This is a genomic window from Nocardioides sp. SYSU D00038 (assembly GCF_016924665.1).
Classification (GTDB): Bacteria; Actinomycetota; Actinomycetes; order Propionibacteriales; family Nocardioidaceae; genus Nocardioides.
Genome location: NZ_JAFFJT010000005.1, coordinates 1 through 111,688, shown reverse-complemented (window position 1 = coordinate 111,688; position 111,688 = coordinate 1). Strand labels below are relative to the sequence as shown.

Sequence of the window (111,688 nt, the reverse complement as noted above, 5' to 3'; positions counted from 1 at the left end):
GCCCTACGTCACCTACTCGCCCGGCCCCACCGTCGACGTGCTGGCCGAGAGCGACGGCCGCGAGATCATCCAGGTCGACGGCCACCGCACCTACCGCGACGACGGCCAGCTGCGGATGACGACCGTCTCGGTGACCCGGCGCGACACCGAGCTCGGGCTGTGGCCGCTGCTCACCAGCTGGGCCAGCGGCTCCGACGCCGTCTACCCGCGGTCCGCGGTCTACCAGGAGGGCCGCACCCAGGACGACGACGAGGCCGAGGGCCAGGTGCAGATGGTCTACAGCCAGGACACCGCGACCGCGGTGGCCCTGCGCGAGCTCGGCATCGACTTCGACCCGGCGATCGAGGTGTTGCAGGTGCAGCCCAAGAGCCCGGCCGACGGTCGGCTCGCCGTGCGCGACCTCCTGCTGGAGGTCGACGGCCGCAAGCTCACCGATGCCGACCAGCTGGTCGAGGCGGTGCAGGCCGCCCCCGAGGGTGGCACGGTGGAGTTCACCCTGCTGCGCGACGGGAAGCGCGAGAGCGTCGAGGTCGAGCCCGCCGTGATCGACGGCGAGCGGCGGATCGGCATCCAGCTGGGCCAGGGCTACGTGTTCCCGTTCCGGGTCAACGTCAACATCGACCCGTCGATCGGCGGCCCGAGCGCCGGGCTGATGTTCTCGCTCTCGATCTATGACACCCTGACCCCCGGCTCGCTGACCGGCGGCGCCACCGTCGCCGGCACCGGCGAGATCGCGGCCGACGGCACCGTGGGCCCGATCGGCGGCATCCAGCAGAAGATCGTCGCCGCCCGCGAGGCCGGCGCCGAGCTGTTCCTGGTGCCGGCCGACAACTGCCGCGACGTCGAGGGTGCAGACAACGGCGACATGCGGCTGGTCCGCGCCACCACCATGCACGCCGCCCGGGAGGCCGTCGAGGCGTGGGTCGACGACCCCGACGCCCGGCTGCCGAGCTGCGGGAAGGCCGGCTCGTGACCTCCGAGCACGACGACGACCCCGACCTGGTGCTCGACCCCCAGGTCGCCGACGAGCTCGACGCCGACCCCGCGCTGGCCGCGGCGGTGCTCGAGATCGAGGGTCACGTCGCCGAGGCCGGCTGGGACCAGGGCAGCCGCCTGTTCGCCTTGGTCGACACCGCGGAGCTGCTCGCCCGCGAGCCGGCGCTGGGCCGGGCGATGGGGCTCGACGACGCCTCGGCCGAGGGGTCGCTGACCCCGGTGGAGCAGGACCGGCTGCCCGAGCAGCAGCTCGAGCGGGTGCTCGAGGGCATCGTCTGGCCCGCCGACGTGACCGGGTGTGCCGCGGTGGTCGAGCGGCTGGTGCTCCCGCCGGACGTCGACGGGCAGGTGCCCGAGGAGCCGGCCGCGGCCGAGGAGTTCGCCCGCGAGCACCCGGACCGACAGGAGGTCAGGATCGTCGCGGGGGTGACCCGCGCGGGCTCGTCGTACTGCGCGCTGCGGATGCGCTCCCACGACGATGCCCAGTCCGTGGTCACCGGCACCGACCTGGTGCCCGGCCTGCTGGCACTGTTGCGCACGACGCTGGAGGACGAGGAGAGCCCTCATGAGTGAGCTGTTCGACGACGACCCGAGGGACGAGGCGCCCGCGCGCTCCTCGCGCCGCTCCCGGGCCCTGATCATCACGGCCGGGGTGCTGGTGGTCGCGTTCTTCCTGCTGACGACGTTCGCGTCGTTCTACACCGACCGGCTGTGGTACTCCGCGACCGGCTACGCCTCGGTGTTCAACACGCTCTTCTGGACCCGCGTCCTGCTGTTCCTCGTCTTCGGCGTGCTGATGGGCGTGGTGGTCTCGGCCAACATCGTCATCGCCTACCGGCTGCGCCCGCTCTTCCACCCGCAGTCGCCCGAGCAGAGCGGTCTGGACCGCTACCGCGAGGCGGTCACCCCGGTGCGGACCTGGCTGGTGGTGGGCATCGGCCTGCTGCTCGCCGTCTTCGCGGGCACCTCCGGCACGGGGGAGTGGCGCAACTTCCTGCTGTGGCGCAACGGAGTCGACTTCGGCCAGGACGACCAGCACTTCGGCCGCGACATCGGGTTCTTCGTCTTCGACCTGCCGTGGTTCCACTACCTCGTCGACTTCACGATGGCGCTGGCGGTCATCTCGCTGATCGCCGCCGCGCTCGTGCACTACCTCTACGGCGGCATCCGGCTCCAGTCGCCTGGCGACCGGCTCTCCGGCGCGGCCCAGGCGCAGCTCTCGGTGCTGCTCGGCGTCTTCGTGCTCGCCAAGGCCGTCGACTACTGGCTCGACCGCTTCGACCTGGCCAGCCAGTCGGGCTCGCTCATCGACGGCATCAAGTTCACCGACGACAACGCCGTGCTGCCGGCCAAGAACATCCTGATGGGCATCGCGCTCATCTGCGCGGTGCTGTTCTTCCTCAACGTCTGGCGGCGCACCTGGCTGCTGTCCTCCATGGGCCTGGCGCTGCTCGCCCTGTCCGCAGTGCTGCTCGGCCTGATCTGGCCGGCCATCGTGCAGAGCGTGCAGGTGCGGCCGTCGGAGGCCGACAAGGAGGAGCCCTACATCGCCAAGAACATCGAGGCGACCAGGCAGGCCTACGACCTCGAGGACGTCGAGGTCACGGAGTTCAGCCCCGACCGCACCGATCCCGAGAACACCCCGGCCCTGCAGACCAAGCTGTCGTCGGTGCCGCTGGTCGACCCGCAGCTGGTGCGGCGTACGTTCGAGCAGAACCAGCAGCTCAAGAGCTACTACACCGTGGCCGACGTGCTCGACGTCGACCACTACGAGATCGGCGGCAACGACCGCGCGCTGGTGCTCGGCGTCCGCGAGCTCAACCAGTCGGGCATCCCCGACGCCGACCGCAACTGGTCGAACCTCCACACCGTCTACACCCACGGCAACGGCATCATCGCCGCGTTCGCCAACCAGCGGAACGCCGAGAACAGCGCCACCAGCACCGCCGGCGGCGGCACCGAGGACGACCGCACCCAGTGGGCCGAGGGCAACGGCGCCAACGAGAACGACCTCGGCGAGGCGGTGGGCTCCTACGAGAGCCGGATCTACTACGGCGAGGGCAGCCCCGACTACTCGGTGGTCGGCAAGGCCGACGCCGACAGCCGCGACGTCGAGCTCGACCTGGGTCGCACCCCCATCGACACCGAGGGCGGCGACGACGACTCCACCGAGGACACCGAGGCGACGACGTTCGACGGCGACGGCGGTGTCGAGGTCGGCTCGACGTTCCGCAAGCTCCTCTACGCCATCCGCTTCGGTGAGCCGAACTTCCTGCTCTCGGGGCGGGTCAACGACAACAGCCAGGTGCTCTACCACCGCACGCCGCGCGAGCGCGTGGAGAAGGTGGCGCCGTGGCTCTCGATCGACAGCGACGCCTACCCGGTGATCGTCGACGGCCGGATCCAGTGGGTGCTCGACGGCTACACGACCACCGACCGCTACCCCGGCGCCGAGCGCGAGTCGTTCGAGACGATGACCGACGACGCCCTGCAGGACGAGACCGGCCTGCGCACGCTGCCGACCGACGAGATCAACTACATGCGCAACGCGGTCAAGGCGACCGTCGACGCCTACGACGGCAGCGTGAAGATCTACGCCTGGGACGAGGAGGACCCCCTCCTCCAGGCCTGGCGCAGCGCGTTCCCAGACGTCGTCGAGCCACGCTCCGAGATCCCCGACGAGCTGCTGGAGCACCTGCGCTACCCCGAGGACCTGTTCAAGGTGCAGCGCTACCAGTACGCCCGCTACCACGTCACCGACGCCGAGGACTTCTACGCCGCCAACAACCGGTGGGAGGTGCCGGTCGACCCCAACTCCGAGGACCACCTGCAGCCGCCCTACCGGATGTTCGTCGACCAGGACGGCACCGAGACGTGGTCGCTGACCTCGACGTTCGTGCCCTACCGCCGCAACAACCTGGCGGCGTACGTCTCCGTCGACAGCGACGCCACCCAGGACTCCTACGGCACCATGCGGGTGCTCGAGGTCTCCGGCGAGCAGATCGAGGGCCCCGGCCAGGTGGCCAACACGCTCACCGCCGACACCGACGTCACCGAGCGGCTGGCGCCGTTCCGGCTCAACGGCCGGGTCACCTACGGCAACCTGCTCACGATCCCGATCGACGACCGCCTGATGTACGTCGAGCCGGTCTACGCCAGCCGGTCGACCACCGACTCGGCGTACCCGATCCTGCGCTACGTGCTGGTGTCGTTCAACGACAAGGTCGGCATCGGCACCACGCTGGTGGAGGCGATCGGCGACGCGATCGGCGAGGACATCAGCGAGCCGGACCCGCAGCCGGAGCCGGGGGGCGAGCCCGATCCCGGCGGCGAGCCCGAGCCCGAGCCGGGCACGCCGGAGCAGCGGATCCGCGACCTGCTCAACGAGGCCCAGGAGCACTTCGACGAGGCCGACGCGGCGCTCGCCGAGGGCGACCTGGCCGGCTACCAGGCCGCGATCGAGGACGCCGAGGCCGCGCTGGCGGAGGCCCTCGACCTCGCAGACGCCCGCGACGGCGGCGGCGAGAGCGGCGACGGTGCGGCCGCGGAGCCCACGGACGCCGCCCGTCCCGAGGGGGAGTGACCCGCTAGAGCACCAAGCACGTCGTGACGGCGTGGGCCACCACGCGGTCGGCGGTGTCGGTGATCCGCGCCTCGGCGGTCGCCGTACGTCGTCCGGCCGCGACCACGTCGGCGCGGCAGGTGAGCAGCCCGCTCGCGAGCGTGGCCGCGCGGGTGAACTTCACGGTGAGGTCGAGCGAGGTGTAGCCCGTCCCGGCCGGCAGCTTCGTGTGCACCGCGCAGCCGAGCGCGGTGTCGGCCAGCGTGGACAGGATGCCGCCGTGCACCGAGCCGAGAGGGTTGTAGTGCCACTCCTGCGGTTCGAGGCCGAAGAGCGCCCACCCGGGGCCGGCGTCGAGGGCCAACAGGCCGGTCGTCTCCGCGGCCGGAGGTGGGGGCAGCTCGCCGCTGCGGATGGCGTGGATCATCTCAAGCCCGCTGAGCTCGCGCGCCCGGGCCGCCAGCGACACCGGGTCGGTCCACGCGTAGGTGCGCTCCCGGGTCACGACCGGGCGCCGGCCAGCTGGGGGTAGAGCGCCTCCAGCGGCCCCGCGAGGCCCTGCTTGACCTGCCGGCTCACGTCGTCGGCGAGGATCTCGTGCTCCCCGGCCTCGATGCCGTCGTAGGCGGTGCGCACGACGTCGGCCGGGTCGATCTTCGCGACGTCGAGGTGCTGGGTCATCGGGGTGTCGGCGTACCCGAGGTGCAGCGCCGCCACGTGCACCCCGTCGCCGGCCAGCCGGAGCCGCTGGGTGTTGGTCGCCGACCACAGCGCCGCCTTGGTCGCGCTGTAGGCGTCGCCGATGCCGAGCCAGCTCAGCACCGAGAGCACGTTGAGCAGCGTCCCCCTGCTCTGCCGCAGCGCCGGCGTGAACGCGTTGGCCACCTCCAGCGCGCCCCAGAAGTTGGTCTCGAACAGCGCCCGCGAGTCATCCAGGTCGCCCAGCACGCTCGCCCCGGTCGCGGCACCCGCGTTGTTGACCACGACGCTCACGTCGGTCGCGACCCGCGCCGCCTCCGCCACCGACGCCGCGTCCGTCACGTCGAGCCGCAGCGGCACCACCCGCTCGTCGCCCCACTCCCGCGGGTTCCGCGCGGCGGCGTACACCTTGGTCGCACCGCGCTCGAGCGCCTGGTGGACGAAGTGGGTGCCGAGGCCGCCGTTGGCGCCGGTCACCAGGACCGTGGATCGGGCGAGCTGGGTCATGTCTGTTCCTCTCGGGAGGCGGCCGCACGCAGCCGCGGACTCTGGCTAGGGAAAGCCAAAGCCAGACTCTAGACCTCTGGCTACGGAGATCCAAAGTCAGGTGTTCATCGTCACGGCCCCCGAGTTGGTGGGCCGCTGGGGGATCGGCTACTGTGGTGTCACCGACGCGGGGTGGAGCAGCTCGGTAGCTCGCTGGGCTCATAACCCAGAGGTCGCAGGTTCAAATCCTGCCCCCGCTACGAAGAAAGTCCAGGTCAGCCCATGGTTGACCTGGACTTTCGCTTTGGGGGCGGGATGCGATCCCATCGTTTACCCATCACATTGACAGGTGCGCAGCGCCGCCCAGCCGGACGGCAGCACCGTTGCTTCCGGTCGCTTCGGGCTTGCTCGGCAGCGGTCGCCCACCTACTCGGCATGAGTACGACGAAGCTGGGGCTCGAGCCCCTGATCGGGGTCGAGGAGCTCGCCGAGTACCTCGGCGTCCCAGTGCAGACCATCTACGACTGGCGGCTGTCCGGCCGGGCGCCGCGGGCCTTCAAGCTCGGCAAGCACCTGCGGTTCGCGGTCAGCGACGTGCAGCAGTGGCTTGAGGAGCACCAGGAGGCCGACCATGAGTAGGCCGCGGATCCCGATCGGCGGGTACGGCGAGATCGCCTTCATCGCCCGCGGCAGGGGCAAGGTCGAGGCGCGCACTCGTTTCTGGGACTGGGACGGCAGGACCCGCCTCGTCCAGGCGACCGCGTCGTCGCGGCCGGCAGCCGAGGTGGCCCTGAAGAAGAAGCTCACGCAACGCAACGCCTTCCAGCCCGTCGACACGACACTGACGCCGGACAGCCCGTTCCCGGCGCTCGTCGACTACTGGCTGGCCGACCTCGACCTCGAAGGCCGGATCGCACCGGCGACACGGTTCAACTACGAGGCGACATGCGTCGTCTGGTGCTGCCGGCGTTCCAGGGCTTCACCCTGCGCGAGATCGGGGTCGCCCGCTGCGATGCCTTGCTCAAGCAACTCGGCAACAGTTCGTACTCGTCGGCCAAGCGCGTTCGGACGGTGCTGCGGCAGTCGTTCGCGCTCGCGGTCAAGCACGAGGTGCCCCCGCGCAACCCGATCGACAACGTCTCCCGCCTCCACAAGCCGAAGCGCACACCCACCGCCCTGACCGCGGCCGAGGTCAACGCCATCCGCGCGGTGATCAAGGCCTGGGAGTCCACAACAGGCACTTCCGCCCGAACCCCGACGGCCAGCTCGGCCAGATCGTCGAGGTCATGCTCGGCACCTGCGCCCGGATCGGCGAGGTGCTCGCCAACCGCCGCCGCGACCTGGACCTGACGACGACACCGGCGACCCTGAGGATCTGCGGCACGGTGATCTCCGAGCGCGGCAAGGGACCTATCGCCAGGAGCACCCCAAGACCGACCGGTCGAACCGGGTCATCGCGCTGTCGACCTTCACCGCCGAGGCCTTGCGTCGGCGGATGGCGATCATGCGGGACCACTCGCTCGACGCCCTGGTGTTCTGCAGCCGCGAGGGCACGCCGCTGACGACCGCGAACGTACGCCGGCAGCTCCGTAAGGTGCTCGGCGAGGCTGGCATCGAGGGCGTCACGCCGCACATGTTCCGCCGGACCGTCGCCACCGTGGTGAACGAGCAGGCAAGTCTCAACCTCGCCTCCGAGCTGCTCGGTCACACCGACCCGAAGGTGACTGTCGAGCACTACATCCGCCGCAACGAGCAGGTGAACCCGCTGACGGCCTTGCTCCTCGACCAGGCGTTCGCCCACAAGGACGACTAAATCGGTTCGTCGATGTCGGACCCCGTCCGTACGGTCAGGACCCGGTCGACCTGCTTGGGAAGGAATGACGATGGACGACCGGAATGAGGAGAGCCACGAGGCTCACGACGAGTCGAGCAGCTGGTTCGAGTGCGACGACGGCTGGGCCACCTTGATCGCCGAGTTCGAGGCGAAGCTCAAGGCGCTCTCGCCGGACTACACGGGTTAGCCAGGTCAAGGAGAAGTTCGGCGGCCTGCGCTCTACGCCAATCCCGGCGACGTCGACCAAGAGACCTCAAAGCGGTTCTACGACCTGATCCGCGAGGCCGAGGCCCAGTCCTACGAGACCTGCGAGTGCTGTGGGCGGCCTGGCCGGCTCGCGCGTCGAGGCGGGCGCGGCTGGTACCAATCGCTCTGCCCCACCTGCTCCGTGACGATGAACTTCGAGTTCGTCGGGAACGATGAGTGAGGTTGGCCGGTGAGCGTCATGGTGGAGGAGGAGAACTTGACGCTACCTATAACCGGGAGATATGTTCCGGTTATGCGTAGCGATGGGCCGGCCCTGATGCCGGTGTTCCGATCGCAGCATCAAGCCGAGCTGCTGATGTGGCTGCTGCTGCACCCTGAGCAGGAGTACGGCGTGACCGAGATGGCCGCGCGGCTTGGGGTGCCGCTCTCCACGCTGCACCGCGAGGTGATCCGCCTCGATCAGGCCGGCCTCATCAGGAGCCGCACCCAGGGGCGGAACCGGCTGATTCGCGCGAACGTGGACCACCCGGCGGCGAAGGCACTGACCCAACTCCTGGAGATCACCTTCGGTCCTCGGGCCGTGATCGCCGAGGAGTTCGCGATCGAGGGAGCCGAGCAGGTCGTGATCTTTGGCTCTTGGGCTGCCCGGTACGAGGGTCAGGCAGGTCCGCCACCGCACGACATCGACGTGCTCGTCGTGGGAAAGGTCGACCGTGCCGACCTCTACGACGCGGCAGACCGGGCGAACGCCCGGCTGGGGATCGAGGTCAACCCGGTGGTGCGCACGGCGAAGCAGTGGGCTGATCCGGCGGACGCGCTCGTCGCCCAGATCAAGGAGTCTGCGCACGTCACCGTCCTCGACTCGCGGGAGCAGGTGAGCTCCTGATGGCCCGCTGGACGCGCGGTGAGTCCGACGTCGAAGCGCTGCTCGCGGCGGGGGAGTTGCAGAAGCTGACCGGTGCCGCTGCCAACGGCGAGCAGCTCCTTGAGAAGGCGACCGTCACGTTGTCGACCGCGCGGTCAGCCGTCGAGACCGACCCCGACTCCGCGTTCGTCCTGGCCTACGACGCCGCACGTCAGGCACTGACCGCCCTGCTCGCTCACCAAGGGCTGCGGCCGACCACGAAGGGTGGGCACTACGCCGTCGAGCGCGCCGTCCGTGCGCAGTTCGGCCCGGGCTTCCGGCAGTTCGGCGCCCTACGCCGACGTCGCAACGAACTCGAGTATCCCGAGCGCCCCGGCGACGACGCCACGCACGAGGAGGCTGCCGAAGCGGTGGACAAGGCGCAGGCGATCATCACCGCGTCCCAAGGCCTCCTCGATCAGCTCGGTTTGTTCTGAAGGGCAGGTGATAGCGAGCCCGTACCCGCTCGCCCAGTTGCCGTGCGTCGATCTCACCGCGCACGAATCCGTCCTGGTCGGCGCGGGTGGCATCGCTGCTGCGGGAGCCCTCCAACTCGGATCACCGCCGAGCATCCTCGACGGCTCGCCTGCGCCGCTCGACATCGACCGCGTCCTGTCCGGTCACGACTCCGCCTCCATGCTGCTGTGGCTCACGGGAGCCCAGCTCGATCGAACTCCTGCTGGAGTCGCGGACGCCGTCGGTGGGTCTCTCGAAGCTCGGCTACCAACTCATCGACCCCGTCGGCGCGCTCGGATCCCCCAGCGAGCTTCCGCATCTTCGCGAGCCGCCGAGCGGCCAGCCGGTAATGCTGCGCCCCTGCCTCCACCAGCTCGTTCTCGACCAGGCGCTGGTGGATCGGCAGCACGGCGAGCGGGTCGACCTTCTCGTACTCCTTCACCAGCTCGCTCCACGTGTGGTCGCTGTCGAGCGCGAGCGAGTGCGCGAGGCTCCAGGCGAACTCGGGCTCCTTCAGCGTGAGGAGCGCGAAGAGCACTGCGTCGCTCGGGCTCGCGGCGAGCGTCGCCATAACCTCGTCCCGATAGTCGGGCCACGCCCTGCCGGCGGCCTTGCGCAGCCGCGCCGCCGATGTCGAAGACGGCCACTTGCGGAACACCGAGAGCCGTGCCTCCAGCGCTTCGTCCGGCCGGTGGGCGTCCAACAGGCCGCACCAGTAGTCCGCCGCCTTGCGGGACTGGTGGCCGTGGTCGAAGTCGGTCGCCTGCTTCGCCCATTCGATGGCGAGGTCGATCTCCCCGATCTCCTCGAACGCCTCGGCAGTGTCCTGCAGCCAAGCCGCGACCTTCCGGTCCTTGGCATGGGTGCGGATGATCGCGTCGATGTCGTGGTCGAGGACCGCGAGTCGCTGCGCGTTCCAGTCGAGCGTGAACCACGCGTGCGAGTGACCTGACGACCATCGCTCGTCCTCCGATGGGCGCGGCCCGAGCTTCGCCTCGAGCTCCGCCAGGCCCTTCCGGTAGGCGGCCATGCCGACGTCGCCGAGCGCCGGCGCATAGGCCACCGGGTCGAGCTCGAAGTAATCGACCTCGTCGTCGTCGAACTGGAACTTCATCATCCAGTCGATCAGCTTGCCGACCGGCGTCCTAGCTGAAGCCGCTGCGCGCGGGTGGAGCTCGAGCAGCCGGCGGCAGGCGTCGCCAATGATCCCGGCGGAGTCATCCGCACGCGCGATCACCTTCAGCGACGAGGCGAGGGCCTTGTGTGTGACCGTGTAGATCTTGGCCGGGTCCGTCGTCGGGATAGCCGCTTCGAGGATGTCGATCGCCTCGTGCATGTCCTGGCCGTGCGCGTTGGCCGCGCTGTAGCGGTAGAGGTCCGAACGAGTGCGGATGAGCGGGAGTACGGCGTCGGCCAGCGAGATCACCCGCTCATTCTTCACACTTCGGGCCCCACCTCCGTCACCCTCGTCACGCCCGCCCGACCTGCCCTCTGGTCACCCCTGCCCGCCCTCCACCGCCTTGCTTCCGCCCGCCATAGCCTTGTACGACGCCGGTCCGCGGGTCCGCGGGTCCGCGCGGTCGCGCTGCGTGGTGTCGCGGCTTGGGGCGGGCGGGACGAAGCGATCTCGCAGGTGGCGCCGCTTTTGACGGACCCGAGCAGCCGGGTGTCGGCTGCCGCCGCTCGCGTGCTCGCTCGCACCGGCGCCTCCGCGGCGGTCGCCGATGAGGCATGGTCCTCGCACTTGCCTAGCAGTCGGCGCGCAGCGTGGTACCTGACACGATCAAGCGGGGGATGGGACGCAGTTGAGTCCGATCTGCGGCTGGCCACCGATCCGGATGCAGAGCCCGCAGGCCTGGGTAGGGCTCAGGTCAACAACTGGCTGACCACCCGAGCCGCGACGACCTGGCAGCCACTCCCGGACGGCCAACGATCACGAATCGCCGCGCTCATAGACACGTGGGACGTGTCCACCGACCTCAAACGAAACCTCGCCTTCCACGCGGGAATCCGACCGCTCCCGGGCGAGGAGGGCCGTGCGGATCAAGGCGCGGAGGTCTCTCCCCTGAGACCCAGGCGATGGCGTCTATGGCCGATGTCTGACAGGTGATCGACCGGGTGACGAGTCGCGCCGAGACCCAGGACCACTTCCAATGCCGGCGCTGGGCATCGATCGATCGACCTCGCCTCGCTCGACCGCCAGGACACTCGCTCGCTCGCGGTCCCGCAGGGCAAGGCTCGGGTTGCCGGTGCTCGCGATCTCGAAGCCCTGGTAGGCGAGCCGAAGTGCTTGACTGCCGTACTTCACGTCCCAGCCGTACTGCCGATCAGCCAGGGGCGTTAGGGACGTGGCGCTTCGAGTGGCCGAGCATCCGCTCGTGCTGCAAGCGCATGTACCCGAGGAATCGCTCGACCGGCAGGCGTGACCTGAACGCCGACCGCAGTTCGCGCAGCTCCTCCCGAGCGGGGTCACAACCAGCGACTCCGCGGGCGAGAACAGCGGCAGCATGACCGCAGGCCGTCCACAACCAGTTGGTTGACAACGGGAACTCTCGGGCTTAGCGTTGTAGTCAACCAACTGGTTTAGGAAGTGGACAGTGCCCGACCAGCTCTCGCAGGTCTTCGCCGCCCTGGCTGACCCGACGCGACGCGACATCGTCGCCCGGCTGACCCTCGCCGACGCCACGGTCGGCGAGCTGGCCGAGCCGTACGACGTCAGCACCCAGGCGGTGTCGAAGCACCTGAAGGTGCTCGAAGCCGCCGGCCTGGTCAGTCGGTCACGTGAGGCACAAAGGCGCCCCGTCCACCTCGAGGCGGAGGTGTTCGACCTGATGACGGCGTGGATCGAGCGCTACCGACGCCAGGCGGAGGAGCGCTACGCGCGACTCGACGCCCTGCTGACCGAGATGAACGTCGAGACCAGCACCGACACGACCCGAGACGGAGAAGCATCATGACGACAGCACCCGAAGCCACGATCGAGGCCGACGAGCGCGTTCCGATCATCCGCACCACGCGCGACTTCCGCGCGACCCCCGAGCAGCTGATGCGGGCCCACACAGACCCCGACCTGTACGCCCGATGGACCGGACCACAGGGCACCGAGACGAGGATCGATCACTGGGACGCCCGCACGGGCGGCAGCTGGCGCTTCGTCGCCCGCAGCGGCGGCGAGGAGCACGCCTTCCGCGGCTGCTTCCACGAGATCGGCGATCACCGCATCGTGCAGACGTTTACGTGGGAGGGCCAGCCCGAAGGAGTCTCGCTCGAGACCCTGACGTTCGAGGACCTCGGCGACGGACGCACCCGGTTGCACGCGCAATCGCTCGTGCAGAGCTTCGAGGAGCGGGACGCCTGGCTGCGCAGCGGCATGGAGGTCGGCGTCAACGACGGCTACGCCAAGCTCGACCGGCTCCTGGCCGACGGGACGGCTCGGTAGGACGCGGCGCGACCGTCACCGGGTCGAAGCCGGTGGAACGCCTCCTCGTCGGCGGCGAACTGCTCGAAGGTGCGGGCCGGTCGGCCGGTGACGCGCTCGACGACGTCGGTGACGGAGGCGAACAGGCCACGGCGGATCCGGTCGAAGGCGCCCTCGTCGTTCGCCCGGTCGAAGCCCTCCGAGCCGGCGAGCGCCTCCTCCAGGGGGATGTCGACGTGCCGGACGGGCCGGCCGAGGGCGCGCCCGAGGCGTGCGGCGGTCTCCGGCAGGGTCAGCGCCTCGGGGCCGGTGAGGTCGTAGGTCCGGCCGTGGTGGCCGGGTTCGGTCAGGGCGTGTGCGGCGACCGCGGCGATGTCGCGGGTGTCGATCCAGGCGACGGACCCCCCGGCGCTCGGGAAGCGGATCTCGCCTCGATCCACGACGTCCGCCAGGAAGAACCGGGGGTCGCTGAAGACCTGCATGAACCAGCCCGGGCGGAGGATCGTCCACGTCCGGCCGCTGTCGCGCACCGACCGCTCGGTGCGGGGCGGCCAGTCGTCGGGGGCGAAGTAGCGGGGGTCGAACTCGGAGAGCAGGACCACGTGCGTGCTCGCCGGGGTCAGGGAGAGCAGGTGGCCGATCAGCTCGGGTGCGTCGGCCCGGTCGGGGCGGACGACGAAGAGGGCGTCGAGGTCCTCGACGGCAGGCGCCCACGACCCCGGGTCGTCCCACGAGAAGGCCACGGGTTTCACCCCGTCCCGGTGGACGGCGGCGGGGTCGCTGGTGCCGCCGCGGACGACGACGCGCGGGTCGGCGGCGAGCAGGTCGACCAGGGGAGCGCCGGTCTTGGCGCGCATGCCGGTGACGAGGACGTGTCGCATCGGTGCGTTCTCCTGACGTGAGCCGTTTGCTTGATCGGATCAACTGGTGCACGGTAGGCACAACTACTTCATCGGATCAAGTATCGTCCGGGCCATGGTCGACCAGGTCGGATCGCTCGGACAGCAGATGTGGGACTTCGTCTACGCCTACGACGCGGCGTACGACCGCGCGGCCCGCGAGGTCGGGCTGAGCGCGGCGCAGGCCTGCCTGCTGAAGGCGGTCGCCGAGCGCCCGGTCACGATGGGCGAGCTCGCGAGCCGCCTGCTGTGCGACGCCTCGAACGTCACCCAGATCGTCACGCGGCTCGAGTCCAAGGGGCTGGTCCGCCGACAGCCGGGGGCCCGGGACGGGCGGTCCAAGGAGGTCGTCATCACTCCGGACGGCGCCGTGCTGGACGAGCGGATGCGCGTTGCGTTCACGTTTCCCGTCGAGCGGCTCGGCCTCCTGTCGTCCGACGCGCGCGATGCGCTGGGCTCGGCGCTCGACGTCATGCTGGGTCGGGACGGCTAGCCGCTCAGGATCCGTCGTACGTCGGGTCTTTTCTCTGTTCTCAGGATCGGCGGGCACCCTGAGCCGGTGGTCGACCAGTCCCGCAGCGGTGCTCCGCGGATCCTCGTCGTGGACGACGAGCCCGACATCCGCGACAGCCTGGCCGGGGGACTCGCGTTCGAGGGGTACGACGTGCGCACGGCGGCCGACGGCGGGGCGGCGCTCGGGTGCATCGCCGAGAGCGTGCCCGACCTGGTCGTGCTCGACGTGGGGATGCCCTACGTCGGTGGCCTCGAGGTGTGTCGGCGGATCCGGTCTCGGGCGATCGACGTGCCGGTCCTGCTGCTGACCGCCCGCGACGGCACCGACGACCGGGTGCTGGGCCTGGACGCCGGCGCCGACGACTACCTGGTCAAGCCGTTCGCGCTGGAGGAGCTGCTGGCCCGGCTGCGGGCCCTGCTGCGCCGGCGCCGCGGCCCGACCGACCCGGTGCTGCGGTACGGCGGCGTGGTGCTCGACCCGACGACGCGGGAGGCGACCCGCGACGGGCGGCCGCTGGAGCTGACCCGCACCGAGTTCGACCTGCTCGAGCTGTTCCTCCAGAACCCGCGCCGGGTCCTGGAGCGCCAGCTGGTCCTGCGGGAGGTCTGGGGACTCGACTTCGACTCCGGCTCCAACACCCTCGACGTGTTCGTCGGCTACCTGCGACGCAAGACCGAGGCGGACGGCGGCACCCGGCTGCTGCACAACGTGCGAGGCGTCGGCTACGTCCTGCGCGAGCCCGGATGACCGCCGTGGTGCGCAGGCTGACCATCCGCTCCCGCCTCGCGCTGCTCTGCGCGGCGGCCGTCGCCCTCGGCATCGTCGCGGCCAGCGTGGTCGCCTGGGTGGCCGCGCGCGAGACGATGCGGGCCCAGGTCGACGCCTCGCTGGAGGCACCGACCGTGGTGCGCAGCGTGCGGCTCGCGGCGGACGCGGCGCGCGACGAGCTGCCGGCCCCGCTGCCCGACGTGGCGGCGCGGCTCTGCCAGGACCTCCCGCGGACGTCCGAGGGGGACCGGCTGGTCGCGAACGTGCAGGTCATCCTCGCCAGCGGGCAGATCTGCAGCCTGGGGCGGGAGACGCCGATCCTCGAGCCCACGGCCGAGGAGCTCGCCGTCGCCACAGACGGCAGGGGCGAGGTGATGCGCGACGCCGTCGACACCGACGGCGACGACGTGCGGGTGCTCACGCGACCCCTCGACGGCGGCTCCGCCGTGCAGACCGTGCGGTCGCTCGAGGAGGTCAACGCGACGCTGGGCCGGCTCGCCTGGGTCCTCGGTCTCGCCGCGGGTCTCGGCGTGCTGCTCGCCGCGCTGGCCGGGTGGTACGTCGCCCGCACCACGCTGCGCCCGGTCGAGCGGGTGGCCGACGCCGCCGAGCACGTCGCGGCCACCGACGACCTGAGCGTGCCCCTGCGCTACGACGCCGCGCCCTCGGGGGCCGCGCCGCGCGACGAGGTCGCCCGCCTGACCTCCTCGTTCAACGCGATGACCACCCGGCTCGCGGCGTCGCGGGCGCGACAGCAACAGCTGGTCGCCGACGCCAGCCACGAGCTGCGCACCCCGGTCACCAGCCTCCGCACCCACGTCGAGTGGCTGCTGCGTGCCGACGACCGGGGCCGACCGCTCTCGCCGGAGGAGCGTCGACGGGTCGGACGCGCGGTCCTCGGCCAGGTCGAGGAGCTCACCGACCTGATCGCCGAGCTGGGTGAGATCGCGCGCGGAGGCGCGACCGGCGACGTCGTGCCCGTGCGCCTCGACGAGGTCGCCCTCCGGGCCGTCGACCGGGCGCAGCGGCGCGACCCCGGGCGACGCCTGGAGATCGACGTCGAGGAGGGTATCGAGCCGGTCCTCGGCGACCCGGCGGCGCTCGAGCGCGCGGTCGTCAACCTCCTCGACAACGCGCTCAAGTTCTCGTCCGGCCCGGTCGGCGTGTCCGTGCGCGCCCGCACGGTGACGGTCAGCGACCGAGGCCGTGGGCTGCCGCCGGCCGACCGGGCGGCGGCCTTCGGGAGGTTCTGGCGCTCGGCCGAGGCCCGCGAGCTGCCCGGCTCCGGCCTCGGTCTCGCGATCGTGGCCGACGTCGCCGAGCGGCACGGCGGCACGACGTTCTTCCTGCCTCGCGACGGAGGCGGGAGCGAGGTCGGCTTCACCGTCGCCGGCCCCGCCCACTGACTCCCCAGCGGTCCTTCACGATCCTCTCAGCCGTCCTTGGCCGAGCCCACGAACGGGCTTCCTAGCGTCGCCGTCACCCGGGCCACGACGTGCCCGCGACGGAAAGGCCAGGAGAGATGAGACGACTGGGTGCGGCGCTGTGGTTCGCCGCCTTGCTGTTCGCCGCCAGCGCGTGCGGGTCGGAGGACGACGGAGCCACCGGGGTGGCCAGCCTCGAGGAGCCCGCCACCGCCGACGAGAGCGGCGACGACGGGGACGGGGACGGGGACGGGGGCGACGAGACGAAGTCGGCCGAGGAGCAGGCGCTGGCGTTCGCGCAGTGCATGCGCGAGAACGGCGTCGACATGCCCGACCCGCAGGTGGACGAGGACGGCCGCCTCCAGCTCCGCGCGGGGGGCGGGCCCGGCAAGCTGCCCGACGAGGCGACGCTCGAGGCGGCCCAGGAGGCCTGCGCGGACCTGCGCCCCGACTTCGGCGGCGAGCTGTCGCCGGAGGACCGCTCGGAGATGCAGGACCGGGTGCTCGCCTTCGCCCAGTGCATGCGCGACAACGGCATCGACATGCCCGACCCGGACTTCCAGGGCGGCATGGTCCGGTTCGGTCCGCCGGAGGGTGTCGACCCCGAGGACCCGGCGTTCCGGGAGGCGCAGGAGACCTGCATGGAGGAGTCCGGCATGGACCAGGGGATGCGCCCGTGACGGTGCTCGCGGTGCCGCGGGTGCGGCGGGCGGCGCTCGGGGTGGTGGTCGTCGCCGTGGCGGTGGCCGGAGGCACGGCGTACCTCTGGCAGCGCGACGTCGACGCCGCCGCGGACGACGGCGCGGACGCCCCCGCGACCCGCGCGACCACCACCGCCGAGCGCCGCACCCTGGTCGACTCGGAGCGGGTGACCGGCACCTTGGAGTACGCCGGTGCGGTCACGGTCACCGCGAACGGCGAGGGCACGTTGACCGCGCTGCCCGAGGAGGCGAGCGTGCTCCGGCGCGGGGACGTCGCCTACCGGGTGGACGACCTGCCGGTCGTGGTGCTGCTCGGCACGCTGCCGATGTGGCGCGACCTCCACGAGGGGGTCGAGGGCGGCAAGGACGTGCGCCAGCTCGAGCGCAACCTGGAGCGGCTCGGCTACGACCCGGGGACGGTCGACCAGGAGTTCACCTCCTACACCGAGGCCGCCCTGCTCGACCTCCAGGAGGACCTCGGCGTGGCCGAGGACGGGGTCGCCGCACCGAGCGACTTCGTGGTCGTCGAGGAGGCGCTGCGCGTGGGTGCGCACGCGGTGGAGGTCGGGCAGCCGCTGCTCCCTGGGACACCGGTGGAGCTCTACGCCGCCTCGGGGCTCGATCGCGTCGTCAACGTCGACCTCGACCCGTCGGACGAGTCGCTGGCCGAGCTGGGCGCGAAGGCGACGGTCACGCTGCCCGACGGCACCACGATCAGGGCGACGGTGTCGTCGGTCGGCGAGGTCGAGACGACCACCGCCGCCGACGGCACGGAGACGTCGACCCTCCCGGTCGAGCTCGCCGTCAGGAGGCCGGGGAAGGTCGCCGACCTCGACGTGGCGACCGTGAGCGTCGACCTCGCTCGCGACACCAAGAAGGGCGTGGTCGCCGTCCCGGTGACCGCACTGGTCGCCCTGGCCGAGGGTGGCTTCGCCGTCCAGCTGGTGGAGGGGGCGGGGACACCGGTGCTCACCGCCGTGGAGCCCGGGCTCTACGCCGACGGCTACGTCGAGATCCTCGGCGGCCTCGACCTCGGCGACACCGTGGTGGTGCCGGCATGAGCGGGCCCGTCCTCGACGTACGAGACGTGCGCAAGAGCTACGGCGACCTCGAGGTGCTGCACGGAATCTCGTTGACGATCGGCCACGGCGAGCAGGTCGCCGTCGTCGGACCGTCCGGGTCGGGGAAGTCCACGCTGCTGCACATCGTCGGCACCCTCGACCGGCCGACCTCGGGCACGGTCGTGGTCGACGACCGCGACACCTCCGAGATGTCGGAGGCGGAGCTCGCGGGCCTGCGGTCGCACCGGATCGGGTTCGTGTTCCAGTCCTTCCACCTCCTCGACGGGGTGAGTGCGACCGACAACGTCGCGCAGGGGCTGCTCTATCGGGGCGTACGCCGCCACGAGCGCACCCACCGGGCCCGCGAGGCGCTGCGACGGGTCGGCCTGGGGCACCGGCTCGAGCACGACCCTCGGCTGATGTCGGGAGGCGAGCGCCAGCGCGTCGCGATCGCGCGGGCACTGCTCAACCGTCCGGCGATCGTGTTCGCCGACGAGCCCACCGGCAACCTCGACAGCCGCTCCGGTGCCGAGGTGCTGGCCCTGCTCGGCGAGCTGCACGCCCAGGGAACCACGGTCGTGGTCATCACCCACGAGCACGAGGTGGCCGCCGCGATGCAGCGCCGGGTCGAGATCAGGGACGGCCTCGTCCACGCCGACTCACTCGCGTCCGTGGCCGGGGGCCTGCGGTGAGCCGGCTTCGGTCGCGGGTGCGCCTGGTCGACCAGGCTCGGGTCAGCGGCGTGGCCCTGCGCTCGAGGAAGGTCCGCAGCGTGCTCTCCGCCCTCGGCATCGCCATCGGAGTCGCGACCGTGGTCAGCGTGCTGGGCATCTCGAGGTCCTCGCAGGCCGACCTCCTCGACCAGCTCGACGAGCTGGGCACCAACCTGCTGCAGGCGGAGTCGGGCGAGGGCTTCGGGTTGGGCGACGACACCACGCTGCCCGACACCGCCGCAGCCGGTGTCCGCAACATCGCACCGGTGCAGTCGGTCGCCATGGTCACCGAGCTCGGGGAGTCCGTGCTGCGCAGCTCGCTCGCCGACCCCGACCAGACCCAGGGCATCTCGCTGAGGGCCGCCGAGGCGAGCACGCTCGACGCCCTGGCCGGGACGATGGCGGAGGGTCGGTTCCTCGACGACGCGATCGGTGCGTACCCGACGGCCGTGCTCGGTGCGGTCGCGGCGGAACGGTTGGGCCTCACCGAGGTCGACGGTCGGACCTCGGTGTGGATCGGCGGACGCTCGTGGCTGGTCGTCGGGATCATGGACGAGCTGCCGCTGGCGCCCGACCTCGACCGCTCGGTCCTCGTGGGCTACGCCGCCGCAGAGGCCTACGTCGAGGACGATCTCGCGCCCACCCGGCTCTACGTCCGCGCCGACGCCGACGTCGTCGACGACGTGGCCTCGGTGCTCGCGGCCCAGGCCAACCCCGAGGCGCCCGAGAACGTCGACGTCTCGCGGCCCTCCGACGCGCTGGAGGCCAAGGCGGCGGCCGAGGACGCGTTCACCTCGCTCTTCCTCGGTCTCGGCGCCGTGGCGCTGGTCGTGGGCGCCGTCGGCACGGCGAACGTGATGGTCATGTCCGTGCTCGAGCGTCGCGGCGAGATCGGGCTCCGGCGTGCCCTCGGTGCGACGCGCGGGCACATCCGGGTGCAGTTCCTCGTCGAGGCGGTGCTGCTGTCCGTCGGCGGCGGCGTGCTGGGGGTGCTCGGCGGCGCCGGGGTCACCCGGGGCTACACCGTGTGGAACGAGCAGCCGTACGCGCTGCCGGCGGCGGCCGTCGGCTACGGCCTGCTCGCGGCCGTCGGGATCGGGGTGCTGGCCGGCGTCTACCCGGCGGCCAGGGCGGCCCGCCTCTCCCCGACCGAGGCGCTCCGGTCCGGGTGACGGGCCGGTCAGCTGCCGCGGGACGCCGGCGCCTCGGGCGGACAGTCGATCCGCTCGAGGCGTGTCCAGCCCCGGTAGCCGCGCTGCTCGAGCAGCACGAGCAGTCGTGGGGCGACCGGCACCGAGTCGAGGAAGATCCGGTCGAGGAGGGCGACCACGCCGTCGTCGAGCGCGAACTCGCCCGCGGACTCGTAGTCCTCCCAGCCCTCCGACGACTCCTCGATGAGCGCGACCAGCCGGTCGGCGAAGGCCGGGAGCCGTGGGTCGTCGGCGTCCCAGTCGGCCACGTCGACCATGTCGCGGTAGAGCTCGGTGACGGCCGGGGTCTCGAGCTGGGCGCTCTTCAGGGCCATCAGCGGGCCCATCTGGTCGGGCAGCTGGGCGGCCACCAGGATCCAGGCGTCGCGCTCCATGTCGACGACCCGCTGCGGGACGCCGAGCTCGCGGAGCCGGTCGACGTACGCGACGGCCTCGGGCGGCAGTGCCAGGCTGTCACCGGCCGCCAGCTGCGCCACCCGAGCGCGGTGCTGCTGCCGCTCGCGGATCTCGGCGCGCAGCCGGCGGTCGATCTCCCGCACCGCCGTCGCGAACTGCTCCTCGTCGGCCTCGAGCAGCTCCTGCACGCGGGAGAGCGGGACGCCGGCCTCGGCGAGCGTCCTGATCCGGATCAGCTGGACGACCGCCGCGGCGTCGTAGCGCCGGTAGCCGGAGTGGTCGCGCTCGGGCTCGGGCAGCAGCCCCTTGGCGTGGTAGTGCCGCACCGCGCGCACCGTCACGCCGGCGTAGTCCGCGAGCTGGCTGATGGTCAGCACGTCCCACCTCCGTCCGGGGCCATCCTGCCGCGCGGGTCAGGCGAGCCGGCGACGGTACGCCGCCATGGCGAGACCGTAGGCGAGGACGAGGAGGCCGACGCACCAGGCGAGTGCGAGCCAGCCTTCGCTGCCGACGGGCTGCTCGGCGTAGAGGTTGCGCAGCGTGTCGACGACCGAGGTGACCGGCTGGTGCTCGGCGAACACCCGCACCGGGCCGGGCATGCCGTCGGTGGGCACGAACGCCGAGCTGAGGAACGGCAGGAACAGCAGGGGATAGGCGAAGCCCCCGGCGCCGTCGGTCGACTTGGCGGCGAGGCCGGCGATCACGGCGAGCCAGGTCAGCGCCAGGGTGAACAGCACCAGGATGCCGACCACGCCGAGCCAGGCCAGGACGCCTGCCCCCGAGCGGAAGCCCATCGCCAGGGCGACCAGCACGACCAGCACGAGCGAGACCAGGTTGGCCACCAGCGAGGTCAGCACGTGGGCCCACAACGTCGCGGAGCGGGCGATCGGCATCGAGTGGAACCGCTCGAAGATGCCGCCCTGCAGGTCGAGGAAGAGGCGGTAGGAGGTGTAGGCGACGCCGGAGGCGACGGTGATCAGCAGGATGCCGGGCAGCAGGTAGTTGACGTAGCTGCTGTCGTGGCCGGTCTCGATCGCGCTGCCGAAGACGTAGACGAAGAGCAGCATCATCACGATCGGGGTGACCGCGGTGGTGATGATCGTGTCGGGGCTGCGCAGCACGTGCCGCAGGGAGCGCCCGGTCAGGGTGGCGGTGTCGCCGAGGAGGTGCTTGGTCATGCGTCGTTCCCTCACTGGTGGGTGTCGGCCGGCTCGGCGGCGTCGCTGTCGGACGGGTGGGTCGGGTCGTCGTCGCCGACGAGGGCGAGGAAGACGTCCTCGAGGCTCGGCTGCCCCTCGACGTACTGCACCTCCGCGGCCGGCAGCAGCGCCTTGAGCTCGGCGAGGGTGCCGTCGACGATGATCCGGCCGCGGTGGAGGATCGCGATCCGGTCGGCGAGCTGCTCGGCCTCCTCGAGGTACTGCGTGGTGAGCAGCACCGTGGTGCCGCCCCCGGCGATCTCCCGGACCGCGCGCCAGACCTCGAGCCGACCCTGGGGGTCGAGGCCGGTCGTCGGCTCGTCGAGGAAGACCACGGGCGGGTCGCCGATCAGGCTCATGGCGATGTCGAGCCGCCGGCGCATGCCGCCGGAGTACGTCGCCACACGTCGGCCGCCGGCCTCGGTGAGGGCGAACCGGGCGAGCAGCTCGTCGGCCGTCGAGCCCGGGTCGTCGACGTGGCGCAGCCGGGCGACCAGCACCAGGTTCTCGCGCCCGGTCAGGATGTCGTCGACGGCCGCGAACTGGCCGGTGAGGCTGATCGCCTCGCGGACCCGCTCAGCCTGGGTGGCGACGTCGTGCCCGTGCACGACCGCGGTGCCGCTGTCGGCCCGCAGCAGCGTGCTGAGGATCTTGACGAGGGTGGTCTTGCCGGCTCCGTTGGAGCCGAGCAGGGCGAAGATGCTGCCGCGCGCGACCTCGAGGTCGACGCCGCGGAGCACGGGGGCGTCGCCGTAGGACTTGGTGATCCCGGCGACCCGGATGGCTGCTTCGGATGTCATGGAGACACCGTGCAACCCTGACGCAGGGTCAAGGTCAAGCGCCCGCGTCGGGCGGGAGCTCGGGCCTGTCGGCTAGGCGGGCGGGTAGCCCTGACCCGTCAGCACCCGGGCCAGGTGGGCGGTGTTGGCGGCCGCCGTCCTCGTGGTCGACACCGTCTTCTCGGGCTTGGGGTCGAGGTCCTGGTAGTCGGTGGCCTGCATGGCCTCGCCGACCCAGTACGTCGACCCGTTGGCCGCGATGGTGAAGCCGGTGTCGTTGAGGGCCTGGAGCAGCTCGGCGGTCACGTGGTGGGCGCCGTCCTCGTTGCCGACGACGGCGACCGCGGCGACCTTGTTGTACGTCGACATCCGGCCCTGGTCGTCGGTCTCGCCGAGCTCGGCGTCCAAGCGCTCGAGCACCATCTTGGCCACCGACGACGGCTGGCCCAGCCAGATCGGCGTGGCTAGCACGAGGATGTCGGCGGCGAGCATCTTGGCCCGCAGCTGCGGCCAGGCGTCGCCGTCGCCCTCGTCGGTGGTGACGCCGAACCGCACGTCGTGGTCGACGACGCGGACGACCTCACCGGTGACGTCGTGGTCGCGGAGCGCGTCGAGCAGCTCCTGGCCGAGCAGGGTCGCGCTGGAGTCGGCCGGCGACGGCTTCAGCGTGCACGACAGGACGAGGGCGGTCAGCGACACGGGTCAGCTCTTCTTCGCAGCGGCCTTGCCGCCCTTGCTGCCGGCCTTCTTCTTCTGCGCGGTGGTGCCGCCCTGGCTGCTGTCGCTCTTGGTCTTCCCGCCCCCGCTGGACTTGCCGCCCTTCTTGGAGGCGTCCGGGGTGTTGGCGATCTTGGCGGCGCGCTGCTTCGACATCCCCTTGTTCTTCAGCGCCTCGTACTGCTTCTCGTTCTTCACGTTGGCGGACTTGCTCGGCATGGCTCCTCCATCGCTAGCAGATCGGACCCCACCGGTACCCGCGCTCCCTCAGTCGGACTCCTGCGCCGCCTGCTCGTCGAGCAGCGCTCGGGCGTGCCCGCCGTCGTCCTCCTGGTCCAGGGCGCGGTGGAAGCTGTCGAGCTTCTGCTCGCCGGCGGGGAACGGCGGCAGCAGCGGCCAGTCGGCGTCGACGACCGCCTCGAGCACGACCGGCCGGTCGGCGGCCAGCGCGCGGTCCCAGGCGACGCCCACGTCGTCGCCCGCCCCGACGCGGATGCCGGTGAGCCCCAGCAGGTCGGCGTACGCCGCGTAGGGGAAGTCGGGCAGCGACTGGCTGACGTCGTAGCGCGGGTCGCCCTCGGTCTCGCGCTGCTCCCACGTGACCTCGGCGAGGTCGCCGTTGTGGAGCACGAGCACGACGAACCGCGGGTCGGCCCAGTCGCGCCAGCGGGACGCCACCGTGACCAGCTCGGCGATCCCGTTCATCTGCATGGCACCGTCACCGACCAGCGCGACGACGGGCCGGTCGGGGGACTCGAGCTTGGCGGCCAGGCCGTAGGGCAGCCCGGAGCCCATCGACGCGAGGGTCGAGGACAGGTGGGCCTGGACGCCGGGCGGGAGGGTGAGGTGGCGGGCGTACCAGTAGACGACCGAGCCGACGTCGACGCTGACCTGGGCGTCGGCGGGCAGCCGCGGGGTGAGCGACCGGACGACGTGCTCGGGGCTGAGCGGCGCGGCGTCGGCGGCGGCCCGCTGCTCGGCCACCCGGTGCCAGCGCTCCACCTGGGCCTCGACGTCCTGCTGCCACGCGGAGCCGGACCTGTCGTCGAGCAACGGCAGCAGGGCGGTGACGGTCTCGGCGGTGTCGCCGACCAGGCCGACCTCGACGGGGTAGCGGTTGCCGAGGTGGCGGCCGTCGATGTCGATCTGCACGCCGCGGGCCTGTCCTGGGGCGGGGTAGAACTCGGTCCACGGGTCGTTGGTGCCGACCATCAGCAGGGTGTCGCAGTGGTCCATCAGCCACGCCGAGGCCGTTGTCCCGAGGTGGCCCATCACCCCGCAGCTGGTGGGCAGCGTCTCGTCCCACCACGGCTTGCCGAGCAGGCTGGTCGTCACGCCCGCGCCGAGTCGCTCGGCCAGCGCGCGCACGAGGTCGCCGGCGTCGCGGGCGCCCTGGCCGACCAGGAGCGCCACCCGTTCGCCGGCGTTGAGCACGGCCGCGGCCTCGGCGAGGTCGTCGTCGGTGGGGACCACCCGGGGCGGGCGCCACTGGGGGGTGGTCGGCACGACGCCGTGCTCGTGCGGCGGCTCGTCCGGAGCCGCCTCAACCTGCACGTCGTGGGGGAGCACGACCACGCACGGCGACCGGGTCGCCAGGGCGGTGCGGAACGCGCGGTCGAGGACCATCGCCGCCTGCTCGGGGGCCAGCACCGCCTGCACGTACTGGGCGGCGACATCCTTGAACAGCGCGGTCAGGTCGATCTCCTGCTGGTACTCCGAGCCCAGCGCGGTCGTGGGCTGCTGCCCGACGATCGCGACGACCGGCTGGTGGTCGAGCTTGGCGTCGTAGAGGCCGTTGAGCAGGTGCACGGCGCCCGGGCCCTGGGTGCTGGTGACCACCCCCACCCCGCCCGTGAACTTCGCGTGGCCGACCGCCATCAGCGCGGCGTTCTCCTCGTGCCTGGCCTGGACGAACGACGGGTCGCCGTCGGCGCGGCGCAGCGCCCCCATCAGGCCGTTGATGCCGTCGCCGGAGTAGCCGAAGACCCGGTGCACGCCCCAGGCGCGCAGCCGCTCGACGACCAGGTCGGCGACCAGCCGGGGCGGCCGCTCGTCCTGCTCGCTGTCCACCTCAGGCACGCGGGGTCACGCGGACGCGTTGGGGTCGGCGCCCTCCGCGCCGTGGCCCTGCGGGCTGGTGTTGTCGGTGCCGCCGAGGTCGCGCAGGAAGTCGTGGCAGCGCTGGGCGCGCTGGGAGTCCTGCTCCATGACCTCCTTGAAGAACTGGGCGATGTCGTCGCGGCCGGCGTTCTCGGCGTCCCGGACGTACTGGCCGTAGTCGTGACCCGCCTTGAGCGAGTGGTACTGGAGCGACACCAGGTCGTAGGTGACGTCGTCGAAGCCGGTCTCTCCGGTGGCCATGTCGTGGTCCTTCCGTGTGCGGATGGGGCTGGCCTGTACCCGAGGTGCACGCGGTCAACCGTCCGGCCGAGGGGCCGGGATCGCGCCCGTTGGGGTGAGACCCGGACGACCGGGCTGGCCTAGCGTGGTGACTCCCGGCTCAGCAGCGGCCGTCGGGATCGAGACCTCGGAGCCGTGCCATGCAGGCCACCTTCACCACCACCTACGAGCCGCCCGTCGCCACGCTGGCGATCGTCGGTGAGCTCGACATCGTGAGCCGGGGTCGCCTGGCCTGGCGGCTGGCCGAGCTGACCACGCTCGGCTGTCGCACGGTGCGGCTCGACGTCGGCCGGGTCACCTACGTCGACGGCCGCAGCGTGCGTCTCATCGACCAGACGCGCGAGCGGCTCGAGGCCCGCGGTGCGACCCTGGACATCATCGCCGCCTCGGCCTGCTTCGCCCGCGTCGTGACAGTGGGCCGGTTCAGGAGACTGGCGGCCGCCTGTGCGGCCGCGACCACCGGGTCGGCGCCGTGGTGATCTCGCTGGTGATCGTGATCGCGCTGGCCGCCACGTTCGTCGTCGTCCACGGCTGGGTGGGTCGCCACCGGTGAGCGGCCACGCCGGGGACCGGTCGCGACGGTCACGACCGCGCCGCCGCGCCTGACCGGCGGGCCAGGACGGCGAAGGCCTCCCGCAGCTCCACCGGCTCGACGACCTCGAGGTCGGCGTCGAAGCGGCACAGCGAGGCGGCCAGCGCCGCCCACGACCACGACCCCTGGGTGAGCCGCGTGCGGGTGGCGTCGACCTCCACGGCGACGCCGTCGCCGACGTACGGCCGGGCGTCGGCCAGGGGCAGGTCGACGACGACGACGCCGGTGCACGGCCACCGCGGTCCCTCGTCGGAGCCGCGGAAGCGGGCGGTGACGAACGCGGCGACGTCGCCGCCGGGGAGCTCGCGGGGGGTGAACCGCGGGCCGGTCGGCACCCGCGGCGAGATGCGGTCGGCGCGGAAGGTGCGCCAGTCGTCGCGGTCGAGGTCCCAGGCGACGAGGTACCACCGGCCCCGCCAGGTGACGAGGTGGTGGGGCTCTACCCGGCGGGGCGCCGCGTCCGAGGTGCCGCCGGAGTCGCCGTACCCGAACCGGAGCACCTCACGGCCGCGGACGGCGGCGCCCACGGCGAGGAGGGAGTCGCGGTCGACCGGAGGCGCAGTGCTGCCGGGCGGCACGACGACGTCGACGGGCAGCGCGTCGAGCCGGTGCCGCAGCCGCGCGGGCAGCACCTGCCGCACGGAGCCGAGCGCCCGGAGCGCGGCCTCGTCGACCTCTTCGTCGAGACCGGACGCGTTCGTCGCCACGAGCTGCAGCGCCACGGTCAGCGCCACGGCCTGGTCGTCGTCGAACAGCAGCGGCGGCAGCTCGGAGCCCGCCTCGAGGCGGTAGCCACCCTCGGGACCCTTGAACGTCGCGATCCGGTAGCCCAGCTCGCGCAGCCGGTCGATGTCGCGGCGCACCGTCCGGGGACTGACGTCGAGCCGCTCGGCCAGCACGCCGCCGGGCCAGTCGCGCCGCGTCTGGAGCAGGGAGAGCAGGGCGAGCAGGCGCCCGGACGTCGTGGTCATGTCGCCATGGTGCCCGGAGAAGAGGACACAACCTGTCCTGTACCTGCTCGAGACTCGTGGCGGAGCGGCCACCGGGGCCGCCGAGACCAAGGAGTCCGTCGTGTTCAACGTCCTGGGTGACCTCAGCTGGCTGGCGGTCGCCGTCGCCGCCGTCGCGTCCGTCGTGCTGGCCGGAGTGTGGTTCGCCGTCGTCGTCGCCAAGCCCTACGCCGTCGCGCTGGGCCGCGAGGGCGCCCCGGCGCCGGCCCCGACCCTGCTCACCGCCGCCGGCCCGATCGTCTGCCAGCTGGTCACGGTGCTGACCACGGCCGTCCTCGTCGAGGCGCTCGACGTCACCGGCACCGGAGACGCCGTGGCGTTCGGCCTGATCGTGGGCATCGGCTACCTGGCCGCGATGACCTTCCAGATCGCCATCAACCCGAACTTCCCGCGCCCGCTGCTCTACGGCGCGGTCAACGCGCCGTTCTTCGTGGTCACCAGCGTCCTCAGCGCGGTGGTGCTGGTGGCGATGCGCTGACGCGCCGCGGCGACCCGGCCGCTACCACGGGGGGCCGTCGGGCCGCGCCCGGCGCTCCGGGCGAGCTTGCGGAGCTGGGGCACCAGGTTGCGCCGGTTGGTGTCGGCGAGCCAGCCGTTGGGCAGCGACAGCCGCACCACCTTGTGCCAGGCGCTGCCGACCTGCTGGACGAGCGGGCGCGAGCAGTAGCTGAGGCCGTACTTGTCGAAGACCTGGCGCACCCGTGGCGCTATCTCGGCGTAGCGGTTGCTCGGCAGGTCGGGGAACATGTGGTGCTCGATCTGGTGGGACAGGTTGCCGGCGAGCAGGTGCAGCACCGGCGGTCCGGAGATGTTGGCCGAACCGAGCATCTGGCGCACGTACCACTCGCCGCGCGACTCGTCCTCGTCGAGCTCGTCGAGCTCGAACGCCTCGACGCCCTCGGGGAAGTGGCCGCACATGATGATCGAGTGGCTCCACAGGTTGCGCACCAGGTTGGCGGTCGCGTCGGCCGAGAGCGTCGCGCGCCAGCCGCGGCCCGACAGCAACGGCCACACGACGTAGTCCTTGGCGGCCTGGCGCAGCCCCCGCTTGAGGGTCGTGATCGCCTCCGCCTTCTTCTCCGGCGTCATCTTCCGCTTGTCGCGCAGGTGCTCGCCGAGGTCGAGGTCGTACATCGCGATGCCCTGCTCGAAGATGCAGGCGGTCACGAGGTTCTGGATCGGCTGGAGGAGGTAGCGGGGCCGCCACTCCTGGGCCTCGTCGACGCGCATGATGCCGTAGCCGAGGTCGTTGTCCTTGCCGATGATGTTGGTGTAGCGGTGGTGCACCTGGTTGTGCGCCCGCTGCCACTGCTCCGGCGGGGAGGTGTGGTCCCACTGCCAGGTGGAGGAGTGGATCTTGGGGTCGCGCATCCAGTCCCACTGGCCGTGCAGGACGTTGTGGCCGATCTCCATGTTGTCGAGGATCTTGGCCAGGCTCAGCGCGGTCGTGCCGACCACCCACGCGGTGCGGTTGCGGCCCGCCAGCAGCACCACCCGGCCGCCCAGCTCGAGGCAGCGCTGCACCTTCACCAGCCGCCGGATGTACGCCGCGTCGCGCTCGCCCCGGTCGTCGAGGACGTCCTGCCGGATGGCGTCGAGGTCGTGCCCGAGCAGCTCGACCTCAGCGGCGGTGAGTCCGCCCGGCGTGCTGGTGGTGGTCGTCATGCCCCTACAGTGCCCGATCGCTCCACGAGCGAACGTCAGGTCCGGCTCGGGGACTCCGAGAGCGCCCAGCTGGCGAGAAGGGTCAGGGCCTCGCGCGAGGAGGTGCCGGGCTCGGTGGTGTAGACGAACAGCGTCTGGTCGGGATCGCCGGGGAGGGTGAGGCTCTCGTACTGCACGGCGAGCTCGCCCACCACCGGGTGCTGGAGCCGCTTGGTGCCGAAGGTGCGCTGGAAGACGCCGTGCTCCTCCCACCAGGCGGCGAACTCGGGGCTCCGCTCGGCGAGCTCGGCGACCAGGTCGTGCAGGGCGGGGTCGTCGGGGTGGGTGCCGACCTCGAGCCGGAGGTTCTCGACGCAGGTGCGGGCCTGCTCCTCCCAGTCCACGAACAGCGACCGGGCCGACTCGTCGAGGAACATCCAGCGGGCGTAGCTCCGCTCGCGCGGCGGCACGGCGTCGAAGTCGGTGAACAGCGCCCGGGCCAGCCGGTTGCTGGCGAGCACGTCGGTGCGGCGTCCGAGCACCAGCGCCGGGTGGCCCTCGAGGGAGTCGAGGAACTGGTGCAGGCCCGGGCGCACCCGCTGCACGGTCGGCGTACGACGCCGCGTGGGGCGGGCCGACGTGGCGGTGAGGTGGCCGAGGTGGGCCCGGCCGGTCTCGTCGAGCCCGAGGGCCCGGGCGAGCGCGTCGAGCACGCCCTCGGACGGCGTGATCCGGCGGCCCTGCTCGAGCCGCGTGTAGTAGTCGGTCGAGACCCCGGCCAGCATGGCCACCTCCTCGCGGCGCAGGCCGGGGACCCGGCGGATCCGGCCGTCGTGGGGGAGGCCGGTGCCGGCGGGGTCGACGCGGGCGCGGGCCCGGCGCAGGAAGTCCGCCAGCTCGCGGTTGGTGGTCGCCATGGCGCCATTGTGGCAACGGGTGCGCCGTGCTGCCTGGGTCTGCCAGTCCCAGGCAGCACCGTCCCAGGCAGCACCGTCCCAGGACGGGCAGGGCCGATGGTGCGGCCCCGCGAGGCTCTCGCGCTGCCAAGACTGGAGAGGCCGCCACCGGTCCGGTGACGGACCCGCCGAGAGGCGGACCGCATCCACCCCGAGGAGCACCCATGACCATCCACCGTTCCGTCCGCGTCGACCACGCCGGCGGCCCGTTCGAGGTCGTCGCCACCGAACCGGTCGAGCCCGGCCCCGGCCAGGCCCGCGTCAGCGTCGAGGCGGTCGGCATCTGCCACACCGACGCCTACTTCGTCAACGGCGGCTACCCGCTCGAGTGGCCGGCCGTCCTCGGCCACGAGGTCGCCGGGCGCGTCGACGCGGTCGGTGCGGGCGTCGAGGGTTGGCAGGTCGGTGACCGCGTCGCCGTCGGCTGGTTCGGCGGCAGCTGCGGCCGCTGCGACGCCTGCCGGTCCGGCGACTTCATCTCCTGCCCCGAGGTCAAGGTCCCGGGCTGGCAGTACGCCGGCGGGTACGCCGACACGACGGTCGTGCCCGTCGACGCGCTGGCCCGGGTGCCCGAGGTCTTCACCGCCGTGGAGGCAGCGCCGATGGGCTGCGCCGGCGTGGCGACGTTCAACGCGCTGCGCCGCAGCGGTGCCCGCCCGGGCGACCTGGTCGCCGTGCTGGGCGTCGGCGGCCTGGGCCACCTCGGCGTCCAGTTCGCGAGCCGGATGGGCTTCGAGACCGTCGCCATCGCGCGCGGTGAGGCGAAGTCGGAGCTGGCGCGCGAGCTCGGTGCCCACCACTTCGTCGACGCCGAGGCCGGCGACGTCGCGGCCCGGCTGCAGGCCCTGGGCGGCGCCCGGGTGGTCCTGGCCACCGCGATGAGCTCGGCCGCGATGGGCGCGGTCGTCGACGGGCTGCGTCCCCACGGCGAGCTGCTGGTCGTCGGTGCGACCCCCGAGCCGATCGAGGTCAGCCCGTTCCAGCTGATCGCCCCCAGCCGCACCGTGCACGGACACCCGTCGGGCACCGCCAAGGACGTCGAGGACACCCTGCGGTTCGCGGCGCTCACCGGTGTGCGGCCGATGACCGAGACCTTCCCGCTCGACGAGGTGACCGCCGGCTACGAGCGGATGCTTTCGGGCGACGCGAGGTTCCGGGTGGTCCTCACCACGGGCCGGTGAACCGCGAGGTGCGGGTGACGGCGGTCCTGGTGGCCGCCGTCCTCGCCGTCGTCTCGCACGTCTACGTCACGATCCCGCTGGTCCCGGCCATCGCCGGGGAGCAGGGCACGACGATCGGCGCGGCGGCCTGGACCGGCAGCGTGTTCGGCGTGGGCTTCGCCCTCGGCGCCCTGGTGTTCCCCACGGTCTCCGACCACGTCGACCCGCGCCGGGTGATGGCCGCCGGGCTGGTGGTGGTCGCCGTCGCCGACGTGGTCGCGGGCCTGGCCCCGGACCTCGTGGTGCTGGTGGCGGCCCGGGCGGTGCAGGGCTTCGTGGCCCCCGCCCTGCCGCCGGTCGCCCTGGCCTACCTGCCCCGGGTGGTGCCGGTGCGGGCGGTCCCGGCCGCGCTGGCGGTGGTGTCGAGCGCCTTCCTGCTCGCGGGGATCGTCGGCCAGGCCTGGTCGCTGCTGCTGCTGCCCGGGCTCGGCTGGCGCTGGACGCTGGTCGCCCCGGTGCCGCTCCTGCTGCTGCTCGCGGTGCTGGTGACGCGGCTGCCGGCGACCCCCCCACCCGCCACCGCCGCGTCGGTGGTGCAGGTGGTGCGCACGCTGGGCTCGCTGCTGCGACGCCGCCAGGTCGTGGTCGGCTACGTCGCGGCGGTCACCGTGCTCACCTCCCTGGTCGGGATGTACGTCGCCCTGGCCGCCTCGAGCGCCGGCCTCGGCGCCACCGGGCCGGTCTCGGGCCTGCTGCTGCGGCTGCCCGGTCTGCCGGGCATCGTGCTCGGCTGCCTCGCCGGGGTGGCGGTCCGGCGCTGGGGCCCACGCGCGGTCGGTGCCCCGGCGTTCCTCGTCGCGGCCGGAGGACTGGCGGTCGAGGCGGTGGCCGGCCCCCCGTGGCTCGTCCTGCTCGGGAGCGGCGTCTTCGTCGCCGGGCTGGCGGTGGCCGTACCGGCCGTGGTGGCCGTGGTCGGCGACGCCAGCCAGGACGCCCCGGGCGCCGGCATGGCGGGCTACGCGTTCCTCGTCGGGCTCGGCGTCTGCCTCGGTCCGCTGCTCGCCGACGGGCTGGCGGGCGGCGACCTCGGCGTCACCTGCGGGGTGCTGGCCGGGGTGCTGCTGGTGCCCGCCGTCGCCCTCGCCGCCTTGAGCCGCCCGCGCGCCCGGCCCGCCTGACGCCCGCCGCCGGGCAAGATGGGCCCGGACAGGGAGGCCTGGACAGGGAGGCCTGGACAGGGAGGCCTGGACAGGGAGGCCTGGACAGGGAGGCCTGGACAGGGAGGTCGGATGGCAGGACGCGACCAGCTCAAGCCGATGACCCGGCTGGTGCGGATCATGGCCGTGCTCGAGCAGGCCGGGCCGGCGGGCGCGACCCGTGACCGCCTGGTGGCCGTGGCCGACTACGGCGACGCCGACCCCGGCACCCAGCTCGCCAAGGACCTCAAGCACCTGCGCGAGCAGGGCTGGCAGATCGACAACGTCGCCGGGCCCGGTGAGCCCGCGCGCTACCGGATGGTGAGCGGCGACAACCGGCTCCGGCTGCGGCTGTCGCCGGCCCAGGTGGCGGCCCTCCAGCGGGCGGTGGCGCTCGCCGACCGGGCCGACCTCGCCACGGCGCTCGGAGTCGAGCCGGCCAGCCTGCCGGTCGAGGTGACGAGCAAGGTGGTGCCCCACGTCGACAGCAGCGCGCTGTCGCGGGCCCTCCAGGCGGTGCAGCACGGCAGCCGGATCCGTTTCTCCTACAAGGGGACCGACCGGCTGGTGCACCCCGCGACGGTGAGCTTCCAGAGCCACCAGTGGTACCTCAGCGGCGTCGAGGAGGGCGACACCCGGGTCAAGCACTTCGCGGTCAACCGGATGGGCGGCCCCGCGCTCGACCCGCCCGGCAGCGCCGCGCCCGCACCCCAGGTCGGGCGACCCGCGCTGCACCCTCTGCTGTGGGAGGTCGACGAGCCGGCCGCGGTGGTGCTGCGGGTGCCTGCCGACTTCGTGCCCGACGTCGAGCGGTGGCTGCTCACCTGCGACACCGCGATGGCCGACCCCGACGCCGGCACGGTCGAGCTCACCTACACGGTGACCCACCGTGCGGCGTTCCGCGCCCGGGTCTACGTGCTCGGCACCCGGGTCGCCGTGGTGGGTCCCGACGACTTCCGCGCCGAGCTGCTCGCCGAGCTGCGCGAGCTGGCGGGCGCCTGATGGCCGCGCCCCGGTTCGCCCAGCGGGTGGGACGCATCCCGCGGCTGCTGGCGCTGCTCTCGACGTACCCCGACGGCCTGACGCTGCACGACCTGGCGGCCCGCTTCGACACCGACGCGACCACGATCCGCGAGGACCTCACGACCTACCTCGAGCTGGAGTCGTGGGGCTGGAGCTTCGACATCTTCCGGCGCTCGGTCATCGAGTTCACGGTGCCTGAGGGCAGCCCGGACCCCGACGACCCTGACGACCCTGACGACCCCGACGACCCCGACGCCGCGATCGTCGTGCGGGTCGTGAGCGACGACCCGTTCGGCCTCGGCGTGGAGAACCTGTCGGCGGGCGACCTGGGGGTGATCTACACCGCGGGGCTCGCGCTCCTCGACGTCGAGCCCGACGACACCGACCTCGCTGCCGCGCTCGAGGTGATCAGCGAGACGATGTACGGCGAGCAGCCGGCCGCGCCGCACCGGCTCGACCGCAACCGGTTCGTGGCTCCCCTCATGGACGCCCGGTCCGAGCACCGACGGGTGCGCATCCTCTACTCCAACACCTGGCGCGAGCACGTCGACCACCGCATCATCGAGCCGCTGCGGCTGCTGCAGACCCACCGCGGCTGGGAGGTCGACGCCGGCCCGGTGGGCCCCGAGGGCAACCTGCGCACCTTCCTGGTCAGCAACGTGCGCGACGTCGAGGTGCTCGACGAGACCTTCGACCCACCCGACGACGTCGAGGCCCGGCTGCAGCGGCAGCGGCGCACCACCACGGTGCGCCTCGAGCTCGCCCAGGACGCCCGCTGGGCTGCGCACATGTGGGCCGAGGAGGTGCACGTGGTGGCCGAGGACGAGACGTCGTTCGAGGCCGACCTCGAGCTGCTGCCGCCCGTCGGCGGTCGGGTCGGCCTGATCATGCTGGCCAGCGGGCCCGACACCCGGGTGGTCGAGCCGACCTCGGTGCTACCCGAGGCGGTCGGCATGGTGGAGGAGCTCCTGCGCCACCACGAGGGCTGAGCCCGCGGGTCAGGCGGCCGGCCGGCCCGGCCACCACCAGTTGCGCTCGCCCAGCAGGGTCATCGCGGCCGGCAGCAGCAGTCCGCGCACGATCGTGACGTCGACCAGGATCGCGACGGTCATGCCGACCCCGACCTCCTTCACGGCCACGAGCTCGCCGGCGGCGAAGCCGAGGAAGACGATCGAGATCGCCAGCGCCGCCAGGGTGACGACCGGGCCGGAGGCGGTGATGCCAGCGAGCACCGCGCGGTCGTTGGCCTCGCGGCCACCAGGTGCGGCGTCCCAGGCCTCCTTGATCCGCGCCACGAGGAACACGTGGTAGTCCATCGACAGGCCGAAGACGAACATGAACAGCAGCAGCGGGGTGGTGATGTCGAGCGCGCCCCAGGGGTCGAACCCGAGCAGCGAGGAGCCCCAGCCCCACTGGAAGACCGCGACGACGACGCCGAGCGTCGCGGCCAGCGACAGCAGGTTCAGCGCCAGCGTCTTGAGGGGTACGACGAGCGAGCGGGTCAGCCGCAGCAGCAGGAGGCCGGTCACGACCACGACGACCAGCGCCGCGAGGGGCAGCCGGTCGGCGACGGCGGCCCGGGCGTCGACCAGCTCGGCCGCCGGCCCCCCGACCTGCACGGTCAGCTCGCCGTCGAGACCGCGCACCTCGGTCACGAGCCGCTGGGCGGTCGCGCCGGCGGTCGACCCCTCGGGCTCGACCCACAGCCGGGTCCAGCCGTCGGCCAGCGGGTCGGTGAGCACCACCTCGCCGCTGCCGTCGAGCTCGTTGATCCGACGGGTCAGCTCGGTCACCCGGGGGTCGTCGGGCGGCGCGTCGGCCAGCACGGTCAGGGGAGTGGTGGCCTGGGCCGGGTGGGAGCGCTCCACCGCCTCGTGCACCAGGCGGGGCTCGCTGTCCGCCGGCAGCGCGCGGACGTCGGAGTTGCCGACGTCGAGGGCGAGCAGGGGAGCGGCGAGCAGGAGCAGCAGCCCCGTCGACGCCAGCAGCACCGACCACGGCCGCGCCTGGGCCAGCCGGGCCAGCCGGACGAGCAGCGAGCGCGCCGGGGGTCGGCGCCCGGCCAGGAAGCGGCCGGCCCCGGGGGCCGGGACCTGCTCGTGCCCGGCCGCGACCAGGGCGGGCGCCAGGGTCAGGCCGGCCGCGGTGGCGACGGCGACCGCCACGACGCCGCCCACCGCCGTACCGGTGAGCAGCGGGTCGTCGAGCAGCAGCAGGCCGGCGAGCGCGGAGCCGACGGTGAGGCCCGAGACGAGCACGGTGCGGCCCGCGGTCGCCAGGGTGCGGCCGAGCACGTCGCCCAGGTCGTCCCGCTTGCGGGCCGCGGCCCGCTCCTCGCGGAACCGCGCCAGCACGAGCAGGCTGTAGTCGACGGTGAGGCCGAGGCCCAGCACGGTCACGACGTTGACGGCGTACTCGCTCACGGAGGCGACCGACGCGACACCGCTGAGCGCCAGCAGTGAAGCGGCGACCGCACCGAGCGCGGTCAGCACCGGCAGCGCGCCCACCAGCCAGCCGCCCAGCACCACGACCAGGACCCCGAGCAGCAGCACCAGCGCGGCGCCCTCGCCCCGCGCGGCGTCGGTCACCGCCTGCTCGGCGAACGCCTCCTCGGCGAGCAGCTCCCCGCCGACGAGGACGCTGGGGAACTGGATCGTGCGCAGCGTGTCGGCCACGCGCTCGGCGACGGCCAGCGCCTCGTCGCGGTCGAGCGCGGGGTCGAGCTCGACCTGCACCAGCGCGCCCTGGCCGTCGGCGGACAGCTGCTCGGCGGCGCCGGTGGTGTAGGGGTCGCGCACCTCCGCGACGCCGGGCAGCGCCGCGACCTCGTGCAGCACGGTGCTCGCCTGGTCGACCAGCACCACGGCGAGGGCGTCGGTGCCGGAGAGCACCGCGACCAGCTGCTCGCCCTCGGCGTCGACCCGAGCCAGGTGGCGGTCGACGAGCGTAGACTCCACGCCGGCGCGGTCGCCGGGCTCCTCGGCCCGGTCGAACACCGAGCCGCCGAGCACGGCCCCGGCCACGACCAGGACCGCCCACGCGGCCAGCACCACCGCCCGTCGGCGGTGCACCCATCGGCCCAGCCGCTCCAGCACGGGACGGACTGTAGCCGTCCGGCGGCTTTCGTCCGAGATGCCCGAAGTTCGGACAGCGCTTGCCTACTTTCGCAAGTCGGTTGCTAAAGTGACCCCCGTCACGTCAGCGCCCGGTAACCACGTCCGGGCCGTCCAGGAGGTCAGTGGTGTCTCGCACCCGTCTGTCCCAACGCCCTGCCCGCCCCGCCAGGCGTCGTCCGCTGGCCCTTCTCCTCGCCACAGCGGTCGGCCTGGGGATGGCCACCACCGTGACCGCGGCCTCCGCGCTGCCACCCGGCGACGAGCCGGGCGTCACGATGCGCGCCTACCAGCTCGGCCAGGGCATCTCCGAGCTCTGCGACATCAAGGCCGGCCAGACGCCGAACGTCGACGAGATCCGGCCGACCATCGACTGGGACTCCCCCGAGGAGTTCGGTGGCCTGCAGGACAACTACATGGTCCACGTGCGGGCCAACCTCAGCATCGAGACCGCCGGCAGCTACCAGTTCCGGATCACCAGCGACGACGGGTCCGAGCTGTTCATCGGTGACCAGCTGGTCATCGACCACGACGGCCTGCACGGCCCGACCGCCAAGGAGGGCACCACCACCCTCTCCGCCGGCGTGCACGAGCTGCGCATCAACTTCTTCGAGGCGACCAACGGCGAGCGGCTGACCCTGGAGTGGAAGAAGCCGGGCGACGCGTCGTTCTCGATCGTGCCGACCAGCGTGCTGAGCACCGAGGAGGGCGTCACCCGCGTGACGCACCCCGGGTTCAAGCAGTGCGAGGGGCAGAACGACACCGCCGGCGACGGCCTCCAGCTCGACTCCGTCAACCCCGCCTACGACCTGGTCAACCTGCGTGAGCAGGCCTTCGAGCCCAAGGTCTCGGGCCTGGAGTGGATGGGCGACGACCTGCTCGTCCTCACCTGGGGCGGCAACGGCAACGACCAGGGCAACGTGTCGCTGGGCGAGCTCTGGCGGCTCTCGGGCGTCAAGACCGCCACCAGCCCGGCCGGCGTGACCCGCACCAAGATCGCCGACACGCTCAAGGAGCCGATGGGCGTCAAGGTGGTCGACGGTGACATCTACGTGTCCGAGAAGCACCAGATGACCAAGTTCGTCGACGCCAACGACGACGGAACCTTCGAGGGCCGGTCGGCGCTGGCCACCTGGCCCTTCGACGGCAACTTCCACGAGTTCGCCTTCGGCATGCTCTACAAGGACAACAAGTTCCACCTCAACCTGTCGGTCTCGATCAACCTGGGCGGCGCGACCACCGTGCCCCAGGGCTCGCACGACCGCGGCACCCACATCACCGTCGACAAGGACACCGGCGAGGTCGAGTACGTCGCCGGCGGCCTGCGCACGCCCCACGGCATGGGCTGGGGCCCCGACGGCGAGATCTTCGTGACCGACAACCAGGGCGGCTGGCTGCCGGCGTCCAAGCTGATCGAGATCAAGCCCAACCGGTTCTTCAACCACTTCACCACCGGCCCCGGCAACACGCCCGGCCGCTTCGACGACGAGCCGGTCACCAAGCCGGTGCTGTGGATGCCGCAGAACGAGATCGCCAACTCGCCGAGCACCCCGGTGACCGTCGACGAGGGCCCCTACGCCGGTCAGCTGCTCATCGGCGACGTGACCTACGGCGGCCTGCAGCGCGCGTACCTCGACAAGGTCGAGGGCGAGTACCAGGGCGCGCTGTTCCGGATGAGCCAGGGCTTCGAGGCAGGCGTCAGCCGCGTCCTCAAGGGTGACGACGGCTCGCTCTACATCGGTGGCATCGGCTCGGGCGGCAACTGGGGCCAGGCGGGCAAGCTGCGCCACGGCCTGCAGAAGCTCGAGCTCAACGGCACCGTTCCCTTCGACATGCAGTCGATGAAGGTGATCGAGGGTGGCTTCGAGGTCACCTACACCAAGCCGCTCGCGCCGGCGACGCTGACCAACCTGGCCAGCAAGTACGACCTGCAGCAGTGGAGCTACAAGGCCACCGCGCAGTACGGCGGTCCCAAGCTCAACGAGGAGACCCTCGAGGTCACCAGCGCCACGCCGTCCCAGGACGGTCGCACCGTGACGCTCCAGGTCGACGGCATGAAGCCCAACCGGGTCGTCCACCTGCGGTCCCCGCGGCCCTTCGCCGCGGCCTCCGGCGAGCAGCTGTGGAGCACCGAGGCGTGGTACACGCTCAACACCTACCCCGGCTACGTCGAGCCGCCGCCGGAGCCGGCGCCGTTCGGCCTCTACCAGCTGGAGGACGGCGAGCTGTCCGGCTCCGCCAGCATCGCGACCGAGCACGCCGGCTACAGCGGCACCGGCTTCGTGGCAGGCATGGGCAACGACGGCGCGGGCAGCAAGATCCAGGTCGTCGTCAACGAGGCTGGCACCTACGACCTGACCATCGGCTACGCCAACGGGCCCAACCCGTTCGCCGGCGCCAAGAAGGTCAGCCTCTACGTCGGTGACCAGCGCACGGTGGTCTCGCTGCCGTCGACGAGTGACTGGAAGACCTGGGGCACCTACGTCCTCCCGGTGCAGCTGCCGGCGGGTCCGTCGACCCTGCGCCTGGTCCGCGACCCCGGCGACGACGGGCACGTCAACCTCGACTACGTCCGGGTGACCAAGCCGACGGCGAAGCGCTACGAGGCGGAGTCCGCCACGCTGGGCGGCGGCGCCAACAAGCAGACGCAGCACCCGGGCTACAGCGGCACCGGCTACGTCGGCGGCATGGAGCCGGTGGGCGCCTCGGTGGCGTTCACGGTCGAGGCCGAGAGCGCCGGCGAGCACGCGCTGAAGCTGGGCTACTCCAACGGCCCCAACCCGTTCGACGGGTCGAAGAAGATCAGCCTGAAGGTCAACGACGGCGCCGCCGAGCAGATCACGCTCCCGCGCACCGGCAGCTGGCAGACCTGGGCCACCGCCACGGAGACCGTGGAGCTCGAGGAGGGCACCAACACGGTGACCTACCACGTGGCCCAGGGCGACGACGGCGCGGTCAACCTCGACTACGTCGACGTGTCCGAGCCCGGCCCCGTCTGCGACCCGGGGAACCCGGTCGCGGCGGACGACGAGTTCGAGGGCGACGAGCTCGACACCTGCCGGTGGAGCACCGTGCTCAACCCGTTCGCGGGCGGGCTCGAGGTCGCCAGCGGCAAGCTGCGGATCGCCGCCCACCCCGGTGACATCACCGGCGGCACGGTCAGCGCGAAGAACATCGTGCTCCAGGACTCCCCGGAGGACGACACCTGGGCCGCGACGACGCAGCTGTCGCTCAGCGGCTCCGACGACTACCTCCAGGGTGGTCTGGTCGCCCACACCAGCAACGCCAACTACGCCAAGGTGGTGGCGATGCGCAACCCCCAGGGCAAGTGGGTGATCGAGCTGGGACGCCGCATCAACGAGCAGATGGTGTGGGTCAACAGCGCCGCCCTGCCGGGCGCGCCCAAGAACCTGCAGCTCCAGATGGTGTCGACCGGCACCGTGCTGCAGGGCAGGTACTCCCTCGACCAGGGGCAGACCTGGACCTCGCTCGGGGCCGGCTACCCGCTGACCGGGCTGGTCGCGCCGAAGATCGGCGTCGCGGCCTACAACGGCACCGGCAACGAGGTCGCGTCGTTCGAGCGGTTCACCGTGACCGAGCCGACCGTCGAGCCCGACACCTGCCAGCCCGGCGCGGCCGACCCCGGCTACCGGACGCTGTTCGACGGCACCGCCGAGAGCCTCGAGAGCTGGAACATGGCCGGTCCGGGCTTCTTCACCCGCGAGGCCGACTGCACGCTGATGACGCACGGCGGCCTGGGCCTGCTGTGGCACGAGGAGCCGCTCGCCGGCGACTACTCGCTGCAGCTGGACTGGAAGCTGGTCGCCGACCACAACGGCGGTGTCTTCGTCGGGTTCCCCGACCCGGGCAACGACCCGTGGGTGGCCGTCGACAAGGGCTACGAGATCCAGATCGACCGCACCGACGACCCCGACAGCACCACGGGCGCGATCTACAACTTCCAGTCCGCCGACCTGGTGGCCCGGGACGCGGCGCTCAAGCCGGAGGGTCAGTGGAACCACTACGAGATCCGCGTCGAGGGTGACCGGATCCGGATCTACCTCAACGACACGCTGGTCAACGACTTCACCAGCGAGGACCCGGAGCGGCTGAAGTGGCCGTCGTACATCGGCCTGCAGAACCACGGCAACGGCGAGAACGTCTACTACCGCGACGTCCAGGTCAAGAACCTGGCCGACCCGGAGAACGTCACGCCGACGGTCACCGTCACCGCGCAGCCGGCGCAGGTGCCGGTCGGCAGCACCGCCCAGGTGCAGGTCGAGGTCGACTCGGCCGCGCAGGAGACGCCGACCGGCCAGGTCGTGCTCTCGGTCGCGGGCGAGGAGCAGCCGCCGGCGACGCTGGTCGACGGCAAGGCCACCGTGACGGTCGGGCCGTTCGACGCCGAGGGCCAGGTCGCGCTGTCGGCGGCGTACGCCGGTGACGTGGCCCACGACGCGGCGGTGGGCAGCGGCTCGCTCACCGTGGTCAAGAAGCCCGTGGTGCCGCCGACCCAGCCGCCGGCCAAGCCGAAGGTGACGGCGATCGGCGGGAAGGTCGACGCCAACAAGGCGCGGCGCACGGCCACGATCGGGCTGCGCTGCGGCCCGGTGGACTGCGTCGGCAAGGCGGTCCTGAAGACCAGGGGTGCCTCGGGCAAGAAGCTGGGGTCCGGCCGGTTCGCCGTCCAGGACCGCAGCCGCGGCCGGCTGAAGCTGAACCTCAACCGGCAGGCCCGCCTGCAGCTGGCCAGGAAGGGCTCGGTCAAGGTCGTGCTCGTCGTGACCCACCGCGACGGCACCACCCAGCGCCTGAAGCTCCGGCTGACCAGGTGACCGAACGCTGACGGGCCCGGTGACTCCTCAGGTGATGGGGGAGGCCACCGGGCCCGTCAGCCTTTTCCGGCCCCGCCCGGCTCCGTCCGGCGGCCGCGTGACCGGATCCGGCCACGACCGGGCCCGTCCGGCCCTTGTGACGGCGGTCACGGCTGCTTAGGTTGTCGTTTGCAACGTTTCAATCGACGACCGAGCAAGGACCTCCATGTCTTCCCGATCGCGCGCCACCCGCCTGGGCAGCGCCGCCCTCACGGCCGCCCTCGCCCTCACCGTCGCGCCGCTGGCGCTGGCCGCACCTGCCGGGGCCGCCGAGCCGGCCCCCGTCACGGTGACCGGGCTGCTGACCAACGGGCGCACCGACCCCCTCGGCATCCCGGGCGCCGACCCGAGCCTGAGCTGGCACGCGACCTCGACGGGTCGCGGCGTGGTGCAGACCGCCTACCAGGTGCGCGTCGCCTCGAGCGAGGACGCGCTCGGCGACGCCGACGTCTGGGACTCCGGCAAGGTCGCCTCCGACCGCCAGGTCGACGTCGTCTACGGCGGCCCCGACCTGGACTCGCAGGAGCGCTACGCCTGGCAGGTGCGCACCTGGGACGGCGCCGACCAGGCCAGCGCCTGGAGCGAGCCGGCGTCGTTCGAGACCGGCCTGCTCTCGACCGCCGACTGGGGGAGCGCGGAGTGGGTGGGCGCTGCCCCCGGCAACGAGCTCAACCGCTGGACCGACTACACGGCCGAGTTCGACTTCACCATGGACAACCTGGTCTTCGGCCCCTACCTGCGTGCCACCAACACCAGCAACGCCTACATGTGGCAGCTCAGCGTCGCCGACGGCGTCCCGCGGCTGCGCCCGCACCGCAAGGTCAACGGCGCCTTCGCGCTGCTGGCCAACAAGGACATCTCGTCGTTCATCAGCCTCCAGCAGCTGAAGACCGGCCGGCACACGCTGGCGGTCACCTTCGACGGCACCACGATCACCACCAAGCTCGACGGCACCACGATCGACACCCGCACCGACGCCTCGCTGACCAAGGGCTACGTCGGCTTCCGCTCGGTCAACGCCACCGAGGGCGTGGAGGCCTCGACGGTCCACCGGGTCGAGGTGGTCGCCGAGAACGGCGACGTGCTGCTCGACACCGACTTCTCCGACGGCACCAACCCGTTCAGCGGCGGCACGCTCGTCGAGGGCGGCCTGGAGGTCAAGGGGGAGCAGGAGATCATCTGGCGCTCGCCCGACGGCAACCTGCCGGTGCTGCGCACCGACTTCGACACCGCCGCCGGCAAGACCGTGACCCGCGCCCGGGTCTACGCGACCGCGCGCGGCATCTACGAGCTCTCCCTCAACGGCGAGAAGGTCGGCGACCAGCACCTCGCACCCGGCTGGACCGACTACCTCGACCGCTTCCAGCACCAGACCTACGACGTGACCGACCTCGTCGAGGCCGGCGAGAACGCCTTCGGCGCCGAGCTCGGCAGCGGCTGGTGGGCCGGCCGGGTCGCCCACCTCGGCACCGGCAACTACGGCACCGAGACCTCGCTGGTGGCTCGGCTGCGCATCGACTACTCCGACGGCACCTCGCAGTGGGTCGACACCGACGACGCCACCTGGAACGCCGCGCCCGGCCCCTACACGCTGGCCGACCTCATCGACGGCGAGTCCTACGACGCCCGACTGGCTCGCAGCGGCTGGAACCAGCCCGGGTACGACGACAGCGGCTGGGGCGACGCGATCACCCGCACGGCTCCGACCGCGCAGGTCGTGCCGCAGCCCGACGAGCCGGTGCGCACCACCCAGGAGCTCGCCACCGTCGAGCGCACCGAGCCGGCACCCGGCCGGTGGACCTACGACCTCGGCCAGAACATGGTCGGCGTCGCCCGGATGGTGCTCACCGGCCAGGCCGGCCAGACCGTCACCATCCGCTACGGCGAGGAGCTCAACCCCGACGGCACGCTCTACACCGCCAACCTGCGCTCGGCGAAGGTGACCGACCGCTACACGTTCGCCTCGACCGGCACCGTGACCTACGAGCCGCGCTTCACCCAGCACGGCTTCCGCTACGTCGAGATCGTCGGCGCCTCCACCCCGCCGACCGCGGCCGACGTCACCGGCGTGGTGTGGGGCTCCGACCTGCGCGACACCGGCACGCTCGAGACCTCCGACCCGATGCTCAACCAGCTGCTCAGCAACATCAGCTGGGGCCAGCGCGGCAACTTCCTGTCGGTGCCGACCGACACCCCGGCCCGCGACGAGCGGCTCGGCTGGTCCGGTGACATCAACGTCTTCGTCCCGACCGCGAGCTACCTCACCGACACCCGCGCGTTCCTGTCCAAGTGGATGATGGACATGCGCGACACCCAGAACGCCAACGGCGACTACCAGGGCGTCGCGCCCACCCCGCCGAACTTCAAGGCCGGCACCGGCACCGGCTGGTCCGACGCCGGCATCACCGTGCCCTACGCCCACTGGAAGAGCTACGGCGACATCAGCACCGCCCGCCTCTACTGGGCGGACATGAAGAAGTTCCACGACCTGCTGCGCAGCAGCGCCGGTGCGGACCTGCTCGAGCAGGGCCGCAACACCTGGGGCGACTGGCTCAACCTCGACGACCCCACCCCGGGCCCGGTGCTCGGCACCGCGTCGTACGCCCTGACCACGCAGCTGATGTCGGAGATGGCCGCCGCCCTCGGGCAGGACGCCTACGCCGCCGAGCTGGCCGGGCTGGCCGAGCAGGTCCGCGCGGCGTTCGCGGCGGCGTACATCGCCGCCGACGGCACCGTGCAGGGCAACAGCCAGGCCGGCTACGCCGTCGCCCTCGGCATGGGCCTGGTGCCCGAGGAGATGGTGGCCAAGGTCGGCGCCCGGTTCGTCGCCAAGCTGGCGGCCAGCGGCAACCACCTCACCACCGGCTTCCTCGGCACGCCGTGGCTGCTGCCCGCGCTCAGCACCATCGGCCGCGAGGACCTCGCGTGGATGCTGCTGGTCCGCAAGGAGTACCCGTCGTGGGGCTACGAGGTCGAGAACGGCGCCACCACGATGTGGGAGCGCTGGAACTCGATCATGCCCGACGGCACCTTCGGCGACGTCAGCATGAACTCGTTCAACCACTACTCCTACGGCGCCGTCGGCGACTGGATGTACCGCAACATCGGCGCGATCGCCCCGCTCGACCCCGGCTACAAGAAGATCCGGGTCGCCCCGGTGCCCGGTGGCGGCGTGACCCGCGGCGCCGGCACCTACGACTCGGTCTACGGCCGGATCGCGACCGACTGGCAGCTCACGGGTGACGACCTCACCCTCGCGGTCGAGGTGCCGGTCAACACCACCGCCGAGATCGTGCTCCCGGCCGCCAACGAGTGGTCGGTCACCGAGGGCGGTGCCCTCCTCCACGACGTCGACGGCGTGCTCGACGTGTCGGCCGGCGACGGCGAGGTCGTCGTCACCGTGGGCTCGGGCAGCTACGACTTCGCGGTGGCCCCCGACCTCGGGGCGCTCGGCGACCTGCTCGGCCAGGTGCAGGAGATCCGCGACCAGGCGGCCGTCCTGGCCGAGGCCGGCGACCTCGCCGACGGCGACGCCGCCGAGGTCGACACCCGGCTCGAGGGCACCCGCGACGGCGTGTCGGCGGCCCTGCTCGCCCAGCTCGACGGCGACGACGCCGCGGTCACCGCCGGCCTCCGCTCGGCGCTGGAGCAGGTGCAGGACCTGCGCGCCTGGCTGGCCGGCTCGTCGGTCGACGCCCCGGTGCGGGGCGCGCTCGACGGCCGCCTCGCCGCGCTCGAGACGGCCCTGACCCGCGCGGTCGCCGGAGCCCTCGGCCTCACCGTCTCGCTCCCGCCGGTGGCGGGGGCGGTGCTCCCCGGCGCCCCGGTCGTCGGCACGGTCCAGGTGACCAACGCCGGCAGCGCCCCGATCGGCGTCACCGGTGGCAGCGTCACCGTCGACGGTTGGACTCCGGGCGAGGTGGCCCCCGCCGAGGTGGCCGCCGGCGCCTCGGCCCAGCTGCCGGTCACGCTGACCGCGCCCGCCGACGCCGACCCGGCGTCGTACGACGCGGTGCTGAGCCTGTCGGTCACGGTCGACGGGGAGCAGCACGTGCTCACCGACACCGCCTCGGGCTGGGCCACCGTCACCTCCGGGCTGACCGTCGGCGACGTCACCGTCGCGCCCGGTGCCGGCGACCCGGTCGAGCGCGCCACCCTTTCGGTGCCGGTGACCAACACCGGCACGGGCGCGGTGCGCGCCCAGGTCGTGGCCACGCTGCCCGCCGGCTGGCGCTCCGCACCGTCCGACGAGGTGGTCGTGCCCGCCGGCGGCACCGTGACCGCCACCGTGCCCGTGACCGTCCCGATCGACCGGGTCGGCGGCGCGGTGCCGGCCACCGTCACGGTGCAGCGGGCCGGCGTCGCGCTGGCCACCAAGGACGTGGCCCCGGTGCTGCCGGTGGTCGTGCCCCCGACGGGCGAGGTGGTCGACCACGTCGACTTCGGCAACGGCACGTCCGAGGGCGCCCACCAGCTGCAGGCCTCGCCGAGCAGCGGGACGAGCTCCGAGGCCGGCTACACCCGCCGCTACGCCAACGCCGGCGTCCCGGGCTCGTGGTACTCGGTGCTGCTCGACGTGCCCGCCGGCGCACCGTTCGTGCTGCGCAGCATCGAGACGTTCAACGGCCCGACGACGAAGAAGTACCACGTGAGCGTCGACGGCGTGCTGGTCAAGACCCAGCTGGTGCCGCGCACCGAGACCGGTGACGGCACCAAGGTCCACGACGTGCTGGTCGGCGGCGCGGCGCTGGCCGGCACGGCCGACGGCGAGGCCCGGGTCCGGTTCGAGTTCCCGGCCGACGCGGCCGGGTTCCACGACCCGTCGCTCGCCGACACCTGGGTGCTGCCCGTCCCGGGCGACGAGGTCGCGCCGGACGTGTCGGCCGCCGTCACCGCCGGGAAGGCCGGTGACAACGGGTGGTACCGCTCCGCCGCCGAGGTGTCCGTCGGCGCGGTCGACAACCGCGACCCCGCGCCGGTCGTGCAGACCGGGCGCTCGTCCGGCTGGGAGGCCTACACCGGCCCGGTCACGATCTCGGGCGAGGGCAGGCACGAGCTCTCCTACCGGGCCCGCGACGCCGCCGGCAACACCTCGGCGGCTCGGACCATCCCGGTCTGGATCGACTCGGTCGCCCCGGTGACGAGCGTGCAGGTCGCCCAGGGCTCCGGCGTCGACGCCTCCGACCGGGCGACGCTGGCGTTCACCGCCACCGACGCGCTGAGCGGGGTCGCCGCGACGTCGTACCGGGTCGACGGCGGCGACTGGCAGCAGGCGGGCGCCCAGCCGGTCGCGGTCGAGGGCTACGGCGTCCACGTCGTCGAGTTCACCTCGACCGACGTCGCCGGCAACCCCGAGCAGGTCCAGCAGACCTCGGTGACGCTCAGCGACGTCGAGACGGTTTCGGCCCTGGTGCCACCCACGGTCACCGGGACGCCGAAGATCGGCGCCACCCTCACCTCGACCCTCGGGTCGTGGAACACCAAGGGGCTGACCCTCACCCGGCAGTGGCTGCGCGACGGCGCCGCCATCGCCGGCGCCACCGGGGAGACCTACCGGGTCGTCGCCGCCGACGCCGGCACCCGGCTCTCGGTGCGGGTCACCGCCACCAAGGACGGGCTGGCGCCCGGCACCGCGACCTCCGCGGCCACGGCCGCGGTGGCCAAGGTCGCCTCGACCACCAGGTCGAAGGTGAGCAGGACCAAGGTCAAGGCGGGCAAGAAGGTGACGGTCACCGCGACCGTGGCCGCGCCCGGCGTGACCGTGACCGGCCGGGTGCAGGTGGTCGTCGACGGCAAGGTCGTCGCCACCCGCGACCTGAGGAACGGCAAGGCCTCGGCCAAGGTGAAGATCCGCAGGGGCAAGCACAAGGTCGAGGTCCGCTACCTCGGCAGCGCGACCACGGCGGCCTCCGCCGCGCCGGCACGGACGGTGCGCGGCACCTGAGGCACGTGATCGGTGGGCCGGGCCCTCGTCGTCCCCCGGGGCGGCGGGCCCGGCCTCGTCGGGTCCGGCTCAGCCGTGGGCGGCCGCCCACTCCTCGGGGATCGCGCCGTGCGGCACGCCCAGCTCGATCGCCCGGCGCACCACCTCGGGCGAGGCGCCGGCCAGGGAGCCGGTGTCGTGGGGCGGGTGCGGGTCGTACTCGATGATCAGCTGGATCGCCTGCGCGGTCAGCGGGTCGCACAGCTCGCCGACCAGCGTGAGCGCCATGTCGATGCCGCTGGAGACGCCGCCGGCGGTCACGACGTGGCGCTCCCGGTCGACCACGACCCGCTCGTCGCTGAACGCGACGCCGAGCATCGGCAGGAAGTCCGCGACCGCGAAGTGGGAGGTGGCCGGGCCGTCTCCCAGCACCCCGGCGGCCGCGAGGAGCAGCGAGCCGGAGCACACCGAGGTGGTCCAGGTCGTGCGCGGGTGCACGTCGGCCAGCCAGGGCACGACCGGGCCGTCGAGGGCGCCGCGGGTGCCGGGCCCGCCGGGGACGACCACCACGTCGGGGTTGGTGACCTCGGTCAGCGAGGCGGTCGCGGTGAGCACCACGGCGGGGTTGTCGGTGGCCACCGGCCCGGCCTCCGGCGCGACCAGGATGAGCTCGGCCCCCGGCACGAAGCGCAGCACCTCGGCGGGCCCCACGGCGTCGAGGGTGGTGATGCCCTGGTGGAGGACGACGGCGACGGAGAGGGTCATGCCGCCATCCTGCCCCCGCCCGGCCGGTCAGGCGACCGCGCGCCGGACCAGCTCGGTGAAGAACGCGACGTCTGCGTCGGTGAGGTCGGTGACGGCGAACGACGTCGGCCAGACGGTGCCGTCGTCGAGGTTCGCCGGGTCGTTGAAGCCGAACGTCGAGTAGCGCGCCTCGAACTTGCTGGCGCCCTGGAAGAAGCAGACGATCTTGCCGTCGGCCTCGGCCCACGCCGGCATGCCGTACCAGGTCTTCGGCAGCAGGTCGGGCGCCGCCTCGGTCACGATCGCGAGCAGCCGCTCGGCCAGCACCCGCTCGCCGTCGGGCATCTCGGCGATCTTCGTGAGCATCGCCTCCGCGTCGCTGGCCTTCTTCTTGCCGCCGCGACCCGACGCGCGCAGCTCCTCGGCGCGCTCCTTCATCGCGGCCCGCTCGGCCTCGGAGAACCCGGTCTGGGTGCGGTCGGACGTCGTGGCCATGGTGTTCCTCCTGGGGTTGGTCGGTGTCGTCTCGACGCTAGTGACCCCGGGCTCGGGTGGGCTTCTCGATTCCTGACCGGTCGGCGGTGGTCGGCCGGCGCGTGGGTTCCCCGGTCGACCGGGGGTTCCCCGTGTTGTCGGGCATGGCAAGGGCCGACAACTCGAGGAACCGCCTGACGAGTGCGACCCGGCACCCGCCCCGGGACGACGCGGACGGCGCGCGCTCGGTGGTCGGCGCCGGGTGGGGTAGCATGGCCGTAGCCGATCGATGGCGGGGACGTGCTCGTCGAGACCGCCCCACCGCTCGGCCACACGACCAGCGTGAAACGCGTCGCCGGCGGTGCACCGTCCGCCCAGGCGCACACCGGTCTCCGCGAACCCGCGGCGGCCACCCAGCGCAGCCGCGCAGCGAGAGGGCCCGACGTACCTCCCGGTGACCGGCAGCCACTCCTAGGGGGAGTCCTTGGCACGATCGCGCCAGCGCAGTGCGAACACCCGACGCGGCGGCACCACCCGGCCGCAGCGCCGACCCGCCACCCACCGCGACGAGCAGGGGCTGATCCCCTACCTCGCCCGGGCCGTGCGGGAGGTCGAGTCGGCCGTCGAGCGGGGTCGGGTGACCCCCTCGGTGCGCACCAAGTTCCAGGCCGTGGCCCTGCTGGTGCGCGACGAGCGCAGCCGGGTCAAGGCCGACGAGACGGCCACGCAGGGGCAGCGCGACGGGCAGCTGCGGCGCCTCGACGGCGTCGCCACCATCCTGGCCAAGTCGGCGACCCGCGAGGTGTCGCTGCTGGGCCTGCTGGCCGAGGAGGCCCAGGTCTCCGACGAGGTGCACGACCTCATGGACGAGATCATGACCGCGGCCGGGGTCGAGGCGCCCGAGCGAGAGACGACCCCCGACGCCGAGCCGGACGACGCCGCGGCGCCGACCGAGCGCCGCGTGGTGCCCCGGTCGGTGGTGGCCCGCCAGCTCGCCAACCCGTTCCTGGTGCCCGACTTCTCCAACGCCCCGGCCCGTCCGACCGGCCCCCGCCGGCTCGCGACCTGGGAGCTCATCGGCCCGCTGTTCCGGGCCTTCGAGCAGGGCGGGGCGTCCGCCTCGATGGCGCTCCCCGAGCCGGCCGACCTGCGGCTGCCCGACGGCCGCGAGCTGATGCCCCACCAGGCCCGCGTGGTCGCGGCCGCCGCCGAGGGCCACCGCACCTTCCTGCTCGCCGACGAGCCCGGCCTCGGCAAGACCGCCCAGTCGCTGCTCGCGGCCCGCGCGGCGCAGGCGTACCCGCTGCTGGTCGTGGTGCCCAACGTCGTCAAGACCAACTGGGCCCGCGAGGTCGGGCTGTGGACCCCGGAGCGGTCGGTGACCGTCGTGCACGGCGACGGCCACACCGTCGACGGGTTCGCCGACATCGTCGTCGTCAACTACGAGGTGCTCGACCGCCACGTCGGCTGGCTCGGCGACCACGGCTTCCGCGGCATGGTCATCGACGAGGCCCACTTCATCAAGAACAAGACCTCGCAGCGCTCCCGGCACGCGCTGGAGCTCTCCGAGCGGATCCGCCGGCGGGCCGGCCGCCCGCTGCTGATGGCGCTCACCGGCACGCCGCTGATCAACGACATCGAGGACTTCCGGGCGATCTGGCAGTTCCTCGGCTGGATCGACGACCGCAAGCCGCTGACCGAGCTGATGAACCGGCTCGAGGAGACCGGCCTGACGCCCGCCGAGCCCGCCTTCTACGGCGCCGCGCGCCGCTGCGTGGTCGACATGGGCATCGTCCGGCGCCGCAAGGTCGACGTCGCCGCCGACATCCCCGAGCGCCGGATCGCCGACCTGCCCGTCGAGCTCGACGACGCCGAGGGCCGCTCGATCCGCAAGGCCGAGGCCGAGCTGGCCCGACGCCTGGTCGAGCGCTACGACACCGCGCTCGCCACCCGCCGCTCCGGCGCGGTGGTCGACGGCATCGACCACGACCTGGTGCGCCAGGTGGCGACGTGGGAGCGCGAGGACGACGACGCCAGCACGGGCGAGAACATCTTCTCGATGATCCGGCGGATCGGGCGGGCCAAGGCCGGCCTGGCGGCCGACTACGCCGCCCAGCTGGCCAACAGCGTCGGCAAGGTCGTGTTCTTCGCCAAGCACGTCGAGGTGATGGACCTCGCCGAGGAGAGCTTCGCCCGCGCCGGGCTGCGCTACTCCTCGATCCGCGGCGACCAGACGCCCAAGGTGCGCCAGCAGAACATCGACGCCTTCGTCGAGGACCCCGAGGTCGCGGTGGTGGTCTGCTCGCTCACCGCGGCAGGCGTCGGGCTCAACCTCCAGGTCGCCTCCAACGTCGTGCTCGCCGAGCTGTCGTGGACCGACGCCGAGCAGACCCAGGCCATCGACCGGGTGCACCGCATCGGCCAGGGCGACCCGGTCACCGCCTGGCGGATCATCGCCGCGCAGACCATCGACTCGCGGATCGCCGGTCTCATCGACAGCAAGGCCGGGCTGGCGGCCCGGGCCCTCGACGGCTCCGACGAGGCGCTGGCGTCCTCGGCCGACCTGCAGCTCGAGGCGCTGGTGGTGCTGCTGACGCAGGCCCTCGAGGCGCGCGACGGTGGGGCCGCTGCATGACCGGGGAAGAAACCGGACTTCGGTCCGGTTAGCCCCGCCATGAAGAACATCGGGTTCCTGTCCTTCGGCCACTGGACGCCGTCGCCGCACTCGGCGACGCGGTCGGCTGCCGACGCGCTGCTGCAGTCGATCGACCTGGCGGTCGCGGCCGAGGAGCTGGGCGTCGACGGGGCGTACTTCCGGGTGCACCACTTCGCCCGCCAGCTGGCCTCGCCGTTCCCGCTGCTGGCCGCGGTGGGGGCGCGCACCAGCCGGATCGAGATCGGCACCGGCGTCATCGACATGCGCTACGAGAACCCGCTCTACATGGCCGAGGACGCCGGCTCGGCCGACCTGATCTCGGGCGGCCGGCTCCAGCTCGGCATCAGCCGGGGGTCACCGGAGCAAGTGATCGACGGCTTCCGCTACTTCGGGCACCTGCCGGCCGAAGGCACCGACCACGCCGACATGGCTCGCGAGCACACCCGGGTCTTCCTCGAGGTGATCGAGGGGGAGGGGTTCGCCGAGCCGAACCCGCGGCCGATGTTCCCCAACCCGCCCGGGCTGCTGCGCGTCGAGCCGCACTCGCCCGGCCTGCGCGAGCGGATCTGGTGGGGCGCCGGGTCGCGGGCGACCGCCGAGTGGACCGCGCAGCAGGGGATGAACCTGATGAGCTCGACCCTGCTCACCGAGGACACCGGGGTGCCCTTCCACGAGCTCCAGGCCGAGCAGATCCAGCGGTTCCGCGACGCCTGGCGGACGGCCGGCCACGAGCGGGAGCCGCGGATCTCGGTGAGCCGCAGCATCTTCCCGCTGGTCGACGACCGCGACCGCGCATACTTCGGCCAGGAGCGGGCCAGCCGCGACCAGGTCGGCATCATCGACGGCGGAACCGCCCGGTTCGGCAAGACCTATGCCGGCGAGCCGCACCGGCTGGTCGAGGAGCTGCGCGCCGACGAGGCGGTCGCGGCCGCCGACACGCTGCTGCTGACCGTGCCCAACCAGCTCGGCGTCGACTACAACGCGCACGTGCTCGAGAGCGTCGTCACGCACCTCGCGCCGGAGCTCGGCTGGCGCTGACCGTCCGGGTCAGGAGGTCGAGGAGGGCGTCGGTGTCGGCTGCTCCTCCTGCAGGTCGGTGTCGTTGCCCCGGATGGCACCGATGAGCAGGAACGCACCCAACCCCACCACGATCAGGGTCAGGACGACCACGAACACCATCTGTGGGCGCTTCACGGGGGCACCTCCGGTTGGGACGACAGGGTCGCCCGCCCGGTGTCCCGCCCGGGCCGGGTCCAGACCTGCGGCGCCGTCGCTCGGCCCACCGGGAGGCGTGCTGCGAGCGACGGTCAGCCCCAGCGGATCGTCCCCGTCGCCCGGATCGCGCTGACCGCCGAGGCCATCGGCAGGTCGAAGGTGAGCGAGCCGTCGGCGACCTCCACGACCACCGGCGCCGCGCCGTTGACGTCGACCCACCAGGTGCGGTCGTCGGCCTCGTCGACCGGCTGGAGGTAGAGGTCCATCGCCTCCCACCAGCCGATCTCGCCGGCCTCGCCGCGGCGGTGCAGCTCGGCGAGGTCGTAGCGTCCCGGGCCGCGGTAGTCCGGGACGCCGATGCCGAGCGCGACCAGGCTGGTCGAGCCGACCGGCACCGGGTCGACCGCCTCGAGCCGGAGCCGCAGCCACGACAGCGGCGGCGCCTCGCCCTCGGGGACGTCGGCCAGGTCGGCCGGGTCGGGGTGCTCCTCCTCGCGCTCGCAGGGCAGGGTGACCGTCACCGTGCCCGACTCGCCGCCGGAGATCGTCAGCGTCAGCTCGGCGGTGTCGCCGGAGGTGCTCATGCCGGCCAGGCGCTCCCGGCGGGCCGTCTCGGCCGCGACCGCCTCCTCGGCCTCGCGCGCGGCGACGTTCTCGGGGCGGTGGGCGGTGACCTTCTCGGCCATCTCGGGCGGCAGCACCTTCTCCAGGAACGACGTGCCGACCTCCTGCCGCGCCTGCTGCTGGATCTCCTGCGCCCGCGCCCGGGCCTGCTCGCGCTCGTCCTGGTCGGCGGTCAGCAGCTCGTCCTTCTTGGCTCCCGCCCAGCCCGACGCCAGCTTGGCGACGTCCTTCCAGCCCATGTCCCGTCCTTCGTCCTCGTGGGTCGTCTCGTGTCGTGCCGTCGGCGCACGCGTGCGCCCCATGGTGCTACGCCCGGGAGGGCCGTCCGGTTGCACGGACGGCCGGGATCATCCGGCGGCGAGCTCCCAGCGGTAGCTGCTGAGCGCTCGCCGAGACTGGGTCAGCAGCTCCTCGACCTCGGGCAGCGCCGAGGCCGCCGCGTCGAGGGCGCCGGCGCGCGCCACCTCCTCCAACGACCTCAGCGCCTCGCCCGCGGCGGCCGCACCGAGGTTCAATGCGCTCCCGGCCAGTCGGTGTGCCACCTGCCGCAGCGCGTCGGCGTCGCCCGCCGCCACCGCGGCGGCCAGGGTCGCGGTGTCGACCACGGAGTAGCTGAGGAAGTTGTCGATCGCGCGGCCGAGGAAGGTCGCCTGGTCGTCGAGCAGCCGCAGCTCCTCGAGCCGGTCGAGGTCGAGGACCTCGGCGTAGTGGGGCCCGGGCCCCAGCCACCGCTCGAGGGTGGCGGCCAGCCGGGTCACGTCCACCGGCTTGGTGAGGAAGTCGTCCATGCCGGCGGCCAGGCACCGCTCGCGCTCTCCCTCGACCGCCGCCGCGGTCATCGCGATGATCGGCCGCCGCCCGCCCCGCTCGGCGGCCCGGATGGCCCGGGTCGCCTCGTAGCCGTCCATCCGCGGCATCTGCACGTCCATGAGGATCGCGTCGTGGTCGCCCGAGGCCGCGGCCTCGATCGCCGCCACCCCGTCGCCGACGACCACGGAGGTGTAGCCCAGGGCCTCCAGCAGGCCGGAGGCCACCATCTGGTTGACGGGGTTGTCCTCGACCACCAGCACGGAGCCGCGCCCGGTTCCGTGGTCGCACGCCGCCGCGCCCTCGGGGCCGACCTCGTCACCCAGGAGCTGCAGCAGCGCGCCGCGCAGGCTGCTGGGCAGCACCGGCTTGGTCAGCAGCTGGTCGACACCGGCCGACCGGACGAGGGCCGGGTCGACGCTCGAGAACGACGTGAGCATCAGCAGCGGCACGTCGTCATACGTCGGGTCGGCCCGGAGCGCCCGGGCGAGGTCGAGTCCGTTCTGCCCGGGCATGGCGAGGTCGAGCAGGACGATGTCGGGCCGCTCCGCCGCGGGGTCGGCCAGCAGGGCGAGGGCCTCCTCGACGGAGGCGACCGTGTCGCACGGCACGCCCCACCAGGCGAGCTGCTCGCGCAGGATCGTCCGGTTGGCCTCGGTGTCGTCGACCGCCAGGGCCCGTCGTCCTGCGAGGAGCTCCCGTGCGTGGGCGTCGTCGGCGGAGCCGGTGAGGTCGGCCTCGCCGTCGCCGGCGGCCGGCCGGAGCGGGAGCCGCGCGGTGAAGACGCTGCCGCCCTCGGGGTTGGGCCGGTACTCGAGCGAGCCCCCCATCGCCTCGACCAGCTCGCGGGAGATGGCGAGTCCGAGGCCGGTGCCGCCGTGGAGCCGGGTGGTGGAGGAGTCGGCCTGCGTGAAGGGGTCGAACAGCGCGGCCCGCTTGGCCTCGGCGACCCCGACGCCCGAGTCGGTGACCTCGATGTCGAGGAGGGTGTGGGCGCCGGCGGCCTCGGCGGTCGCGCGCACGACGACCGCCCCCTGCTCGGTGAACTTCACCGCGTTGGCGACCAGGTTGGTCACCACCTGGGCCAGCCGGGTGGGGTCGCCCCGGAGCACGGCGGGGACGTCGTGGTGGCACGACACCGCGAGGTCGAGGCCCTTGGCGCGGGCGGTCTCGGCGACCATGCCGGCCACCTGCTCGAGCAGCGGCCGCACCTCGAGGTCCAGCTCCTCCAGCTCGAGGCGACCGGCCTCGATCTTGGAGAAGTCGAGGATGTCGTTGATCAGCCCGAGCAGGGCCCGGCTGGCGACCTGGACGCCGGACGCGAGCCGCTGCTGGTCGGGGTCGAGACCGCTGCGCAGCAGCAGCTCGTTGAGCCCGATCACCCCGTTGAGCGGGGTGCGGATCTCGTGGCTCATGGTCGCGAGGAACTCCGACTTGTGGCGCGACGCCGCCATCGCCTCGTCGCGGGCGCGGGACAGCTCGGCGTTGGCCCGCTCGCGCTCGGCCACCCGGGCCACCTGCTCGCCGACCCGCTCGACCATCTGCTCGATCATCTCGAAGCGGTAGAGCGGGGGCTTGGAGGTGATCGTGATGACCGCGTGCACCTCGGCGCCGAGCAGCACGGGGAAGGCGATGGTCAGCTGGTCCTCGGCCCACACCGGACGACGCACGGCGCGGCAGCGCCGGGCCACGGCGAGCTCCGCCGCCGCATGCGGGTCGGGTGGTGCGGGGGAGGGCCCGGTCTCGTCTGGACGGAACGGCACCAGGTCGTCGTCGACGACGACGAAGGCCCGCGCCCGGTCCCAGTCGTCGTGCACCAGCACCAGGTCGCGGGCGTGGAGCAGCACCTCGGCGAGCGTCCCCGCCTCGTTGGCGGCGCTGGCCACGGCCTGCATCAGCCGGTTCTGCCGGTTCTGGTCCTCGAGCGCCTCCTCGCTGGCGAGCATCGACTGCACCAGCTCGCGGCGCTCGGTGTAGTCGCTGTAGCGGTGCCGGATGGCGTAGGGGCGGCCCTGCTCGTCGCGCAGCGCGGTCTCGCGGGCCAGCACCCACACCACGGAGCCGTCGGCGCGCACCCACTGGACCTCGACGTCGCCCTCGTGCAGCCGACCCTGGCGCACCTCCTCGAGGTGGCGGGCGAACTGGTCGCGGCCGGCGGCGTCGAGGATATCGGTCACCTGCAGCGTCGCCAGGCCCTCGACCGGGATCCCGTGGATGTGCGCGACGGCGGGGTTGGCGTAGATCGTGCGGCCCTCGAGGTCGACGACCCAGATGCCGTCGGCCGCGGTCTCCACGATGTCGCGGTAGAGCGTCGACCAGTCCACGTGCGGGCCCTCCCGGCCTCGAGCACGCCCACCGGCCCTCCCGCCAGCGGTCCGTGCCCCATCACGGTAGCGGCGCGGAGCCGTCGTGGTGGCGGTTCCGGCCGGAACACCGGAAGGCCGGGCGCGGTTGTGCCGGGCATGGCCCTGACGCTCGACCTGACCGGACGCACCGCCCTCGTGACGGGCTCGACCCAGGGGATCGGCCTCGCGATCGCCCGGGGACTGGCCGCCGCCGGGGCCCGGGTGGTGGTCAACGGCCGCACGGCGGCCCGGGTGGCGGCCGCCGCCGCCGAGCTCCCCGGCGACGTCGTGGGCGTCGCGGCCGACGTCACGACCGAGGCCGGCGTCGCGACGATCCTGGAGCAGGTGCCCGACGTCGACGTCCTCGTCAACAATCTCGGCATCTTCGGTGCCCGGCCCGCCCTCGAGATCAGCGACGAGGAGTGGCGCCGCTACTTCGAGGTCAACGTGCTGAGCGCGGTGCGGCTGATCCGCACCTACCTGCCCGGGATGCGCGAGCGCGGCTGGGGCCGGGTGCAGAACGTCGCCAGCGACTCGGCGGTCGTGATCCCGGCCGAGATGATCCACTACGGGACGTCCAAGACCGCCCTGCTCGCGGTCTCGCGCGGGTTCGCCAAGGAGGCCTCGGGGTCCGGGGTGACGGTCAACTCGGTGATCGCCGGGCCTACCCACACCGAGGGGGTCGAGGAGTTCGTGCGCCAGATCGTGGGCGACGAGCTGCCGTGGGAGGAGGCGCAGGCGGAGTTCATGCGTCGCCACCGCCCGCAGTCGCTGCTGGAGCGGCTGATCGAGCCCGACGAGATCGCCAACCTCGTGGTCTACCTCGCCTCCCCGCTGGCCTCGGCCACCACCGGCGCGGCGGTCCGGGTCGACGGCGGCTACGTCGACTCGATCCTGCCCTAGCGCCGCACCGCGGCCCGGCTGCCGGAGCGGCTGCGCGCGTAGGCTGCGCGACGATGAGCGGGCTCCTGGTCGCCGGCACCGCCTCCGACGCCGGCAAGAGCGTGGTGACGACCGGCCTGTGCCGGGCGTTCGCGCGGCGCGGCGTGCGGGTGGCGCCCTACAAGGCGCAGAACATGAGCAACAACTCGATGGTCGTCACCGGCCCCGACGGCGAGGGCGCCGAGATCGGCCGGGCCCAGTGGGTGCAGGCGCTCGCCGCCCGGGTCGAGCCCGAGGTGGCGATGAACCCGGTGCTGCTCAAGCCGGGCAGCGACCGGCGCAGCCACGTGGTGCTGATGGGCCGCCCCGGCGGTGAGCTGTCGTCGTCGGACTGGCCGGCGGGCCGGCGCCACCTGGCCGCCACGGCGCACGCGGCGTACGACGACCTGGCGGCCCGCCACGACGTGGTGGTGGCCGAGGGCGCGGGTAGCCCGGCGGAGGTCAACCTGCGCCGCGGCGACTACGTCAACCTGGGCCTGGCCCGCCACGCCGACCTGCCGGTCGTGGTGGTGGGCGACATCGACCGGGGCGGGGTGCTCGCGGCGTTCGTCGGCACCCTCGTGCTGCTCGACGACGCGGACGCGCGGCTGCTGGCGGGCTGGGTGGTCAACAAGTTCCGCGGCGACCTCGACCTGCTCCGCCCGGGCCTCGTTGAGCTGGTCGCCCGCACCGGGCGGCCGGTGCACGGCGTGCTGCCGTGGCACCCGGACCTGTGGCTCGACAGCGAGGACGCCCTCGACCTCGAGGGGCGGCGCTCGACCGGCGGCACCCACCGGGTGGCGGTGGTGCGGCTGCCGCGGATCTCGAACCTCACCGACGTCGACGCCCTCGGACTCGAGCCGGACCTCGACGTGGTCTTCGCCTCCACACCCCGGGCGCTCGCCGACGCCGACCTCCTGGTGCTGCCCGGCACCCGGGCCACGGTCGCCGACCTCGCCTGGCTGCGCGAGCGCGGCCTCGACCGCGCGGTGGTCGCGCACGCCGAGGCGGGCCGGCCGGTGCTGGCGATCTGCGGCGGCTGCCAGCTGCTGGGGCGCGAGGTGGCCGACCCCGACGGCGTCGAGGGGCCGCCCGGCACCGTCGCCGGGCTGGGGCTGCTCGACCTGGTCACGACGTTCACGCCCGAGAAGGTGCTGCGCCGCCACGAGCCCGCCGGCTACGAGATCCACCACGGCCGGGTCGCCGGCGAGCTCGAGCGCGGACCGGTGACCGGCACCATGGTGCACGGTGCGCTCGAGGACGACGCCCACCGGGCGGCGTACCTCCGGCGGGCCCTCGGCGTCACCTCTCGCGCGTCCTTCCCGGCCGCCCGCGAGCGGCGCCTCGACCTGCTCGGCGACCTCGTCGAGGAGCACCTCGACGTCGACGCGCTGCTGCGGCTGGCCCGGGAGGGCGTGGGGTGACCGCGCGGCGGCGACGCGGCGTACGGCATCCTTCTGGGACGACAGCGTGGAGGTGCTCGTGAAGGTGCTCGTGACCGGTGGCGTGCGGTCGGGGAAGTCCAGCCACGCGGAGGCGCTGGTGCGCGAGCGCGCGCTGCTGACCTACATCGCGCCGGGTCCGGCCCCCGAGGAGGAGGCCGACCCCGACTGGGCGCTGCGGATCGCCGCCCACCGCGACCGCCGCCCGCTCACCTGGACCACGGTGGAGACGCGCGACGTCGCCCGCGCGGTGCGCGAGGCGGCCGGGCCGGTGCTCGTCGACTGCCTCGGCACCTGGGTGACCGGCCTGGTCGACGACGCGTCGGCCTGGGAGTGGCCGCAGGACGAGGTCACCGCCCTGGTCGACGAGCACGTCGCCGGGCTGGCCGCGGCGATCACCGAGATGACCCAGACCGCGGTCGTGGTGACCAACGAGGTCGGGCTGGGCGTGGTGCCCGAGCACCGGTCGGGCAGACTCTTCCGCGACCTGCTCGGGCGGGCCAACCAGCAGGTCGCGACCGCCTGCGACGAGGTGCACCTCGTGGTCGCCGGTCGGGTGCTGCGGCTCTAGACCCAGGAGAGCCCGAGCAGCAGGGTGGCGAGCGCGAGCTCCACGGCCGCCCCGAACACGTCGCCGGTGACCCCGCCGAGCCGGCGCACCGCACGGCGCACCAGCACCAGCACCACCAGCCCGCCGACCACCCCGAGCAGCAGCCCGGCGACGACGGCCACGGCCAGCGGGATGGTGCGGGTGTAGGTCACGCCCAGGCCGTCGGCGCGGGCCGGGGGGAACGGCGTGCTGCACACGATCCACAGCGCGCACCGCGAGAGGCAGACCAGCAGCCCGGCGAGCAGGGCGTGGGCGAGGTCTCCGACGTACGCCGACAGCGCGGCTGCCTGCACGCCCAGCACCACGACGACGGCGACGACGCCGGCCGGACCCGCGGTGCCACTGCGCATCACGGTGAGGGAGCGCTCGGCGTCGTAGGAGGCGGTGAGGCCGTCGACGACGTCGGAGAGGCCGTCCCAGTGCAGCGCCCGGCTGCCCGCGGCGAGCGCGCCGAGCGCGACCAGGGCGACGGCGAGCGGCGGCAGGTCGGTGAGCCCCCCGAGCCAGAGCAGCCCGGCGACGAGCAGCCCGAGCGGCGCGACGGCGAGCGGGGCGAGCAGCATCGCGCCGCGCGCGGTGCCACGGGTGACCGCCGAGGGCGCGGCCACGGGGAGGGCGGTGAGCGTGCCCGTGGCGAGCCGCCAGGCGTCACCCACCCGGCACGACCTCCGAGAGCAGCGCGACGTCGCGCAGCAGCGCGACCGCCGAGCGGAGCACCGGCACGGCGGCTACGGCCCCCGAGCCCTCGCCGAGACGGAGCCCGAGGTCGAGGAGCGGCTCGAGGCCGAGCTTCTCCAGCGCCAGCGACTGGGCCGGCTCGGTGGAGCGGTGGCCGGCGGCGAACCAGGCGGCGGTGCCGGGCGCGATCCGATCGGCCGTGAGCGCGCAGGCCACCGACATCAGCCCGTCGAGCAGCACCGGGACGCCGAGCTCGGCGGCCGTGAGCAGGTAGCCGGTGGTGGCGGCCAGGTCGGCGCTGCCGAGGGCGGTCAGCGTCTCCACCGGGTCGTCGGTGCGGTCGCCCGCGCGGTGCAGCGCGGCGGCGACCACCTCGGTCTTGCGGGCCAGGCCGGCGTCGTCGACGCCGGTGCCGCGGCCCACCACCTCGCCCGCGGGCAGGCCCAGCGCGGCGGCCACCAGAGCGGCGGCCGGGGTGGTGTTGCCGATGCCCATGTCGCCGCTGAGCAGCAGGTCGGCGCCGGCCGCGACCTCCTCCCGGGCCACGGCGGCCCCGACGTCGAGGGCACGCCTGGTCTCCTCGGCGGTGAGGGCGTCCTCGAGGTGGATGGCGCCCGACCCGCGCCGCACCTTGTGGGCGGTCACGTCGGACGGCACGCCGGCCAGGTCGTCGTCGACGCCGAGGTCGAGGACCCGCACGGCCACGCCGTGCGCCGCCGCGAGCGCCGACACCCCGGCCCGGCCGAGCACGAAGGTGCGCACCATCGCGGCCGTGATCGCCGGCGGGTACGCCGAGACGCCGTGGGCCGCGACGCCGTGGTCGCCGGCGAACACCACCAGGCGCACGTCGTCCAGCGGCCGGGGAGGCACCGCGTCCTGGCAGGCCGCGACCCAGGTGCCGAGCTCGCCGAGGCGCCCGAGCGCGCCCGCCGGGGTCGCCAGGCCGGCCAGCCGCTCCGCGGCCGCCGTCCTCGCGGTCGCCGACGGCTGCGCGGGGGTGGGGGCGTCGACCATGGGTCCTCCTCGAGAGCTCGCGCGGCAGCCTAGGCCACCGAGGACCGGACGTCGGCGCGCAGTGTCGACGATCCGGTCGCGCTACCAGGTGCTCAGCGTGAACGGCACGCCGTGCGCCTGGAGCCAGTGCATCTCCCCGGCGGAGACCAGCGCGTCTCCGTGCGCGCGGAGCAGCGCCAGCGGGTCGGCGCCGGGCCGACCATCCAGTGCCGCGACCAGCGCCGGCACGTCGGCGGGAGCGATCGTGAAGAAGTACTCCAGCTCGTCGTCGCCGCGCAGGTCCTGTCCCTCCAGGCCCACGGAGCCGTCGGACCACAGCACCGCGTCGACGAAGAGCCGGTCGCGCTGGTGGATCGTCACCACGGCAACCCGCTCGCGGTCACCGGTCACGGCTCAGAACTCGTAGGCGAACGCGCGGATGTCGGCCTCGAACAGCTCGGCGACCCGCCGGCGCGCGGCGGGGGAGTAGACGTCGCGGTAGGAGGGGCGATCGAGGTCGACGTTGATCCTCGGCAGCGGCTCGTAGGGCAGCCCGAGCCGGGCGAGCACGGCGTTCATGTCCTGGTCGAGCGTCTCCTGCCGGCCGACGAGGTCGGCCCGCCGGGTCGGGCTGTGCAGGTAGCGGCTCTGGGGCACCCGCAGCCGACGCCACTTCTCGGGGGCGTGCAGCACGAAGGACTCGAAGTCGGCGTGCTCGGCCAGCACTCCGGAGACGAAGCGGTTGCGCTCGAGGTGTCGGATGTGGGCCTGGTTGCCTGCCGCGGCGCCGTCGCGGAACCTCTCGATCATCCGCCACCACGACAGCATCCGGGCCCACGGGTTGCGCACGAACCCGACGGTCCAGTACGACGCGAGCGCCGGCTCCAGCTCGAGCAGGCGGCCCAGCGGGGCGTGCCGGTCGGCCTCCTTGATCCGTCGGACGTCGCCCAGCAGCGGGGTCAGCACCCGGTCGATCGAGGTGCCGCCGGTCTTCTGCACGTGCACGAAGAGGAACTGGTGGGAGTCGGAGATGATCATCGCCAGCACACCCTAGTCGGCGACGGGACCGGTGCCCTGCCGCTGCAGCTCGACGTAGTCGGTGGTCAGCGAGGCGCCGCGCGGTGACTCGGTGCCGACCAGCCGCAGGGTGACCTCGTGCTCGCCCGCCGCGAGCCACACCGCCCCCGCGTCGGTCACCTCGCCGGTGGCGGGGTCGTCGAGGTCGTCGGCGGCCCAGGTGCTCTGCGGAGCGCCGAGCTCCTCGCCGTCGACGAGCAGCTGGTAGGTGCCGCCGAAGGAGTCGTGCCAGGTGCGCACCCGCACGGCGTACCGGCCGGGCGTGGTGACCGGCACCCGGTAGGTGATCGCGTCTCCGGCGGTCTCGGCGTTGAACCGGTCGCCCATGCCGCCGCTCAACAGCTCGCGGCGCACGGCGACGCGGGTGCGGGCGGTGCGCGCGTCGGGGCCGGTGGTGGTCGGCACGAGCAGCTCCACCTCGTGCCGCTCGCGCTCGGCGCCGGCGTCGGTGCCGGCGACCGCGCGGACCTCGGTGAGCGGGTACCAGCCGTCGTCGGTGCGCGGCAGGTCGACCGCCAGCCGGTAGCCGGGCCCGGGGCGCGAGGCGTGGAAGACGCCCACGGCGAGCCGGAGCCGGTCGCCCTCGGCCAGCCGGGGCAGCGCGGGGAGGTCGAAGCGCACCGACGGCTGCTCGGTGACGCTGCGGCCGGGCGCCCAGGCCTGCGGGCTGGTGCCGCTGCCGGGGAACGACGTCGCCACGACGACGTCGTCGACGTCGAGCAGGGCGAAGCCCGTGCGCAGCGGCTCGTACGCCGGCGCCAGGCCGTCGTTGCTCCAGCGCAACCGGGGCCGGAACGCGACGCCGCCGGTGATCCTGGTCGGCCCCGACGCCTCCTCGAGCACCAGGTCGGCGCCGAGCAGCCGCTGCACCTCGTCGACCACGGCCTCGTGGGTGCCGTAGAGCCGGTCGGCCTCGTCGGGCCAGCCGAGGCCGAAGTAGGTGGGCCGCCCGATCTCGAGGGCCTCGAGGACGTCGTCGTCGGTGACGTCCTCGGGCTCGGCGTGCAGCTCGAACGTCGCGGGGGAGATGCCGTGGGTGCGCACCAGGTTCTCGCCGCGCGAGCCCGGCGTGTAGCCGGGATCGCCGAAGATGCCGTCGCGGCGCATCCCGAGGCCCTGCGCGACGGCCCAGTCGTAGGCGCCGTCGTCGTCGAGCAGCGTCGCGCCCCACGGCACCGACACCGGGGTGCCGCTCGGCGTGAACACGTCGAGGAAGATCCGCAGGTGGGTGCGGTAGTCGGCGTCGGAGAGCACGCACGCGCCGTTCTCGTCGGTGCGTGCGCCCGCGCCGCAGGAGCCCTCGCCGAGGCCGTAGGTGTGGCCCTCCCCCCAGCTGCCGTAGGAGTTGGCGCCCACGAACTCGACCCGGTCGAGCCAGGTCTGCTCCCCGGTGCCCTCGTCGGTGGCCGCCAGGTGGTCGCGCACCCGCACCATCAGGTCGCGGTAGGCGGCGAGGTAGACGGGGTCGTTCCAGACCGGCGTGCGGCAGGACCCGCTCCACACGTGTGCGGCGCCCGCGATGTCGAAGACCCAGGCCGGGGTCACCGACACCTCGGCGGTGCAGTCGTCGGTGTTCTCACCCATCACCGCGAACGCGAACCGCCGGTCGGGGTCGGTCTCGAGCCAGCTCGTGACGAACCGGTCGAGCGGTGCCAGCGTGAACGTCGCGGGGTCGGCCGGGTCGGTGTAGAACTCCGACCAGTTCCAGCGGGTGTAGGCCACGTCGGACAGCGCGACCACCCGCGGCCCGTGGTCGTGGGCCACCTCGTCGCCGTACGCCGGGTCGGGGGTGTCCTCGTAGGCCGCCGGGTCGCCGTAGGCCACCCAGCCCTTGCCGGGGTTGGCGACCTTGTCGTCGTCGGCCAGCCGCTCCGGACGCACCGAGAAGGTCTCGCCGAGCGGCGCCGGGCCGCGGGCGGGCAGCAGGACGATGAGGAGCGCGGCGACCAGCAGCAGCACGCCCACGACGGCCGCGGGCAGCGCCGCGCGCCGCAGCACGTCCCGGGTCGCCACCGCTACCGACTCAGAAAGTGCCGGCCGAGATCTTCTCGATGAGGGCGGTGGTCGAGATCGCGGGCGTGCGCGGCAGGTAGACGACCTCGCAGATGTCCTCGAACTCGTCGAACCGCCCCGCCCAGTCGTCGCCCATGACGAGCACGTCGGCGGCGTACGTCTCGATGTAGTGGCGCTTGAGCTCGAGGCTCTCTTCGACGAACACCTCGTCGACCGGCTTCAGGGCGGCGACGATGGCGAGCCGCTCGGCCTGGCTGAAGACCGGCTCGCGGCCCTTCTTCGACAGGTTGAGCGCGTCGGAGGAGACGCCGACGACCAGCCGGTCGCCCTGCTGCGCGGCGCGCTCGATCACCCGCAGGTGCCCGACGTGGAAGACGTCGAACGTGCCGAAGGTCAGGACGGTGCGCGACATGGGAGGGGATTCTTCCATCGAGGCGCCGTGGGGAAGAATCACCGGGGACATGGCCAGCTTCCAGATGATCGCGGGCGATCCCGCCGCCGACGCCGTCCGGCGCACCGCGCTCCGACGGATGCGCACCGTCGCCGGCGGCCTCCTGCTCCTCGCCGCGGCGGTCTACGTCGCCACGCTCGGCCACGACGGCGTCCTCGGGTTCGTCAACGCCGGTGCGGAGGCCTCGATGGTCGGCGCGATCGCCGACTGGTTCGCGGTGACCGCGCTGTTCCGCCACCCGCTGGGCCTGCCGGTCCCGCACACCGCGCTGATCCCGCGGCGCAAGGACGAGCTCGGCAAGGGGCTCGAGGACTTCGTGGGGGAGAACTTCCTGCAGGAGGACATCATCCGCGACCGGATATTGGTCGCCCGGATCTCCGAGCGGGTCGGCGGCTGGCTGGCGCAGCCCGACAACGCCCGCAAGGTCGTCGACGAGGTCGCCGAGGTGGCGGCGATCGCGCTCGGCAAGGTCCGCGACGACCACATCGAGTCGCTGGTCAAGGACGCCCTCGTGCCGCGGTTCCGCGAGGAGCCGATCTCGCCGCTGCTGGGCGGGCTGCTCGGCGAGGCGATGCGCGACGACCTCCACCACGGCCTCGTCGACCTCGCGGTCGTGGAGCTGCACGGCTGGCTGGTCGACAACCCCGAGACCGTCGCCGAGGTGCTGGGGGAGCGGGCACCGTGGTGGACGCCGCCCAGCGTCAACGACCGGGTGATCGCCCGCCTCCACAAGGAGCTGGTGCGGTGGGTCGGCGACATCCGCGACGACCCCCAGCACCGCGCCCGGGTCGCCCTCGACTCGATGCTGCGCCAGCTCGCCGACGACCTGCTCGAGGACCCCGGCACCCAGGAGCGCGCCGAGCGCCTCAAGGACCGCCTCCTCGAGCACCCGGCGGTCCTCTCCACCGCGATCTCGCTCTGGGACGCGCTGCGCCGCGCCCTCACCTCGTCGCTGCGCGACCCGGCCGGCGCCGTCCGCCAGCGGCTGCTGACCGAGGCCCGGGCGTTCGCCGACCGCCTCACCACCGAGCCCGCCCTGCGCGAGCGCCTCGACGGCCTCGCCGCCGACGCCGCAGTTTTCGCCGTCTCCCGCTACGGCACCGAGGTCACCGCCGTCATCACCCACACCATCGAGCGCTGGGACGGCAAGGAGGCCGCCGACCGCATCGAGCTCCACGTCGGCCGCGACCTCCAGTTCATCCGCATCAACGGCACGATCGTCGGCGGCCTGGTGGGTGTGCTGATCCACGCGATCAGCGTCCTCCTCCACTGACCGGTGGTCGCGGAAGGACGAAGTCCTTCGCTCGAAACCCGGTGAGTCGACCGCCCTCCCTTGCTCGGGATGCCCGCGCGCTGAGCAGGCCGACGCTCGCGGTCAAGGATTCCTGCGGCGCCTCCGGCGTCCTTGACCGCGAGCCTCGGTCGGCCTGCTGGTACGGCGCACTGCCGGCACCCGCAAGCTCGCGCCGCCAGCATGCGCGGGCTTCGCGTATCGCTGGTTGAGGTGCGAGGAGCGCTAGCGACGAGCCTCGAAACCCGGTGAGCCGAGCCCCCTCCCTCGCTCGGGATTCGGCTCACTCCGCATGCTGACTCGGGATGCCCGCGCGCTGAGCAGGCCGACGCTCGCCGTCAAGGATTCCCTGCGGCGCCTTCGGCGTCCTTGACCGCGAGTCTCGATCGGCCTGCTGGTACGGCGCACTGCCGGCACTCGCAAGCTCGCGCCGCCAGCACTGCGCGGGCTTCGCGTATCGCTGGTTGAGGTGCGAGGAGCGCTAGCGACGAGCCTCGAAACCTAGCGAGCCGATCGCCCTCCCTCGCTCGGGATTCGGCTCACTCCGCATGCTGACTCGGGATGCCCGCGCGGCTAGCAGGCCGACGCTCGCCGTCAAGGATTCCCTGCGGCGCCTTCGGCGTCCTTGACCGCGAGCCTCGGTCGGCCTGCTGGTACGGCGCACTGCCGGCACTCGCAAGCTCGCGCCGCCAGCACTGCGCGGGCGTTCCGCTGGTTGAGGAAGGACGAAGTCCTTCACTCGTTACCCGGTGAGACGACAACCCTCCCGCAACCACTGCGGGGCGACTCAGGTTTCGCCGACCCGTCGTTAATCAACGCCGGCTCGGCGCACCACGGCGTCAACAAGCGCCGGGTCGGCGGTACCCGCAGGCGGTCGGCCGGCGGGGTTTCGAGACAGTCGCTAGCGCGACTTCCTCAACCAGCGATGGGTCGGCGGGCGCTGGTTGAGGTGCCAGGAGCGCTAGCGACGAGCCTCGAAACCCAGTGAGCCGAGAGCCCTCCGGCGGGGACGGTCTGCGTTCGGCCGGCGAGGGTTTCGAGACAGTCGCTAGCGCGACTTCCTCAACCAGCGATGGGCGCCTCACGACCGCGGTAACGATCAGGTCACAAACCCGAATCCCGTTGTGGACAACGCGAAAACCGGCCGAGGACTGTCGGTGGTCGATGCTTGGATCGAAGCATGACAGGCAACCGGGACCAGCTGATCGCGGCACTGCGCCGCGAGCAGCAGGCTGCCGATCGAGCCGAGGCCAACAAGCTCAAGTTGGCGTGTGAGTGGGCCGACCTGCACCCCGCCGAGTCGATCGTCCCGGCCATGGAGAGGTGGGAGGACGCCGACGTCCTCGGCGGCGAAGGCACCCCGCAGGTGGCGGAGTTCTGCGTCGCCGAGCTCGGCCTCGCGCTCGGCACCTCCACCCACGCCGCCCGGCTCCTGCTCGCCGAGGCCCTCGAGCTGCGGCACCGCCTCAAGCGGCTCTGGGCACGCGTGCAGGCCGGCGAGGTGCAGGCCTGGAAGGCCCGCACCGTCGCCAAGCACACCATCGCGCTGCCGCCCGCGGTCGCGGCGTACGTCGACTCCCAGCTCGAGACCCGCGCCGCACGCCTCGGGCCCAGGCAGGTCGAGAACCTCGTCACCGAAGCGATCCTCCGCCTCGACCCCGACCAAGCAGAACGCGACCGACAAGCAGCGCTCGCCAAGCGCTACGTGCGGATCACCCACGGCCGCCACGGCATCGCCTGGGTCGACGCCCAGGTCGACACCGCCACCGCCCTCCAGCTCGAGACCGCGATCGCGGCCGGCGCCAAGACCATCGAGACCGACGAACCCCTCGACCTCCGACGCGCGAAGGCCCTCGGCCAGCTCGTGAAGGGCGACACCACCGTCGTGGTCCACCTCCACGACCAAGCCGTCGGTCTGCTCGACAACACCCGCGAGCCCGTCACCCTCGACCAGGTCGCCAACTGGTGCGGTCAGGCCACCACCGTCAAGCCCGTGCAGGTCATCGACCTCAACACCCACCACCAGACCGACAGCGCCGAGGTCCCAGCCCGGCTCAAGCGCCAAGCCGAGCTGATCTTCCACACCTGCGCCTTCCCCCACTGCACCCAACCAGCCACCCGCTGCGACACCGACCACACCATCGCCCACGACGACGACGGACCCACCTGCTCCTGCAACCTCGTCCCACTCTGCCGACGGCACCACCGCCTCAAGACCCACACCCTCTGGACCTACGACCGCATCAACCGCGACACCGTCGAGTGGACCAGCCCCCACGGGCTCACCGCCCGCCGCGACCCCACCGGCACCTGGGAACCCTGACCACCCCGCCCCGCACCCCGTCCGGCAGCGCCGACGGGGGCGGGTGGCGCGCGCGGGTGCGCGCGACCGGGCGAGTGCGTGGGAGGATGCACCACGTGAGTGACGTGCAGCCCGTGCCGATCAGCGACGCGAACATCAAGCTCGGTCAGTTCCTCAAGCTGGCCAACCTCGTCGAGTCCGGCTCCGACGCCAAGGCCCTGCTGGCCGGCGGGATGGTCCGGGTCAACGACGTGGTCGAGACCCGCCGCGGGCGCCAGCTGGTGCCGGGCGACGTGGTGCGCCTGGCCCACCAGGCCGCCCGGGTCACCGACGAGAACGGCGAGGTGCCCTGGGGCTGAGCCCCAGGGGCGGTTCAGCTCAGGCCGAGCAGGTCCACCACGAAGATCAGCGTCTCGCCGGGCTTGATCACGCCGCCGGCACCCCGGTCGCCGTAGCCCAGGTGGGGCGGGATGACCAGCTGGCGGCGGCCGCCGATCCTCATGCCCTGCACGCCCTGGTCCCAGCCGGCGATGACCTGGCCGATGCCGAGGCGGAACTGCAGCGGCGTGCCCCGGTTGTACGACGCGTCGAACTCCTCGCCGGTGGAGTGGGCGACGCCGACGTAGTGCACCGAGACCGTCTGGCCGGCCTTGGCCTCCTCGCCGTCGCCGACGGTGAGGTCGGTGACCACCAGGTCGGCGGGGGGCTCGAAGTCGGGGAACTCGATCTCAGGCTTCTCCATGGCTCCGACCCTACGGGGCGGCGGGGAGGGGTGCGCGTCAGCCCCGCACCAGCGACTCCGGCGTGAGCTCGCGGTGGCTGCGGTAGCCGGCGTTGCCGAGCGTGAGGTCGAGCTCGGCGAGCAGGCAGCGCAGCACGTGCTCGACCCCGGCCTGGCCGGCGAGCGCGAGGCCGTAGAGGTACGGGCGGCCGAGCAGCACCGCCTCCGCGCCCAGCGCCAGCGCCTTGACCACGTCGGGCCCGGTGCGCACGCCGGAGTCGAACAGCACCGTCGTACGCCGGCCGACGGCCTCCACGATGCCGGGCAGCACGTCGAGCGAGGCGATGGCGCCGTCGACCTGCCGCCCGCCGTGGTTGGAGACCACGATCCCCTCGACGCCGCTGTCGACCGCGCGCCGGGCGTCGTCGACGTGCTGGATGCCCTTGAGCACGATCGGCCCGTCCCAGCGCTCGCGCACCCATGGCAGCTGGTCCCACGACAGCCCGGGGTTGGGGAAGACCGAGGCGAACGCGATGCCCGCCGCGCCGGGGTCGTCCTCGGCCGGCTTCTCCAGACGGCGGTTGAACACGGGGTCGGTGGTGTAGTTGGCGATGCCCTCGTTGGCGAGGAACGGCAGGAAGCCCCGGTCGAGGTCGCGCGGGCGCCAGCCGAGCATCGTGGTGTCGAGGGTGACGACCAGCGTCGTGTAGCCGGCGTTCTTGGCCCGCTCGAGGAAGCTCTCGGCCAGCTCGTCGTCGGTGGGCCAGTAGAGCTGGAACCAGCGCGACCCGGAGCCGTTGGCCTCCGCGGCCTGCTCGATGGAGTGGCTGGCCTGGGTGGAGTGGACGTAGGTGAGGCCGAGGGCCTCGGCGGCGCGGGCGGTCGCCAGCTCGCCGTCGGGGTGGGCCAGGGTCTGCACGCCGACCGGTCCGAGGACGACGGGGGCCGGCATCGAGGTGCCGAGCACCGTCGTCGACAGGTCTCGGGTGGCGTGGTCGCGCAGCATCCGCGGCACGATCCGCCAGCGCTCGAAGGCCTCGACGTTGGCCCGGGCGGTGGAGCCGCTGCCCGCGCTCGGCACGACGTAGCCCATCGCCTCCGGCGAGAGCACCCCCGCGGCGTGGCTCTCGAGCGCGCCCAGGTCGGTCGTGATGTCGGGGACCTGCCCCAGGAACATGCCGTTGACGTAGATGGACACCTGGTGGTCGCCGAAGTGGGTCACGAGCCGATCCAAGCACGGCCGGGAATCCCTCGTCGCGGCGACGCGTTCAACACCGCATGGCCACCACTGCGCTGACCGCCGACACGATCGACGCCACCATCGAGGCCGACGGGATCACCCTCGTCGACTGGTGGGCGTCCTGGTGCGGGCCGTGCCTGCAGTTCGCCCCGGTCTTCGAGGCGGCGAGCGAGCGGCACCCCGACATCACCTTCGCCAAGATCGACACCGAGGCCGAGCCCCAGCTCTCGGCCGACGCCCAGATCACCTCGATCCCGACGCTGATGATCTTCCGCGACGGCTACCTGGTCTACAGCCGCCCCGGTGCCCTGCCGCCGCAGGCGCTGGAGCAGCTCATCGAGGGCGCTCGCGGGCTCGACATGGACGAGGTGCGCAAGGCGGCCGAGCAGCAGTAGCCTGCGGCATGCTCACGGCCGGCCAGCTCCTCGCGTTCGGCGTGGCGGCGCTCATCCTGATCGCCATCCCCGGCCCGAGCGTGGTGTTCGTGATCGGCCGGGCCCTCGCCTACGGCCGCTCGGTCGCGCTGGCCAGCGTCGTCGGCAACACGCTCGGCCTGCTGGCGATCGTCCTCCTGGTCTCGTTCGGGCTGGGCGCGATCCTGGAGCGCTCCGAGAGCCTGTTCCTGGCGGTCAAGCTGGCCGGTGCCGCCTACCTGGTGCTGCTCGGCGTCCAGGCGATCCGGCACCGCAAAAACCTCCGCGACGTCGACGTACGCCGCGCCGGCCGGATGACCCCGCGCCGCGCCGTCCGCCAGGGCTTCGTGGTCGGCATCTCCAACCCCAAGGCGTTCGTGATCATCGGCGCGATCCTGCCGCAGTTCGTCGAGCCCGACCGCGGGCACGTCCAGCTCCAGCTGGTGCTGCTCGGCCTGGTGGCCGTCGTCATCGGCCTGTGCTCCGACAGCCTCTGGGCGGTCACCGCGGCTCGGCTGCGCGACTGGTTCGCCGCCTCCCGCCGCCGCGAGGAGGGCGTCGGCCTGGTCGGCGGCCTGTCGATGGTCGGTCTCGGCGTCACCACGGCGCTGACCGACTGACCTGTCGCTGCGGCGGCTGACCCCCGGGGCGGCGGTGAGCAGGCCCCGATCCGCCCACCCGCAACGGCGGCTGACGCACCGCGACCCTCGGCTAGCCCCGGGCAGCGGTGAGCAGGCCCCGATCCGCCCACCCGCGACGGCGGCTGACGCACCGCCACCCGGCTAGCCCCGGGCAGCGGTGAGCAGGCCCCGATCCGCCCGCCCACAACGGCGGCTGACTCACCGCCACCCCGCGACACCCCGCGACACCCCGTGCCGCCCCGCGACCGAGCGACTCGCAGTCACCGCCCGCCGGCGACCCGCAGCGTCGTGCCGGTGACGTACGACGCCGCGTCGCCCAGCAGCCAGGCGATCGCCTCGGCGACCTCCTCGGGCTCGCCGACCCGGCCGAGCGGCACGAGGGGGGCGACCCGCTCGAGCCGGCCGGGCTCGCCGGCGTCGGCGTGGATCGTGGTGCGCACGATGCCCGGCGCCACCCCGACCACCCGCACCCCGTCGCCGGCGACCTCGATGGCCAGTCCCTTGGTGAGGGTGTCGACCCCGGCCTTGGCCGCGGCGTAGTGGACGTACTCGCCGGGTGAGCCCAGCGTGGCCGCACCGGAGCTGACGTTGACCAGCACCCCACCGGGCCCGCCGTAGGAGCGGCCGAGCGCGCGCACGGCGGCCCGGGCGACCAGGATCGCGGCGGTGAGGTTGAGGTCGACGGCGCGGCGCACGACCTCGGGCGGGGTCTCGGCGAGGGCACCCACGTGGAGGGTGGCGCCGGCGTTGTTGACCACGCCGGTCAGCCGGCCCGCCCCCGCGGCCGCCGCGAACAGGGCGTCGACACCGTCGTCGGCGAGGAGGTCCTGGCGCACCAGGGTGCAGGCGGCGCCGGCGTTCTCGACGTCGGCGCGCACCAGCTCGGCGGCGGCATCGTCACGGGCGTAGCCGAGCACCAGGTCGTGACCGGCCTCGGCCAGCCGGGCGGCGGTGGCCGCCCCGATCCCGCGGGTGCCGCCGGTGACCAGGGTGAGGGGGCGCACCGTCAGGTCTGGTGGACGTAGCTGTCGAGCTGGTCGCGCTCGAACTCCAGCTGGCTCAGCTTGTGCTTGACCGCGTCGCCGATGCTGACGATCCCGACCAGGCGACCCTGGTCGAGCACCGGCATGTGCCGGATCCGCCGCTCCGTCATCCGCGACATCAGCGCGTCGAGCTCGTCGTCGGGTGCGCAGGTCTCGACCACCGCCGTCATGATCGCGCCGACGGTGTTGTTGACGACCGTGCCGTCGTGGTGGAGGTGACGCACCACGTCGCGCTCGCTGACGATGCCGTCGAGACCCTCGCCGTCGGCGCTCACGATCAGCGCCCCGACGTTGTGCTCGGCGAGCCGGGCGACCAGGTCGCGCACGCCGGCGTCCGGGGTGATCGTGACGACGTCGTGCCTCGACTTGGCCTCGAGGATGTCGCTGACCCGCATCTGCACCTCCGCTGGCTGGGGGACTCCGACCGTAGCGTCGGGGGGTCCCCGTGAACAGGGGCGCTCTCAGTCCTCGTCGGTCGGCCGGGAGGCCCGGGGGAAGAGCTCGGAGACCGAGCCGGGTCCGCTGCTGGGCGACTCGTCGTCGGCGGCGGAGCCGAGGAAGGCCAGCGCCGCGTCGTGGAGGTGCCCGTTGGTGGCCAGCGCGTTGCCGCCCCACGGGCCGCGGTTGCCGTCGAGGGAGGTGAACTCGCCGCCCGCCTCGCGCACGATGATGTCGAGCGCCGCCATGTCGTAGACCTCGAGCTCGGGCTCGGCGGCGATGTCGACCGCACCCTCGGCCAGCAGCATGTAGGACCAGAAGTCGCCGTAGGCGCGGGTCCGCCAGCAGCGGCGCACCAGGCTGAGGAACTCGTCGAGCTGGCCGCGCTCCTCCCACCCGCCGAGCGAGGCGTAGGACAGCGAGGCGTCCTCGAGCCGGCGTACGTCGGAGACGTGGCACTGGGTCGCCTTGAGCAGCGAGCGGCCGGTCCAGGCGCCGTTGCCGACCGAGGCCCACCAGCGGCGCTGGAGCAGCGGCGCGGAGACCACGCTGAGCACCACCTCGTCGTCGACGGCGAGCGCGATCAGCGTGGCCCACACCGGGACGCCGCGCACGAAGTTCTTGGTGCCGTCGATCGGGTCGATGATCCAGCGGCGCTGGCTGTGCCCGCTCGAGCCCTGCTCCTCGCCGGTGATCGCGTCGCGCGAGCGGGTGCGCGACAGCGTGCGGCGCAGGCTCTCCTCGACCGCCTGGTCGGCGTCGGTCACCGGCGTCAGGTCGGGCTTGCTCATCACGTGGAGGTCGAGCGCGCGGAACCGCGCCGTGGTCAGCGAGTCGGCGTCGTCGGCCAGCACGTGGGCCAGGCGCAGGTCGTCGGTGTAGTCCGGGGTGTCAGCCACGACGCTCAGACTATTCTCATCCAACTGATTCAATGTTCATCCATGGAGATCAACGGACTCCCGTTGCACGCGCTCGTCGTGCACGCAGCCGTCGTGTTCGGTCCGCTCGCCGGCCTCACCGGCCTCGCCCACGCCCTGGTGCCGCGCTGGCGCGACCGGCTCCGGTGGCCGCTCGTGGTCGCGGTGCTGGTCGCCACCGTCGCCATCTGGGTCGCCTACCTCTCCGGCGAGCAGCTCGAGGAGGCCAACCAGTACGGCGGCCCGCTCGCAGAGCTGCTCGAGACCCACGAGGACCGTGCCGGCGTGCTGCGGCTGAGCACCACGGGCTTCGCCGTGGTGGCGGTCGCCTCGGCGTGGCTGCACGGCCGCACCGGCGCGGTGCGGGTGGTGCTGTCGGTGCTGGTGGCGGCGGGAGCGGCGCTCACGCTCGTCTACGCCGTGCTCACCGGCGACGCGGGCGCCCAGATCGCCTGGTACGGCACCAAGGGCTGACGCTCACCAGCTCGGCGCGGACCTCGCGTCGAGCAGCCTGCGGAACGACGACACCCGGTCGGGGTCGGCCCGCCCCTCGGTGACGGCCTCGTCGAGGCCGCACTCCGGCTCGTCGCTGCCGTGGGTGCACCCGCGGGGGCAGTCCTCGGTCATCTCGTCGAGGTCGGGGAAGGCGCCGATGAGGTGCTCGGGCTCGACGTGCGCGAGCCCGAACGAGCGGATGCCCGGGGTGTCGATGATCCAGCCGCCGCGACCGCGCTCGTCGGTGGGCAGCTCGAGCATGTAGGCCGAGGTCGAGGTGTGCCGGCCGCGCCCGGTCACGGCGTTGACCACCCCCACCTCGCGGAGTGCGTCGGGCACCAGCGCGTTGACCAGCGTCGACTTGCCGACGCCGCTGGAGCCCACCAGCACGCTGGTGCGCTCGGCGAGCCGGTCGCGGACCTCGTCGAGGTCGCCGCCCCGCTCGGTCACCACCCACGGCACGCCGAGCGAGCGGTAGGTCGAGAGCAGGGTGTCGGGGGAGGCGAGGTCGGCCTTGGTGAGGCAGAGCAGCGGGGTCATGCCGGCGTCGTACGCCGCCACCAGGGCGCGGTCGATCAGCCGGGGCTGGGGATCGGGGTCGGCGAGCGCGGTGACCACCACCAGCTGCTCGGCATTGGCGACGATGATCCGCTCGACGGGGTCGTCGTCCTCGGCGGTCCGCCGCAGGGTGGTGACCCGCTCCTCGACCTCGACGACCCGGGCCAGCGAGCCGTCGTCGCCGGAGACGTCGCCGACCACGCGCACCCGGTCGCCCACCACCACGCCCTTGCGGCCCAGCGGGCGCGCCTTCATGGCGGTCACGGTGCGGCCCTCGACCAGCAGCGTGTAGCGGCCCCGGTCGACGGTCACCACGACGCCGCGGTGGGCGTCGTCGTAGCTGGGACGCTCCTTGGTGCGGGGGCGGGTCCGGCGGCGGGGACGGTCGTAGTGCTCGACGTCCTGGTCGGAGTAGCGCCCCGTCACCCGGTCACCCCTGGAAGAGGCCGGCCCAGAACGGGGCGAAGTCGGTGAACGTCTTGCTGGTCGTGGCGACGTCCTCGACCAGCACGTCGTCGACCGCCGCCCCCACGATCACGCCGGCGTGGGCCATCCGGTGGTCGGCGTAGGTGTGGAAGACGCCGCCGTGCAGCGTCGCGGGTCGCAGCGAGAGCCCGTCGTCGTGCTCCTCGACGTCGGCGCCGAGCCCGGCCAGCTCGGTGGCCAGCGCGACCAGCCGGTCGGTCTCGTGGTGACGGATGTGGGCGACGCCGCGCAGCCGCGACGGGCCGTCGGCCAGCGCGCACAGCGCGGCGACGGCCGGCGTGAGCTCCCCGACGTCGCGCAGGTCGACGTCGAGGCCGGCCAGCCGGTCCGGGCCGGTGACGGTGAGGCCCTCGGCGGTGCGCTCCACCGTGCAGCCCATCCGGGCGAGGATGTCGCGCAGGGCGTCGCCGGCCTGGGTGGTGTGCTCGGGCCAGTCGCGCACGGTGACCGCCCCGCCGGTCACCGCGGCCAGGGCCAGGAACGGCGCCGCGTTGGACAGGTCGGGCTCGACGACGAGGTCGACGGGCTTCACCGGGCCGGGCTCGACCCCCCACCGGTCCGGCTCGTGGGTGTCGACCGCCACGCCCTGGGCCCGCAGCATCTCGACGGTCATCTCGATGTGGGGCAGCGACGGCACCGGTGCGCCACGGTGGAGCACCTCGACCCCGCGGTCGTAGCGGGCCCCCGCGAGCAGCAGCGCCGAGACGAACTGCGACGACGACGACGCGTCGACCACCACCCGGCCGCCGGTCACCGCGCCGGAGCCGGCGACGGTGAAGGGGAGGGCGTCGCCCTCGACGGCGACGCCGAGGTCGCGCAGCGCGTCCAGCACGGTGCCGATCGGCCGGGTGCGCATGTGCGGGTCGCCGTCGAAGGAGATCCGGCCGCCGGCCAGGCCGGCCACGGGCGGCACGAAGCGCATCACGGTGCCGGCCAGCCCGCAGTCGACGGCGGTGTCGGCGGAGGACCAGCCGGGGGTGACCGTCCAGTCGTCACCGGAGGTGTCGAGGGTGCTGCCGAGCGCCGAGAGCGCCCCGGCCATCAACAGCGTGTCGCGCGAGCGGAGCGCCCGGCGTACGACGGACGGCCCCTCGGCGAGCGCGGCCAGCACCAGGGCGCGGTTGGTCATGGACTTGCTGCCCGGAAGGGCGACCGTGGCCCGGACCGGCGCGGCGGCGCGCGGAGCCGGCCAGGGGTCAGGGATGGTCGCCGTCGTCACGCACCGAAGGGTATCGGCAGGCCAGCTCAGGTCGGATCAGGTCAGGTCAGGTCAGCTGGGCGCGGGCCAGCTTCGCCTCGCGCCGGGCCGCGCGCGCCAGGTGACGGCCCTCGCGCCGGGCGTCCTTGGCCGCACGCCGGGCCCGCCAGGCCACGCCGGGGCGTCCCTCGGTGTCGCCCGCAGCGATCATCAGGCCGCCGGCCATGGAGATGTTCTTGAAGAAGCTGAGCTTCTGCTGCTGGCGGGTGGCCGGGTCCTCCTCCTGCCAGAACGGGTGGCCCGCCAGCGTGGTCGGCACCAGGCTCGCGAGCAGCACCGCGGCCGACGTCCGGGGCGCCCGGCCGGTGGCCAGCGCGAGCGCCGCGGCGACCTGCACCCCGGCGTTGACCCGCACCAGCGTAGCCGGGTCGTCCGGCAGCGGCGCGCCGGCCTTGCGAGCCAGCGGCACCAGCCTGGCGGTGAGCGGCGCGGCCTTGGCGGCCATCGCGTCGGTGTTCTTGAGGGCGTTCGCGGCCCCCACGAAGAACATCGAGGAGAGCATCGGGCGGGCGAGGAGTCTGCTGACGGCCATGCCTACTACCTACCCGAACGCCGGTCGGCCGATCCCCGGCGGGCGCTCAGCGGGGCACGACGGTCGTGGAGGTGTCGTTGCCGGGGTCGGGGTCGTCCACGTCGCTGTCGGGACGGATGGTGAAGGTCAGCGTGGTGCGCGCGGAGAGCAGCGGGACCGCCAGCAGCACGAACGTCTCGCCGGGCCGGGTGACCCGGCACTCCGCACGGCCGGCCGAGATCAGCGTGCAGCGCGGGTCGAGCGTCAGGGTGACGGTCGCCGGGTGGGCCACCAGGCTGAGGGTGGCGGTCTGGTCGGGGCCGAGGCCGGCGGTGTCGGCGCGCACCGCCCAGATCAGGCCGAGCGCGCTGCTGGCGCTGCTCGTGACCGAGAGGTCGGCGGTCAGCGGTGGGGGCTCGGTGGGCGAGGGCGTCGGCTCGGTCGGCGTCGGCGTAGGCGCCACCGGCTGGGTCGGGGTGGGCCGCGGGGGGTCGGACGGCGACCCGGTGGCGGTCGGATCGGGCCGGTTCGGCGGGTCGGACGGCGACGACGGCGGGTCGTCGACCGGGTCGCCCGGGTCGTCTGCGGGCGCGTCGGTGGGGGAGTCCGGGCGGTCGACCGGGTCGGGTGCGGTGCCGGGCCGCTCCGGCCGGTCCTGGAGCTGGTCCGGACGGTCGGGCACGGCGGGGGAGCCCTCGTCGGCGGGCGGGCTGACGACCCGCTGCGCGGTGGGCTCGTCGGGGCCGGAGTCGGAGCCCTGCGCCAGCTGCAGGCCGACCACGAGCCCGCCGGCGACCACCGCGGTCGCCGCCACGCCGACCACCGCCGTCGTGGCGGCGTTGCCGGCCGCGGCGTCCTTGGCGCGGTCGAGCAGGGCGACGAAGCCCTTGACGACGCCGCCGCCGGCCGCGGCGCCGGCGACGCTGCCGGCGACCCCCGAGACGCCCGAGACGTACGCCGCGGCGGCCGTGCCGAGCACGATCGGCGCGAGCACTGCCCCGAGGTTGGAGTTGACCTCGGTGAGCTCGAGGTAGATGGCGGTGCAGGCGCGGCAGTCCTTGAGGTGGGCCTCGACCTTGGCGCCGTCGCGGCGCGAGACGCCGCCCCGGATGTAGGCGCCGAGGTTGGCCCGGGTGCGCGCGCACTGGTCGTCCTCGACCTCCTGGGCGTGCATGGAGACGAAGGCCTGGCGCAGGCCCTCGCGGGCCCGGTAGGCAAGGGCGGAGACCGAGTTGGCGCTCATGCCGAGCAGGGGCGCGATCTCGGCGGGCTTCTGGCCCTCGACCTCGGTGTGCCAGAGCACCAGCTGCCACCGCTCGGGCAGCGAGGCGAAGGCGCGGGCGGCCGCCTCGTTCTCGAAGCCGGCCACGGCGGTGTCGGTGAACGGCACCCCGGGGTCGTACGGCGTGAGGTCGTCGGTCGTCTGCAGGCGGGAGCCCGCGCGGATCCGGTCGACGTGCAGCCGGCGCACCGCAGTGAGCAGGTAGGCCCGGAACGCCAGGTCGGGGCCGCCGCCGCGCTGGAGGACGGTGAGCACCTTGGCGAACGCCTCGGAGACCAGGTCGTCGACGTCGCCGCCGCTGACCAGCTGGCGGCCGAGGCGGCGGGCGGCCTCGACGTGGCGCGCGAAGAGCAGGCCGTAGGCGTCGACGTCGCCCCCGCGGACGGCCGAGATCAGCTCGGCGTCGCCCGGGCCGTCGTCGACGGTCCCGTCGAGGCTGTCGCTGGTGGTCCTGCTCACGAGGGTCCAACGGCGCACGGCCCGAAAAGCCACGCCCCGACCTGCGGAGATCCACCCGCGACGGCCCTCGACCACAACTGGTCCAGACCAGTCCGGTCAATCGTCCAGAACCGCGTCACGAGTCCTCCGCGGGCCCGTTCCACCGGCGTACTACCCGAGTCCCGGGGGGATCGGGCGACGGACAGCTAGGGGGCGCTCGTGGGCATCTTCACCGCTCGTGAGGCCCGCACCCTGGCGGATCCTGGAGTGGGTGCGGAGCTGACCGAGGCACAGCGCCGGCGACTGCCGGCCGGCTTCGAGTCGGTAGGGGAGGCACTCGCTGCGGGATCCCGGTCCGTCGTCGAGGCGTGCTGGGTGGTCGGCCGTGATCTTGCCGAGGTGGGGGCCTCGCTGGGAGAGGTCCTCGAAGGGCTCCGGTCGACCACCCTGCTCGTGCGTGGCGACGAGCCTGCGTTCGCCGAGGTGCACGCCACCAGCGTCGCCTGGAGCGAGGGCACCCTCGCCTTCCTCCACCGCCTCTCGTGCTCCGACCCGATGACGGGGCTGGCCAGCCAGGCCCACCTGCGCGAGCGACTGGCCGAGTGCTACCGCGAGGTCGGCGACGGCGCCGTCCGCCGCGCCTTCGCCCTCGTGGTGGTCGAGGCGGCCGTGCCCACCGACTTCGTCGGGCACGCCCAGTCGATGACCTGGTACGGCGAGATGGCGCGCTCGGTCTTCCCCGGCCGCGAGACCATCGGCCGCGTCGGCGTGCGTCGGGTGGTGGTGATCGCGCCGCGCGACGACCAGCTCGCGCTCCGGGTCTCGCTGCTCGGCCGGATGCTCGCCGGCCGCGGCGTCCGGGTGTGGATCGAGGGCCTGCCCGGCACCGACCACGTGGCCACCCAGCTCCTCGACGAGCTCGCCCGCTCCTGAGCTCCGCTGCTCGGGCGTTCCTCCGGCGCCGGGGCCGGGCCGGGGCCGCCTAGGCTGACCCCATGTGCGGTCGCTACGCCTCCAGCCGGCGTCCCGAGGACCTCATCGAGGAGTTCGAGGTCGTCGAGGACCGCACTCCCGCGCCGCTGGCGCCCGACTTCAACGTCGCGCCCACCAAGGAGGTCTACGCCGTCGTCGAGCGCCCGCCGTCGAAGGAGAGCCCCGAGCCCCCGGAGCGCCAGCTCCGGGTGCTGCGCTGGGGGCTGGTGCCGTCCTGGGCCAAGGACCCCTCGATCGGCAGCCGGATGATCAACGCCCGGATGGAGACGGTGGCCGAGAAGCCGGCGTACCGGCGGGCGTTCGCGGCCCGGCGCTGCCTGCTGCCGGCCGACGGCTACTTCGAGTGGTACCCCACCAGCCAGCTGACCAAGGCCGGCAAGCCGCGCAAGCAGCCGTTCTTCATCCGGCCGGCCGACGGCGGCGTGCTGGCGATGGCCGGCCTCTACGAGATCTGGCGCGACCCGGAGCGGGCCGACGACGACCCGGAGCGGTTCAGGTGGACCTGCACGGTCATCACGACCGAGGCCGAGGACGAGGTCGGCAAGATCCACGACCGGATGCCGCTCATGGTCGAGCGCGACCGCTGGGGCGCCTGGCTCGACCCCCGCGCCCCCCAGGACGACCTGCTCGACCTGCTGGTGCCGGCGTCGCCGGGCCGGCTCGAGGCGTTCCCGGTCTCCACGATGGTCAGCAACGTGCGCAACAACGGTCCCGAGCTGGTCGAGCCGCTGCCGCTCGACGACCTGCCGCTCGAGGTGGCCGACGGCGTCGTCGGCGGCGTCGCTGGCGGGGACGGCGCCTGATGGGCACCGAGCGCAGCGTCGACACCCCCCACGGGCCGGGCCGGCTGGTCACGGCGCGGGCCCGGCGGCCGGTGGCGACCCTGCTGCTCAGCCACGGCGCCGGCAACGGCATCGACACCCGTGACCTCGAGGCGCTGGCGTCGGGGCTGCCGCGCCACGGCATCTCGGTGGTGCGCTTCGAGCAGCCCTGGCGGGTCGCCGGGCGCCCGGTCGCGAGCCCGCCGGCCCACCTCGACGCGGGCCTGGTGGCGGCCGCCCGGTCGCTGCGCTCGACGGTGCCCCTCGTCGTCGGTGGCCGCTCCGCCGGCGCCCGGTCGGCGTGCCGCACCGCCGCTGGGCTCGGCGCGGCCGGGGTGCTCGCGCTGGCCTTCCCGCTGCACCCGCCCGGCCGCCCGGAGAAGTCGCGGCTGGCCGAGCTGACCGCGGTGGAGGTGCCGACCCTGGTCGTGCAGGGCGAGCGCGACACCTTCGGCCGCCCCGAGGAGCTCCCGCCCGACGTCGACCTGTGCGTCGTGCCGGGCGGCGACCACGGGCTCAAGGTGCCGGTGCGCGGACCGGTCAACCAGGAGGAGGCCCTCGAGATCGTGGTCGAGGCGGCCCTGGAGTGGCTGGTCCGCGAGGTCGTCGGCAGCCGCGCGTGAGCGCTGCGGACGGCCGGGAATGGACGCCGTGGGAGCGGCGTTCCTCCTTCTGTGATCGCCGTACTGGACAGGCCCACCCCGGCCGTAGACTGGGTCTCGATGACTGACTCCGTCGAGACCCCCACGGGCGACGCCACCGAGGCCCCGGCCACCGCCGAGGACGTCGACGTCGCCACCGAGTCCGAGGCTGACCGCTCGGCTCGCTTCGAGCGCGACGCGCTGCCATTCCTGGACCAGCTCTACTCGGCTGCCATGCGGATGACGCGCAACCCGGCGGACGCCGAGGACCTGGTGCAGGAGACCTTCGCCAAGGCCTACTCGTCGTTCCACCAGTTCCGCCCCGGCACCAACCTCAAGGCCTGGCTCTACCGCATCCTGACCAACACCTTCATCAACACCTACCGCAAGAAGCAGCGGCAGCCGCAGCAGTCGATGTCGGAGGACGTCGAGGACTGGCAGCTCGCCCGGGCGGAGTCGCACAGCTCCACCGGCCTGCGGTCGGCGGAGATGGAGGCGCTGGAGCACCTGCCCGACTCCCAGGTCAAGGACGCCCTGCAGCGCCTGCCCGAGGAGTTCCGGCTCGCGGTCTACCTCGCCGACGTCGAGGGATTCGCCTACAAGGAGATCGCCGAGATCATGGAGACCCCCATCGGCACCGTGATGTCCCGCCTGCACCGCGGGCGTCGCCAGCTGCGCGACATGCTGTCCGACTACGTCCGCACCAACGACCTGCTGCCCGCGGGCACCACCGACCGGAGCAAGTGATGAGCCACCAGCACGGCCCCGACGACGTCTCCGCGGCGGAGTGTGCCGACTACCTCGAGCAGATCGTCTACTTCATCGACAACGAGCTCGACGCCGCCGACTGCGCCGCCGTCCGCGAGCACATCGACGCCTGCAACCCGTGCCTGGAGAAGTACGACCTCCAGCGCACGGTGAAGTCGGTCGTCGCCCGGTCGTGCTCGGAGAAGGCGCCCGAGGACCTGCGGGCCAAGGTGCTGGTGCAGCTGCGCGAGGTGCAGGTCCGGATCACCGAGGCCTGAGCCCGAGCCGCCTCCGGAAAGCCACGAGCCCCCGACCAGCGGTCGGGGGCTCCTGCACGTAGTCCTGCGCTCAGGCGTTGGGGCGCTTGCCGTGGTTCGCGCCCTTCTTCTTGCGAGCGCGGCGCTTGCGGCCGGTCTTGCCCATGGTGTCCTCCTGGTCGATGTGAGTCGCCCTACGAAGGGCCGAGGGTCAGTCTCTCAAATGTCGACGGGCACGGCGAATCCTGCTCAGAGGCGCGAGAGGAACCGCTCGGCGTCGACGACCACCCGCGTCACCTCGCCGGTGCCCACCACCTTGCCGTTGCCGCCGACGTGGCGGGCCGCGACCGTGAACCGGTGCAGCCGCCCGTCGACGTACGACGACGACGCGGTCACCTCGACCTCCTGGCCCACCGGGCTCGCGCCGAGGTGCTCCAGCGAGACCCGGGTGCCGACGCTGGTGGCGCCCGCGTCGAGCGCGGGCTCGAGGGCCGCGCAGGTAGCCGCCTCGCACCACGCCAGCAGCCGCGGGGTGCCGAGCACCGGCAGGCTGCCCGAGCCGACGGCGACCGCGGTGTCGGCCTCGGTGACGGTGAACCGCAGGGTGGCCTCGGCGGCGTCCACGCTCACACCCCGAACGTCGCGCGCGGGTAGGCCGCGTCGACGTCGGTGATCACGTTGACCAGGTAGGGCACGCCCGAGGCGAACGCCCGGTCGAGGGCGGGGCCGATCTGTCGGGGGTCGGTGACCCGCTCGCCGGCGCCGCCGAGCGCCTTGACGACGTCCTCGTACGCCGTGGCGGGGGCCAGGTCGGCCGCGACGTCGTAGCCGTAGAGCATCTGCATCGGGCCCTTCTCCAGGCCCCACGCGGAGTTGTTGCCGACCACCATGACCACCGGCAGCCGGTGCCGCACCAGGGTGTCGACGTCCATCAGCGAGAAGCCGGCGGCGCCGTCGCCGAGCAGCAGCACCACCTGGGCGGAGGGCCGGGCCAGTCTGGCGGCGATGGCGGCGCCGAGGCCGGCGCCCAGGCAGCCGTAGGGGCCGGGGTCGAGCCAGCCGCCGGGCCGTGCGGGCTCGACGAACTTGCCGGCGAAGCTGACGAAGTCGCCGCCGTCGCCGATCACCACGGCGTCGTCGGCCAGCCGCGGCACCAGCTCGCCGTAGATCCGGGCCGGGTGGATCGGGTCGGCCTCGGCCGAGAGCAGGGCGGCGTCGCGCTCGGTGGTGGCCCGCACCGTGGCCTGCAGGTCGTCCACCCAGCCGGAGCGGTCGGGGCGGGGCCCCCGCTCAACCTCGGCGAGCAGCGAGTCGAGAACCGTGGTCAGGTCGCCGTGCATCGACGCGGCGAGGCTCGCGTGGGTGGAGACCTGGCCGGGGGAGTCGGCCACGTGCACGACGCGGGCGGGCGTGGCGCCGTCCTTGCCGCCGAAGACGCCGTAGCCGAGCCGGAAGTCGAGCGGCGTGCCGATCACGACCACGAGGTCGGCGCCGTTGAGCGCCTGCCCGCGGGCCTTGGTGACCAGCAGGGGGTGGCGGCCGGGCACGATGCCGCGCCCCATGCCGTTGGTGATCGCCGGGATGCCGGCGGTCTCGACGAAGCGCAGGGCGGCCTCCTCGGCACGGTCGGCCCACACGTCGGTGCCGAGGATCACCACCGGGCGGGCCGACTCGCCGATCAGCCGGGCCACGGCGCCGACCGCCTCGGGGTCGGGGGCGACCCGCTCCGGCGCGGGCGCGGTGGGGGCCGGGCCCGCGGCGGTGTTGAAGAACTCGTCCATCGGCACGTCGACGAAGACCGGCCCGCGGTGGGAGCTGCCGGCGGCGGTGAACGCCTCGTCCATGCCGCCGAGCACGTCGCCCGCGGTCGGCAGGGTGCGGGCCAGCTTGGACACCGAGGCGACGATCGGGGGTTGGTCGAGCTCCTGCAGGCTGCCGGATCCCCAGCGGTTCTGCGGCGCGCGGCCCCCCACGACGACCATCGGGGAGCCGGCGAACTGGGCCTGCGCGATCGCGCTGACGCCGTTGGTGACGCCGGGGCCGGCGGTGAGCACCGCCAGGCCGGGGGTGCGGGTGAGCTTGCCGGTCGCCTCCGCCGCGAACGCCGCGGTCTGCTCGTGGCGCACGTCGAGCAGCCGCATCGGCGGGTCGGCCTTCACGGCGCCGTCGTACATCGGGAAGACGTGGGCGCCGGAGAGGGTGAACATGGTTTCGACGCCGTGCGCGCGGGCCACCGCGACCGCGAGCTTGCCGGCGTGGCCGGTCAGCTCACCCGGGGTCGGGCTCGGAGGGGATTCGCTCATGCCCGGACCCTACCCACGGGTCGCCAGCGGGCGCGGGGCGTCAGCGCGGGTCGACCCGGAGGTAGTGCGGGTTGGCGGCGCGCAGCGCGTCGACGAGCACCAGCAGCAGGTCGGGTCGCACCAGCGGAGGCCGCGGTCCGTGGGCGACCTGGAGGTAGAGGGAGCGCAGGAACGCCTCGGCGTTGCCGCCGACCAGGAACGGGTCGCGGTCGTCGTAGCCGGAGCGGGCGGCCGCGGCCGCAGTGAGCCGGGCGATCCAGGGCTCGATCACCTGGAGCGAGAGCACGTTGCGGCGCAGCACCGTCATCGTGGTCAGCGCCAGCCGGTCGGGCTCGCCGTTGGTGAACAGCCGGTCGACGGGCAGCACGAGCCGGTCGGCGATCACGTCGAGGATCACGGTGAGCTCGGGGGCCGCGACGTGCGGCGACTCCGCCAGCGTGGCCAACGCATCGGCGCCGTGGGCCACCGCGTGGGCCCAGCCCTTGCCGGGCACGAAGCCACGCAGGTCGCGCTCGCGCAGCAGCCAGGTGGCGAGGCGGTCGCCCCACTCGAGGATCTTGCCGGGCGCGACGAGGGGCCGGACGTTGTCGCGGCCGATGCACTCGCCGAGGATCAGCGCGGAGAAGCTGCGGCGGAAGACCGAGTCGGTGTCGCGCTCGCCGAGCCCGACCCCCAGCCCGGCGGCCATCCCGTCGCCGAGGCCCGGCAGCAGGTCGTCGTAGACGCCCCGGTCGACCCAGGTCGCGAGCGTGGGGTAGGCGGTGCCGTCGCGGGTCTCGGGGTCGGCGTCGCCGAGCATCCGGGTGAGCTCGGCGGTGAGGTCGTCGAGCGGCCGGTCGGAGGGAACGGCGAGCCCCGTCGCGTGCACCTGCTTCCAGTACGCCCCCGCCATGGGGCCATCCTGCCAAACCCCGCCCCCGGCGGCGCCGGACCGCCCACCGGCCGCCACCGGGACGAGCCCTAGGCTGGCGCCGTGGCCTCCCTGACCCAGCTGGTGCGCAGCCACACCGACCTCGGGCCCGACGACGTCGCCTGGCTGCAGCTGCTCCAGGCCGACTGGCAGATCATCGCCGACCTCTCCTTCGCCGACCTCGTGCTGTGGCTGCCCGACCGCTCCGGCTCGGGCTTCTGGGCGGGCGGGCAGATGCGGCCCACGACCGGGCCCACGGCGTTCGTCGACGACGTCATCGGCACCTTCGTCGCGACGGGGCGCCGGCCGCTGCTCGACACGGCGTACGCCGAAGGGCGGCTCGTGCGCGAGGGCGACCCGGAGTGGCGCGACGACGTGCCGGTGCGCTCCGAGGCCATCCCGGTGCGCCGCGGCGGCCGGGTGATCGCCGTGGTGGGTCGCAACACCAACCTGCTCGGCGTCCGCACGCCCAGCCGGCTGGAGCTCTCCTACCTCCAGACCGCCGCCGACCTGACCCAGATGATCGCCGGGGGCTGGTTCCCGGCGGCCGGCCAGCGCAGCGACCACGCCGACACCCCGCGGGTGGGCGACGGCTTCCTGCGCGTCGACGAGCAGGGCAAGGTCGTCTACGCCAGCCCCAACGCGCTCTCGGTCTTCCGGCGGTTGGGGCTCTCGGGCGACCTCACCGGCCTGGTGCTGGCCGACCTGGCCCGCCAGCTGGTGGCCCCGCGGCTGCGCCCCGACGAGGAGACGCTGAGCGCGGTGCTCGGCGGTCGCGCGCACCGCGACACCGAGCTCGGCACCGACCAGGTCTCGCTCATCGTGCGCTCGGTGCCGCTGCGGCCCGAGGGCACCCACATCGGCGCGCTGGTGCTGGTGCGCGACGTCACCGAGCTGCGTCGCCGCGACCGCGAGCTGGTGACCAAGGACGCCACGATCCGCGAGATCCACCACCGGGTGAAGAACAACCTGCAGACGGTGGCCGCCCTGCTCCGCCTCCAGGCCCGCCGGATCGGGTCACCGGAGGCCAAGGCCGCGCTCGAGGAGGCGGTGCGCCGGGTGGGGTCGATCGCGATCGTGCACGAGACGCTGAGCCAGGCGGTCGAGGAGAACGTCGAGTTCGACGAGGTCGCCGACCGGCTCGGGGCGATGGTCTCCGAGGTCAGCGCGCTCGCCGGCCGGCTCCGGGTGCTGCGCGAGGGGTCGTTCGGCGTGCTGCCGTCGGAGACCGCCACCGCGCTGGCGATGGTGCTCACCGAGGTGCTCCAGAACGCCGCCGAGCACGGCTACGACCCGCCCGCCGACGACGGGCCCACCGACCTGACCGACCCCGCGGCGGGGCTGCTCGGTCGGATCCTGGTCACGGTGCGCCGCGACGACGGCCGGCTGGTCGTGCAGGTCGACGACGACGGCAGGGGACTGCCGCCCGGCTTCGACCTGGAGCGGTCGACGAACCTGGGGCTGTCGATCGTGGGGACGCTGGTGGAGTCCGAGCTCGGCGGCCGACTGACCCTGGGCCCCACGTCGTCAGGACGCGGGACCCGGGTCGTCGTCGACGTACCGGTGGTGGGGCGGGCGTGAGGGGCGAGCAGGGGGGTCAGGCGGTGCGGACCCGGGCACGGGCGTTGCGCCGCTTGAGTGCGCGTCGCTCGTCCTCGCTCAGGCCTCCCCACACGCCGTGGTCCTGTCCCGCCTCCAGCGCCCACGCGAGGCACTGCTCGCGCACGTCGCAGCGTCGGCACACCTGCTTGGCCTCCTCGATCTGGAGGATGGCCGGACCGGTGTTGCCGATCGGGAAGAACAGCTCCGGGTCCTCGTCGAGGCACGCGGAACGGTGGCGCCAATCCATGGCTGGGGAATCCCTCTTTCCTTCAACGTTCGTGCAGGCAGGAGTCTGCTCAGGCCTGCGGCGCGGCGTGCGGGCACCAACAAGTGAACGCTTTCACACGCGCACCACCAGAGTTTCAGCCCGAGGGGGCGCAATCAACCCCCCACGACGGTTTGATTCATCACAGGTCCGACGATTGGGTGGTCGTCCGTGAGCACCTCGAACCCGTCCGGGCCCGCCGCCGGCCGGACCGCACCCCTGACCCTGCGGGTCGCGGCCGTCCTCGCCGGACTCCAAGGCGCCGTGCTGTGCGGATATTCCGTCCTCGAGATCGCGCACGTCGACGCCGACCGGGTGGGCGTGGGGGTCACGACGGCGCTGTTCTTCCTCGCCGTGGGCGGTGGCCTGCTGGTCGCCGCTACTGGTCTGTACCGGTGCCACTCCTGGGCGCGCAGCCCGGTCGTGGTCGCCCAGCTGATCAGCCTGCTGCTGGCCTGGAGCTTCCGCGGCGGCGACACCACCGCGGTCGCGGCGGCGCTGGCCGTCGCGGGCGTGGTGGTGCTGGGGCTGCTGCTCGCCCCGGCCAGCACCGCCGCCCTGGCCGAGGAGTGAACGCCGGCCGGTGACGGCCGGCCCCCTCAGGCCTCGGCCTGCAGCGAGGTCCGCAGCTCCTCGAGGGTGCGGTTGAGCAGCCGCGAGACGTGCATCTGCGAGACGCCGATCTCCTCGGCGATCTGCGACTGGGTCATGTTCTTGAAGAACCGCAGCAGCAGGATCTTCTTCTCCCGGGGCGCGAGCCGGTCGAGCAGCGGCTTGATCGACTCGCGGATCTCGACGTGCTCGAGGTTCTCGTCGTCGATGCCGATCGCGTCGAGCATGCTGGCGGCGCCGTCGTCGCCGTCGTCGGACGCGTCGAGCGAGAGCGTGGAGTAGGCGTTGCTCGACTCGATGCCCTCGAGCACCTCCTCGACGGTGCACCCGATCCGCTCGGCCAGCTCGCGCGGGGTGGGGGAGCGGCCGAGGCTCTGGGTCAGCTCACCGGTGGCGCTGCTGATCTGCATCCGCAGCTCCTGGAGCCGCCGCGGCACCCGGATCGCCCAGCCCTTGTCGCGGAAGTAGCGCTTGATCTCGCCGAGGATGGTCGGGGTGGCGTAGGTGGAGAACTCCACACCGCGGTCGGAGTCGAAGCGGTCGATGGACTTGATCAGCCCGATCGTGCCGACCTGCACCAGGTCCTCGAACGGCTCGCCGCGGTTGCGGAACCTGCGCGCGCAGTGCTCCACCAGCGGCAGGTGCAGGTGCACCAGCGCGTCGCGCGCGGTGTCGCGCACCGCGGCGTCGCCGGTGTGGAGCTCGACGAACAGCTCCGCGCTGCGGCGCCGGGTCAGCTCGAGACCGGTGAGGACCGGCTCGTCCTCGTCCCCCCGAGAGTTGCTGGTCACGTCAGGCCCCGACGTCCGGATCCGTCGCGACCAGTGTCGAGACCATGGTCAGGGCGATCGTGAACCGGTCGTCGTCCGCGGCGTACGACGTGACGTCGTCGGCGAGGGTGGTGAGGACCTGCCACGCGAAGCTGTCCTGGTCGGGGCGCACCGGGGCGCCCGCGGGCACCGAGACCTCGACCCGCAACCGGCCCGGGAACAGCCCGAACCGGGCCACCAGGTCGCCGCCGGGCGCCGCGGCGGGCAGCACCAGCGCGCACGCCTCGCCCACGGCCATCCGCAGGTCCTCGATGTCGTCGAGGGTGAAGTCGACGCGGGCCGCGAGCCCGACCGCCGTGGTGCGCAGGACCGCGACGTAGACGCTGTCGGCCGGGAGCCGGAGCTCGACGTCGTCGGCGTTCAGGGCGTCGGAGCTGCCTCCAGGGCCGGTCGTCATGCGGTGTTCCTTCGTCCGGGGACTGTGGTGCGACAGTAGCCGGACGGCGCCGGCGCCCGACCACCTACCCGGACCCTCGGGCCGGGCAAACCCCGCCCGCTGCGGCCCCGCGCGTCAGCAGCCGTCGGCCCCGCCGTCGCCTCCGCCGGAGCCGTCGCCGAACCCTCCCAGACCGTTGGCTCCCCGGGGCACCTGGCTGCCCGCGCGAGGCTCCGGGTAGGACGAGGTCAGCGCGTCCATGAACGCCGCCGCGATGCCGACCACGATCAGGCCGCCGAGCACCGCCAGCCCGGCACTGGTCCGACCGGCCGCCCCCAGCACCGCGACGTAGCAGGCGGCCAGGGCGAGCGCCGAGACGCCGCCGAAGATGATCCAGCGTCGGCTGGCTGTCGTCGCGCGCGTGGCTCGCATGGCACCCATGACCTGAGTGTGCCCCAATGTTCGTCAGAGCGCACCGGTCTGGGTGCTGATCGCGATCTTTAGGGGGACCCTCTCAACCATCGCAGGCTGAGTAAGGACAATGTCCTTCACTCATTGCCTAGTTCAGTAGCGACGAAGTGGCGCGTTGCTACGTCGTGCCCGCCGTGCGGGTGGACACGGTCAACGTCCCAGGCCACCCCGAACGGCCTTGGGGGCTTGTCAACCACGGTTCGCCGCCGTTGTTGCACGAACCTCAACGTCTAAGCATCCTGAGAGCGTCCCGTGGGGGAGAATCTCTCTCGGCCCGCCCTTAACCTAGAAAGTGACCGAGATGCCGGTTTCCGACTACATGATCAGGTCCTTCCGGTTGACCGATGCGCCTTCGCGGGGACCAATCCTTCAGGCTGTGAAGACCGCTGGCTTCACCGTGGAACGGATTGAAGAGGACTTGGAGCACCCAGACAAGTGGGGTTTGGTGCTGAAGCCAAGTCGGCAAGTCGCCGATCTGTTCAGACTTGACCGAGAAGTGCTTCTATGGTGCACCAACTACCCTCGATTTCAGGCGAGGGACATCGAGGACATCAGAAGAGTTATCGACCGGCTCGGCGTACGCTTAACCCGCAGTTTCGTGATCCTGGTTTCCAAGTATGATCCGGCAACTCGAAACGCACTCGAAGCTGAGTCGGCTTTGGACACAACCATCGCCCATTTTTCGATGGCTGACTTGAAGCAACCCCGACGAGAGAGCGGTGAACCCACGCTTGTTCGGCTCTTGCTCGATCGCCTTTACACCCGCGACTTGTACGACCTTCCTGTAGCCACAACGCGAGGGGCAGATTTCTTCGGGCGGAGACGCGTCGTTGATGCAATCACCGACGAACTGATTACCGGGGAGGCCCAAGTTGGAATTTTTGGGCTTCGGAAGGTGGGTAAGACCAGCCTTGCCAATCGTGTGATCGACACAGTCAACCAGAGCGGCCGGTGCATAGTTGCGCGCCTCGACCTCCAGTGGACGACGTCTATCGATCCTCAGCCGGAGTACACGCTGTGGGCGCTAGGTGAGGCGATCCACGCCTCTGGACGTATTGCCCGGAATGTTAAGGGTTTGAAGATGTTCGGCCGCTACTCGATGGCGAGCGAGGCGCGGGGGGAGGTCGCAATCTGGGAGACTTTCGCCCACGATCTATCCCTCGTGCTGAAGAGTACCAATCGTCGTCTCGTCATCGCGTTGGATGAGATTGAGCGACTTGTGGAGATCGGCGAAACCGGGGGTTACGTCCGGCTGGGCCGTCTCCTGCGGGGGTTCGACCAGCAGCACCCTGGCCGTCTCCGATTGCTCATCTCTGGTACCAGCCCGGAATGTGCCGAAGCGGCGATTCTGTTCGGCGTCGACAATCCCTTCTATCGCTACCTTTCTGTGCGGTACCTTGGTCCGCTCGACGGGCCAGATCCCGAGAACCTGCTGAAACAACTTGGCCAGCCGATTGGCCTCGAGTGGACCGAAGACGCAGTCGAGTACGCGGTCAACCAGACGGGCGGTCACCCCGCTCTTCTCCGCACGCTCGGGAGTCACGTCCATCGGAACATGTCGCCGCGATCCGGACCGGTCGCCGTGGACCAACCGACCGCTGCAGCGGCGGCAGAAAGCATTTTGACTTCAGATACTGCGGTATTGGCGCAGGTGACCGCTTCGCTCAGCGATCAGTACGAAGACGAGTTTGTGATGCTTGAGATGCTCGCCTGTGGCAAAGTATTCAACTTCAGGCAATTGGCATCGACGTACTCAGACGAGCTTTCGCACCTAATCGGTTACGGCCTCTTGCCAGACGGAGCGAATAGTGAACGCCTAAGCATGGGCATGCTTCAATCCTACATCCAGCAACTATCAGAGGGCGGTGGCACGACGCCTGGAGACGGACGCTCACTGCAGGTTGATGCCTATGTTGACAAGCGCCGAATCGTGGCGCAACTCAAATCAGGCGGGTTCGCGGACGTCTATATGGCGATAGACCCTGATGGCCAGCGAACGGCAATCAAAGCCTTCCGATCTGCGCGACTCAGTGCCCTTGAACGCGAAGTCGAACACTTGCAGGCACTCGAACACCCCAGCATCGTGCGCTTTATCGAAGCCACGCAGACTCCGGAGGGTACTCCATGCCTTGTCATGGAGTTCCTGGAAGGCCGCACCCTTGCTGAAATGTGCAATCAGACGTCGGCGCCTAGTCGCTCTGCACTGCTAGCGATGGCGGAACAGTTGCTAGATGCTTGCGCGTACATGCACCCCGACCCGCGACGCGCCAGCCTCCTTGCAGCCAAGAACGATCTCACGTCTGGCGAGTTCGAAGAGTGGGAGCGCCACCGCTACGGCGTAGTGCATCGAGACATCAAACCCGAGAATATCTTGATCACCAAGGATAGGGCGGTGCTCATAGACTTCAATATCGCAGTTCGCGCAGCCGACCCAGTAAAAACGTTGAGCGCGACTCCGGGCTATCTTCCTCCGGGTTTTAATGGAGTGTCTTGGACCCCGGACGTGGACCTTTTTCAATTGGGCGTCACACTCGCTCAAGCGGGGGCTGGCGCTCGTTACGATGAGGACAACCTGGCCGATCTCCTGGAACTAGTTGAGACGCGTCATGACCGGGAGGTGGCGCAGTTCATCCGACTGCTGACCTTGGTATCCCCGGGGGTGTCGACCAAGTCGTTCCACGCACGAGTCATTCGTCTGCTCGGGCGCTGAGGAACCGCAGTCGCTACGAACGAATCGCGTGCCGGTGCCTGAGAACAAGTAGTTCGATCGTCGGCGGAGGTCACGAGCTGTACTTGGACGGTGATTCTCGGCGAACTGCCGCGACACTCGTCGATATGGGCGTGCGCCGCTTGCGCGACAATGGCCGGCGTGCATGAGCGACTGCCGGACCGACTCGAGTCCGCGGACGGGCGATCCGGGTGGTTCGCGTATGAACCGGGTGAAGCCCCGAGGGGCGACCGTGAGGCGGGTGACTCCTGGCAGCTGCCACCGCCCGGTTCGAAGATCCGGTTCATGGGCGACTACGGGGCCGACGTGCCGTTGTGGCACAACGGACTCATGTTCACCGGGCCCGATGAGCTCGTGGAGCATCTCGGGGTGTCGCGCGGCCTGGCCGAGGACCTGACCGCGTGGGGTCGTGTCTGGGAGGAGCGGGACGGGCAGCCCAGCTACGGCGCGGAGGCGCAGCGGCTTGTGCAGCGTCTCGCGACGGAGCTGGAGCACCTGGGGTATCGCTTCGTCTACGTCCCCTGACTCGATCAACCTCGCCGACATCCGAGCCGGTGGCGATCACAGGACGTGGGCGCTGTGCGGCCACAGCCGCCGCAGGTCGACGCCGAACCTGGAGGCGACGAACTCGTAGACGTCGCGGTAGTGCTCGGCGACGACGCGGATCGTGTCCGGGGAGAGGGTGGTCCGCGGCACGGTGGTCTCGTTCGCCCGGTGGTCGAGGTCCGGATCGTGGAAGGCGATGCCGAGGAAGGCGCAGAGCCGGTGCAGCTCGGCGCGGTCGAAGAGCGTCTCGTAGAAGGCGAACGCGAGGTCCTCGGGAGGGAACGACGCCTCGAGCCGCTCGACGATTGCGTCGTACCGGGTGCGGGTGTCGAAGCTCTCCTCGGCGTAGACGCGGAGGAGGGTCGCCTCGGGCGGCTCCCCGAACCGGTGCGGGGTGCGGCCGTGCTGCATGCGCACCTGGGACCAGACGCGCTCGACCGGGTCACGCATCAGCAGCACGGCGACCGTGCGGATGCCGCGGCGCGCGAAGCCGGCCCGGATCATGGTGAGGCGCTCGACCGAGAGCAGCCCGTTCTCCGGGGTCATGTCGGCGGTCAGGGTCGTCTCGGGGCGACGCGCCAGGAGGGTGGCGAAGAAGTCGAAGTAGTGCGAGGGGTCGGCGTACATCGTCATGCGGTGCAGCACGTCGGCATCGGCCGGCTCGCCCCGGCGAGCCGAGTCGACGGCATCGGCGGCCAGGTCGAGGATGCGCCCCCGCATGTAGGTCTGCTGGGGCAGGTCGAGGGTGTCGAAGACGTGGTACTCCTTGCGGTAGCCGGCGGCGAACTGCGGCGACCCCTTCAGGTAGTGGTAGAGCCAGGTCGTCCCCGCCTTCTGGGCACCGGCCCCCAGCAGGAAGGTCGGCGCCGCGGGCGGTTCGGGGCGCCTACCTCGCCGGAGCATCGCCGCGTCCTCGACCGGTGAGACGGGTCGTCCCGGAGACCTGCATGCCCGGTCCGATGCACGGTCACGGGGTTTGGTTCGCGGGGTGCCCGTCGACCGACGAACGGCAGACGCAATGACGCCCCCGTCCGCGGGTGCGGACGGGGGCGTCGGGTGACTCCGAAGGCCTCAGGCCTTCTTGGTCTCCCAGAAGATCTCGGCGATCTCGTCGATCTTGGCGAGCAGCTGGTCGGCGACCTCGGCGTCCAGGGTGCCCTTGGTGCCGGAGGCGCCCGCGAGCTTGGTGGCCTCGTTGACCAGCGAGTGCAGCTGGGGGTACTTCTCGAAGTGCGGGGGCTTGAAGTAGTCGGTCCACAGCACCCAGAGGTGGTGCTTGACCAGCTCGGAGCGCTGCTCCTTGATGAGCACCGCGCGGGTGCGGAAGTCCGGGTCGTCGTTGTCGGCGACCTTGGCGATGATGGCCTTGATGGACTCGGCCTCGATGCGGGCCTGCGCGGGGTCGTAGACGCCGCAGGGCAGGTCGCAGTGGGCCGAGACGTCGAGCGTGGGTGCGAACAGTCGCGCGAACATGCGGGTCCTCTCGTCTTCGGGGTGCTGCCGGTTGCGACACTACTCCGCGTGTCGACCGGCAAGAACGCGGTACCCGCTGGCGGACGGCCCACGCCTGCGCGGGGCCGCCGCTGGGGGCTGGCGCGCGTGCACGGCGACTCGATGCGGCCCACTCTGCGCCCCGGCGACCGGCTCCTCGTCGACCACCACCGCGGCCCGCGGGAGGGCGACGTGGTGGTGGCCCGGCTGGCCGACGGGACGGTGGCGGTGAAGCGCGCCGCGGAGCGTCGTACGACGGCCGCCGGCGACCCGGGCTGGTGGCTGCTCAGCGACGACCCGGCCGTCGGCGTCGACTCCCGCCACCGCGGCCCGGTGCGCGAGGGCGACGTGCTGGCGGTGGTGCGCTGGCGGCTCTGGCCGCCGCCGCTGCGACACCGCCTGTGACCCATGCCATGCCCCGGAACCGGGTCGGAGGAGGGGCTCGCTGTGCGAGACTGCCAGCAGGGGAGACCCCCCGGATCGTGCCGGTCCCGCGAGCCACCGCTCGCGGCGCGTGCCGCACCCGACCGTCTCTTCCTGCCCCGAAGGTTCTTGAGCTGATGGCTGACGCACAGCACCCCCACTCCGGCGACCCGGTCTTCGACCTCCACGTCGGAGGCAAGATGTCGATCGGGTCCACAGTGGCCCTGGGCGACCGCGACGACCTGTCGATGGCCTACACCCCCGGCGTGGCCCGGGTCTGCGAGGCGATCGCCGCCGACCCGAGCCTGACCCGCCACTACACGTGGGTGCCCAACACGGTCGCGATCGTCACCGACGGCACCGCCGTGCTGGGCCTGGGCGACATCGGCCCGGCCGCCGCGATGCCGGTGATGGAGGGCAAGGCCGTGCTCTTCAAGCAGTTCGGGGGCGTCGACGGCGTCCCGATCTGCCTCGACACCACCGACGTCGACGAGATCATCGAGACCGTGGTGCGGATGGCGCCCAGCTTCGGCGGCATCAACCTCGAGGACATCTCGGCTCCGCGCTGCTTCGAGATCGAGGACCGGCTCAAGGAGCGGCTCGACGTCCCGGTCTTCCACGACGACCAGCACGGCACCGCGGTGGTCGCGCTCGCCGCGCTGACCAACGCGCTCAAGCTCACCGGCCGCAACCCCGAGTCGACCCGCGTGGTGATCTCCGGGGCGGGCGCGGCCGGCGTCGCGGTGGCCAAGATCCTGCTCGAGGCCGGCATCAAGGACCTCGCGGTCACCGACCGCAAGGGCGTGCTGCACGCCGGTCGGGACGACCTGACCCCGGTCAAGCGCGCGCTGGCCGCGATGACCGCCGACCAGACCGGTCGCACCGGGTCGCTCGGCGACGTGCTCGAGGGCGCCGACGTCTACATCGGCGTCTCCGGCGGCACGGTCGCCGAGGAGGACGTCGCCCGGATGGCGCCCGACGCGATCATCTTCGGCCTGGCCAACCCGACGCCCGAGGTGCACCCCGAGGTGGCCCACCGGCACGCGCGGGTGGTCGCGACCGGGCGCTCCGACTACCCCAACCAGATCAACAACGTGCTGGCCTTCCCGGGCATCTTCCGCGGCGCGATCGACGTCCACGCCACCGCGATCACCGAGGGCATGAAGCTGGCCGCCGCCACCGCGCTCGCCGACCTGGTCGGCGACGCGCTGGCCGAGGACATGGTGATCCCGTCGCCGTTCGACCCTCGGGTGGGGCCGGCGGTCGCGGCGGCGGTGGCCCTGGCCGCGCGGGAGGACGGCGTCGCCCGGGTCTGAGGTGACCTCGGTCATGCCGCGGGCTCGGCGGCGTCGCTAGCGTGGGCTCCATGTTCGCCGTCTACGCCGAGTCCTTCTCCACCGACGACCCGCTCTCCGGCCTGCGCGTCGACGAGCGGCCGGACCCGCAGGCGCCCGACGGCTGGACGACGGTGACCGTGCGCGCCGCCTCGCTCAACCACCACGACCTGTGGTCGCTGCGCGGCGTGGGGCTCAAGCAGGAGCAGCTGCCGATGATCCTCGGCTGCGACGCCGCCGGCACCGACGAGGACGGCAACGAGGTGGTCGTGCACGCGGTGATCAGTGACCCCTCCTGGCGCGGCGACGAGACGCTCGACCCGCGCCGCTCGCTGCTCTCCGAGCGTCACCAGGGCACCTTCGCCGACAAGGTCGTCGTGCCGCGCGCGAACGTCGTGCCCAAGCCGGCGTCGCTGTCGTTCGAGGAGGCCGCGTGCCTGCCGACCGCCTGGCTCACGGCGTACCGGATGCTCTTCACCCGGGGCGACCTCAAGGCCGGCGACACCGTGCTGGTGCAGGGCGCCGGTGGCGGGGTGGCGACCGCGCTGATCACGCTGGCCCGGGCGGCCGGCCTGCGGGTGCTGGCCACCAGCCGCGACGAGGCGAAGCGGGCCCGGGCGCTCGAGATCGGCGCCCACGAGGTGTTCGAGTCGGGGGCGCGGCTGCCGGTCAAGGTCGACGCGGTGATGGAGACCGTGGGCCGGGCCACCTGGTCGCACTCGGTGCGAGCGCTGCGGCCGGGCGGCCGGATCGTCATCTCCGGCGCCACCTCCGGCCCCCAGCTCGACGACGCCGAGCTGACCCGGATCTTCTTCCTCCAGCTCAGCGTCATCGGGTCCACGATGGGCACCCGCACCGAGCTGGCCTCGCTGGTCGCCATGCTCGACGCCACCGGCACCCGGCCGCTGGTCGACCGGGTGCTGCCGATGACCGAGGCCCGCGAGGGCTTCGCCGCGATGGCCGAGGGCGACGTCTTCGGCAAGATCGTGCTGACCCGCTGATGGCCACCCACCTCCTCACGGGGGCCGGTTCGGGCATCGGCGCCGCGCTGGCCGCCCGCCTCCACGCCCGGGGCGACGAGCTGGTGCTCGTCGCGCGGTCGCCCGAGCGGGCCACCGACCTGTCCGCGACGTACGACGGCGCGCGGGTGCTCGTCGCCGACCTGGCCGATCCCCCCTCGCTCGAGACGCTCCAGCTGCCGCCCGTGCTCGACTCGGTGGTCCACTGCGCGGGCGTGGTCGAGCTGGGGCCGGTCGCCGAGCTCAGCACCGCCGCGTGGACCGAGCAGGCGCTGGTCAACCTGGTCGCGCCCGCCGCGCTCACCCGGCTTGCCCTGCCCGCGCTCCGGGCCGCCCGGGGCACGGTGGTGCTGGTCAACTCCGGCGCCGGCCTGTTCGCCCACCCGCAGTGGGCGGCGTACGCCGCCTCCAAGCACGGCCTGCGCGCGCTGGCCGACTCGCTGCGCGCCGAGGAGCAGTCCGCCGGCGTGCGGGTCACGTCGGTGTTCCCGGGTCGCACCGCCACCCCGATGCAGGAGCAGGTGCACGCCCAGGAGGGCAAGGACTACGACGCCGCGGCGTGGGTGCGGGCCGAGACCGTGGTCGACGCGATCGTGCACGTGCTCGACCTGCCCGGCGACGCCACGATCACCGACCTGACGGTCAAGCCGCGCTGACCTCGCCTGCTCGGCGCCCGCGGGTGGCGGTGGGTGAGCCTCCGTTTTCACCTCGCGAACGCGGGCGTGCGCACCGTTGCCCGGGCGGGGCGTGGGGTGGCGGTGGGTGAGCCTCCGTCTCCACCTCGCGAACGGGGGCGTGCGCACCGTTGCCCGGGCGGGGCGTGGGGTGGCGGTGGGTCAGCCTCCGTTTCCACCTCGCGAACGGGGGCGTGCGCACCGCTGCCCGGGCGGTCCGTGGGGTGGCGGTGGGTGAGCCTCCGTTTCCACCTCGCGAACGAAGGCCTGCGCACCGCTGCCCGGGCGGCCCGCCGGGGTGGCGGTGGGTCAGCCTCCATCTGCACCTCGCGAACGGCGGCCTGCGCACCGCTGCCCGCGACGCCCCGCCTCAGTCGCGCGACTCCCACTGGAGCGCGCCGACCAGCACCATCCGCAGCTGGGTGCGGGCCCGCTCCGCGATCCGCCGCTCGGCGACCGAGCCCGGCGCGGCGAGCAGCACCGACTCCACGGTGCTGACCATCGCCATCACGATCAGGTTCGACAGCACCTGCACGTCCTCGGGCGACCACGGGTCCATGCCGGGGATCCGGCGCAGGTCGGCGGCGAGCTCGCGCTCGCACAGCTCGATCTCGTGGCGGATCGCCTCGCGCACGGGCAGCGGGCCGGCGCCGCGCTCGCGGGCGATGAACATGAAGTGCTCGCGCTGCGCGTGCACGTGCTCGACCAGGATCCGCACCGAGCCGTCGATCATCTCGGTCAACGACGTCGCGCCGGCCTGGCGGACCTCCTTGAGCATCGCGCGCAGCGACTCGAAGGACTCGTCGACCAGCTCGAGCCCGAGGTCCTCGATCGAGGTGAAGTGGCGGTAGAAGGCGGTCGGCACGATCCCGACCTCCTTGGCGACCGCGCGCAGCGACAGCGCGACCAGGCTGCTGTCCTCGCACAGCCGCAGCGCGGCGTCGAGGATCGCGCGCCGGGTGCGCTCCTTCCGCTCACCACGGGTGGCGGGCGGGGGAGCGGACGTCGACGGCACCCCACGATCGTAGGCCAACCCCACCCCCGTACCCCGGTGCACAGGTGTCCACCGTCACGGGAGCCCGTGGCGACCATCACCCGCCCTTCCCCTTGACCCTGCTGGGAGCCCTTGGGACAGTTTGAGTGTACGAACGTTCACTGAACTTCGACCCGAGGAGACCGCCGATGAGCACCACCGACGCTCCGGCGATGCGCAGCGGCCAGCCGCTCGCGCTGGGGCAGCGCCTGCTGCGCTCCCGCGTCCTGGCCGCGCTGGCCTCCCCCCACGGTGTGGACCGCTACCTCGAGCAGGTCAACCCGATGTGGGCCGCCCACGAGGTCCGCGCCAAGGTCGTCGACGTCCACCGCGAAGTCGACGTGCCCGGCCACCCGCCCGTCGCCACGATCACCCTCCAGCCCACCTCGACCTGGCGCGGCCACCGCGCCGGCCAGCACGTGCAGCTCGGCGTCGAGGTGCACGGTGCCCGCCGTACGACGCGGGTCTTCACCGTCTCCAGCCCCGACTCGCGCCACGGCGACCGGTTCACGATCACGCTGCGGGCCAACCCCGACGGCGTGGTCTCGCGGTTCCTCGTCGAGGAGGCCACCCCCGGCACGATCGTGCACCTCTCCCAGGCCGAGGGCGACTTCGTGCTGCCCGACCGGGTGCCCGAGCACGTGCTGTTCCTCTCCGGCGGCTCCGGCATCACGCCGGTGATGTCGATGCTGCGATCGCTGCAGCGCCGCACCCACCGCGGCCGGGTCACCTTCGTGCACTACGCCCAGAGCCCCGAGCACCAGATCTTCGCCGACGAGCTCGACCGGGTGCGGCGCTCGGGCGACGGCATCGACGTCCACCTGCTCCACCCCGAGCTCGGCGACCCGAACCTCTCGCCGGCGTTCCTCGAGCGGCTGGTGCCCGGCTACCGCGACGTGCCCACCTGGGCCTGCGGGCCGGCCCCGCTGATCGAGGCCGTGCAGGCGGCGTACGACGGCTCCGAAGCGCTGCGCGTGGAGTACTTCAAGCCGCCGCGGGTCGCCGACGCCGGCACCGCCGAGGGCTCGGTCGCGTTCAGCCGCTCCGGCAAGGAGGCGCCCAACACCGGGGCCTCGCTGCTCGAGCAGGCCGAGGCACTCGGCCTGAAGCCCGAGTTCGGCTGCCGGATGGGCATCTGCTTCTCCTGCACCTCGCGCAAGAGCGAGGGCACCGTGCGCAACGTCCTGACCGGCGAGGAGTCCTCCCTGCCGGACGAGGACATCCGGATCTGCGTCTCCGCCCCCGTCGGCGACTGCGTCGTCGACGTCTGAGAAGGGAGCACCACATGAGCACCACGACCAGCACCCCCACCAGCACCTCCAGCGGCACCCAGGCCAGCACCCAGGCCAGCACCCAGGCCACCATCGACCCGGACGCCGTCCGCCGGCTCACCACCGAGGAGCTCGACCGCTTCGGCGAGGAGCTCGACGCGATCCGGCAGCGGGTGATCGCCGACCTCGGCGAGGCGGACGCGTCGTACATCCGCGAGGTGGTGCGCCGCCAGCGCCAGCTCGAGGTCGCCGGCCGCGCCCTGATGTACCTGCCGCCGGCCTGGCCGCTCGCGGTCGCCGCGCTGAGCATCTCCAAGATCCTCGACAACATGGAGATCGGCCACAACGTCATGCACGGCCAGTACGACTGGATGGGCGACCCCGGCCTGAACTCCCGGATGTACGAGTGGGACAACGTCTGCCCCAGCGACCAGTGGAAGCACAGCCACAACTACATCCACCACACCTACACCAACATCCTCGGCAAGGACCGTGACATCGGCTACGGCATCCTGCGCATGGACGAGGACCAGAAGTGGCACCCCTACTACCTCGGCAACCCGGTCTACGCGTTCCTGCTGATGATCTTCTTCGAGTGGGGCGTGGCCATGCACGACCTCGAGGTCGAGAACATCGTCTCCGGCAAGCGCAAGGTCTCGGAGAACAAGGCGCTCCACGCCGGCATCATGCGCAAGGTCAAGCGCCAGGCGATCAAGGACTACCTGCTGTTCCCGGCGCTGACCGGCCCGCTGTTCCCGCTGACGTTCGCCGGCAACGCCACCGCCAACCTGGTGCGCAACATCTGGGCGTTCAACATCATCTTCTGCGGCCACTTCCCGGCCGGGGTGGCGACCTTCTCCGAGGAGGAGTGCGAGGACGAGTCGCGTGGGCAGTGGTACTACCGCCAGCTGCTCGGCTCGGCCAACATCACCGGCGGCAAGCTCTTCCACGTGATGACTGGCAACCTCAGCCACCAGATCGAGCACCACCTGTTCCCGGACCTGCCGGCCCGGCGCTACCCGGAGATCGCCGAGGAGGTCCGCGACATCTGCGAGCGCTACGGCCTGCCCTACAACACCGGGCCGCTCGGGAAGCAGCTGTTCAGCGTGGCCAAGAAGATCTGCCGGATGGCGCTGCCCGACCGCAAGCCGGCGCCGGCGTCCGAGCCCGACGCCGCCGTCCGGCCGGTCGCGGCGGCCTGAGGTGCCAACCGGGCGCCGAGCGGTCAGACTGGTGACCATGAGTGACCCGGAGCACCTGTCGAAGGCCGAGATCGGCAAGGACGCGATCCAGTCGACCGCCGAGGCCGCCGCGGTGGCGGTCGGTGAGGTCGCCTCGATCATCACCACGGCCGTCAAGGACGTCGCCACCGCCGTGGGCGGCTTCGCCACCGAGGTGTTCGAGATCCGCGAGGCCGCCCGGCGGGCGGGCGACGACGGCAAGGTCGAGGACGGCGTCGCGGACGCCGAGGCCTGATCAGCCGAACGACATCCGGAAGTCGGCCATCCGGAACGACGCGAGCGCCCGGCGGCCGTGCAGGAAGCCGAGCGGTCCGTCGGCGGCGAAGTCCCAGCGGCCCCAGCACGGCAGCGCCTTGGCCGAGCCCTGGAGGGTCGCGGTGGCCGGGCGGGTGTGCCCGTCGACGGGCGGCTGCCAGGTGCCGCCCTTGAACGGCGCCCGCAGCATCCCCCGCGAGACGTCGCGGAACCGGGCGTGCGCGATCGGTCGCCGCTCGAGGCTCGCCCCCCACTCGGTGGAGGTGTACGGGCCGGTGCGCTCGCTCTCGAGCGTGAAGTCGCACAGGCCCTTCGGGATCGCCCACAGCGCCCGGCCGCCGGCGACCGAGGCGGGGGAGTCGACCCAGATGTCGGTGATCGTGACCCGCCGGCCCGCGTCGTCGGTGCGCAGCGGCCGCGCGACGAGCAGCTCGGAGTAGGTCAGCGGGCTGCCCTCCTCGTAGGAGACGAACGCCGCGCCGTAGATGCCCGCCGGGCGCAGCCCGTCGACCGGCTGGGGCACCCGGAACAGCGAGAGCCACAGCTGGCCCACCATCCGCCACGGGGCGTCCGGGTAGGCGACGTCGAGGGGGGCGTCGGCCGGTGAGGTCATGGCGCGAGACTAGAACAGGCGGGGAGCGGCCGCGAGGGGGCCGCCCGCTTTCTGGAATGACGCCCTGTCAGAACGCTCGGTCAGGCCGGGAGGACCGGACCGGCGGCCGCGACGTCGTGCGGCAGCCGCCGGGCCGCCGAGGCCAGCACCCACGCGGCGACCAGCATGCAGCCGGCCATCAGTCCGAACGAGAGCCGGTAGCCCTCCGCCTGGCCGAGGCGGGCCAGCGGCACGGCGAGGCCGGCGCCCAGGCCCGAGACCAGCAGCGTCCAGCCGAACGCCTGGGTGCGGATCGCCGGCGCGACGATCCGGCCGACCAGGGGGTAGAACGCCGGCTGCCAGACCCCCATGCCGACGCCGAGCAGCACGCACTGGGCCACCGACACCCCGCTCCACGGCGTCACCGCCAGCAGCAGCAGGCCGGCCGAGGTCGTCAGCACGCCCGCGGCGATCACGGTCGGCAGCCGCTCCCAGCGCTGCGTCGCGATCGCCCGACCCGCGGCCCGGGCGCCGAGGACGATGCCCACGACCGTGCCCGCGCCGTACGCCGTCTGCACGAGGCCTCGACCCAGGGCGTCGAAGGCGTGCTCGCGCTCGAAGAACAGCGAGAGCAGCTGGGTGACCCCGATGAACGCCGCGCCCAGCAGGAACGCCGCCACCCAGAGGCGGCGGATCGTCGGCATCCCGGTGATCGCGCGACGGGCGGCGCCGAACCCCACCCGCGCGACCGGAGCGGCGGTCGCGACGGGTGCCGGACCGCGCGACGGCTCGCGCAGCGAGAGTGCGGCCGCGACGAGCAGCCAGGTCGGCACCGCGATGAGCACGAACGTCCAGCGCCAGCCGACGAGCAGCCCGAGCCCGCCGACGGCCAGGCCGAGCACCGTGCTGAGCGGGGTGGCCAGCCGGTGCACCTGGAAGGCGCGGGGCTGGTCGACGGGTCGGTAGTAGTCGACGAGCAGGCTGGGGTGGACCACCTCGTTGGAGGTGCGGGCGATGCCGGAGAGGGCCCGGGCCAGCACCAGCACCCAGACCGCCCACGCCGCGCCGGTGAGCACCGACATCGCGCTCCAGACCAGGGCCGCGACCACCACCAGCCGCACCCGGGCCACCCGATCGCCGAGCCAGCCGAGGGGGAGCGCGCCGAGCATGATGAATAGTCCGGCGACTGCCCCCACCGCCACCACCTGGGCGTCGGAGAGGCCGAACGCGTCTCGCAACTCCGGGGTCAGCGCGGCGAAGGCGAGCCGGTCGAGCTCGTCGACGAGGTTGAGGCCGAAGAGCACCGCGAGCGGCGGCAGCGTCCAGCGGGCGTCCGGCGTCCGCCGCCGGGGCGGCCGCTCCCTCATGTCGGCGATCGTGTGGCACCGCGATGTCAACTGTCAACGCACTGTCACTTCGGGGAGATCCGCCCTAGGGTCCTGGCATGGACTTCGTGCCCGCGTCGGCCGACCACCTGCCACCGCCCCAGCGGATCACCGACCGGGTCGCCGGCTCCGCGGGTCGAGCGGTCGGCTACGGCCGTCCCGGGCCCGACGCGCCCAACGTGCTGGTGGTCGTGCTCGACGACGTCGGCTTCGCCCAGCTCGGCTGCTTCGGCGCCGGCATCGACACCCCGCGGATCGACGCGCTGGCTGCCGAGGGGCTGCGTTACCAGCGCTTCCACGTCACCTCGGTCTGCTCCTCCACCCGCGCCGCGCTGCTCACGGGGCGCAACCACCACGCCGTGGGGATGGGGGTCACCCAGGAGGCCGCGATGGGGTTCCCGGGCTACACCGGGCGGATCCCGCGCTCGGCGGCGTCGGTCGCCCGGCTCCTGCGCGAGTCCGGCTACAACACCATGGCCGTCGGCAAGTGGCACCTCACGCCCCGCACGGAGTACTCCTCGGCCGGGCCGTTCGAGCGCTGGCCGCTGGGCCTGGGCTTCGAGCGCTTCTACGGCTTCCTCGGCGCCGAGACCAGCCAGTGGTCACCGGAGCTGGTGCGCGACAACACCCACGTCGACCCGCCCGCCACCCCCGAGGAGGGCTACCACCTCACCGAGGACCTGGTCGACCAGGCGATCCGGATGATCCAGGACCAGCAGCAGGCCGAGTCGCGCAAGCCGTTCTTCTGCTACCTCGCCACCGGTGCCGCGCACGCACCGCACCAGGTCGCCGCGGAGTGGGTCGAGCCCTACCGGGGCCGCTTCGACCACGGCTGGGAGGCGTACCGCGAGGAGGTCTTCGCCCGCCAGGTGGCGGCGGGCGTCGTCCCGGCCGGCACGGTGCTCACGCCGCGGCCGTCGTGGGTGCCGGCGTGGGACGACCTCGGCCCCGAGCAGCGCCGGCTCTACGCCCGCTACATGGAGGTCTTCGCCGGCTTCCTCGCCCACACCGACCACCACCTCGGGCGGCTGCTCGACTTCCTCGACGAGCGCGGCCTGACCGACGACACGCTGGTGATGGTGCTCTCCGACAACGGCGCCAGCGCCGAGGGCGGCCCCACCGGCACCCTCAACGAGGCCGCCGGCTGGCTCGGTCTCCACGAGGACGAGCAGACCGCGCTCGGGTCGGTCGACGCCCTCGGCGGCCACGACACGTTCAACCACTACCCGTGGGGTTGGGCCTGGGCCGGCAACACCCCGCTACGGTTGTGGAAGCGCTACGCGTGGCTCGGCGGGGTGCGCACGCCGCTGGTGCTGCGCTGGCCGAGCCGGGTCACCGACCCCGGAGCGGTGCGCGACCAGTTCACCCACGTCGTCGACCTGTTCCCGACCGTGCTCGAGGCGGCCGGTGTGCCGGTGCCCGCGACCGTCGACGGCGTGAGCCAGCAGCCGGTCGACGGGACGTCGTTCCTCGCCAGCATCGGCGACGGCGGTGCCGCCGAGCACCGGCACCTGCAGTACTTCGAGATGATGGGCTCGCGCGGCGTCTACGCCGAGGGCTGGAAGGCCGTCACCGACCACGTCGCCAACCAGTTCGGCGAGCGCGACCACCTCGAGGGCAGCCACGACCACGCCACCGACCGGTGGTCGCTCTTCGACCTGCGCGCGGACTTCTCCGAGAGCACCGACGTCGCGGCCGACCACCCCGACGTCGTACGCCGGCTCGAGGGGCTGTGGTGGGCCGAGGCGGGCCGCAACCAGGTGCTGCCGCTCTTCGAGTTCCCCCAGTCGATGGCCCACCTCCACCCCGGCGAGTTCCCACCGCCCGCCGAGGGCGTCTACGCGCCCGGCGGGGGACCGGTGCAGGAGCCGCAGCTGCCGCCGACCGGTGGTGGGTTCGTGCTGCGGGCGGAGTTCGCGGTGCCCGAGTCGGGGGCGGAGGGGGTCGTGGTGGCGCTCGGCGACCGGCACGGCGGGTGGGGGCTGCACCTGCTCGCGGGCCGCCCGGTCGCGACGTTCGCGCTGCTCGACGCGACGACGCGGGTCGCCGCCCCCGACGCCGTGCCGCCGGGGGAGCACGTCGTCGAGCTCGTCTACCGGCCCGCCGGGCGCGAGCGGCCCGCCCGCGCGGAGCTCCGCGTCGACGGATCGGTGGTGGCCGACGAGCCGGTGCCGGGGCTGATGTTCCTGCCCAACCTGTCCTCGTCGGGCGCCGGTCTGCTGGTGGGTCGCGACCGGGGGCTCGCCGTCTCGACCGACTACACCCCGCCGTTCGAGTTCACCGGCGAGCTGCGCCGGGTGGTGCTGCGCAGCGGCCGCCCGGAGGACGACGCCGAGCGGGCCGCGCGGGTGCGGGCGGCGGTGGCCGGTGACTGAGCAACCTGGGCGGTCGAGCGGTGCGGTCGGGCTGCGCGAGCGCCACAAGCGGTCGACCCGCCGGTCGCTCGAGGACGCCGCGCTGCGGCTCTTCGCCCGCGACGGCTACGACGCGACCACGGTCGAGGCGATCGCCGCCGAGGCCGGGGTCTCGCCGCGCACGTTCTTCCGCTACTTCGCCGCCAAGGACGAGGTGCTCGACATGGGGTGGCAGGAGCGCCGCACCCGCCTGACCGACCTCGTCGCCGCGGCGCCGTCCGGCCTCGACGACCTGCCCGCCGCGGCGAGCGCCCTGGCCGCGATGGCGACGGAGTTCGAGGGCGAGCGGTCGCGGGTGCGGCAGCGGGCCCGCGCCGTACGCACGTCGGCCGCGCTGCGGGGTCGCACCGCCGACACGATCACCGCCTGGGAGTCCGCACTCGCCGGCGGGCTGGCCGCCCGCCGCGGCCTCCGCGCCCCCGACCTCCGCGCCACCGTGGCCGCCGCGACCGCGGTCGCCGTCTGGCGCACCGCCTTCGCCGCCTGGCTCCAGGCCCCCGCCGGCCCGCTCGCCCCGCACGTCGAGGCGGCGTTCGAGGCGGTCGGCATCCCTGGTGGTTGAGGACGGCGTGCAACGCCTGTCTCGAAACCCGGTGGCCGGCAAGAGCCCTCCGGTGGGGACGGGAGGGCTTTCGGGTGCGGGGGTTTCGAGACAGTTGCCAGCGCAACTTCCTCAACCAGCGGTTAGTCCTCGGGGTCGTCGAGGCGGGCGAGCCAGGTGGCGAACCGCTCGATGGGGGTCTCGAAGTCGGGGTGGACGTCGACGAACGCCTGGAGCTGGTCGGCGACCCAGGCCAGGGTGACCTCGTCGTCACCCCGGCGCTGCTGGAGCTCCTCGATGCCGCGGTCGGTGAAGTACATGGCCTACGAGAAGGCCTTGCCGACCAGGTCCTTCTGCTCGGCCTGGTGCCGCTTGACCGTGCCGACCGACGGGGACGACGACGCGGCGCGGGTGACCGGCTGCACCTGGGCGTCGACCTCGGGCCACACGTTCAGCGCGTAGTGCGGCCAGGGGCCCATGTTCGCCGGCTCGTCCTGCACCCAGCGCAGCGCCTTGAGGTGCGGGTAGCGGGCGATCTCGGCACGGATGTCGTCCAGCGGGGCCGGGTAGAGCTGCTCGACCCGCGCGATCGCGAACCGCTCGGCGTCCTCGCGCTTGGCGCGCTCCACCATCAGGTCCCAGGTGATCCGGCCCGAGCAGACCAGCAGCGTGTCGACCTTCTCGGGGTCGGCGCCGGCGTCGCTGAGGAACGGCCGGAACGTGCCCGAGGTGAAGTCGCTGGGCTGCGAGGCGGCCTCCTTGCGCTTGAGCATCGACTTCGGCGTGAACACGATGAGCGGGCGGTGCTCCTCGCCGAGCGAGTGCGAGCGCAGCAGGTGGAAGTACGACGCGGGGGTCGACGGCTGGGCCACGGTGAAGGCGTCGTCGGCCGCCATGGTCATGAACCGCTCGATCCGGGCGGAGGAGTGATCGGGACCCTGGCCCTCGTAGCCGTGGGGGAGCAGCAGCACGACGCCGGACTGCTGGCGCCACTTGGTCTCGCCGGAGGTGATGAACTCGTCGATCACCGTCTGGGCGCCGTTGACGAAGTCGCCGAACTGCGCCTCCCACAGCACCAGCGCCTCGGGCCGGGCCACGGAGTAGCCGTACTCGAAGCCGAGCGCGGCGTACTCGGAGAGCAGCGAGTCGTAGATGTAGAACTTCGCCTGGTCCTCGGTGAGCGACGACAGCGGCGTCCACTCGTCGGCGTTGACCCGGTCGATGATGGTGCCGAAGCGGGACACGAAGGTGCCGCGACGGGAGTCCTGGCCGGCCAGGCGCACCGGGCGGCCGTCCATCAGCAGCGAGCCGAAGGCGAGGATCTCGCCGGTGCCCCAGTCGATCGGGCCGTCGGTGATCGCGGTGGCCCGGCGCTGCAGCTGCGGCATCACCTTGGGGTGCACGGTGAACCCGTCGGGCGGCGTGACGTAGGCGTCGGCGATCCGCTTGAGCACCTCGGGCGAGACCGAGGTCTGGGTCTCGCCGGCGGGCTTGTCGGGGTAGTCGGGGACCGTCGTCCACTCCGAGGGCTGGGTCGAGGCGTCGCGCACCTCGGTGAAGACGCGCTCCAGCTGCTGCTGGTAGTCGCGCAGCACCTGCTCGGCCTCCTCGATCGTGATGTCGCCACGACCGATCAGCGACTCGGTGTAGAGCTTGCGCACCGAGCGCTTCTGCTCGATGAGGTCGTACATCAGCGGCTGGGTGTACGACGGGTCGTCGCCCTCGTTGTGCCCGCGCCGGCGGTAGCAGACCAGGTCGATGACGACGTCCTTGTTGAACGCCTGGCGGTACTCGAAGGCGAGCCGGGCGACCCGGATGCAGGCCTCGGGGTCGTCGCCGTTGACGTGGAAGATCGGCGCCTGGACCATCCGGGCCACGTCGGTGCAGTAGAGCGACGAGCGCGACGAGCCGGGGGACGTGGTGAAGCCCACCTGGTTGTTGACGACCACGTGGATGGTGCCGCCGGTGCGGTAGCCGCGCAGCTGGCTCAGGTTGAGCGTCTCGGCCACGACGCCCTGCCCCGCGAAGGCGGCGTCGCCGTGGACGAGCAGCGGCAGCACGGGGTACGCGGCGCCCTGGTCGAGCACGTCCTGCTTGGCCCGGGCGATGCCCTCGAGCACCGGGTCGACGGCCTCGAGGTGCGAGGGGTTGGCGGCCACCGACACCTTGATGGTGTCGCCGGAGCCGGCGACGAACTCGCCCTCGGCGCCGAGGTGGTACTTCACGTCGCCGGACCCCTGGACCGTGCGCGGGTCGATGTTGCCCTCGAACTCGCGGAAGATCTGGGAGTACTTCTTGCCGACGATGTTGGCCAGCACGTTGAGGCGCCCGCGGTGGGCCATGCCCATCGTGACCTCGTCGAGCCCGACCTCGGCCGCGGCCTCGCAGATCTCGTCGATCACCGGGATGGTGGTCTCGCCGCCCTCGAGGCTGAACCGCTTCTGCCCGACGAACTTCGTCTGCAGGAACGTCTCGAACGCCTCGGCCTGGTTGAGCTTGAGCAGGATCCGCAGCTGCTCCTCGCGGGGCGGCTTGGTGTGCGGCTGCTCGACGCGCTCCTGGATCCAGCGGCGCTGCTCGGGGTCCATGATGTGCATGTACTCGATGCCGGTGGTGCGGCAGTAGGAGTCGCGCAGGATGCCGAGGATCTGGCGCAGCTTCATGAACCGCCGGCCCTCGCCGCCGAACGAGCCGGTGGCGAACTCGCGGTCGAGGTCCCACAGCGTGAGGCCGTGCGACTCGATCTCGAGGTCGGGGTGGCTGCGCTGGCGGTACTCCAGCGGGTCGGTGTCGGCCATCATGTGGCCGCGCACCCGGTAGGCGTGGATCAGCTCGAGGATCCGGGCCTGCTTGCTGATCTCGTCGTCGTGGGACGTCGAGATGTCGTTGGACCACCGGATCGGCTCGTAGGGGATCCGCAGCGAGCGGAAGATCTCGTCGTAGAAGTCCTCCTCGCCGAGCAGCAGCCCGTGGATGCGCTTGAGGAACTCGCCCGACTGGGCGCCCTGGATGACCCGGTGGTCGTAGGTCGAGGTGAGGGTCATCACCTTGCTGATGGCGTTGCGGGCGATGGCGTCCTCCGACGCGCCCTGCCACTCCGGCGGGTACTCCATCGCGCCGACGCCGACGATCGCGCCCTGCCCCTTCATCAGGCGCGGGACCGAGTGGCTGGTGCCGATGCCGCCGGGGTTGGTCAGCGAGATCGAGGTGCCCTTGAAGTCGTCGACCGTCAGCTTGTTGTCGCGGGCCTTGCGGACGACCTCCTCGTAGGCCGTCCAGAACCCGGCGAAGTCCATCGTCTCGGCGGCCTTGATCGCCGGGACGAGCAGCTGGCGCGACCCGTCGGGCTTGGGGACGTCGATGGCCAGGCCGAGGTTGATGTGGGCCGGCGTGATCAGGTTGGGCTTGCCGTCGACGACGTCGAACCCGACGTTCATCTCCGGCATCGCCTTGACCGCCTTGACCAGCGCGTAGCCGATCAGGTGGGTGAAGGAGACCTTGCCGCCGCGGGCGCGGGCGAGGTGGTTGTTGATGACGGTGCGGTTGTCCCACAGCAGCTTCACCGGCACCGAGCGCACCGAGGTGGCGGTGGGGACGGTCAGCGACAAGTCCATGTTCTGGGCGGTGCGCGCGGGGGCGCCGCGCAGCACGGTGTACGTCGGCTCGTCGCTCGCCGCGGCAGGGGCGGGCGGGCGCGACTCCTTGGGCATCGGGTTGGTGGTGCCCTTCGCCGGCTCGGCGGCCTTGGCCGCCGGGCGGGGCTTGGCCACCGGCGTCGGGGTGCCGCCGCCGGGGGTCGCGAGGGCCTCGGTCTTCGCGCCGGCCTTCTGCTCGGCCTTCTCCTCGGCCTTCTCCTCGGTCTTCTGCTCGGTCTTCGCGTCGGCGGGCTTCGCCTCGGTCTTCTGGTCGGGCCGGGCCTTCGCGTCGCTCTTGGGCTGCGCGGTGGCGGCGGGCGCTGCCGAGCGCGGCGCGGCGCCGTTGGTCTCCGAGCCGCTCGCGCCCCCACCGGTGCCGGCGCTGCCGTTGGCCGAGCCGTTGCCGAAGTAGGCGGCCCACGAGGGGTCGACGCTCGCGGGGTCGGCGTCGTACTGGTCGCGCATCTCCTCGACCAGCCACTCGTTGGCGCCGAAGTCCTCCGGGACCGCGGTGGATGACTGAGGGGTGTCTGACGACTGCGTCACGACGTGCTGCCTCTTCCGGAAGTGCGCTCGGGTGGGGTTCCAGTGGTCAAGGCTAGTCCCCCGGTCCAGCAAATGCAGGGGTGAGGGTCGGCTTTCGGGCAAGGTGTAGTGAGGGCCACAGCGACGCGCGCCCGTGACCCACGGACAAGGGGAGGTCCACACCCATGCACACGGCCCGACGACGACCCCGGAGCGCCTCGGCGCGGGGCCCGGCGGTGGTCACCGCGGCGCTGCTCGCGACCCTGCTGGCGACCCTGCTCGGCGGCTGCACCGGGGACGACGAGCCCGACGCCGGGCCGTCGCGGTCCGCGGCCCCCGAGGCGGCGGGCGAGCTCGCCACCCGCACCACGATCGGCAAGGTCTCCGGGCGGCTGCGCCCGGCCGGGCGTCAGCCGCTCAAGGACCAGCTGACCGCGCTCGTGGACCGCTGGTGGGACGCCGCCTACCTCGGCGCCTACCCCCGCACCGACTTCGAGCAGGCGTTCCCCGGCTTCACCAGCGGCGCCCGCCGGGAGGCACGGCGCCAGCAGGACCTGATGACCAACGCCGCCACGGGCGCCGAGCTCCAGGGGGTCACCCCCACCAAGCGCGAGCTGCGGCTCGACGTGCTCGCCCTCGACGGCCGCCCGGTCGGGGTCACCGCGGTCTTCGTGCTGCGCTACGACACCGCCGGCGCGACCGAGCGCAACGAGCGCGTCGCCGGCTCGCTGTTCCTCACCAAGGAGCGCGGTCGCTGGCGGATCTTCGGCTTCGACGTCACCAAGGGGGCCTCGGCATGACCCGCACCGCCCACCAGCACCGTCCTCGCCGCCGGCGCGGCCGGCTCGCGAGGCTGCTGTCCACGACCCTGCTCGGCGGCGTGCTCGCCGTCTCGGCGCTGGTGGTCCCCGACTCCACGGTGGCCCCCACCGACATGGCTCTGGTCAAGGTGCCGCGCGCCCAGGGCGTCGATGCACCGCGCGACGTCGTCTGGATCCTCGCGGTGGGCTCCGACGCGCGCCCGGGTCAGCTGATGACCGAGACCCGCGGCGACGCGCTCCAGCTGGTCGGCATCAACACCCGCACCGGCGCCGCCACCGGCTTCGCGATCCCGCGCGACTCCTACGTGCCGATCCCCGGCCACGGCTCCGACAAGATCAACGCGGCGCTCTTCTTCGGCGGGCCGCAGGTGCTGGCGCGCGCGGTGGGCGATCTCGTCGGTATCCGGCCGCACTACGTGTTCGTGACCCGGTTCGAGAAGTTCGAGGAGATGATCAACGCGATCGGCGGCGTGACCGTGCACAACCCCCGCCGCTTCCACGACGACTCCATCAAGCCCAAGGGCTTCCGGGCCGGCCGCCTCCACCTCGGCGGCTACGACGCCCTGGCCTTCTCGCGGATCCGCTACAACCTGCCGCGCGGCGACTTCGACCGGTCGCTCAACCAGCAGCGCACCCTGCGCGGCATCCAGCGACAGGTCGCCGACCGGGCCCGGCAGCGCGGCTTCATCGAGCGGGGCGTGCTCAGCGCGCTCAAGAACATGGCCACCGACGCCTCGCCCACCGAGGTCTACCGCCTGGCCCGGGCCGTCGCGGCGGTGCGCCCGGGACGGATCACCACCTGCCTGGTCGAGGGCGGCATCGGCAACGTCGGCGGGGCGAGCGTGGTGATCCCGGACGTCGCCCGGATCCGGCGGCTCGGTGACCGGGCGCGCGACGACGCCACCCTCGAGGGCGGCTGCTGAACGACGCCGGGTCGGGGGGGGCGCGCGGGGGGGGGGGGGGGGCGGGGGGGGGGGGGGGGGGGGGGGCCCGGGGGGCGGTGGGGCCCCCCG

At 72.8% G+C, this 111,688-nt stretch carries 107 protein-coding genes, 1 tRNA gene and 1 pseudogene (1 of these 109 cut by a window edge); 58 read left to right on the top strand and 51 right to left on the bottom strand.

The window, feature by feature from the left end; genetic code table 11:
• The 3 genes in view from JT721_RS01455 to JT721_RS01445 are tightly spaced (each overlapping or abutting the next) and all read left to right on the top strand, a layout consistent with a single transcriptional unit that may run on beyond the window.
• Positions 1–973 carry the 3' portion of a PDZ domain-containing protein gene (locus JT721_RS01455; RefSeq protein ID WP_205471108.1) on the top strand. The gene continues 80 nt to the left of window position 1, outside the view, so 973 of the gene's 1,053 nt are visible here — the last part of the coding sequence; the start codon falls outside the window, past its left edge; its stop codon occupies positions 971–973.
• Positions 970–1,569 carry a PPA1309 family protein gene (locus JT721_RS01450; protein WP_205471107.1) on the top strand — a complete coding sequence of 200 codons (600 nt, stop codon included), beginning with the start codon at positions 970–972 and terminating at the stop codon, positions 1,567–1,569. Before JT721_RS01455 ends, JT721_RS01450 begins: the two co-directional genes overlap by 4 nt.
• A complete protein-coding gene (locus JT721_RS01445; protein WP_205471106.1) occupies positions 1,562–4,579 on the top strand; it encodes a UPF0182 family protein in 3,018 nt (1,005 codons plus the stop codon). The genes JT721_RS01450 and JT721_RS01445 overlap by 8 nt, the downstream gene beginning before the upstream one ends.
• A gap of 4 nt (positions 4,580–4,583) precedes the next feature.
• Here the strand turns inward: JT721_RS01445 and JT721_RS01440 are convergent, their stop codons facing one another.
• Positions 4,584–5,063: a PaaI family thioesterase gene (locus JT721_RS01440; RefSeq protein ID WP_205471105.1), complete on the bottom strand. Its 480-nt coding sequence runs from the start codon at positions 5,061–5,063 to the stop codon at positions 4,584–4,586.
• Positions 5,060–5,764, bottom strand: a complete 705-nt coding sequence (locus tag JT721_RS01435) for an SDR family oxidoreductase (RefSeq protein ID WP_205471104.1) — start codon at positions 5,762–5,764, stop codon at positions 5,060–5,062. The genes JT721_RS01440 and JT721_RS01435 overlap by 4 nt, the downstream gene beginning before the upstream one ends.
• A gap of 165 nt (positions 5,765–5,929) precedes the next feature.
• Between JT721_RS01435 and JT721_RS01430 the strand changes: the two genes are divergently transcribed.
• The 7 genes from JT721_RS01430 to JT721_RS01400 all read left to right on the top strand — a co-directional run bounded on the left by JT721_RS01430 (position 5,930) and on the right by JT721_RS01400 (position 9,125).
• Positions 5,930–6,003: transfer RNA gene (locus JT721_RS01430), tRNA-Met, on the top strand.
• 175 nt (positions 6,004–6,178) lie between these two features.
• Complete coding sequence (locus JT721_RS01425) at positions 6,179–6,382, top strand: AlpA family transcriptional regulator (RefSeq protein WP_205471103.1); 204 nt, start codon at positions 6,179–6,181, stop codon at positions 6,380–6,382.
• Positions 6,383–6,688: 306 nt separating this feature from the next.
• On the top strand, positions 6,689–7,093 hold the full coding sequence (locus JT721_RS01420; protein WP_205471102.1) for a hypothetical protein: 405 nt from the start codon (positions 6,689–6,691) through the stop codon (positions 7,091–7,093).
• Positions 7,041–7,556, top strand: coding sequence for a tyrosine-type recombinase/integrase (locus JT721_RS01415; RefSeq protein WP_205471262.1), 516 nt, complete (start codon positions 7,041–7,043; stop codon positions 7,554–7,556). Before JT721_RS01420 ends, JT721_RS01415 begins: the two co-directional genes overlap by 53 nt.
• Positions 7,557–7,626: 70 nt before the next feature.
• On the top strand, positions 7,627–7,764 hold the full coding sequence (locus JT721_RS01410) for a hypothetical protein (protein ID WP_205471101.1): 138 nt from the start codon (positions 7,627–7,629) through the stop codon (positions 7,762–7,764).
• Positions 7,765–8,022: 258 nt separating this feature from the next.
• The gene (locus JT721_RS01405) at positions 8,023–8,670 is read left to right on the top strand and encodes a helix-turn-helix domain-containing protein (RefSeq protein WP_240339938.1); all 648 of its coding nucleotides are present in this window, start codon (positions 8,023–8,025) and stop codon (positions 8,668–8,670) included.
• Positions 8,670–9,125: a HEPN domain-containing protein gene (locus JT721_RS01400; protein ID WP_205471099.1), complete on the top strand. Its 456-nt coding sequence runs from the start codon at positions 8,670–8,672 to the stop codon at positions 9,123–9,125. Before JT721_RS01405 ends, JT721_RS01400 begins: the two co-directional genes overlap by 1 nt.
• On the opposite strand, the gene JT721_RS01395 is transcribed toward JT721_RS01400, so the two are convergent.
• Both JT721_RS01395 and JT721_RS01390 read right to left on the bottom strand, forming a co-directional pair.
• Complete coding sequence (locus JT721_RS01395; protein WP_240339907.1) at positions 9,082–9,240, bottom strand: hypothetical protein; 159 nt, start codon at positions 9,238–9,240, stop codon at positions 9,082–9,084. The genes JT721_RS01400 and JT721_RS01395 overlap by 44 nt on opposite strands.
• A gap of 97 nt (positions 9,241–9,337) precedes the next feature.
• Positions 9,338–10,570, bottom strand: a complete 1,233-nt coding sequence (locus tag JT721_RS01390; RefSeq protein ID WP_307827807.1) for a DUF6880 family protein — start codon at positions 10,568–10,570, stop codon at positions 9,338–9,340.
• Between the two features lie 1,171 nt (positions 10,571–11,741).
• Between JT721_RS01390 and JT721_RS01385 the strand changes: the two genes are divergently transcribed.
• Together JT721_RS01385 and JT721_RS01380 are read left to right on the top strand one after the other, a co-directional pair.
• Positions 11,742–12,101 carry a helix-turn-helix transcriptional regulator gene (locus JT721_RS01385; RefSeq protein ID WP_205471097.1) on the top strand — a complete coding sequence of 120 codons (360 nt, stop codon included), beginning with the start codon at positions 11,742–11,744 and terminating at the stop codon, positions 12,099–12,101.
• Positions 12,098–12,583 (top strand): SRPBCC family protein, encoded by a 486-nt coding sequence (locus tag JT721_RS01380; RefSeq protein ID WP_205471096.1) that lies wholly within the window; start codon positions 12,098–12,100, stop codon positions 12,581–12,583. Before JT721_RS01385 ends, JT721_RS01380 begins: the two co-directional genes overlap by 4 nt.
• Here JT721_RS01380 and JT721_RS01375 read toward each other — a convergent pair.
• Complete coding sequence (locus tag JT721_RS01375; RefSeq protein WP_205471095.1) at positions 12,538–13,443, bottom strand: hypothetical protein; 906 nt, start codon at positions 13,441–13,443, stop codon at positions 12,538–12,540. The genes JT721_RS01380 and JT721_RS01375 overlap by 46 nt on opposite strands.
• A gap of 94 nt (positions 13,444–13,537) precedes the next feature.
• Between JT721_RS01375 and JT721_RS01370 the strand changes: the two genes are divergently transcribed.
• The 7 genes from JT721_RS01370 (at position 13,538) to JT721_RS01340 (ending at position 19,814) form a co-directional block, all read left to right on the top strand.
• A complete protein-coding gene (locus JT721_RS01370; RefSeq protein ID WP_205471094.1) occupies positions 13,538–13,954 on the top strand; it encodes a MarR family winged helix-turn-helix transcriptional regulator in 417 nt (138 codons plus the stop codon).
• Between the two features lie 66 nt (positions 13,955–14,020).
• Positions 14,021–14,722 (top strand): response regulator transcription factor, encoded by a 702-nt coding sequence (locus JT721_RS01365; RefSeq protein WP_307827805.1) that lies wholly within the window; start codon positions 14,021–14,023, stop codon positions 14,720–14,722.
• Positions 14,719–16,149: a HAMP domain-containing sensor histidine kinase gene (locus tag JT721_RS01360; protein ID WP_205471093.1), complete on the top strand. Its 1,431-nt coding sequence runs from the start codon at positions 14,719–14,721 to the stop codon at positions 16,147–16,149. Before JT721_RS01365 ends, JT721_RS01360 begins: the two co-directional genes overlap by 4 nt.
• A gap of 116 nt (positions 16,150–16,265) precedes the next feature.
• Positions 16,266–16,847 carry a hypothetical protein gene (locus JT721_RS01355; RefSeq protein ID WP_205471092.1) on the top strand — a complete coding sequence of 194 codons (582 nt, stop codon included), beginning with the start codon at positions 16,266–16,268 and terminating at the stop codon, positions 16,845–16,847.
• Entirely contained in the window at positions 16,844–17,929 is a 1,086-nt protein-coding gene (locus tag JT721_RS01350) for a peptidoglycan-binding protein (protein WP_205471091.1), read from the top strand. Before JT721_RS01355 ends, JT721_RS01350 begins: the two co-directional genes overlap by 4 nt.
• The gene (locus JT721_RS01345) at positions 17,926–18,621 is read left to right on the top strand and encodes an ABC transporter ATP-binding protein (protein WP_205471090.1); all 696 of its coding nucleotides are present in this window, start codon (positions 17,926–17,928) and stop codon (positions 18,619–18,621) included. The genes JT721_RS01350 and JT721_RS01345 overlap by 4 nt, the downstream gene beginning before the upstream one ends.
• Entirely contained in the window at positions 18,618–19,814 is a 1,197-nt protein-coding gene (locus tag JT721_RS01340) for an ABC transporter permease (protein WP_205471089.1), read from the top strand. Before JT721_RS01345 ends, JT721_RS01340 begins: the two co-directional genes overlap by 4 nt.
• 8 nt (positions 19,815–19,822) lie before the next feature.
• On the opposite strand, the gene JT721_RS01335 is transcribed toward JT721_RS01340, so the two are convergent.
• The 7 genes from JT721_RS01335 to JT721_RS01305 all read right to left on the bottom strand — a co-directional run bounded on the left by JT721_RS01335 (position 19,823) and on the right by JT721_RS01305 (position 25,305).
• A complete protein-coding gene (locus JT721_RS01335; protein ID WP_205471088.1) occupies positions 19,823–20,626 on the bottom strand; it encodes a MerR family transcriptional regulator in 804 nt (267 codons plus the stop codon).
• Between the two features lie 36 nt (positions 20,627–20,662).
• Positions 20,663–21,427 carry an ABC transporter permease gene (locus tag JT721_RS01330; protein ID WP_205471087.1) on the bottom strand — a complete coding sequence of 255 codons (765 nt, stop codon included), beginning with the start codon at positions 21,425–21,427 and terminating at the stop codon, positions 20,663–20,665.
• 11 nt (positions 21,428–21,438) lie between these two features.
• Positions 21,439–22,248: an ABC transporter ATP-binding protein gene (locus JT721_RS01325; RefSeq protein ID WP_205471086.1), complete on the bottom strand. Its 810-nt coding sequence runs from the start codon at positions 22,246–22,248 to the stop codon at positions 21,439–21,441.
• A gap of 72 nt (positions 22,249–22,320) precedes the next feature.
• Positions 22,321–22,926 (bottom strand): NAD(P)H-dependent oxidoreductase, encoded by a 606-nt coding sequence (locus JT721_RS01320; protein ID WP_205471085.1) that lies wholly within the window; start codon positions 22,924–22,926, stop codon positions 22,321–22,323.
• A 3-nt stretch (positions 22,927–22,929) separates the two neighbouring features.
• A complete protein-coding gene (locus JT721_RS01315) occupies positions 22,930–23,163 on the bottom strand; it encodes a hypothetical protein (RefSeq protein ID WP_205471084.1) in 234 nt (77 codons plus the stop codon).
• 48 nt (positions 23,164–23,211) lie between these two features.
• Positions 23,212–25,023, bottom strand: coding sequence for a thiamine pyrophosphate-requiring protein (locus tag JT721_RS01310; protein WP_307827799.1), 1,812 nt, complete (start codon positions 25,021–25,023; stop codon positions 23,212–23,214).
• Between the two features lie 6 nt (positions 25,024–25,029).
• The gene (locus JT721_RS01305; RefSeq protein ID WP_205471083.1) at positions 25,030–25,305 is read right to left on the bottom strand and encodes a hypothetical protein; all 276 of its coding nucleotides are present in this window, start codon (positions 25,303–25,305) and stop codon (positions 25,030–25,032) included.
• 179 nt (positions 25,306–25,484) lie between these two features.
• Between JT721_RS01305 and JT721_RS01300 the strand changes: the two genes are divergently transcribed.
• Entirely contained in the window at positions 25,485–25,823 is a 339-nt protein-coding gene (locus JT721_RS01300; protein WP_205471082.1) for an STAS domain-containing protein, read from the top strand.
• A gap of 103 nt (positions 25,824–25,926) precedes the next feature.
• Here the strand turns inward: JT721_RS01300 and JT721_RS01295 are convergent, their stop codons facing one another.
• Positions 25,927–26,907 carry a YafY family protein gene (locus JT721_RS01295; RefSeq protein WP_205471081.1) on the bottom strand — a complete coding sequence of 327 codons (981 nt, stop codon included), beginning with the start codon at positions 26,905–26,907 and terminating at the stop codon, positions 25,927–25,929.
• Positions 26,908–27,007: 100 nt separating this feature from the next.
• On the opposite strand from JT721_RS01295, the gene JT721_RS01290 reads away from it, so the two are divergent.
• Positions 27,008–27,424: a DUF1761 domain-containing protein gene (locus JT721_RS01290; protein ID WP_205471080.1), complete on the top strand. Its 417-nt coding sequence runs from the start codon at positions 27,008–27,010 to the stop codon at positions 27,422–27,424.
• Here JT721_RS01290 and JT721_RS01285 read toward each other — a convergent pair.
• Both JT721_RS01285 and JT721_RS01280 read right to left on the bottom strand, forming a co-directional pair.
• Entirely contained in the window at positions 27,349–28,611 is a 1,263-nt protein-coding gene (locus tag JT721_RS01285) for an acyl-CoA desaturase (RefSeq protein WP_205471079.1), read from the bottom strand. The two genes, JT721_RS01290 and JT721_RS01285, sit on opposite strands and share 76 nt — an antisense overlap.
• A 35-nt stretch (positions 28,612–28,646) precedes the next feature.
• Positions 28,647–29,507, bottom strand: coding sequence for a helix-turn-helix transcriptional regulator (locus JT721_RS01280; protein ID WP_205471078.1), 861 nt, complete (start codon positions 29,505–29,507; stop codon positions 28,647–28,649).
• 203 nt (positions 29,508–29,710) lie between these two features.
• Here JT721_RS01280 and JT721_RS01275 point away from each other — a divergent pair, with 203 nt between their 5' ends.
• The 4 genes from JT721_RS01275 (at position 29,711) to JT721_RS01260 (ending at position 33,914) form a co-directional block, all read left to right on the top strand.
• Positions 29,711–30,727, top strand: a complete 1,017-nt coding sequence (locus JT721_RS01275; protein WP_205471077.1) for an alcohol dehydrogenase catalytic domain-containing protein — start codon at positions 29,711–29,713, stop codon at positions 30,725–30,727.
• Positions 30,724–31,884: an MFS transporter gene (locus JT721_RS01270; protein WP_205471076.1), complete on the top strand. Its 1,161-nt coding sequence runs from the start codon at positions 30,724–30,726 to the stop codon at positions 31,882–31,884. The genes JT721_RS01275 and JT721_RS01270 overlap by 4 nt, the downstream gene beginning before the upstream one ends.
• A gap of 111 nt (positions 31,885–31,995) precedes the next feature.
• The gene (locus JT721_RS01265) at positions 31,996–32,904 is read left to right on the top strand and encodes a YafY family protein (RefSeq protein WP_205471075.1); all 909 of its coding nucleotides are present in this window, start codon (positions 31,996–31,998) and stop codon (positions 32,902–32,904) included.
• Positions 32,904–33,914, top strand: coding sequence for a YafY family protein (locus JT721_RS01260; protein ID WP_205471074.1), 1,011 nt, complete (start codon positions 32,904–32,906; stop codon positions 33,912–33,914). Before JT721_RS01265 ends, JT721_RS01260 begins: the two co-directional genes overlap by 1 nt.
• A 9-nt stretch (positions 33,915–33,923) precedes the next feature.
• Here the strand turns inward: JT721_RS01260 and JT721_RS01255 are convergent, their stop codons facing one another.
• Entirely contained in the window at positions 33,924–36,020 is a 2,097-nt protein-coding gene (locus tag JT721_RS01255; protein WP_205471073.1) for an MMPL family transporter, read from the bottom strand.
• A gap of 236 nt (positions 36,021–36,256) precedes the next feature.
• Here JT721_RS01255 and JT721_RS01250 point away from each other — a divergent pair, with 236 nt between their 5' ends.
• Both JT721_RS01250 and JT721_RS01245 read left to right on the top strand, forming a co-directional pair.
• Positions 36,257–40,873 (top strand): family 16 glycoside hydrolase, encoded by a 4,617-nt coding sequence (locus tag JT721_RS01250; RefSeq protein ID WP_205471072.1) that lies wholly within the window; start codon positions 36,257–36,259, stop codon positions 40,871–40,873.
• A gap of 205 nt (positions 40,874–41,078) precedes the next feature.
• Positions 41,079–46,856 (top strand): family 78 glycoside hydrolase catalytic domain, encoded by a 5,778-nt coding sequence (locus tag JT721_RS01245; protein ID WP_205471071.1) that lies wholly within the window; start codon positions 41,079–41,081, stop codon positions 46,854–46,856.
• A 69-nt stretch (positions 46,857–46,925) separates the two neighbouring features.
• Here the strand turns inward: JT721_RS01245 and JT721_RS01240 are convergent, their stop codons facing one another.
• Together JT721_RS01240 and JT721_RS01235 are read right to left on the bottom strand one after the other, a co-directional pair.
• Positions 46,926–47,600, bottom strand: coding sequence for a DJ-1/PfpI family protein (locus tag JT721_RS01240; protein ID WP_205471070.1), 675 nt, complete (start codon positions 47,598–47,600; stop codon positions 46,926–46,928).
• 27 nt (positions 47,601–47,627) lie between these two features.
• Complete coding sequence (locus tag JT721_RS01235; RefSeq protein WP_205471069.1) at positions 47,628–48,074, bottom strand: iron chaperone; 447 nt, start codon at positions 48,072–48,074, stop codon at positions 47,628–47,630.
• A gap of 463 nt (positions 48,075–48,537) precedes the next feature.
• Between JT721_RS01235 and JT721_RS01230 the strand changes: the two genes are divergently transcribed.
• Together JT721_RS01230 and JT721_RS01225 are read left to right on the top strand one after the other, a co-directional pair.
• Complete coding sequence (locus tag JT721_RS01230) at positions 48,538–50,688, top strand: DEAD/DEAH box helicase (protein ID WP_205471068.1); 2,151 nt, start codon at positions 48,538–48,540, stop codon at positions 50,686–50,688.
• Positions 50,689–50,727: 39 nt separating this feature from the next.
• Positions 50,728–51,747, top strand: coding sequence for an LLM class flavin-dependent oxidoreductase (locus tag JT721_RS01225; protein WP_205471067.1), 1,020 nt, complete (start codon positions 50,728–50,730; stop codon positions 51,745–51,747).
• Between the two features lie 9 nt (positions 51,748–51,756).
• Here JT721_RS01225 and JT721_RS01220 read toward each other — a convergent pair whose 3' ends face one another.
• The 3 genes from JT721_RS01220 to JT721_RS01210 all read right to left on the bottom strand — a co-directional run bounded on the left by JT721_RS01220 (position 51,757) and on the right by JT721_RS01210 (position 55,679).
• Positions 51,757–51,903, bottom strand: coding sequence for a hypothetical protein (locus JT721_RS01220; RefSeq protein WP_205471066.1), 147 nt, complete (start codon positions 51,901–51,903; stop codon positions 51,757–51,759).
• A gap of 113 nt (positions 51,904–52,016) precedes the next feature.
• Positions 52,017–52,787 (bottom strand): hypothetical protein, encoded by a 771-nt coding sequence (locus JT721_RS01215; protein ID WP_205471065.1) that lies wholly within the window; start codon positions 52,785–52,787, stop codon positions 52,017–52,019.
• A 108-nt stretch (positions 52,788–52,895) separates the two neighbouring features.
• Positions 52,896–55,679 (bottom strand): response regulator, encoded by a 2,784-nt coding sequence (locus tag JT721_RS01210; protein WP_205471064.1) that lies wholly within the window; start codon positions 55,677–55,679, stop codon positions 52,896–52,898.
• A 138-nt stretch (positions 55,680–55,817) separates the two neighbouring features.
• On the opposite strand from JT721_RS01210, the gene JT721_RS01205 reads away from it, so the two are divergent.
• From JT721_RS01205 to JT721_RS01195, 3 genes are read left to right on the top strand one after another with little or no spacing between them, the layout of a single operon-like run.
• Positions 55,818–56,603, top strand: a complete 786-nt coding sequence (locus JT721_RS01205; RefSeq protein WP_205471063.1) for an SDR family NAD(P)-dependent oxidoreductase — start codon at positions 55,818–55,820, stop codon at positions 56,601–56,603.
• A 53-nt stretch (positions 56,604–56,656) separates the two neighbouring features.
• Positions 56,657–58,045, top strand: coding sequence for a cobyric acid synthase (locus JT721_RS01200; protein ID WP_205471062.1), 1,389 nt, complete (start codon positions 56,657–56,659; stop codon positions 58,043–58,045).
• A 46-nt stretch (positions 58,046–58,091) separates the two neighbouring features.
• Positions 58,092–58,634: a bifunctional adenosylcobinamide kinase/adenosylcobinamide-phosphate guanylyltransferase gene (locus tag JT721_RS01195; protein WP_307827793.1), complete on the top strand. Its 543-nt coding sequence runs from the start codon at positions 58,092–58,094 to the stop codon at positions 58,632–58,634.
• Here the strand turns inward: JT721_RS01195 and JT721_RS01190 are convergent.
• From JT721_RS01190 to JT721_RS01165, 6 genes are all read right to left on the bottom strand, one after another.
• Entirely contained in the window at positions 58,631–59,329 is a 699-nt protein-coding gene (locus tag JT721_RS01190) for an adenosylcobinamide-GDP ribazoletransferase (protein WP_205471061.1), read from the bottom strand. The two genes, JT721_RS01195 and JT721_RS01190, sit on opposite strands and share 4 nt — an antisense overlap.
• Positions 59,322–60,365 carry a nicotinate-nucleotide--dimethylbenzimidazole phosphoribosyltransferase gene (cobT, locus tag JT721_RS01185; RefSeq protein WP_205471060.1) on the bottom strand — a complete coding sequence of 348 codons (1,044 nt, stop codon included), beginning with the start codon at positions 60,363–60,365 and terminating at the stop codon, positions 59,322–59,324. The genes JT721_RS01190 and cobT overlap by 8 nt, the downstream gene beginning before the upstream one ends.
• Positions 60,366–60,446: 81 nt before the next feature.
• A complete protein-coding gene (locus JT721_RS01180; RefSeq protein ID WP_205471059.1) occupies positions 60,447–60,755 on the bottom strand; it encodes a hypothetical protein in 309 nt (102 codons plus the stop codon).
• A gap of 3 nt (positions 60,756–60,758) precedes the next feature.
• Positions 60,759–61,382, bottom strand: a complete 624-nt coding sequence (locus JT721_RS01175) for a sulfotransferase family protein (RefSeq protein ID WP_205471058.1) — start codon at positions 61,380–61,382, stop codon at positions 60,759–60,761.
• 12 nt (positions 61,383–61,394) lie between these two features.
• Complete coding sequence (locus JT721_RS01170) at positions 61,395–63,434, bottom strand: hypothetical protein (protein ID WP_205471057.1); 2,040 nt, start codon at positions 63,432–63,434, stop codon at positions 61,395–61,397.
• A gap of 10 nt (positions 63,435–63,444) precedes the next feature.
• Positions 63,445–63,846, bottom strand: coding sequence for an adenylyltransferase/cytidyltransferase family protein (locus JT721_RS01165; protein ID WP_205471056.1), 402 nt, complete (start codon positions 63,844–63,846; stop codon positions 63,445–63,447).
• Positions 63,847–63,895: 49 nt separating this feature from the next.
• On the opposite strand from JT721_RS01165, the gene JT721_RS01160 reads away from it, so the two are divergent.
• The 3 genes from JT721_RS01160 (at position 63,896) to JT721_RS01150 (ending at position 67,837) form a co-directional block, all read left to right on the top strand.
• Complete coding sequence (locus JT721_RS01160; protein WP_205471055.1) at positions 63,896–65,158, top strand: DUF445 domain-containing protein; 1,263 nt, start codon at positions 63,896–63,898, stop codon at positions 65,156–65,158.
• A gap of 1,198 nt (positions 65,159–66,356) precedes the next feature.
• A complete protein-coding gene (locus tag JT721_RS01155) occupies positions 66,357–67,499 on the top strand; it encodes an HNH endonuclease signature motif containing protein (protein ID WP_205471054.1) in 1,143 nt (380 codons plus the stop codon).
• A gap of 95 nt (positions 67,500–67,594) precedes the next feature.
• A complete protein-coding gene (locus tag JT721_RS01150; protein WP_307827790.1) occupies positions 67,595–67,837 on the top strand; it encodes an RNA-binding S4 domain-containing protein in 243 nt (80 codons plus the stop codon).
• 14 nt (positions 67,838–67,851) lie between these two features.
• Here the strand turns inward: JT721_RS01150 and JT721_RS01145 are convergent, their stop codons facing one another.
• On the bottom strand, positions 67,852–68,220 hold the full coding sequence (locus JT721_RS01145) for an FKBP-type peptidyl-prolyl cis-trans isomerase (RefSeq protein ID WP_205471052.1): 369 nt from the start codon (positions 68,218–68,220) through the stop codon (positions 67,852–67,854).
• Positions 68,221–68,257: 37 nt separating this feature from the next.
• Positions 68,258–69,421 (bottom strand): lactate 2-monooxygenase, encoded by a 1,164-nt coding sequence (locus tag JT721_RS01140; protein WP_205471051.1) that lies wholly within the window; start codon positions 69,419–69,421, stop codon positions 68,258–68,260.
• Between the two features lie 44 nt (positions 69,422–69,465).
• On the opposite strand from JT721_RS01140, the pseudogene JT721_RS01135 reads away from it, so the two are divergent.
• Positions 69,466–69,834: pseudogene (locus JT721_RS01135) on the top strand (thioredoxin family protein); the annotation flags it as partial.
• 8 nt (positions 69,835–69,842) lie between these two features.
• On the top strand, positions 69,843–70,472 hold the full coding sequence (locus JT721_RS01130; protein WP_205471049.1) for a LysE family translocator: 630 nt from the start codon (positions 69,843–69,845) through the stop codon (positions 70,470–70,472).
• A 281-nt stretch (positions 70,473–70,753) separates the two neighbouring features.
• On the opposite strand, the gene JT721_RS01125 is transcribed toward JT721_RS01130, so the two are convergent.
• From JT721_RS01125 to JT721_RS01115, 3 genes are all read right to left on the bottom strand, one after another.
• The gene (locus tag JT721_RS01125; protein ID WP_307827787.1) at positions 70,754–71,497 is read right to left on the bottom strand and encodes an SDR family oxidoreductase; all 744 of its coding nucleotides are present in this window, start codon (positions 71,495–71,497) and stop codon (positions 70,754–70,756) included.
• Between the two features lie 2 nt (positions 71,498–71,499).
• Entirely contained in the window at positions 71,500–71,931 is a 432-nt protein-coding gene (locus tag JT721_RS01120; protein ID WP_205471257.1) for a CBS domain-containing protein, read from the bottom strand.
• A 66-nt stretch (positions 71,932–71,997) separates the two neighbouring features.
• Positions 71,998–72,873, bottom strand: coding sequence for an inositol monophosphatase family protein (locus JT721_RS01115; protein ID WP_205471048.1), 876 nt, complete (start codon positions 72,871–72,873; stop codon positions 71,998–72,000).
• A gap of 42 nt (positions 72,874–72,915) precedes the next feature.
• Between JT721_RS01115 and JT721_RS01110 the strand changes: the two genes are divergently transcribed.
• Complete coding sequence (locus JT721_RS01110) at positions 72,916–73,365, top strand: DUF2231 domain-containing protein (protein WP_205471047.1); 450 nt, start codon at positions 72,916–72,918, stop codon at positions 73,363–73,365.
• A 3-nt stretch (positions 73,366–73,368) separates the two neighbouring features.
• Here JT721_RS01110 and rsgA read toward each other — a convergent pair whose 3' ends face one another.
• From rsgA to JT721_RS01090, 4 genes are read right to left on the bottom strand one after another with little or no spacing between them, the layout of a single operon-like run.
• Positions 73,369–74,370 (bottom strand): ribosome small subunit-dependent GTPase A, encoded by a 1,002-nt coding sequence (gene rsgA / locus JT721_RS01105; protein ID WP_205471046.1) that lies wholly within the window; start codon positions 74,368–74,370, stop codon positions 73,369–73,371.
• A 4-nt stretch (positions 74,371–74,374) separates the two neighbouring features.
• Positions 74,375–75,649, bottom strand: a complete 1,275-nt coding sequence (gene aroA, locus JT721_RS01100; RefSeq protein ID WP_205471045.1) for a 3-phosphoshikimate 1-carboxyvinyltransferase — start codon at positions 75,647–75,649, stop codon at positions 74,375–74,377.
• A 46-nt stretch (positions 75,650–75,695) separates the two neighbouring features.
• A complete protein-coding gene (locus JT721_RS01095; RefSeq protein ID WP_205471044.1) occupies positions 75,696–76,220 on the bottom strand; it encodes a DoxX family membrane protein in 525 nt (174 codons plus the stop codon).
• 46 nt (positions 76,221–76,266) lie between these two features.
• Positions 76,267–77,940, bottom strand: coding sequence for a sigma-70 family RNA polymerase sigma factor (locus JT721_RS01090; RefSeq protein WP_205471043.1), 1,674 nt, complete (start codon positions 77,938–77,940; stop codon positions 76,267–76,269).
• 198 nt (positions 77,941–78,138) lie between these two features.
• Here JT721_RS01090 and JT721_RS01085 point away from each other — a divergent pair, with 198 nt between their 5' ends.
• The 5 genes from JT721_RS01085 (at position 78,139) to rsrA (ending at position 81,399) form a co-directional block, all read left to right on the top strand.
• Positions 78,139–78,852 (top strand): hypothetical protein, encoded by a 714-nt coding sequence (locus tag JT721_RS01085; protein WP_307827783.1) that lies wholly within the window; start codon positions 78,139–78,141, stop codon positions 78,850–78,852.
• Between the two features lie 62 nt (positions 78,853–78,914).
• Complete coding sequence (locus JT721_RS01080) at positions 78,915–79,715, top strand: SOS response-associated peptidase (protein WP_205471042.1); 801 nt, start codon at positions 78,915–78,917, stop codon at positions 79,713–79,715.
• Positions 79,715–80,356 (top strand): alpha/beta family hydrolase, encoded by a 642-nt coding sequence (locus tag JT721_RS01075; RefSeq protein WP_205471041.1) that lies wholly within the window; start codon positions 79,715–79,717, stop codon positions 80,354–80,356. Before JT721_RS01080 ends, JT721_RS01075 begins: the two co-directional genes overlap by 1 nt.
• Before the next feature lie 99 nt (positions 80,357–80,455).
• Entirely contained in the window at positions 80,456–81,121 is a 666-nt protein-coding gene (locus JT721_RS01070; RefSeq protein ID WP_205471040.1) for a sigma-70 family RNA polymerase sigma factor, read from the top strand.
• Positions 81,121–81,399 carry a mycothiol system anti-sigma-R factor gene (gene rsrA / locus JT721_RS01065; protein WP_205471039.1) on the top strand — a complete coding sequence of 93 codons (279 nt, stop codon included), beginning with the start codon at positions 81,121–81,123 and terminating at the stop codon, positions 81,397–81,399. Before JT721_RS01070 ends, rsrA begins: the two co-directional genes overlap by 1 nt.
• 70 nt (positions 81,400–81,469) lie before the next feature.
• Here the strand turns inward: rsrA and JT721_RS21895 are convergent, their stop codons facing one another.
• The 4 genes from JT721_RS21895 to JT721_RS01050 all read right to left on the bottom strand — a co-directional run bounded on the left by JT721_RS21895 (position 81,470) and on the right by JT721_RS01050 (position 84,573).
• Entirely contained in the window at positions 81,470–81,544 is a 75-nt protein-coding gene (locus JT721_RS21895) for a 50S ribosomal protein bL37 (protein ID WP_369759046.1), read from the bottom strand.
• A gap of 83 nt (positions 81,545–81,627) precedes the next feature.
• Positions 81,628–82,008 carry a hotdog domain-containing protein gene (locus JT721_RS01060; RefSeq protein WP_307827781.1) on the bottom strand — a complete coding sequence of 127 codons (381 nt, stop codon included), beginning with the start codon at positions 82,006–82,008 and terminating at the stop codon, positions 81,628–81,630.
• A complete protein-coding gene (locus JT721_RS01055; protein WP_205471038.1) occupies positions 82,005–83,681 on the bottom strand; it encodes an acetolactate synthase in 1,677 nt (558 codons plus the stop codon). Before JT721_RS01055 ends, JT721_RS01060 begins: the two co-directional genes overlap by 4 nt.
• Positions 83,682–83,721: 40 nt before the next feature.
• Complete coding sequence (locus JT721_RS01050) at positions 83,722–84,573, bottom strand: DUF2785 domain-containing protein (RefSeq protein WP_205471037.1); 852 nt, start codon at positions 84,571–84,573, stop codon at positions 83,722–83,724.
• Positions 84,574–84,654: 81 nt separating this feature from the next.
• On the opposite strand from JT721_RS01050, the gene JT721_RS01045 reads away from it, so the two are divergent.
• On the top strand, positions 84,655–86,172 hold the full coding sequence (locus JT721_RS01045) for a sensor histidine kinase (RefSeq protein WP_205471036.1): 1,518 nt from the start codon (positions 84,655–84,657) through the stop codon (positions 86,170–86,172).
• Between the two features lie 16 nt (positions 86,173–86,188).
• Here the strand turns inward: JT721_RS01045 and JT721_RS01040 are convergent, their stop codons facing one another.
• Complete coding sequence (locus tag JT721_RS01040) at positions 86,189–86,440, bottom strand: WhiB family transcriptional regulator (protein ID WP_027863177.1); 252 nt, start codon at positions 86,438–86,440, stop codon at positions 86,189–86,191.
• 189 nt (positions 86,441–86,629) lie between these two features.
• Here JT721_RS01040 and JT721_RS01035 point away from each other — a divergent pair, with 189 nt between their 5' ends.
• A complete protein-coding gene (locus JT721_RS01035; protein ID WP_205471035.1) occupies positions 86,630–87,031 on the top strand; it encodes a hypothetical protein in 402 nt (133 codons plus the stop codon).
• A 26-nt stretch (positions 87,032–87,057) separates the two neighbouring features.
• Here JT721_RS01035 and JT721_RS01030 read toward each other — a convergent pair whose 3' ends face one another.
• The 3 genes from JT721_RS01030 to JT721_RS01020 all read right to left on the bottom strand — a co-directional run bounded on the left by JT721_RS01030 (position 87,058) and on the right by JT721_RS01020 (position 88,717).
• Complete coding sequence (locus tag JT721_RS01030; RefSeq protein WP_205471034.1) at positions 87,058–87,861, bottom strand: RNA polymerase sigma factor SigF; 804 nt, start codon at positions 87,859–87,861, stop codon at positions 87,058–87,060.
• Between the two features lies 1 nt (position 87,862).
• Positions 87,863–88,297: an anti-sigma factor gene (locus tag JT721_RS01025; protein ID WP_205471033.1), complete on the bottom strand. Its 435-nt coding sequence runs from the start codon at positions 88,295–88,297 to the stop codon at positions 87,863–87,865.
• A 114-nt stretch (positions 88,298–88,411) separates the two neighbouring features.
• On the bottom strand, positions 88,412–88,717 hold the full coding sequence (locus JT721_RS01020; RefSeq protein WP_205471032.1) for a hypothetical protein: 306 nt from the start codon (positions 88,715–88,717) through the stop codon (positions 88,412–88,414).
• A 331-nt stretch (positions 88,718–89,048) separates the two neighbouring features.
• Here JT721_RS01020 and JT721_RS01015 point away from each other — a divergent pair, with 331 nt between their 5' ends.
• The gene (locus tag JT721_RS01015; RefSeq protein ID WP_240339916.1) at positions 89,049–91,457 is read left to right on the top strand and encodes a serine/threonine-protein kinase; all 2,409 of its coding nucleotides are present in this window, start codon (positions 89,049–89,051) and stop codon (positions 91,455–91,457) included.
• Positions 91,458–91,760: 303 nt separating this feature from the next.
• A complete protein-coding gene (locus JT721_RS01010; RefSeq protein ID WP_205471030.1) occupies positions 91,761–92,000 on the top strand; it encodes a hypothetical protein in 240 nt (79 codons plus the stop codon).
• Between the two features lie 36 nt (positions 92,001–92,036).
• Here JT721_RS01010 and JT721_RS01005 read toward each other — a convergent pair whose 3' ends face one another.
• Positions 92,037–92,924 (bottom strand): sulfotransferase, encoded by an 888-nt coding sequence (locus tag JT721_RS01005; protein ID WP_205471029.1) that lies wholly within the window; start codon positions 92,922–92,924, stop codon positions 92,037–92,039.
• A 168-nt stretch (positions 92,925–93,092) separates the two neighbouring features.
• Positions 93,093–93,494 (bottom strand): superoxide dismutase, Ni, encoded by a 402-nt coding sequence (gene sodN / locus JT721_RS01000; protein WP_205471028.1) that lies wholly within the window; start codon positions 93,492–93,494, stop codon positions 93,093–93,095.
• A gap of 48 nt (positions 93,495–93,542) precedes the next feature.
• On the opposite strand from sodN, the gene JT721_RS00995 reads away from it, so the two are divergent.
• From JT721_RS00995 to JT721_RS00980, 4 genes are all read left to right on the top strand, one after another.
• Positions 93,543–93,917, top strand: a complete 375-nt coding sequence (locus JT721_RS00995) for a S24/S26 family peptidase (protein WP_307827774.1) — start codon at positions 93,543–93,545, stop codon at positions 93,915–93,917.
• Positions 93,918–94,072: 155 nt separating this feature from the next.
• On the top strand, positions 94,073–95,251 hold the full coding sequence (locus tag JT721_RS00990) for an NADP-dependent malic enzyme (protein ID WP_205471027.1): 1,179 nt from the start codon (positions 94,073–94,075) through the stop codon (positions 95,249–95,251).
• A gap of 50 nt (positions 95,252–95,301) precedes the next feature.
• Positions 95,302–96,270, top strand: a complete 969-nt coding sequence (locus tag JT721_RS00985) for a zinc-binding dehydrogenase (protein WP_205471026.1) — start codon at positions 95,302–95,304, stop codon at positions 96,268–96,270.
• The gene (locus JT721_RS00980) at positions 96,270–96,944 is read left to right on the top strand and encodes an SDR family oxidoreductase (RefSeq protein ID WP_205471025.1); all 675 of its coding nucleotides are present in this window, start codon (positions 96,270–96,272) and stop codon (positions 96,942–96,944) included. The genes JT721_RS00985 and JT721_RS00980 overlap by 1 nt, the downstream gene beginning before the upstream one ends.
• A gap of 388 nt (positions 96,945–97,332) precedes the next feature.
• Here the strand turns inward: JT721_RS00980 and JT721_RS00975 are convergent, their stop codons facing one another.
• A complete protein-coding gene (locus JT721_RS00975) occupies positions 97,333–97,977 on the bottom strand; it encodes a TetR family transcriptional regulator (protein ID WP_205471024.1) in 645 nt (214 codons plus the stop codon).
• Between the two features lie 167 nt (positions 97,978–98,144).
• Here JT721_RS00975 and JT721_RS00970 point away from each other — a divergent pair, with 167 nt between their 5' ends.
• Genes JT721_RS00970 through JT721_RS00960 form a run of 3 tightly spaced genes read left to right on the top strand, consistent with a single transcriptional unit; the run spans position 98,145 to position 100,742 of the window.
• Positions 98,145–99,266, top strand: a complete 1,122-nt coding sequence (locus tag JT721_RS00970) for a ferredoxin reductase (protein WP_240339905.1) — start codon at positions 98,145–98,147, stop codon at positions 99,264–99,266.
• A 14-nt stretch (positions 99,267–99,280) separates the two neighbouring features.
• A complete protein-coding gene (locus JT721_RS00965) occupies positions 99,281–100,468 on the top strand; it encodes an acyl-CoA desaturase (RefSeq protein WP_205471023.1) in 1,188 nt (395 codons plus the stop codon).
• Between the two features lie 37 nt (positions 100,469–100,505).
• Positions 100,506–100,742: a hypothetical protein gene (locus JT721_RS00960; RefSeq protein ID WP_205471022.1), complete on the top strand. Its 237-nt coding sequence runs from the start codon at positions 100,506–100,508 to the stop codon at positions 100,740–100,742.
• Here the strand turns inward: JT721_RS00960 and JT721_RS00955 are convergent, their stop codons facing one another.
• Both JT721_RS00955 and JT721_RS00950 read right to left on the bottom strand, forming a co-directional pair.
• Positions 100,743–101,375 carry an acetoacetate decarboxylase family protein gene (locus JT721_RS00955; RefSeq protein ID WP_205471021.1) on the bottom strand — a complete coding sequence of 211 codons (633 nt, stop codon included), beginning with the start codon at positions 101,373–101,375 and terminating at the stop codon, positions 100,743–100,745. It lies immediately after the preceding gene.
• 80 nt (positions 101,376–101,455) lie between these two features.
• Positions 101,456–102,721: an MFS transporter gene (locus JT721_RS00950; protein WP_205471020.1), complete on the bottom strand. Its 1,266-nt coding sequence runs from the start codon at positions 102,719–102,721 to the stop codon at positions 101,456–101,458.
• A 77-nt stretch (positions 102,722–102,798) separates the two neighbouring features.
• Here JT721_RS00950 and JT721_RS00945 point away from each other — a divergent pair, with 77 nt between their 5' ends.
• Positions 102,799–105,114, top strand: coding sequence for an arylsulfatase (locus JT721_RS00945; RefSeq protein WP_205471019.1), 2,316 nt, complete (start codon positions 102,799–102,801; stop codon positions 105,112–105,114).
• The gene (locus JT721_RS00940; protein WP_205471018.1) at positions 105,107–105,715 is read left to right on the top strand and encodes a TetR family transcriptional regulator; all 609 of its coding nucleotides are present in this window, start codon (positions 105,107–105,109) and stop codon (positions 105,713–105,715) included. Before JT721_RS00945 ends, JT721_RS00940 begins: the two co-directional genes overlap by 8 nt.
• 122 nt (positions 105,716–105,837) lie before the next feature.
• Here JT721_RS00940 and JT721_RS00935 read toward each other — a convergent pair whose 3' ends face one another.
• Both JT721_RS00935 and JT721_RS00930 read right to left on the bottom strand, forming a co-directional pair.
• Positions 105,838–106,014, bottom strand: coding sequence for a DUF6104 family protein (locus tag JT721_RS00935; protein WP_205471017.1), 177 nt, complete (start codon positions 106,012–106,014; stop codon positions 105,838–105,840).
• Positions 106,015–106,017: 3 nt separating this feature from the next.
• Positions 106,018–109,875, bottom strand: coding sequence for a multifunctional oxoglutarate decarboxylase/oxoglutarate dehydrogenase thiamine pyrophosphate-binding subunit/dihydrolipoyllysine-residue succinyltransferase subunit (locus JT721_RS00930; protein ID WP_205471016.1), 3,858 nt, complete (start codon positions 109,873–109,875; stop codon positions 106,018–106,020).
• A 164-nt stretch (positions 109,876–110,039) separates the two neighbouring features.
• Between JT721_RS00930 and JT721_RS00925 the strand changes: the two genes are divergently transcribed.
• Both JT721_RS00925 and JT721_RS00920 read left to right on the top strand, forming a co-directional pair.
• Positions 110,040–110,654 (top strand): hypothetical protein, encoded by a 615-nt coding sequence (locus JT721_RS00925; protein ID WP_205471015.1) that lies wholly within the window; start codon positions 110,040–110,042, stop codon positions 110,652–110,654.
• Positions 110,651–111,598: an LCP family protein gene (locus JT721_RS00920; protein ID WP_205471014.1), complete on the top strand. Its 948-nt coding sequence runs from the start codon at positions 110,651–110,653 to the stop codon at positions 111,596–111,598. The genes JT721_RS00925 and JT721_RS00920 overlap by 4 nt, the downstream gene beginning before the upstream one ends.
• Positions 111,599–111,688: the final 90 nt, after the last annotated feature.

Bases quoted from the DNA above. Each gene is read 5' to 3' on its own strand.
- JT721_RS01160 (WP_205471055.1), top strand. From the start codon at position 63,896: ATGGCCAGCTTCCAGATGATCGCGGGCGATCCCGCCGCCGACGCCGTC.
- JT721_RS00945 (WP_205471019.1), top strand. From the start codon at position 102,799: ATGGACTTCGTGCCCGCGTCGGCCGACCACCTGCCACCGCCCCAGCGG.
- JT721_RS01325 (WP_205471086.1), bottom strand. From the start codon at position 22,248: ATGACATCCGAAGCAGCCATCCGGGTCGCCGGGATCACCAAGTCCTAC.
- JT721_RS01400 (WP_205471099.1), top strand. From the start codon at position 8,670: ATGGCCCGCTGGACGCGCGGTGAGTCCGACGTCGAAGCGCTGCTCGCG.
- JT721_RS01285 (WP_205471079.1), bottom strand. From the start codon at position 28,611: ATGACGACCACCACCAGCACGCCGGGCGGACTCACCGCCGCTGAGGTC.
- JT721_RS01145 (WP_205471052.1), bottom strand. From the start codon at position 68,220: ATGGAGAAGCCTGAGATCGAGTTCCCCGACTTCGAGCCCCCCGCCGAC.
- JT721_RS01420 (WP_205471102.1), top strand. From the start codon at position 6,689: ATGCGTCGTCTGGTGCTGCCGGCGTTCCAGGGCTTCACCCTGCGCGAG.
- sodN (WP_205471028.1), bottom strand. From the start codon at position 93,494: ATGTTCGCGCGACTGTTCGCACCCACGCTCGACGTCTCGGCCCACTGC.
- JT721_RS01410 (WP_205471101.1), top strand. From the start codon at position 7,627: ATGGACGACCGGAATGAGGAGAGCCACGAGGCTCACGACGAGTCGAGC.
- JT721_RS01355 (WP_205471092.1), top strand. From the start codon at position 16,266: ATGAGACGACTGGGTGCGGCGCTGTGGTTCGCCGCCTTGCTGTTCGCC.
- JT721_RS01080 (WP_205471042.1), top strand. From the start codon at position 78,915: ATGTGCGGTCGCTACGCCTCCAGCCGGCGTCCCGAGGACCTCATCGAG.
- JT721_RS01370 (WP_205471094.1), top strand. From the start codon at position 13,538: ATGGTCGACCAGGTCGGATCGCTCGGACAGCAGATGTGGGACTTCGTC.
- JT721_RS01025 (WP_205471033.1), bottom strand. From the start codon at position 88,297: ATGACGACCGGCCCTGGAGGCAGCTCCGACGCCCTGAACGCCGACGAC.
- JT721_RS01095 (WP_205471044.1), bottom strand. From the start codon at position 76,220: ATGGCCGTCAGCAGACTCCTCGCCCGCCCGATGCTCTCCTCGATGTTC.
- JT721_RS01200 (WP_205471062.1), top strand. From the start codon at position 56,657: ATGAGCGGGCTCCTGGTCGCCGGCACCGCCTCCGACGCCGGCAAGAGC.
- JT721_RS01010 (WP_205471030.1), top strand. From the start codon at position 91,761: ATGGGCGACTACGGGGCCGACGTGCCGTTGTGGCACAACGGACTCATG.
- JT721_RS00955 (WP_205471021.1), bottom strand. From the start codon at position 101,375: ATGACCTCACCGGCCGACGCCCCCCTCGACGTCGCCTACCCGGACGCC.
- JT721_RS00980 (WP_205471025.1), top strand. From the start codon at position 96,270: ATGGCCACCCACCTCCTCACGGGGGCCGGTTCGGGCATCGGCGCCGCG.
- cobT (WP_205471060.1), bottom strand. From the start codon at position 60,365: ATGGTCGACGCCCCCACCCCCGCGCAGCCGTCGGCGACCGCGAGGACG.
- JT721_RS01275 (WP_205471077.1), top strand. From the start codon at position 29,711: ATGACCATCCACCGTTCCGTCCGCGTCGACCACGCCGGCGGCCCGTTC.
- JT721_RS01265 (WP_205471075.1), top strand. From the start codon at position 31,996: ATGGCAGGACGCGACCAGCTCAAGCCGATGACCCGGCTGGTGCGGATC.
- rsrA (WP_205471039.1), top strand. From the start codon at position 81,121: ATGAGCCACCAGCACGGCCCCGACGACGTCTCCGCGGCGGAGTGTGCC.
- JT721_RS01075 (WP_205471041.1), top strand. From the start codon at position 79,715: ATGGGCACCGAGCGCAGCGTCGACACCCCCCACGGGCCGGGCCGGCTG.
- JT721_RS01380 (WP_205471096.1), top strand. From the start codon at position 12,098: ATGACGACAGCACCCGAAGCCACGATCGAGGCCGACGAGCGCGTTCCG.
- JT721_RS01155 (WP_205471054.1), top strand. From the start codon at position 66,357: ATGACAGGCAACCGGGACCAGCTGATCGCGGCACTGCGCCGCGAGCAG.
- JT721_RS01435 (WP_205471104.1), bottom strand. From the start codon at position 5,764: ATGACCCAGCTCGCCCGATCCACGGTCCTGGTGACCGGCGCCAACGGC.
- JT721_RS00960 (WP_205471022.1), top strand. From the start codon at position 100,506: ATGAGTGACCCGGAGCACCTGTCGAAGGCCGAGATCGGCAAGGACGCG.
- JT721_RS01300 (WP_205471082.1), top strand. From the start codon at position 25,485: ATGCAGGCCACCTTCACCACCACCTACGAGCCGCCCGTCGCCACGCTG.
- JT721_RS01040 (WP_027863177.1), bottom strand. From the start codon at position 86,440: ATGGATTGGCGCCACCGTTCCGCGTGCCTCGACGAGGACCCGGAGCTG.
- JT721_RS01110 (WP_205471047.1), top strand. From the start codon at position 72,916: ATGGAGATCAACGGACTCCCGTTGCACGCGCTCGTCGTGCACGCAGCC.
- JT721_RS01345 (WP_205471090.1), top strand. From the start codon at position 17,926: ATGAGCGGGCCCGTCCTCGACGTACGAGACGTGCGCAAGAGCTACGGC.
- JT721_RS01120 (WP_205471257.1), bottom strand. From the start codon at position 71,931: ATGCGGGTCAGCGACATCCTCGAGGCCAAGTCGAGGCACGACGTCGTC.
- JT721_RS00925 (WP_205471015.1), top strand. From the start codon at position 110,040: ATGCACACGGCCCGACGACGACCCCGGAGCGCCTCGGCGCGGGGCCCG.
- JT721_RS01215 (WP_205471065.1), bottom strand. From the start codon at position 52,787: ATGGGCTGGAAGGACGTCGCCAAGCTGGCGTCGGGCTGGGCGGGAGCC.
- JT721_RS01235 (WP_205471069.1), bottom strand. From the start codon at position 48,074: ATGGCCACGACGTCCGACCGCACCCAGACCGGGTTCTCCGAGGCCGAG.
- JT721_RS01240 (WP_205471070.1), bottom strand. From the start codon at position 47,600: ATGACCCTCTCCGTCGCCGTCGTCCTCCACCAGGGCATCACCACCCTC.
- JT721_RS01005 (WP_205471029.1), bottom strand. From the start codon at position 92,924: ATGCTCCGGCGAGGTAGGCGCCCCGAACCGCCCGCGGCGCCGACCTTC.
- JT721_RS01050 (WP_205471037.1), bottom strand. From the start codon at position 84,573: ATGGCGGGGGCGTACTGGAAGCAGGTGCACGCGACGGGGCTCGCCGTT.
- JT721_RS01070 (WP_205471040.1), top strand. From the start codon at position 80,456: ATGACTGACTCCGTCGAGACCCCCACGGGCGACGCCACCGAGGCCCCG.
- JT721_RS01205 (WP_205471063.1), top strand. From the start codon at position 55,818: ATGGCCCTGACGCTCGACCTGACCGGACGCACCGCCCTCGTGACGGGC.
- JT721_RS01295 (WP_205471081.1), bottom strand. From the start codon at position 26,907: ATGACCACGACGTCCGGGCGCCTGCTCGCCCTGCTCTCCCTGCTCCAG.
- JT721_RS01315 (WP_205471084.1), bottom strand. From the start codon at position 23,163: ATGCCGAGCAAGTCCGCCAACGTGAAGAACGAGAAGCAGTACGAGGCG.
- JT721_RS00920 (WP_205471014.1), top strand. From the start codon at position 110,651: ATGACCCGCACCGCCCACCAGCACCGTCCTCGCCGCCGGCGCGGCCGG.
- JT721_RS01020 (WP_205471032.1), bottom strand. From the start codon at position 88,717: ATGGGTGCCATGCGAGCCACGCGCGCGACGACAGCCAGCCGACGCTGG.
- JT721_RS01305 (WP_205471083.1), bottom strand. From the start codon at position 25,305: ATGGCCACCGGAGAGACCGGCTTCGACGACGTCACCTACGACCTGGTG.
- JT721_RS00985 (WP_205471026.1), top strand. From the start codon at position 95,302: ATGTTCGCCGTCTACGCCGAGTCCTTCTCCACCGACGACCCGCTCTCC.
- JT721_RS01330 (WP_205471087.1), bottom strand. From the start codon at position 21,427: ATGACCAAGCACCTCCTCGGCGACACCGCCACCCTGACCGGGCGCTCC.
- JT721_RS00970 (WP_240339905.1), top strand. From the start codon at position 98,145: ATGAGCACCACCGACGCTCCGGCGATGCGCAGCGGCCAGCCGCTCGCG.
- JT721_RS00935 (WP_205471017.1), bottom strand. From the start codon at position 106,014: ATGTACTTCACCGACCGCGGCATCGAGGAGCTCCAGCAGCGCCGGGGT.
- JT721_RS01175 (WP_205471058.1), bottom strand. From the start codon at position 61,382: ATGATCATCTCCGACTCCCACCAGTTCCTCTTCGTGCACGTGCAGAAG.
- JT721_RS01280 (WP_205471078.1), bottom strand. From the start codon at position 29,507: ATGGCGACCACCAACCGCGAGCTGGCGGACTTCCTGCGCCGGGCCCGC.
- JT721_RS01165 (WP_205471056.1), bottom strand. From the start codon at position 63,846: ATGTCGCGCACCGTCCTGACCTTCGGCACGTTCGACGTCTTCCACGTC.
- JT721_RS00950 (WP_205471020.1), bottom strand. From the start codon at position 102,721: ATGAGGGAGCGGCCGCCCCGGCGGCGGACGCCGGACGCCCGCTGGACG.
- JT721_RS01130 (WP_205471049.1), top strand. From the start codon at position 69,843: ATGCTCACGGCCGGCCAGCTCCTCGCGTTCGGCGTGGCGGCGCTCATC.
- JT721_RS01405 (WP_240339938.1), top strand. From the start codon at position 8,023: ATGGTGGAGGAGGAGAACTTGACGCTACCTATAACCGGGAGATATGTT.
- JT721_RS01425 (WP_205471103.1), top strand. From the start codon at position 6,179: ATGAGTACGACGAAGCTGGGGCTCGAGCCCCTGATCGGGGTCGAGGAG.
- JT721_RS01260 (WP_205471074.1), top strand. From the start codon at position 32,904: ATGGCCGCGCCCCGGTTCGCCCAGCGGGTGGGACGCATCCCGCGGCTG.
- JT721_RS01445 (WP_205471106.1), top strand. From the start codon at position 1,562: ATGAGTGAGCTGTTCGACGACGACCCGAGGGACGAGGCGCCCGCGCGC.
- JT721_RS01360 (WP_205471093.1), top strand. From the start codon at position 14,719: ATGACCGCCGTGGTGCGCAGGCTGACCATCCGCTCCCGCCTCGCGCTG.
- JT721_RS01055 (WP_205471038.1), bottom strand. From the start codon at position 83,681: ATGAGCGAATCCCCTCCGAGCCCGACCCCGGGTGAGCTGACCGGCCAC.
- JT721_RS00965 (WP_205471023.1), top strand. From the start codon at position 99,281: ATGAGCACCACGACCAGCACCCCCACCAGCACCTCCAGCGGCACCCAG.
- JT721_RS01225 (WP_205471067.1), top strand. From the start codon at position 50,728: ATGAAGAACATCGGGTTCCTGTCCTTCGGCCACTGGACGCCGTCGCCG.
- JT721_RS00990 (WP_205471027.1), top strand. From the start codon at position 94,073: ATGGCTGACGCACAGCACCCCCACTCCGGCGACCCGGTCTTCGACCTC.
- JT721_RS01245 (WP_205471071.1), top strand. From the start codon at position 41,079: ATGTCTTCCCGATCGCGCGCCACCCGCCTGGGCAGCGCCGCCCTCACG.
- JT721_RS01015 (WP_240339916.1), top strand. From the start codon at position 89,049: ATGCCGGTTTCCGACTACATGATCAGGTCCTTCCGGTTGACCGATGCG.
- JT721_RS01375 (WP_205471095.1), bottom strand. From the start codon at position 13,443: ATGCGACACGTCCTCGTCACCGGCATGCGCGCCAAGACCGGCGCTCCC.
- JT721_RS01250 (WP_205471072.1), top strand. From the start codon at position 36,257: ATGGCCACCACCGTGACCGCGGCCTCCGCGCTGCCACCCGGCGACGAG.